The following is a 114,901-nucleotide window of genomic DNA, read 5'->3' as shown; positions in this document are numbered from 1 at the left end:
GGTCCGAGGTGCGGGCGGGAGGTGGCAGAAGGTATGAGCGGTGGGGCGATGACGGCCGAGCGGACGGCGGACTCCCGGGTGGCGGGCGGGGACCCGGTGCCGGTGCGCCTGGCCGCGGTCTACGTGCCCGCGCCGCTGCCCCGCGAGGGCCGTATCGCCTTCTGGGACCCCGAGGGCGCGCCCCTGCCCGCCGCGGCCGCCGACCCCGAGGAACTCACGGTCGTACGACGGCACGGCGCCGCAGTGCGCCGCCGCCAGGTACCCGCGCTGGCCCTGCCGCTCGCCGAGGCCCTGCCCCTGCTGGTCCGCGCCCGCCGGGACCCCGCCGCGCACCCCGCCACCGCCTGCTGGGGCGCCGCCGCGCTGCACGCCCTGCGGCTCGTCGCCCGGGGGCGGCTGCTGCCCGGCCTCACCCCGGGCGGCCAGGACGCCTGGCGGGCCGGTCCGCTGGAGCCCGACGACATCGCCCATCTGCGCGCGATCGCCGCCGCCCTGCCCCCGGAGGGACACGCTGTGCCGCTGCCGGACCCCGGGCCGCTGCGGCTGCCCGAGCCGGAGGCGCTGCTCCGCTCCTTCCTGGACGCGATCGCCGACACCCTGCCCCGCACCCCCGCCGCCGCCCACGCCTGCGGCCGCCCCTTCGCCGCGCGCGAGCCCCAGTCCCTGCCGGGTGCGCACGCCTGGGCGGCCGAGGTCGCCGCGGGCATGGACGCGGGCGTACGGATCTCGCTGCGCCTGGACCTGTCCGCCTACGACACCTTCGACGCGGGCGCGAGCGGGGGCGCCCGCGCCGCCGGGGCCGCGATCGTGCAGGTCCACAGCCTCGCCGATCCCACCCTGGTGGCCGACGCGGCCACCCTGTGGGCGGGCGGGGCCGACACCGCCTTCGGCCCCCGCGCCCGGGTGGACGCGGCCCTCGCCGTGCGCCGCGCCGGGCGGGTCTGGCCGCCCCTGGACCGGCTCGCCGAACAGGACGTGCCCGACGTCCTCGCCCTGTCCGAGGAGGAACTGGGCGACCTGCTCGGCGTCGCGGCCAGCCGGCTCGCCGCCGCCGGGGTCGCCGTGCACTGGCCCCGGGACCTCGCCCGCGATCTCACCGCCACCGCCGAGGTACGGCCGGCGCCCGGCTCCGCGACCGACGGCACCGGCTTCTTCGAGGGCGCGGACCTGCTGCGCTTCCGCTGGCAGCTGGCGCTCGGCGGGGACCCGCTGGACGAGGCCGAGATGGACGCCCTCGCCGAGGCCCACCGCCCCGTCGTACGACTGCGGGACCGCTGGGTGCTCGTCGACCCCGCCCTCGTCCGCAAGGCCCGGAAGCGGGAACTGGGCCTGCTCGACCCCCTCGACGCGCTCTCCGTGGCGCTCACCGGCACCGCCGAGGTCGACGGCGAGACCGTCCGGGCCGTCCCGGTCGGCGCCCTCGCCACCCTCCGCGACCGCCTCACCGCGGGCCTGCGCCCCGCCGAGCCGCCCCCGGAACTCGCCGCCACCCTGCGCGACTACCAGCTGCGCGGCCTCGCCTGGCTCGACCTGATGACCTCCCTCGGCCTCGGCGGCTGCCTGGCCGACGACATGGGCCTCGGCAAGACCGTCACCCTCATCGCCCTGCACCTGAAGCGGGCCTGCCGCGAACCCACCCTCGTCGTCTGCCCCGCCTCCCTGCTGGGCAACTGGCAGCGGGAGATCAACCGGTTCGCCCCCGGCGTCCCCGTCCGCCGCTTCCACGGCACGGAGCGCACCCTGGCCGGCCTCGACGGCGGCTTCGTCCTCACCACGTACGGCACCATGCGCTCCGCCGCGCCCCGGCTCGCCGAGCACTCCTGGGGGATGGTGGTCGCGGACGAGGCCCAGCATGTGAAGAACCCCTACTCGGCCACCGCCAAGGCGCTGCGTACCATCGAGGCTCCCGCGCGGGTCGCGCTCACCGGCACCCCGGTGGAGAACAACCTCTCCGAACTGTGGGCCCTGCTCGACTGGACCACCCCCGGACTCCTCGGCCCGCTGAAGTCCTTCCGCGCCCGGCACGCCCGCGCGGTGGAGAACGGCGAGGACCAGGAGGCCGTGGACCGCCTCGGCCGCCTCGTCCGGCCCTTCCTCCTGCGGCGCAAGAAGTCCGACCCCGGCATCGTCCCGGAACTGCCGCCGAAGACCGAGACCGACCATCCGGTGCCGCTCACCCGCGAACAGGCCGCGCTGTACGAGGCGGTGGTGCGCGAGTCGATGCTGGCCATCGAGACCGCCGAGGGCATCGCCCGCAGGGGCCTCGTGCTGAAGCTGCTCGGCGCGCTGAAGCAGATCTGCGACCACCCCGCGCTCTATCTCAAGGAGGCCGGGGCCACCGACCGGCTGGTCCACCGCTCGGGCAAACTCGCCCTGCTGGACGAGCTGCTGGACACGGTCCTCGCCGAGGACGGCTCGGCGCTCGTCTTCACCCAGTACGTCGGCATGGCCCGGCTGATCACCGCCCATCTGTCCGCCCGCGCGGTCCCCGTGGAGCTGCTGCACGGCGGCACCCCGGTAGCGGAGCGGGAGCGCATGGTCGACCGGTTCCAGGACGGCGCCACACCGGTGCTCGTCCTCTCCCTGAAGGCCGCGGGCACCGGCCTCAACCTCACCCGTGCCGGGCATGTCGTGCACTTCGACCGCTGGTGGAACCCGGCCGTCGAGGAACAGGCCACCGACCGCGCCTACCGCATCGGCCAGACCCAGCCCGTCCAGGTCCACCGCCTGGTCACCGAGGGCACGGTCGAGGACCGGATCGCCGAGATGCTCGCCGCGAAGCGGGCCCTGGCCGACGCCATCCTCGGCTCCGGCGAGGCCGCCCTCACCGAACTGACCGACCGCGAACTCTCCGACCTCGTGTCCCTGCGGAGCACCCCATGACCCCCGCCGACCCCACCCGCCCGGCCGACGCGGCCCGCGAGGCCCTGCGGGCGGCACGCCGCCGGACGGGCTCCCTGCCGGGGCCGGGCGAGGGGAGGAGCGGGCGAGGCCGGAGGATTCGACCGAGACCGGGGCCGGGGTCGAGGGGGAGCGGGCGGCAGAGGAGGAGCCCTACCCGGAGGCGGCGGCGGAGTCGGCTGTGCGGCGTGGGCCGGGCGGAGAGGGGCCGGGCGAAGGCGGGCCGGCCGGAGATGGGCCGGGCGGAGACGGGTCGATCGGAGAGGGGTCAGGCGCGGCAGGTCCGGCGGGAGAAGCGCCGGTCGTCGCCCCCGGCCCCGGCTCTGGGCCGGACCCCACCGCCGGCCCCGACCCCGCCCCCGCTCCCGCCCCGGCGACATCGCCCGGGAAGCCCTGCGGGCCGCGCGGCGTGAGGCGTCGCGCGTGGAGACGGAGGCGGCGGAGGCCGAGCGCGGTGGGCGGCGTAGGTACGGGCGTTCGTCGGGGGCTGGTGCACAGGCCCGTACCAAGGGCGTGACCTCCGCCGATTCCGATTCCGATTCCCGTCCCGGTCCTGGTCCCGGTTCCGACTCTTCCCGTGCCGTGCGGCTCAAGGCGGCCGGTGAGATGCGGCACTTCCTCAAGAACGCCTTCCGGATGCCGCCGGAGACCGACGCCGAGGTGGAGGACGTTCCCGCGCCCCTGCCCGAAGACGCGTCGAGGCCCGAGCCCGAACCCGGGCAGCCCACCGTTGCGCACGCGCCGCCGACCATGGCCACTCCGCACCGGGACGGTGAACACCGGCGTACGTTCCCGGCGTTCGGGCCCCGTGGGGAGCGGGCCGAGGACGGGCCGTTCGCCGGGACCTGGTGGGGGAACGCATGGGTGGAGGCGCTGGAGCGGGGCGCGCTGGACGCCAAGCGGGTGGCGCGCGGCCAGGGGTACGCGGACCAGGGACACGTGGACGCGATCACCGTGACCCCGGGATCGGTGCTCGCCTATGTGCGGGGGAGCCGCCCCCGCCCGTACCGCGTCGAGGTGCGGGTGCGCCCGCTGGCGGACGCCGAGTGGGAGCGGTTCCTGGACGCGGCCGTCGACCGGCCCGGCCATATCGCCGCACTGCTCGACAAGGAGCTGCCCCAGTCCCTCGCCGACTGCGGGGTCCCGCTGCTGCCCGGCCCCGGCGACCTCGCCCCCCGGTGCAGCTGCCCCGACTCGGGCCACCCCTGCAAGCACGCGGCCGCCCTCTGCTACCAGACGGCGCGGCTGCTCGACGCCGACCCCTTCGTGCTGCTGCTCCTGCGCGGCCGGGGCGAGCGGGAGCTGCTCGACGCGCTCTCCCGGCGCAGCGCCGCCCGCGCGGCCCGCGACGGACGGGAGCGGCAGCCCTGCGCCCTGCCCGGCGTCCGCGCCACCGAGGCCCTCGCCCCGCGCGACCGCCCCCTGCTGCCGCCGCCCGCGCCGGTCCCCGCGCATCCCGGGCAGCCCCCGGCGTATCCCGCCGCGCCCGGCGGCCCGGACCCGTTCGCGCTGGACCAGCTGGCGACCGACGCCGCCGCCCGCGCGTACGCGCTGCTCGGCAGCGGACGCGACCCGGTCGGCGAGCTGTCCCTGTGGCAGGACGCGGTGCGGCTCGCCGCGGCCCGCCCCGGCTCCGGCCTGACCGTGACGACCCGCGCGCTCTACGCGACGCTCGCCGGGGCCACCGACCGCACCCCGGGCGACCTCGCGCGGGCCGTCGCCGCCTGGCGGCAGGGCGGGGTGGAGGGGCTGGCCGTCCTGGAGGAGCCGTGGGACCCGCCGGCCGGCCGCTTCGACCGGGCCCGGCCGCTGCTGCTCGCCGCCGACCTGCCCGCCTTCCGGCCCTGGCGCAACCGGCTCACCCATCCGCTCGGCCATGTCCAGCTCCGGCTGGGCCTCGACGGACTGTGGTACGTCTACGAGTCCGAGCCCGGCGCGCAGGACTGGTGGCCCCGGGGCACCCCCGACCTCGATCCGGTCGGCGCGCTCACCGGACTCGGCACCCCGGACGGCGGCTGACCGCACGCCCGTGGGCGTGCGGAGACACAGAAAGGCCGGTGCCGGCAGCGTGGGAGCTGCCGGCACCGGCCTTCGGTGCGGGGACCGCGTCGATCAGTGCGATCAGTACGCCGAGTTGACGTTGTCGATCGAACCGTAGCGGTGCGCGGCGTAGTTGGCCGCGGCGGTGATGTTCGCCACCGGGTCGGTGATGTTCTTCGCGGTACCGGAGACGTGGTACGCGTTGAAGGTGGGGGAGATCACCTGGAGCAGACCCTTGGACGGAACGCCGTTCTTGGCGTTGACGTCCCAGTTGTTCTGCGCGTTGGGGTTGCCGCCGGACTCGCGCATGATGTTGCGCTTGAGGCCGTCGTAGCTACCGGGGATGCCCTTGGACTTCATGATGGCCAGCGACTGCTTGATCCAGCCGTCCAGGTTGTTGCCGGAGCCCGCCTTGGCGGCGGTGGTGTGGGATGCCTTGACCACAGAGGCGTGCACCTGCGGCATCTCGGCGGCCTGCGCGCCGGTCGGCACCAGGGTCAGGGCCGCGGCAGCGGCTCCGGTGGTGGCGAGACCGGTGACGGCGAGGCGGGCGATGCGGGTGCGGGTGGTGGCCATGGTCATGCGTGAACTCTTCCTCTGGGGGACAAGGTCGTGCCTGCCGCGAATCTCGCGGTGGCGGTGGGGCGATGTGCCCCGCGCTGCGGGTGGGACCGGGCGTTTGATCCCGGCGGAGATCCGCTCGGTCCGGCCCGTTGCTTCCCGGCAACGACAGCAATGGTTAGCCGGGGCCGAAGCGCTTGGCAAGGATGTGACGTACTACGCCACTTCGGAGCAATGACCGCTATGTCCCGATATGGAAATGTCTGTGCAGCTCAGGGCTCCCCGTTCCTACGGCCCGGCCTAGGACGTGATGTGGCTCCTATGGGTGCCGTCACAAGCCGAGCCCCCGAAACGGCCCGAAACGTACCGATTCGGGGGAGGGGGAGCCGGTCGCGCGGAGGTTCCCGGGGCCCTCTTCCCGGACGTACGGTGGCGGCCCGATGACGGTCCGTGGAGCACACCGGTGCTCCGCCACGACCTCCCCTTCCATCTCCGGGGTTGACGGGGCCCCCGGCGCAAACTGATGATCTTGCCGGACATCCTGACGATCCCCCGGTCGCTCGCGCGACCCAAGGAGAGGGCACCCCTTCTATGGACACCGCGCCGGACACCGCGCCCGCAACGCCCTGGACCATCGCCGTGCTGGGCCCCGGAGGCGTCGGCGGCCTCCTCGCGGCCCTGCTCTCCCGTGCCGGACACCGTGTGATCTGCCTGGCGGGCGAGGACACCGCGCGCACGCTGGCCCGGGACGGCATCCGGGTGTCCAGCGGGCAGCACGGTGATTTCACCGCCCGGGTGGAGGCGGACACCGAACTGCGTGAGCCCGTCGATCTGTGCCTGGTCACCGTCAAGCACACCGTGCTCGACGCGGCGCTCGACCGGGTGCCGCCGCAGTTCGCCGGGGGCTTCGTGCTGCCGCTGCTCAACGGCGTCGAGCACGTCGCCGCGCTGCGTGCGCGCTACGGCGCCGGACAGGTCGTACCGGCCGTGATCCGGGTCGAGTCCACCCGCACCGCCGCGGGCGTCGTCCGGCACGGCAGCCCCTTCACCGAGATCGACGTGGCCGGCGCGGACGAGGCCCGGCTCGCGCCTTTGGCCGCCGTGCTGAACGCCGCCGGGGTGAAGACCCGCACGGTCGCGGACGAGAACGCCGCCCTCTGGGCCAAGCTGGCCTTCCTCGCGCCCTTCGCCCTGCTCACGACGCATTACGGCCTGTCGATCGGCGGCGTCCGGGACGAGCACCCCAAGGAACTGGCGGCCCTGGTCGAGGAGACCACCGCGGTGAGCCGGGCCTGCGGGGGACCGGGCGACGCCGCCCAGGTGCTCGCGCGCTACGACGCCTTCCCGGCGCAGAGCAAGTCGTCCATGCTGCGGGACGCGGAGGCCGGCCGGGCGCTGGAGCTGGACGCGATCGGCGGCGCCGTCCTGCGGGCGGCCGAGCGGCACGGCATCGATGTGCCGCTCGCCACCCGCCTGGTCGCGGAACTGGCCGACGGAACCCCGGCGGCCCCCTCCGCCTGACCAGTGGGACGCGGGACGGGTCATCACCGTGCCGGCGAGGGCGTTCGCGTCTTCTCGCACGGGGCCGTCCGCGCCGAGCGGAAGATCGCCCGGCGCGGACGGCGCCCGTACATCCCGCGTCCCGGTCAGCTCGGCCCCGGCCGCTCCTCGGACCAGAGGTCCTCCCGGCCCAGCTCGGATATCTCGTACTTGCCGAGCGAGCTGAGCAGCATCCGCATCTCCAGCGCCAGGCACTCCACCAGGTTCACCAGCCCGTGCTCCGGGTCCTCGTCCACCGCCGCGAGCGCGGCCCGGCCGAGCCCCACGGCGCGCGCGCCGAGCGCCAGGCACTTGGTGGCGCGCGCCCCCTCCCAGATCCGCCCGGTGACGAGCAGGCAGTGCTCCTGGGGGTCGACCCGGTCGAGGCACTCCGCGAGCGGCAGCCCGACATGGCCGAGGAAGGCCCGCGGCGCCCAGCCGGTGCCGCCCTCGGCGCCGTCCACGCCGACCGCGTCCGCCCCGGCCGCCCAGGCGACCGCCGCCGCCGCGCCCACATCGCGGGCCGGCGGCAGCTTCACCCACACCCGGCAGCGCGGATAGTTGTTCCGCATCAGCCGGATCTGGTGCCGCAGGATCTCGTCGGTGAAGGTGCCCGGACTGCTGCACCGCAGCACCGCGTCGCTGTCGGCGCCGAAGACGTCCATGAGGTCGTACTGCGCGGAGAGCGCCGTGGCCTTCTCCCGCGGTACGAGCGTCATGCCGCCGAGGCCCGGCTTGGCGCCCTGGCCCACCTTCAACTCGAACGCCAGGCGCCCCGATTCGAGCAGCGACTGCACCGCGGGATCGCTGTAGACGAGGTTCCAGACCTCGGCGTCGGCGTCCTCGGTGCTCTGCTGGACGACCACACCGCCCTGTCCGTCGGGGACGGCCGCGGCGTACTCCGTGATCCTTTGCAGCAGCGAGCTGGGAGCGGTCTGGGCCATCCGGCCGTAACCGGCGACAGGGACGATGTTCTCGCCAATGACCATGGGAATGCCCAGCCGGCCCGCCTGGCGTGCTACAGCCTGGCCGAGGTCACCGCTGGCGACCCGGGTCGAACCGAACGCGGAGACGTAGACCGGCAGCGGAGCGCTGAACCCCCCGATGGTGGTGGCGAGTTCGGCGTCCCCCACCACCGGCTCGCGGCCCAGGTCGATCAGCCGCTCCAGGCGCCGGGGCACGAAGACCGGGGGCACCAGCCGGGTCCGGTCGATCGCGTCCAGGGGCGCGTCCGGCTCGGGGGGCTGCTGCCCGAACATGGTGGTCCCGTAGCCGGCGGCCTCGGGGAACGCCATGGCGGTGCCGTGCCGGGCGCGTTCCGCCACCCGCTGCCGGGGGAATCCCGGGGCGTGCAGATCGGTCATGGCCGCGGGTCCCCCGGGAGCTTCGGGTAGCCCGACGCCTGCCAGGCCGCGTCGAGACCGCACAGGAACCGGGTGAAGCGCTCCACGCCGAGCCCGAAACCGGCGCTGGACGGGAGTCCCTCGCGGGCGAGGGTCAAGTACCAGTCATACTTCGCGGGGTTCTCCCCGGTTTCCCGGATGCGCATGACGAGGTTGCGGTAGTCGGATTCGCGTTCGCTTCCGCTCATCATCTCGCCGAAACCGCCCGGGAAGATGAGATCGAAGTTGCGCAGCACCCCCGGCTCCGTCGTGCTCTCCTTGTCGTAGAAGCCGCGGGAGCCCTTGGGGTAGTCGGTGATGAAGAAGGGGTGGGCGGCGGCCCGGGAGATGATCTCCTCGCCCTCCCAGTCGACCTCCGCGCCGGCCTCCTGCGGGTGTCCGCGCCCTTGGAGGTCCGCGACGACGTCGGCGTGGCTGCGGCGGCCGTAGGGGCCCGCGAGTATCTGCTTGAACGCCTCCAAGTCGCGCCCCAGTACGGCGAGTTCGGGCTGGGCATGCACGAGGACGTACTCCACCACGTGCTTCGTCAGCCGTTCGGCGATGTCCAGGGCGTCCTCGCGGGAGCCCTCGCCGATCTCCACGTCGAGCTGGTGGAACTCCACCAGGTGGCGGTGGGTGACCGCGGTCTCCAGCGGTTCGAGCCGCACGTTCGGGGCCACGTGGAAGATCTTGTCGAAGCTGAGCAGGGACGCCTGCTTGTACAGGATTCCGCTGGTCATCAGCTTGTAGCGGTGCCCGTAGTAGTCGATGTCGACCTGCTTGGCACCGCGGGCGCCGGGGTCGGTGACCGGTCCGATCGTGGGCGGCAGCAGCTCCTGGAAGCCCTCGCCGACCAGGAACTCCCGGGCTCCGGTGAGGAACTTGCTCTGCACGGCCAGCGTGGCGCGGGTCCGGTCCGACGTCAGGTGCGCGCGTGGGGTGGGCAGTTGGGCCCTACCCGTCTCCTGGGACAACCTCGTAACCTTTCATGTCCGTCGGTCGCGTCGGCCGGCCGATCCGGGGCGAATCATTCCGCTCACCTCAGGCTGGTCCAACGTTTAGAAATCATTTGCCTTTGCTCTGACCTATTTCGTAAGCGAACGCAAGCAAGCCGCAACCTTTGCGTGTGAGATGAAGCACAGCCCGACAAGGCCGCTCCTCGTCCGCGAAGTCAAAGTCGGCGGTTTACTCTCTACTGCGAGCAGCGTCGTGATCTTGACGTAACGTCAGGAGACGTGTCAAGGTCGGACACAAGTCGCATGGCATCGGCAGAGTTCTTCTGATCCGCCATATATCTCCTTTGTTCGGCCGTCGGCTGTAAAGACCAAGTCTTTTCGGGTGGGTAGCTATGGACGATCTGAAGTTGCACTGGTGTTCGCCTCTGGACAGTGGCCAGCAGAAGGCCACCGACAAGTACCAGGCGGGTGAGCTCGACTTTGACGGGATAGTTGATTTCGCCCGTGAGGCGGATGAACTCGGGGTGGATTCCCTGCTCATGGGAATCAGTTACCATATGCCCGATCCCCTTCCGATGATCGGTGCTCTCGTCCGGGAAACCGAACGGGTCAAGTTCATCCTCGCCTACCGTCCCGGACTCCTTTCCCCGACGTTGTTCACCCAGATCGTGAACACCGTCTCCTGGATGTCCGACGGGCGTATCGCACTGAATCTCGTGGCCGGTATATCTCCGGCCGAGCAGGCTTTTTACGGAGACTTTCTCGCGCACGACCAGCGGTATGCGAGATCCGAGGAGTTCCTCGACGTCTGCCACCGCTTCTGGCGCGGCGAGACCCCTCTGACCCACAAGGGCGAGCACTACACCATCGAGGACGCGCAGCTCGGCCTCGGCTACAAGGGCGGCGGCCGCCCGCACATCTACATCAGCGGCGCCTCCGCCGTCGCCCAGAAGACCGCGATCAAGTACGCGGACTGCTGGCTGCGTTACGGCGACACCCCCGAGGGCATCGCGGCCGTCACCGAGCCGCTGCTGTCCCAGGGCTGCAAGGTCGGCATCCGGATGCACGTCCTCGCGCGGGAGACCCGCGCCGAGGCGCTCGCCGCCGTCGAGGACATGATGCGCGACCCCGACGAGCAACACCGCGCCTGGGTCAGCCACTTCGTCGGCAAGTCCGACTCCGAGGCCGTCAAGACCTCGTTCCGGCTCGCCGACACGGCCTCCGACGACTGGCTCTCGCCCATGCTGTGGTCCGGCGCCGTCGCCTACCGGGGCGGCCCGGCGCTGTGCGTCGTCGGCAGCTATGCGGAGGTCGCCGAGTACCTCTACGCCTACAAGGCCGCGGGCGTCAGCGAGTTCATCTTCTCCGGCTGGCCGACGCGCGACGAGATGCGGATCTTCTACACGCATGTCGCCCCGCTGATCCGCGAGCACGAGCGGAACGCGGCGGCGGGTTCGTGACCTCTCGACCCCGTTACGGCCGCGGCCTGTTCGGCGCGGGCGTCCTGCTCGGTCTGATGGCCGAGCAGGTCGTGATGTTCGCGGTGCCGCTCCTGCTCTTCCAGGACACCAAACAGGTCTCCACGCTCGGTTTCGCGTTCGCGCTGGAGTGGCTGCCCGGTCTGATCGCCTATCCCTTCGCCGGCCTCATCGCCGACCGGGACGGCGGCGCCCGGCTGTTCTCCGTCGTGACCGGCTCCCGCGCGGTGGTGCTCGCCGTGGTCGTGGCGGTCCTGCTGACCCGGCCCGGCTGGACCACCCCCGCCCTGATGACCAGCGGCGCGGTCCTGTCGATCCTGGTCGCGCCGACCCGCATGTCCGTCGAGAAGATGGTGCCCCAGCTGGCGGCGGGCGAGGCCATGGCGCGCACCCAGGCGCTGGTGCAGAACATGGAGCTGCTCGCGATGGCCCTCGGGCCCGCGCTCGCGACCCTCGCCGCCGCGCTGATCGGCAAGGTGTGGCTGCTGGCCGTGGCCGCCTCCGTGTTCGCCCTCGCCGCGGCCTGCTGGCTGCCGCTGCCGCGCGGCGAGCGGCCGGGCGAACCGACGACCACGCGGGAGACCCTGCGCGAACTGGGCCTGGGCTGGAAGCTGATGGCCGGCAACCGTCCCGTCCTGCTGCTCGGCATCCTCAACTTCGGGATCAACCTCGTGGTGGCCTCGGTGCTCAGCGCCAACGCGGCGCTGGTGACCGGTGTCTTCGCCGCGCCCGACTGGTCGTTCGCGCTGCTCAACACCTGCGTCGGCGTCGTCGGACTGGTCAACCTGCTGCTGATCCCGCGCGTCCTCAAGCGGTTCGAGGTCCCGCTGCTCGGCGCGGTCGGCTTCGCGGTGCTGTGCGCCGCGCTGCTGCTGATCGGCATCGCCGGCTCGTTCCCGGTCTACGCCGTGCTGTTCATCGCGGTGCTCACGGGGACGGCGTACTACAACGTCTTCAACCGCACCTCGCGGGTGAAGGTGATCCCCAGGGAACACCTCGGCAAGGTGATGGGGCCCTTCTACCTGCTGAACCTCCTGTCGTACCCCATCGCGGGACTGCTGGTCGGCAGCGTCGGGGCCACCTACGGGCCGCAGCGCCTCGTGGGTGTGCTCGCCGTCGTGCTCAGCGTCTTCGGTGCCGTCCTGTTGCCCCTGACCATGCGCAGCTTCCGCCGGACGCTCACGGATCGTGAACGACTTCCCGTAGGAGTGCAGTCTTGAGTACGTCCTTCCGGTGCATCGTGAGCACCGTCGAGTCCGATTCCCATATCTGGAACCTGGTCTATCTCCAGAAACTCCTGGAGGAGCACGGCGGTCTGGTACGCAACCTCGGCAGCTGCACCCCGGTGCCGGTGGTGCTGCGCGGCATCGAGGAGCACCGGCCCGACCTGCTCGTGGTCTCCAGCATCAACGGGCACGGCCACCACGGCGCCCGGGTCCTGATGACCGAGCTCCAGCGCCGGGGCGTCGAACTGCCCTGCGTCGTGGGCGGAAAGCTGACCACCTCGGAGTCGGACAACGACCGGGTGCGCCGCGATCTGATCGACCAGGGCTGGACCGACGTGTTCACCGGAGAGGAAGCCGTCCCCCGCTTCCGGGACTTCCTCCACCACGGCAAGCAGCACGGCTTCGCCGCGTGGCAGCCGCCGTCCGCCCCCGTACCGCCGTGGGACAACCCGGAACTCATGATCGCAGGAGCAGTCTGAAATGCACATCGTCATCGTCAACCGCTGGCCGCGTTTCTCCGACGGCGTGCGCTGGGACAACGAGCTGACGCGCTACGAGGAGTTCATCGACCACGACGCCCACCGGGTGAGCTATGTGGTGGACCCGCTCGGTGCCGAGGGCGTGCTCGCCGACCCCGCGAAGATCGCCGCGCAGGTCCGGGTCGACGACGTCAACGACTTCGAGGCGCTGCGGGACGCGGTCGCCGAGATCACCCGCCGGGTCGGTCCGGTGGACCAGCTCGTCGCGCTGTCCGAGTTCACCCTGGAGATCGCCGCCCGGGTCCGCCGGGACCTCGGCATCCCCGGTCCGACCCCGGACGAGGTGGCGGTCTACCGCGACAAGGTGCGGATGAAGGAGATCCTCGCCCTCAAGGGCGTCCGGGTCCCGCGCTTCGGCAGTTGCGAAACACCGGAAGCCGCCGTGGAGTTCGCGCGCGGCGCCGGCTACCCGGTGATCCTCAAGCCGGTCGACGGCGCCGCCAGCATCGGCGTGCACCGCGTCGAGGACGAGGGGCGGCTCACCGAACTGCTGCCCACCCTCGACCTGTCCCGGTACGAGATCGAGGAGTTCGTCACCGGCCGCATCTTTCACATCGACGGCTACGCGGACGACGACGCGGAGGTGCCCTTCCAGGTCGTCTCCCGCTATGTGAACGACTGCCTGGCCTTCGGCCTCGGCGCACCGCTCGGCTCGGTCGTGATGCAGAACAGCGAACTGCGCGACCGTATCGAGGCGTTCACCCGGGAGTGCGTCGCGGCCCTCGGCATCTGCACCACCCCCTTCCACCTGGAGGTCTTCGTCACGCCCGGCGACGAACTCGTGTTCCTGGAGATCGGCGGCCGGGTGGGCGGCAGCGAGGTGCCGCACCTGCTGAACAAGGTCTTCGGGGTCAACCTCTTCGAGGTCTGGCTGCGCGCCGTGGGCGGCGAGTCCACCGCGAAGATCACCACCAAGTCCGGTGACCCGTCCGGCGGCTGGCTGTGCGTGCCCAAGCCGGCCGACCTGCCCGCGCGGGTCACCAAGGCCGTCTCCCTGCGGACGAGCGTGCCCTCGATCTGGCGGGAACTGCTGCCGCCGGTCGGCGAGGTGCTCCAGCCGGGCGGCTCCTACGACGCCCTGCACAGCGGCCGCTTCATCCTCCTCGGCGACGACGAGGCCCAGGTGGAGGCCGACATCCACCGCATCATCGACACCTTCGAATTCGAGGCCGAACGCATATGAACCAGCACACGGGGGAGCCCGCGAACGAGCGGTACCCGGCGCTGCACGCCCAGCTGACCGGCTTCCTCAGCGATGTGGAACTCGACGGCGTCAAGGCGACCGGAGAACGGCTCGTGGAGGCCGCGGGCGGCGTCGACGCGCTGCCCGACTACAAGGTCATGGTGGCCTACGGCGGCGGCAAGGACAGCACGTACGTCGTCGCGTTCGTGCGCGCGGTGCAGCTGCACCTCGCGCTGAACTTCGGCCGCACCTTCACGCTGCGCGTCGCCAACATGCGGCACGCGGGCGTGCCCCGGGCGGTCATGGAGAACATCGACCGCGTCTACCGGGCGCTCGGCCTGCTCGACGACGACCGGGCGGAACTGCTGACCATCGACCACACGCTGGTCCGCCCCTTCGACGTCGACCTGCCGCTGCCCCAGCACCTGATCGACATCAACCGCGTCGACGTCCTGATGAACGGCCACCGCGCCGCGGGCGACGGCCGGCCGACCTTCTGCAACAGCTGCAATCTGGCCGTCGCCGACTTCTACGGCCGCGCCGCCTGGTTCGACGGCGGCGTCGACGTGGTGATGACCGGCGACTCCCGGCGCGAGCAACTCCTGTACTCCGCCTGGATCATGCGGCTCGCCAAGGCGTCCGGCGTGGATGTGCAGGAATGCCGCACCATGGGCTTCCGGGGCATCCTGCTGGCCCTGCGCGGCATCGGCGACACCTACTTCCGCGAGCTGTTCGGCGACGACAGCGCGAGCGAACTCGCCGAGCGCGAGGTGTCCACCGGCGACCGATCGATGCAGCCGCAGTTCATCTCGGTCTACGACCTGGTGAGTTACCGGGTGCACGACCACTGGGACCTGATCGTGGACTTCCTCGGGTTCCAGTTCGACGAACTCGCCTTCAGCTTCAGCGAGTCCGACTGCGCCAACCCCGGACTGATGGCCCATCTGCGGGCGCTGCGCGTCGAGTTCGTCCAGGGCCGGACGTACGACGAGGGCCTGGCCGAGTACCTGGAGCTGGCCGAGGAGCTGATGCACAAGAAGGAGATGCCGCAGAACCTCATCGACCTCGCGCTCGGCCGGTACGACACGGCGGAGAAGCGCCTCTACCGGCGCGAGCTCTCCGACGAGTTCGCCCGGGAGGCGTTCGGACTGTCCGAAGAGGCGCTCGTGGCCATGGTGTTCTCGCCCTTCACCGACCGCGGCGCGCGGCTGGCCGCCTTCCTCGAACGCTGCCACCCCGACCGGGCCGCCGACGCCGACCGTATCCACGCGGTGCTCGGCGGGCCGGACGGCGCGGCGGACGACGAGATCGAGAGCTGGCTCCAGGACGTCTCCGGCCTCGGCCTCACCCACCTGCGCACCCTCTACACCAGCAGCCTGGTCGACTTCGGGGCCCCGGGGACGATCATCTCCCGCGTCCGGGCCGGCGACCCGCACAAGTACCACGTGGCCACCATCGACCCGGCCAGCGGAGCCCCCGCCACCGAACTGATCTCAGGGCGGTGACCGGCCACCTCGACCGCTTCGTGGCCGGCCGCCGGGCCGAGCGCACCCTGGTCGTGCAGCCTCGCATGGGCTTCGGCAGGATCGGTGCGATGGCGGCCGGGCTGCGCGAGGTGGCCGCCCTCGACTTCCCCGTGGTGGGAACGATCACCATCGACAGCTACACCCGGGTCGGCGACCACACCACCCCGCTGGAGCGGCTGGCCGCGGGCGAGGAGCTGAACGGATACCCGCTCGTCTCCCACCCCGCGGCCGCCACCCGGCACATGCTGGCCGACCTGTACGGACCGGAGTTCCCCGTCCAGGTCCGGCACGGCACGGCGCTGCCGCTCGCCGTGTTCCGCCGGCTGGTCGAGGTCGGCCTGGACGCGACCGAGGGCGGCCCGATCTCCTACTGCCTGCCCTACAGCAGGCTCCCCCTCGGTGACGCGGTGCGCGCCTGGTCGGAGAGCTGCCGGGTACTGGCCGGGGAGACCGAGCACGGGCACATCGAGAGCTTCGGCGGGTGTCTGCTCGGCCAGCTCTGCCCGCCGTCGATCCTGGTGGCGACGGCGGTGCTGGAGGGCTGCTTCTTCCGGGCCCACGGGCTGCGCCACATGTCCTTCAGCTACGCCCAGGGCACCCTCGCGGCCCAGGACCGCGGGGCGCTGCGGGCGCTGCGCACCCTCGCGTCCGAGCTGCTGGGGGACGCCACCTGGCATGTGGTGCTCTACACGTACATGGGCCTGTTCCCGCGCACCCCGGCGGGCGCCGGCGCGCTCATCGAGGACAGTGCCCGGCTCGCCCGGGACGCGGGCTGCGAGCGGCTGATCGTCAAGACGGTCTCCGAGGCGTGGCAGATCCCGAGCGTCTCGGAGAACCTGTCCGCGCTGCGGCTCGCCGCGGCCGCCGCGCGCGGGCCGGCGGCTCCGGCGAGCGCCGAGGAGGACGCGTACTACGAGGAGACGCTCGCCGAGGCGCGGGCCCTCGTGGAGGCGGTGCTGAACCTGCACGCGGACATCGGCACCGCGCTGACCGGGGCGTTCCGGCTCGGTCTGCTCGACATCCCCTACTGCCTCCACCCCGACAACAGGGCGGCGGCGACCTGCGTCATCGACGACCGGGGCGCGCTGGCCTGGGGGTCCACCGGAAAGCTGCCCCTGAGCACCCCCACCTCCCGTACCGCCGGCCGGCTCTCCTCCGACGACCTGTACGGGATGCTCAACCACGTGGCGGAGCGCTACGACAGCGCGTCGTCCGAGCCCAGATTGGTTCCCCGCCCATGACTGTCCCGCACCACCACCAGGACCGGCCCGCCCTGGTCCTGGTGGACGCGTTCTCCACGGGCTCGATGCTGGCCCGCGAGGCGGCCGAGACCCATCGCGTCCTGCATGTGCGCTCCCGCGCCCTGGCGTCCGGCACCTTTGGCGCGAGCCTGCCGAGCGCCCTGCTCGCCGAGGACCTCACGTACCCCGGCCACGAGGCCGAGGTGCTGGCGCACCTGAAGGCGCGGCGGCCCGTGGGCGTCGTCGCGGCCAGCGAGTTCGGCGTCGAGGCGGCGGACGAGCTGGCCCACCGGCTCGGGCTGCGCGGCAACGACCCCGCGCTGTCCGCCGCCCGCCGGGACAAGTCCCTGATGATGGACGCCCTCTCCCGGGCGGGCGTGCCCACGGCCCGGCAGTGCCGCTCCGGTGACCCCGCCGCACTGCTCGACTGGTGGCGCCGCCATCCGGACATCGCGCGCCTCGTGGTCAAGCCGCTGGACAGCGCGGGCTCCGACGACGTCTACACCTGCGACAGCGAGCAGGAGGTCCTGGACGCCTGCCGATCCGTCCTCGGCAAGACCAACATCATGCTCCGGGTGAACGAAAAGGTGCTCGCCCAGGAGTACCTCGCCGGGGACGAGTACATCGTCAACACCGTGAGCCGCGACGGGAGTCACTGGTTCACGGACGCCTGGATCAGCCGCAAGCAGGTACGGGAGGGCGGGCGCCGGATCTACGAGGCGGAGGACCTGCTGACGCCGGACGACCCGGTGCTCGACGTCGTCCTGCCGTACATCGCCCGCTCGCTGGACGCCCTCGGCATCACCGACGGGCCCGCGCACAGCGAGCTGATCCTCACCGAGCGGGGCCCGCTGCTCCTGGAGACCGGGGCGCGGATCTCGGGGCTCGCCAACCCGGCCGCGCTCGACCTGTGCACCGGCGCCAACCAGGTGAGCCTGACCCTCGACTGCCACACGGGCGACGGCGTCGCGCTCGCCGCCCGCCCGGCCCGCTACCCGGTGCTCCAGCGGGCGCGCTGCGTCAACCTCATGGCGCGTCGTGCCGTACCGCTGCCGCTCGCGGCCCTCACGTCCGCGCTGGAGCGCATCCCCGCCTTCGAGAGCGTCCGGTTCCGGATCGCCGACGGCGCGGTCACCCGGCCGACCGTGGACCTCAACTCCTCGCCGGGCGCCGTGTTCCTGGTGCATCCCGACCCCACCGAGATCGACAACGCGCACAAGGTGATCCGCGAGCTCGAGCTCGAACTGCTCTGAATCCGAAAGCATGGTGAGATCCACATGTCCCTAGACAGCGGGCGGTTCCGCGAGATCTTCGGCTCCTTCCCCACGGCCGTCGCCATCGTCACGGCGCTGGACGAGCAGGGCAGGCCGCGCGGCTTCACCTGCAACGCCGTCTGCTCGGTCTCGGCCGCGACGCCGAGGCTGCTCGTCGGGGTCGGCAAGACGTCCCAGACGTTCCCGGCGCTGGCCTCCTCCGGCGCGTTCGTGGTCAACTTCCTCGCCGAGTCCGGTGAGCAGGCGTCCCGCACCTTCGCCGGCAAGGGCACGGACAAGTTCGCGGGCCTGGTCTGGGAGCCCTCCGCGCATGCCGGCGGCGCGCCGATCCTCACCGACATCGCGCTCGCCTACGCCGAGTGCCGCACCGCGCAGACCGTGGACGCCGGCGACCACTGGCTGCTGATCGCCGACGTCCACGGGGGAGCGGCGTACTCCCGGGAACCGCTGCTGTACTGCCGCGGTGCGTACAGCACCTGGCCGGCGGGCGCCGCGATCCACTGACCCCGGCGAAACCCGGCCCCGGGGAGGCCCCGCCGACGCGCTGGGCCTCCCCGCCCGGGACCGGCCGCACCGGCCCCGGGCACACCGCTGCCCCTCACCCCGGTCGGCCCGCCACGGAGGTCGTCTCGTCCATCCGACGCCGGCCGCCACTGACAGTGCCTCATGAAGTCCATTCCGGTTATGGATCGAACGATGAGGAGTCGTCAAATAGGCAAAAGGGCGCGGAATTCAGACAAATGCCAGGTGCAATCAGCGCCAAACAGTGTGTAGTTTGCCAACTGCTCGACGGACGCCCCTTACCCCCACGCCCAGACGCATTCGAGATCCCCGAGGTCCCCATCCATGATCGAGATACCGGAGCTGGCCTTCGGCGGCCTGGCCGCCGGGACGGTGTCGGCGCTGGCTCTGGGCAGCGGCCTGTGGCGCTCCCGACGTGAACGCGCCCGGCTGCGGCGGGAGATGACCGGTCTGCGCCACCAGGCCGAGCAGTCCGTCCGCGCCGGCGCCGAGGAGGCCGAGCGGATCCGGCAGGCGTTCACCGCCGAGCTGGCGCACCTGGCCACCCGGCGGATGCCGGCCGAGGCGTCCCGCACCGCGCACCCGCACGTCCCCGTGCCCGGCCCGGTCGGCCCCGAGGGCGCCGCGACCGAGCCCGTACTGGAGGCCCTGCGCGCCGCGGCCCTCCAGGAGCGCAAGCGGGTCGACGCCGCCGCCCGCGCCGGTATGCGAGGCACCACCCGGGAGATCCAGGCGAGCCTCTACCGCCTCCAGGACATCCTCCACGGACTCCAGCAGCGCTACGACGAACCGGAGCTGGCCCAGGACCTCTACAGCCTGGACCACGAGAACGAGCAGTCGCTGCGCCGCGCCCAGGTCGCCGCGGTGGTCTGCGGGGCCTGGGTCGGCCTGGCCCGCGAGGAGTCCCACCTCGTGGACGCCGTCACCGGCGGACAGGCCCGGCTGGCCGGCTACCGGCGGGTCAAGCTCCACAACCACCTCGATCCCGGCACCGCGCTGGTCTCGCACGCCGTGGAGCCCGTCGCGATCATCGCCGCCGAACTCCTCGACAACGCCCTGCGGCACTCCTCTCCGGACACCTCGGTCGTGGTCAACCTCGAACACGTCCACAACGGCGTCGCGGTGACCGTCGACGACGCGGGTGTCGGCATGGCGCCCGACGAACGGGCCGCCGCGCAACGGGTGGTGGCGGGCACCGACCCGATCATGTTCTCCGACCTGGGCGACCCGCCCCGGATGGGCCTCGCCGCGATCGGCCAGCTGACCCGGCAGTTCGACCTCTCGGTGGACCTGTCCACCCCGTCCCCCTACGGGGGCGTACGCGCGGTCCTGCTGGTCGACAAGCACCTGCTGAGCCGCGTCGACCCGGCGCTGCGCCCCGCCGCCGCGAGCACCTCGCCCTCCACCCGCACCGGCGAGGTACCGAGGCCGGAACCGCTGGCCGAACACGCCGAAAACGCCGGCCACACCGCACATGCCGGGCACGCCCAACACGCCCACGCGCCCGCCCCCCGCGCCGCCGCCGGATCGCGGACCGCCCCGGCCGCCTCGCCGGAACCGGGCACCCATCAGCCGGCGTCCACCCCCGCCCGGCCGGTGTCCGGCACCGATCACCCGGCACCCGGTCACGCTCGGCCGGCACCGGACCCGGGCCCCCCGTCGCCCGGTTCCGGCCGGTCGGCGCCCGGCCCCGCCCAGCCCGCGCCGCCCGCCGCCGACGACCTCCCCCGCCGTCGCCGTCGTCAGGTCTCGCCGGACCAGGCCGCGATGATCCGCCCGAGCGCGGCCGGGACCACCGCCCCCGCCCGCTCGCCCGAGGAGACCGCGGCGGCCCTCGGCGCCCTGCAATCGGCGACCGCCGCTGCCCGTGATGCAGCTCGATCCGAAGGGACCCCTCCCCGATGACCAACCGCGACACCGGTGACACCGCGTGGGTTCTCGACCCGATCCTCGAAGTCCCGCATGTGAAGGCCGCCGTCCTGCTCACCAGGGACGGCCTGATCTCCGGATTCTCCGAGGCGCTCACCCAGGAGTCGGCCGAGCGGGTCGCCGCGATCACCTCGACCGTGCAGGGCGCCTGCCGTACCGCCGCCGCGGCGTTCGCGGACATGCCGGCCGCCCAGCTGCGGCAGGTCGTGATCGAGTCCGACCACGGCTACATCTTGGTCGCGCCGACCGACCACGGCACCTGTGTCGCGGCGTACGGCGACCCCGAGGTCCGGCTCGACCTGCTCGGCCACCGCGTGCACTCCCAGGTGGCGCGGCTCGGCGAGAAGGCGATGGCCGCGGCCCCCCGCGCGGCCGAGGGCGGCGCTTTGCTGTGAGGGGCCACCGGTCCGGCCGCCCGCTGGTGCCCGCCTACCTCTCCACCTCGGGGGTGGCGCGGCCCAGCCGCAACAGCCTGGAGCGCCTGTCGGTGCTCACCTCCACCGCCGGGCCGGTCTTCGGCGACCTGCCCGCGGCCCAGCACGCGCTGCTCCAGTCGCTGGAGGGCGGCTCCCTGACCGTCGTGGAGGCCGCCGCGCTGCTGCGGCTGCCGGTCTCCGCCGTCCGGGTCCTCGCCGCCGCCCTGATCGATCAGGGACTGGTGACGGCGCGCCCGCCCGTCCCGCCCGCCGCCCAGCCCGACCACGATCTGCTGAAGAGAGTCGCCGATGGCCTCCGCGCCCTCAAGCTCTGAACCCCTCCCGGCCGGGAGCCGGGCCGCCGACTTGGGTGTCCGGGCGGGGGAGCTCCACCTTCCCGCCACGGCACGGGAGTTGGTGAAGATCGTCGTGGTCGGCCCGTTCGGCGTCGGCAAGACCACCCTGATCGACTCGGTGTCCGAGATCCGCCCCCTGCACACCGAGGAGCACCTCACCCAGGCGTCCACCGCCGTCGACGACCTCGACGGGGTGCGGGACAAGAAGACCACCACCGTCGCCATCGACTTCGGCCGGATCACCCTCGGCGGGGAGACTGTCCTCTACCTGTTCGGCACCCCCGGGCAGGAGCGTTTCCGCGCGCTGTGGGCCGACATCGCCTACGGCGCGCTCGGTGCCCTCGTCCTCGTGGACAGCCGCCGCCTCGACGCCTCCTTCGACGTGCTCGGCCTGGTCGAGGAGTCGGGGCTGACGTACGCGGTCGCCGTCAACACCTTTCCGGACTCCCGGCATTACCCCGAGGAGCAGCTGCGGGAGTCCCTGGACCTGGCCCCGGACACCCCGCTGGTGGAGTGCGACGCCCGGGACCGCAACTCCTCCGTCGACGCGCTGCTCGCCCTCGTGGAGCACCTGATCGACCTCGACGCCCGCGCACTGGCCGGGGAGGTCCGCTCGTGACGCCGTACCCCGCCCCCGCGGAGTCCTTCGACCGCTCCACCCCGGTCCGGCTGTGGGAGGACGGCTTCGCCGCCGACCCGCGCCGCTACTACGCGGCGCTGCGCGCGCAGGGCCCGGTCGGCTGGGCCGAACTCGCCCCGGGCGTACCGGCGTACGTGGTCACCGACCGCCGGGCCGCGCTCGACATGCTGCACGACGACGCGACCTGGTCCCGCGACCCGCGCCCCTGGCAGGCGACGGTCCCCGAGGACCTGCCGATCCTCGGCATGATGCGCTGGCGGCCCAACACCCTCTTCTCCGACGGCGCCGAGCACATCCGCTACCGGACCGCCCTGCTCCAGGCGTTCGACCTGGTCGAGCCGCACGATCTGCGCGAACGGGTGCTGCGCGCCGTGCACATCCTGGTCTCCCGGTTCGGTCCGCGCGGCGAGGCGGACCTGGTGAACGACTTCGCCCGCCCGCTGATGACGCTGGTCTTCAACAGCCTCTTCGGCTTCCCCGAGGGCGAGGCCGACCGCCTCAACGACGCGCTCGGCGCGCTCATGGAGGGCGGCGAGGCGTCCATCCAGGGCGAGGCCGAGTACGGCAGGTACGTCATGGACCTGATCGGCGCCAAGACGGCGCGGCGCGGCGACGACCTCACCAGCCGGCTGCTCGACCACCCGCTGGGCCTGACCACCGAGGAGGTCACCTGGCAGGTCTTCCTCACCCTCGGCGCGGGCCACGAGCCGTCCACCAACCTGGTGAGCAACGCGCTCTCCCGCATCCTCGGAAACCCGGCGTACTACTCGACCCTCACCAGCGGCTCCCGCACCGTGCGCGACGCGGTCCTCGAAGTGCTCCGCCACGAGACCCCGCTCACCAACTACGGGGTGCTCTACGCGCGCGAGTCGCTCAGCTTCCACGGCGCCTGGGTGCGGGCCGCGGTGCCCGTCGTCGTGTCGTACGGCGCGCTCGCGCTGTTCGCGGACGAGGAGCACGGCGGGGCGCGCCACCCGCGGGACGCCTCGCACCTGTCGTTCGGCGCGGGCCCGCACACCTGCCCGGTCAAGCACGAGGGGCTGCTGATCGCCACGGAGGCCATCGAACGGCTCACCCAGTGGCTGCCCGACATGGAGCCCACGGTGCCCCGCGACCGGCTCACCTGGCGCCCGGGCCCCTTCCACCGCTCGCTCGTCTCGCTGCCGGTCCGGTTCACCCCCTGCACCCCCGACCGGCCCGCAGGCCCACCGGCCCCTTCCGCGTCCTCCCAGACTGGAGCCCGAGCATGACCACCACGCCCGTCCGCGTGCCCATCGACCCGTTCGGGTCCGACATCGTCGCGGAGAGCGCGCGGCTGCGCGCCCTCGGACCGGTCGTCCCCGTGGAGCTGCCCGGCGGTATCCCGGCCTGGGCGCCCACCGGGTACGACGCCCTGCGCACCCTGATCCTCGACCCCCAGGTCAGCAAGGACCCGCGTCGACACTGGCGGTTGTGGCCCGAGGTCGGCGAACACCCCGAGTGGGGCTGGGTGCTGGGCTGGATCGGCGTGGTCAACATGCTCTCCACCTACGGCGCCGACCACACCCGGCTGCGCCGCCTGGTCGCGCCCAGCTTCACCGCCCGGCGCACCGAGGCGCTGCGCGGCCGGGTCGACTCCGTCGCGGCCGAACTCCTCGACAAGATGGCGGAGTCGGGGGCGGGCGGCGCCGTCGTCGACCTCAAGGAGGCGTTCGCGCAGCCGCTGCCGATGCAGATCATCTGCGAGCTGTTCGGCGTGCCCGGCCACCTCCGGCCGAGCGTCGCCGAACTGATCGCGGCGATCATGGACACCAGCGACCCGAGCCCCGAGCACGCGGACTTCGTGCAGCGGCAGATCGGCACGGTGATCCCCGCGCAGATCGCCTACCGGGCCGAGAACCCGGGCGACGACCTCACCACCGAGCTGATCCGGGTCCGCGACGAGGAGGGCGACCGGCTCAGCGCCGAGGAACTGCTGTTCACCCTCCTGCTGGTCATCGGCGCCGGTTTCGAGACCACGGTCAACCTGATCGCCAACGCGGTGGTCGAGCTGCTGACCCACCCCGAACAGCTCGCCGCGGTCCGCTCCGGCGAACTCGACTGGGACCAGGTCATCGACGAGGTGCTGCGGGTGCGGCCCTCCATCGCCGCCCTGCCGCTGCGGTTCGCGGTCTCGGACGTCACCGTGGGCGGTGTCACCATCCCCGCGGGCGACGCGATCCTCACCACCTACGGCGCGGCCGGCTCGGACCCGGCGCACTACGGGGAGACCGCCGAGGCGTTCGACGCCGCGCGCGCCGCCGACGACCACCTCTCCTTCGGCATCGGCGTGCACCGCTGCATCGGCGCCCCGCTGGCCCGGATGGAGGCCCGCACCGCGCTGACCGCCCTCTTCGACCGCTTCCCGGACCTGGCCCCCGCCTTCACGGCCGGCGAGCTGGCGCAGGTCCCGTCCTTCATCGCCTACGGCTGGCAGACGGTTCCGGTACGGCTGGAGGGCTGACGTACCGGAGCATCCGGTGGGGGAGTACGGCGCCCCACCGGATGCTCCGGCACCCCGACGTCGGCCGTGAGCCGGCGGCGCAGCCACCCGCCCGGTTTCCGGTCCACGACGAGCTGTTCGATCGCGCCTGTCGGCGGCTCTGTGATCGCGACATCGAGCACTGGGCCGACCAGTGAGGCACGTACGGCACGTTCAGCCCCGATCACGCGGCGGCGCGGCGGCGTACGTCCGGCGTGAGGTCCGTGGATGCGTCGTGCTCACCGTGCCACGCACAGGCCGTCACCCGGCGGACCGATGGGCGCGGTTCGCCGTGGCGTGCACGGAGCCGAGCAGGCTGAGTGCCTCGGCGCTGGGGCTGCCGGGTTCCGCCTGGTAGATGATCAACTGCTGGCCGGGGGCGTCCCGCACGTCGAACGCGTGGTGGGTGAGGGTCAGGCCGCCGACGTCCGGGTGGCGGACGTGCTTGTCCTCCCGGGTCTTGCCGCGCACGGTGTGGGTGTTCCACAGCCGGGCGAAGTCCGTGCTGCGCGCGCCGAGTTCGCCTACGAGAGCCCGGAGGCGCGGACTGCCCGGATCGAGGCCGGACGCCTGGCGCAGGTGCCCGTCTCGGCTGTTCGGTCCCATCGGGGGTGGAACGGCCGGCCTGCCGGGTCGAGGAAGACCATGCGGGCCAGGTTGTCCATCGCTTCAAAGGGGGAGTACAGCGCCTCGGTCAGGGCGTTGGCGGCCAGGATGTCCAGGACCGGGTTGACGACGAACGCCGGAGTGCTGGGGTAGCCGTCCAGCAGGACGCGCAGGGCCGGGGCGACCTGGTCGGTGGCGGCGACGGACCGCTGGGACGCCGCGGTTCCGGACAGCTGGTGAAGGTGCGCCCGGGCGTCCGTGTCCAGCAGCAGCGCGCGGCTGAGCGCATCCACCACCTGCGCGGACGGATGGCGTTCGCGGCCCTGTTCCAGCCGGGTGTAGTAGTCCGCTTTCACCCCTGCCAGTACGGCGACCTCTTCGCGGCGCAGCCCGGCGACCCTCCGCACGCCATGGATCGGCATCCCGGCCTCGTCCGGCCGCACGGCAGCACGGCGCGCCCGCAGGAACTCACCCAGCTGGTTGTCCGTCATGTGCCCAGGCTAGGCCGCGGGCCCGGTGTGCTGCCTGGGTGTACCGCACCCAGGCAGCACACGCCCTGGGCCGCCTGGAACACCTCGCCCAGACTCGGTGCCCCACCAAGAGACAAGGGGCAGTCATGCCGGACCAGACAGTCAAGGTCGTAGCGATCACCGGTGCCAGCAGCGGGATCGGCGAGGCGACCGCCCGCCGGCTCGCCGCCGACGGCCACCGCCTGTTCCTGGGAGCACGGCGCACCGATCGCCTGCACCAACTCGTCACGGAGATCACCGCCACGGGCGGCACGGCGGCGACCCGGCGCCTGGACGTCACCGAGGCCGCCGACGTCCAGGACTTCGTGGCAGCGGCCCAAGAGCGCTACGGCCGCGTGGACGTGATGGTCAACAACGCCGGGGTCATGCCGCTGTCGCCGCTGGAGGCGCTCAGGACGGAGGAGTGGAACCGCATGATCGACGTGAACATGCGGGGTGTCCTGCACGGCATCTCCGCCGCCTTGCCCGTGATGCGCGCGCAGGGCGACGGGCACATCGTGAACATCGCCTCCGTCGGCGCGCACGAGGTCTCTCCCACCGCCGCCGTCTACTGCGCCACCAAGTTCGCGGTCCGTGCGATCTCCGAGGGCCTTCGTCAGGAGTGCGCCGGTGACGTCCGGGTCACGCTGGTCTCGCCGGGCGTCACGGAGTCCGAACTTGCCGACGGCATCGCGGACCCGGCCGCCCGGGCGGCCATGCGGACCTACCGCGCCGTGGCCCTGCCGGCCTCCGCGATCGCGGACGCCGTCGCCTACGCGATCTCCCAGCCGTCGTACGTCGACGTCAACGAGATCGTCGTACGACCCGCAGCGAGCGCCCGGTGACGGACGGAACCGGACATCCGCACACCCTCGCCCTCATGATCCGCGGCCGGCGGCAACCGGCCCCGGATACAGGTGGTTCGTCGCCGTCACCGCTCCCGGGAGCATCACCGCCCCCTGCTCCATGGGCGGCCCCTCGGGCCGGGAGCGGCACCTCGTACGGGCAGCAATGCCCACACCTGCCGTCCTTCGTCGGTCATCTCGGTGCCGCAGCTGTCGGTGCCCAGCTCTCGCAGCGCATCCAGGACGTCGGTGGCCTCGTCGGCCGGGGCGGGCCGGTGGCTGAGGCACAGGACGAGGGCCAGACCGTTCTGCTCGGACACATGGACGCTGATCCGCCGGCCTCCGTCGGCGACGACCGTGCCGGCCAGGAGTCGCACCACCTCCTCCAGCCTCCTGGGGGCGGCCAGGCCCCAGCCGGTCAGCTGGGTCTCCACGTGCTCGTACGCCTTGCGCGGCGCCCATGGGGCAGCCTCCAGCGTCCACGCCGCACCACGCCTGTTGCGCATGACGGGACGCCCGCTGCGGCCACCGCGCTGCGGCACGGGCAGGTCTTCGAGCAGCTCGCTGCGCGACCGGTCTGTCAGTGGCGGGGAGAGCGGCTTCTTCGGCGGCGGCGGAGTCTTCGGCGGGTAGTCGGGCCGCGGCCTGAGCGGCGCATCGGCCTCAGGCTCCCCGGGCTGCCTCTCCATCACGCCCTCCTCCCTGTGCGTCTTCAGAGTAGAGGCGAGGCCCGCTGCGGGGAGAGCGAACGACGCATCGCGCCGCCGCTGTGTGCCGCGCCGGAAGGACCCACCCGGACGCCCCGGCGCGAGCCCGGTCCCGTCCTGGCCGTCGGGGCCTTTCATCCCGCGCGATCCGTGGGCATCCGCGCGGGCGCGGCATCCGGACGGTCGTCCTCGTAGCGGCGGACCGATAACCAGAGGACCCGATCACCAGAGGCTCCGGACGAAACCCCGAGGCGCTCCCACGTCATCGGGCGGCCAGTCGGTCGAACGCTGCCTCGGTTCGCTCGTCTGCCGGCCGGCAGATCATCAGCCGCTGGCCCGGGTCCTGCGTCGGTGTCAGCATCTCGTAGTGCACGGCGATCGGCCCGACGTCGGGGTGTCGTATCTCCTTGCTGCCCCGGCCGTTCCCCTTCACGTCCTGCTCGGCCCACCGGTGGGCGAAGCCGTCGACGTGCGTGGTGAAGCGTGCGATGAGACCGGCCAGGACCCGGTCATCCGGATGGGCGGCCCACGCGGCCCGCAGGTGGGCGACACCCTCCCGCAGGACCCGATCGCGGTCGACGTAGAGGTCACGGGTCTGCGGGTGCATCAGGCAGAGCCACATCGCGTTGCGCCGCTCCGGAGGCAGAGTGCCGAAGTCCAGGAGGAGACGCGCCATCCCGTCGTTCCAGGCGAGGATGTCGGCGCGGTGGTTCATCAGCATGGCCGGCATCGGTGACAGGTCGGCGACCAGCCGGGCCAGCGGCGGTGCCGCGGTGGTGGCCGGCCCGTCGATGTCGCGGGCCCGCTGCCGGGCCAGGTCGAAGAGGTGGACGCGTTCGTCGGCGCCCAGCCTCAGCGCGTGCGCCAACGCCTCCAGAACCTCCGCCGAGGGCCGCAGCCCGCGAGCCTGCTCCAGCCGTACGACGTAGTCGACGCTGATCCCGGCCAGCTCGGCGACTTCTTCACGGCGCAGCCCCGGGGTGCGCCGGGCCCGCCGACGCGACGGCAGGCCGAAGTCGCGTGGATCCAGTCGCTCGCGTCGGGCCCGCAGGAACGCGGCCAGTTCCTGTGTCGTGTCCACGGTGTCGGCGATGGTGCGCGTCGTCATGTCCGTCGCAACAACGAGGGTGGGACCGGCGTTCCCAGGATGTCCCTTCCCTTACCCCGGGCCCGCCTGCGGCACAGCCTTGTCCCTGGCACCGATCACGATCACGAGCACAGGAGGATGCGATGTCGCTCACCCTCGACACCTACCGGCTGCTGGGCCGTTCCGGGCTGCGGGTCTCACCGCTGGCACTGGGCGCGGCGACCTTCGGCACAGAATCGGGCTGGGGCGCCGATCAGGACCAGGCGCGCAAGCTGTTCGACCTGTACGTCGAGCGAGGCGGGAACTTCATCGACACCGCCAGCACCTACAGCGGCGGCACCTCGGAACGCCTGCTGGGCGAGTTCACCCGCAATCGGCGCGAGAGCCTGGTCCTGGCGACGAAGTACACGACGCTGCGCCACCCCGGTGACCCGAATTCCTCGGGCAGCCACCGCAAGAGCCTGTTCGCCTCGGTGGAGGCGAGTCTGCGAGGACTCGGCACGGACTACGTCGACCTGCTCTATCTGCACGTGTGGGACTTCACGACACCGGTCGAGGAGATCCTGCGCGGCATGGACGACCTGGTCCGGCAGGGCAAGGTCCTCTACGTGGCGATCTGCAACGCCCCCGCTTGGCAGGTCTCGCGCATGCAGACCGCCGCCGGCCTACGCGGCTGGTCACCGCTGGTCGCGCTCCAGATCGAGTACAACCTCATCGAGCGCACCGGGGAGCGCGACCTCATCCCCATGGCCCTCGAGATGGGGCTGGGCGTCGTCCCGTACTCGCCCCTCGCCGGGGGCGTCCTCACCGGCAAGTACGGCCGCGCCGACCTGGCCGGGGCGGACGCCGCTGTCGGCGACGGCACTCGCAGGGCCTTCAACATCGCACTCGGCACGGTCACCACCCGCAACCTGGCCATCGCTGACGTCGTCGGCGAGGTCGCCGAGGAGACGGGCCGTACCCCCGCCCAGGTCGCACTGGCCTGGACGTTGCGCAACCCTGGCGTGACGGCCCCGATCATCGGCGCCCGCACAGTGGCCCAACTGGAGGACAACCTGGGCGCCTTGGAGGTCGACTTCACCGCCGCCCAGCTGGCCCGCCTCGACGGGATCAGCGCGATCAGCCTCGGTCACCCGCACGACCTGCTCGCGAGCGACCACATCCGGGCAGTGACCCGGGGCGAGCTGAAGATCCCGGACCGCCGCTGAGCTCCATGCCGGTCCTCGACCTGCTCAGGACGGCATCCATTGATCCCGCGTTTTAGGGGCGTCCGTGAGGGATGAGAGGGTGAGACCCATGAGTGAGAGCGCCCCCGAGACCCTCCAGTACCGCTTCGACGGGCCAGAACAAGCCCCGGTCCTGATCCTGGCTCCCTCACTGGGCACCACCTGGCACATGTGGGACCGGCAGGTTCCGGAGCTGGCCAAGCAGTGGCGGATCTTCCGGTTCGATCTGCCCGGGCACGGCGGAGCGCCCGCCCATCCGGCCGGGTCCGTGGGGGAGTTGAGCACCCGGCTGCTCGCGACCCTGGACTCGCTCGGAGTGCAGCGCTTCGGGTACGCGGGCTGCGCGCTGGGCGGTGCGATAGGGATCGAGCTGGCCCTGCGCCACCCCGAGCGGCTGGCCTCGCTCGCGCTGGTCGCGGCCTCGCCCCGGTTCGGCACGGCCGACGAGTTCCGCCAGCGCGGCGTGATCGTACGCACCAACGGCCTGGACCCCATCGCCCGGACCTCACCGGACCGCTGGTTCACCGGCGGGTTCTCGGCGGCGCAGCCCGCGATCACCGAGTGGGCCGTGCAGATGGTGCGCACCACCGACCCCGGCTGCTACATCGCCTCCTGCGAGGCCCTCGCCTCCTTCGACGTGCGGGCCGAGCTGGGGCGCGTCGCCGCGCCCACGCTGGTCCTGGTCGGCTCCGAGGACCAGGTCACCGGCCCGGCCGAGGCCCGCACCCTGGTCGCGGGCATCCCGGACGCCCGGCTCGCGGTCGTGCCCGGCGCCTCCCACCTGGTCCCGGTCGAGCAGCCCGCCGCCGTCACCGATCTGCTGGTCCACCACTTCGCCACGGCCTGGCAGCAGCCGTACGACACCGGCCAGATCGCCCTGCCGGGGGCGGAGGTCACGGCGCCGCTGCCGATGGTGCCGCCGCAGGCCGTGGTCCCGGTCGCGGAGATCGCCCCGCCGGCCGCCGCCGCGCCGCCCGCGGAGCGCGCCGACCGGTACGAGACCGGGCTCAAGATCCGCCGCGAGGTGCTCGGCGATGCCCGGGTCGACCAGGAACTCGCCGGGGCGGACCGGTTCTCCGGGGACTTCCAGGAGTTCGTCACGCGCTACGCCTGGGGCGAGGTCTGGGACCGCCCGGGCCTGGACCGCCGCACCCGCAGCTGCGTCACGCTCACCGCGCTGATCGCCGGCGGCCACCTGGACGAACTCGCCTCCCACACCCGCGCCGCCCTGCGCAACGGCCTCACCCCCGACGAGATCCGCGAGATCCTCCTGCACACCTCCCTCTACGTCGGCCTGCCCGCCGCCTCCAGCGCCTTCAAGGTGGCCCAGCAGGTCATCCAGGAGGAGACGACCCCGGAGGAGTGAGCCCCGAGGCGTCCGTGCGCCCCCTCCGGCAGGATGGTGAGGCATGAAGCTCACCAAGAAGTCCCATGCCTGTGTCCGGGTGGAGAAGGACGGGCAGGTGCTCGTCATCGATCCCGGGGGGTTCAGCGAGGAGGACGCCGCGCTCGGGGCGGACGCGATCCTCGTCACGCACGAGCACGCGGACCACTTCGACGAGTCCCGGCTGCGGGCGGCGATGGAGGACAACCCGGCAGCCCACATCTGGACGCTGCGGTCCGTCGCGGAGAAGATCGCGGCGGCGTTCCCGGGCCGGGTGCACACGGTCGGGCACGGCGACACCTTCACCGCCGCCGGCTTCGACGTCCAGGCGCACGGCGAGCTGCACGCCGTGATCCACCCGGACATCCCGCGCATCACCAACGTCGGCTACCTCCTCGACGGCGGGAAGATCTTCCACCCCGGCGACGCCCTCACCGTCCCGGACCGGCCCGTGGAGACGCTGATGCTCCCGGTCATGGCCCCCTGGAACAAGATCGCCGAAGTGATCGACTACGTCCGCGAAGTGCGCCCGCAGCGCGCCTACGACATCCACGACGCCCTGCTCACCGACCTGGCCCGGCCGATCTACGACCACCAGATCGGCGCCCTCGGCGGCACCGACCACCAGCGGCTCGCCCCGGGGGCCTCGGCCCGGGTGTGAGACGGGGCGGGCCGGGTGTGAGGCGGGCCGGGCCGGGTTGTCGTACCCGCCAGGTAGGTTGTGGGACATGCGCATCGCGACCTGGAACGTGAACTCGATCACCGCCCGCCTCCCGCGCCTGCTGGCCTGGCTGGAGAGCAGTGGCACCGACGTGCTCTGCCTCCAGGAGGCCAAGGTCGCCGAGGAGCAGTTCCCGATCGAGCCGCTGCGCGAGCTGGGCTACGAGGCCGCGGTGCACGCCACCGGCCGGTGGAACGGCGTGGCGGTGCTCTCCCGCGTCGGCCTGGCGGACGTCGTCAAGGGACTGCCCGGCGACCCCGGGTACGAGGGCGTGACGGAGCCCCGCGCCATCTCCGCCACCTGCGGCCCCGTCCGCGTCTGGTCGGTGTACGTGCCCAACGGCCGTGAGATCGACCACCCGCACTACGCGTACAAGCTCCAGTGGTTCGAGGCCCTGCGCGCCGCCGTCCTCGGCGACGCCCAGGGCAGCCGCCCCTTCGCCGTCCTCGGTGACTACAACGTGGCGCCGACCGACGACGACGTCTACGACCGGGCCGCCTTCGAGGGCGCCACCCACGTCACCCCCGCCGAGCGCGCCGCCCTGACCGCCCTGCGCGAGGCCGGCCTCGACGACGTCGTCCCGCGCCCGCTCAAGTACGACCGGCCGTTCACCTACTGGGACTACCGCCAGCTCTGCTTCCCCAAGAACCGCGGCATGCGCATCGACCTGGTGTACGGCAACGCGGCCTTCGCGGGGGCCGTCAAGGACGCCTACGTCGACCGCGAGGAGCGCAAGGGCAAGGGCGCCTCCGATCACGCGCCCGTGGTGGTCGACCTCGACGTGTGATGCCACGCTGGGTCCATGAACCTTCCGTTCCTGGGCCCGCGGCACAAGAAGCACCCCGCGCTGCCCGCCGACCCCGAGTCGGTGGCCGCGCTGCTGTCCGAGTGCGATCTGCTGCGCGCCCAGGCGGCCCGGGGCGGCGTCCGCCTGGACGACACCCCGGCCTCCCTGGAGGCCCTGGACCAGATGATCCCGCGCTGGCGCGACGACACCGAGACGCTGCCCTGGCTCGGCCATGACGCCGGGCTGTACCTGGGCACCGTCGTGGTGCGCACCGTCCCCGGCGCCGCCTGGCGGATCGGCGCCGGCGGCGAGCCCGTCCTGCGCCTGGCCTCCGGGCGCGAGGTGGAGGTGGTGGACGCCGGCCGCCAGTGGGCCGCGACCGGCGTCCCCGAGCTGTCCCAGCTGTACGCGGAGATCGCCGAGGTCTGACCCCCGGCGGCCCCGGGACCACGCCCGCCCCGCCACACCCTTCCCCGTGCGGCCTTAAATACGGCTAATGCCGGAAAGGCCGTGTCGCCCTCCGACTCCCCGGCCCGGCTGGATAGTTTGCGGCAACCACCACCCAGCGGAGAGTGGAGTAGGGCTGCGTATGGCCGTCGATCCGTTGATCGAACCGAGGAACGGCAACTGGAAGAAGGCGTACCAGGCAACGCGCACCGGCCGGTTCACCCGGCGCCCCGTCGATCCCCGTCCGTCCCCCGCCTTCGCGGACCACCCGTTACCGGGGTCCACGACCGCGCTCGGCAACCGGCCCCGGCACCTGCCCGCGGGCCCTCGGGCCTGCCCGGACAGGCTCTAGCACCATGCCGGGAACCCCGGCCCCCGACGTCTCGACTACGATGGTGCGTTCCGCCCCGTGGTGAGGTGATCAAGCCCCGCCGCACCGGGACGGAGGCACTGCCGCCGGTTGGGGACCCCATGGCCCCCGCACCGTGAGAGGGGCGGCAGTTCACACGGGCCAGGCTCGTCCGGCGGCAGCCGGAGATCACTGCTCGCACCGGCGAGGAGAAGGTCAGCTGCGCCGGACGAGTTGCGCTCGACGGGCCGTCACCGCCCGCACCGCGCCTCACGCGGACCCCGCGGGCTCCGGCTCGGGCTCCGGCAGCGGACCGCGCGCCGCCCGGGTCACATCCGCCACCAGCTCCACCACGTCGGGCCCGTACGCCTGCGAGTTGAGGACCTTCAGCAGGAGGACGAACGTGCCGTCGCCGTACGTGCGCGCCAACCGCTCGTGATGGCGGGCCAGATAGCGGGTCGCGGCCTGGTTGGTGATCGCGCTCTGGCCGCAGAACAGGAACACCGGACGGGGCCGCCCCTCGCTGGTGACCCGCGCGAGCAGCGCGTACTCCACGACCCCCCGCTCCATCCGGTACTCCTGCGCGCCGATGCGGAACTTGCTCCGCTCGGCCACCGGTTCGGGGTCGGTGGTGATCCGCAGCCCCGGCAGCATCGCCGACAGATGCGCGGCCGTCCGGCGGTTCGAGGCCGGCCCTCCGACACAGAACTCCGTGCGCTCGCCGAAGCCCTGGCGGACCGTGTCCTGGGTGGCCACCTCGGCGTGCGCCCCGCACTCCTTGATGAGCGCGGACAGTTCCAGCAGCGCGAACACGTCGTAGCGGTGCACCGCGGGCTCGGTCGCGGCCGGGTCCCGGTTGACGACGAGCAGCGCCTCGGCGTGCTCCGGCAGCCCGAAGAACGCCTGCTCGCGCCGGAGTCCGCGGCGCCACAGACAGGTGCGGGCCAGCCAGCCCGCGGCGGCGGAGATGGCGGTCGCCACCAGGCCCAGGACGATGTCGCGCACGTCGTCGTTCATGGCCGGGGATGGTAGTGGGCCAGCGCGTCCTGGGCGTACCGGTGTTCGAACTGTGACGGTCGTGTGGCGAGCGCGCGAGACGTACTGTCGCTAGTGTGACAATCTGGCTACGCTGCGCTGACTGTCCCGACGGGAGGTACGGATGGGTCGCCCAGGCACGCGGAGACTGGCGGTTCTGACGGTGGTCTCGGCCGCCGTGGTGACGATGGGGGCCGCGGCACCGCCGCCCGCCCCGAAGGCGGGCGGACCGGCCGGCAAACAGGCGGTGGCCGTGGGCTACGGCGGTGCCGTCGCCAGCGTCGACAAGGACGCCACCGCCGCCGGTATCGAGGTCCTCAAGCACGGCGGCAACGCGGTGGACGCCGCCGTCGCCACCGCCGCCGCGCTCGGCGTCACCGAGCCCTACTCGTCCGGCGTCGGCGGGGGCGGCTACTTCGTCTACTACGACGCGCGGACCCGCACGGTGCACACCATCGACGGCCGCGAGACGGCACCGCAAAGCGCCGACTCCCGGCTCTTCGTGGAGAACGGCAGACCGCTCTCCTTCAATGACGCCGTCAGCAGCGGACTCAGCGTCGGCACCCCGGGCGCCCCGGCCACCTGGCAGACCGCCCTCGATGAGTGGGGCAGCCGGAAGCTCGGCAGCGTCCTGAAGCCGGCCGAGCGGCTCGCCCGCGACGGCTTCACCGTGGACGACACCTTCCGCTCGCAGACCGCGGGCAACGAGACCCGGTTCCGCTACTTCCCGGACACCGCGAAGCTGTTCCTGCCCGGCGGCAAGCTGCCCGTCGTCGGCTCCACCTTCAAGAACCCCGAACTCGCGAAGACCTACGAGGAGTTGGCGAAGAGGGGGATGGGAGCGATCTACCACGGCGACATCGGCGACGACATCGTCAGGACCGTCGAGCACCCGCCCGTGGACCCGGCCTCCGGCTGGGACGCCCGCCCCGGCAAGCTCGCCGAGAAGGACCTCGCCGTCTACCGCGCCAAGCTCCAGGCGCCCACGCGGACCGCGTACCGCGGTCTGAACGTCTACTCCATCGCCCCGTCCTCCTCGGGCGGCACCACGGTCGGTGAGGCGCTCAACATCCTGGAGAGCTCCGACCTGGCGAAGATGAGCGAGGCGCAGTACCTGCACCACTTCATCGAGGCCAGCCGGATCGCGTTCGCCGACCGGGGCCGCTGGGTCGGCGACCCCGCCTACGAGAAGGTGCCCACCCGCCAGCTGCTCTCGCAGAAATTCGCGGACTCGCGGGCCTGCCTGATCAAGGACGACGCGGTCCTCACCAGCCCGCTCGCCCCGGGCGACCCGTACCACCCGAAGGACTGCGCCAAGGGCGGCAAGGCGGCGCCGACGACGTACGAGGGCCAGAACACCACCCATCTCACGGTCGCCGACAAGTGGGGGAACGTCGTCTCGTACACCCTCACCATCGAGCAGACCGGCGGCAGCGCGATGACCGTGCCCGGCCGGGGCTTCCTGCTCAACAACGAGCTGACGGACTTCTCCTTCACCCCGGCGAGCCCCTCCGTGCCCGACCCGAACCTGCCCGGTCCGGGCAAGCGGCCGCGCTCCTCGATCTCGCCGGCGATCGTCCTCGACGGCCGCAACCGGCCCGTGGTGGCGCTGGGTTCGCCCGGCGGCGCGACCATCATCACCACGGTGCTGCAGACCCTGACCGAGTTCCTCGACCGGCGCCTTCCGCTGGTCGACGCGATCGCCGCCCCCCGCGCCAGCCAGCGCAACGCGGCCCAGACGGAACTCGAACCCGCCCTGTACAACAGCCCGTTGAGGCAGCAGCTGGAGGCCATCGGCCACCATTTCACCCTCAACCCGGAGATCGGCGCCGCTACCGGGGTGCAGCGGCTGCCGGACGGCAGGTGGCTGGCCGCGGCCGAGAAGGTACGGCGCGGTGGGGGCTCGGCGATGGTGGTCGACCCGGCCCCGTAGCCGCCGGGCGCACGACACGCGCGAGGGTGCCGGGGGCGAACCGCATCCGGCACCCTCGCGTTCGCCCCCGGCACCCTCGCGCACGGGTCTCGCTCCGGGTCTCGACGGGTCTCATCCGGCGGGCGGGGCCTGCGCGGCCTCCGGCGCCTTCGGTGTCCGGAAGTCCAGCTGCCCGTCCCTGACGTCCACGGTGACCCGGCCGCCCTCGGAGACCGTGCCGTTCAGCAGCAGCCGCGACAGCCGGTTGTCCACCTCGCGCTGGATGGTGCGGCGCAACGGCCGGGCGCCGTACTCCGGTTGGTAGCCGCGCTCGGCGATCCAGTCGACCGCCGCGTCCGTGAACTCCACCGAGACGCCCTGCCCGTCCAGCAGCCGCCGGGTGCTCTCCAGCAACAGATCGGTGATCTGCCGCAGTTGCCCGCTCGTGAGCTGCCGGAAGACCACGATCTCGTCGATGCGGTTGAGGAACTCGGGCCGGAAGTGCTCGCGCAGCGGCCGCATGATCTGCTCCCGCCGCGCCTCCTCGTCGGCCTCCGTGCCGCCCGGACCGAAGCCGATCCCGGCGCCGCGCCGGGTGATCGCCTCGGAGCCGAGGTTGCTGGTCATCACGATGACCGTGCTGGTGAAGTCGACCGTGCGGCCCTGGGAGTCGGTGAGCCGGCCGTCGTCCAGCACCTGGAGCAGGATGTTGAAGACGTCCGGGTGCGCCTTCTCCACCTCGTCGAGGAGCAGCAGCGAGTACGGGTGCCGCCGCACCACCTCGGTGAGCTGGCCCGCCTCCTCGTGGCCCACGTACCCGGGCGGGGCGCCGACCAGCCGGGAGACGGTGTGCCGCTCCTGGTACTCGCTCATGTCGAGGCGGACCATGCGGTCCTCGCTGCCGAACAGCGCCTCGGCGAGCGCGCGGGCCAGCTCGGTCTTGCCGACACCGGTCGGGCCGAGGAAGAGGAAGCTGCCGATCGGGCGGGCGGGGCTGGCGAGCCCGGCGCGCGAGCGCAGCACCGCCTCGGCGACCACCGCGACGGCCTCCTCCTGGCCGACGACCCGCTGATGCAGATGCGCCTCCAGGCCGAGCAGCCGTTCCTTCTCCTCCTGGGTGAGCCGGCTGACCGGGATGCCGGTCTGCCGCGAGACCACCTCGGCGATGGACTCCGCGGTCACCTCCAGCTGCCCCTCGTCGGCCTGCTCGCCCCCGGACGCCTCGGCGATACGTTCCTTCAGCTCGGCGATCCGGTCGCGCAGCTGCTTGGCCTGCTCGTAGTCCTCGTCGGCGACCGCCTGGTCCTTGTCCCGGACCAGCTGGTCCACCTCGCGCTCCATCGCCCGTACATCGGTGCCCTTGGTGCGGGCGCCGAGCCGGACCCGGGCGCCCGCCTGGTCGATCAGGTCGATCGCCTTGTCCGGCAGCCGCCGGTCGGTGAGATACCGGTCGGACAGCTCCACGGCGGCGACGAGCGCCTCGTCGGAGTAGCGGACCTGGTGATGGGCCTCGTAGCGGTCGCGCAGCCCGCGCAGGATCTCGATGGTGTCCTGCACGGTCGGCTCGGGCACCAGGACCGGCTGGAAGCGGCGGGCCAGCGCCGCGTCCTTCTCGATCCGGCGGAACTCCTCCAGGGTGGTCGCGCCCACGATGTGCAGTTCGCCCCGGGCCAGCGCGGGCTTGAGGATGTTGCCCGCGTCCAGCGCGCCGCCCTCGCCGCCGGAGCCCGCGCCGACGACGGTGTGCAGTTCGTCGATGAAGACGACCAGCCGGTCGGAGTTGGCGCGGATCTCCTCCACGATGTTGTTCAGGCGCTCCTCGAAGTCGCCCCGGTAGCGGGTGCCGGCCACGACCCCGGTCAGATCGAGGGCGACCACCCGCCGCCCGGCCAGCTGGTCCGGCACGTCCCCGTCGGCGATCCGCTGGGCGAGGCCCTCCACGATGGCGGTCTTGCCCACCCCCGCGTCGCCGATCAGCACGGGGTTGTTCTTGCCCCGCCGGGAGAGCACCTCGATGGTCTGCTCGATCTCGGTGTCCCGGCCGATCACCGGGTCGACCCGGCCCTCCCGGGCCAGCTCGGTCAGATCACGGCCGTACTTGTCCAGCGTGGGGGTGCCGGTGGAGCGCTGCCGCTCCACGCGCACCGGGCCGGTGGCGCCCTCCGGCGGCTCCGGCGGCAGCCCGCTCGCCGGGAAGCGGGCCGCGTGCAGGATGTGCCCCGCCGCCGAGTCGGGGTTCGAGGCCAGCGCGCTGAGCACATGCTCCGGGCCGATGTATCCCGCGCCGGTGGAGCGGGCCATGTCGTGCGCGTCCAGCAGCGCCCGCTTCACCGCCGGGGTCAGGGACAGCGAGGTCGGCGGCGGCACCTCGCCCGGCGGGTGCGCGACCGGGCCCGCCCGGTCGTCGATCTCGGTGGCGAGCGAGTCCGGATCGGCCCCGGCCCGGGTCAGCAGGCTCCGCGTGGGCTCGGTGGAGACGGCCGCGCGCAGCAGATGCTGGGTGTCCAGGTCCCGGCTGCCGTGCTCGGCCGCGTACTGCGCCGCCCCTTTGACCAGCTCCCGCGCCGGCTGGCTGAGCAGCCGGCCGATGTCGATGTGCCGCGGGCCGGGAGCGCCGCCGCTGCCGCCGGCGGCGCCGCTGAAGAAGCGGGCGAGGAATTCGCCGAAGGGGTCAGGAGGGTAGCCGTTGGTCATGGCGATGCTTTCCTTCGCTGACGGTGGCTCCGCCGGGTAACCCGGAGTGGGGCTGCTCATGCCCACGATGGCATGAAGTGTGGGGGTGGGCATGTTCGCCCGGGCGGGGCACGGGCGCCCCTCAGGCGGGGCCGCGGGCCGTCAGGACGCGGGGTCCCGCCTCCGTGATCGCCACCGTGTGTTCGGCGTGGGCGGCGCGGGAGCCGTCCGTCGTGCGCAGGGTCCAGCCGTCGGGGTCGGCGCGGTAGTCGTCCCGGCCGCCCCCGATCAGCATCGGTTCGATCGCCAGGACCAGGCCGGGGCGCAGCGGGAAGCCGCGGCCGGGGCGGCCCTCGTTGGGGACGCCGGGGTCCTCGTGCATACGGCGGCCGATGCCATGGCCGCCGAAGTCCTGCGGGACGCCGTAGCCCGCCGTACGGCAGACCCGGCCGACGGCGTGGGCGATGTCGCCGACGCGGTTGCCGGGGACGGCCGCCGCGATGCCCGCCGCCAGCGCCCGCTCGGCGGTGTCGATCAGCGTGACGTCCTCGGGGCGCGCGCGGCCCACCGTGAAGCTGATCGCCGAGTCCCCGGCCCAGCCGTCCAGCAGGGCCCCGCAGTCGATGGAGACCAGGTCGCCCTCGCGCAGCCGGTACCCGGTGGGGATGCCGTGCACGATCGCGTCGTTCACCGAGGCGCAGATCACCGCGGGGAAGGGGGTCGGGGCGAAGGAGGGGCGATACCCGAGGAAGGGCGAGGTCGCCCCCGCCGCCCGCAGCACCTCCCGCGCCACCTCGTCCAGCTCCAGCAGCGAGACCCCCACGTCCGCGGCCTTGCGTACGGCACTCAGGGCCTGCCCGACGACCTGGCCCGCTGCATGCATCGCGTCGATCGACGCGTCCGTCTTCAGTTCCACCATGCCAATTACTATACCGGTATTTGTATTGGGGTCGGGACTGGGGTCGGGGTCGGGGCCGGGGGCGTTCCGGGCGGGCGGTATTTGAATGGGGGAGTGCGGCGGGCACAATGGGCGCATGGTGCGCACCCCCCTCACCCCCGAAGAGCACGAGCGCGGCGAGCGGCTCGGGCGGCTGCTGCGCGAGGCGCGCGGTGACCGCAGCATGGTCGAGGTCGCCGCCGCGGCGGGCGTCTCCGCCGAGACCCTGCGCAAGATCGAGACCGGCCGCGCCCCGACCCCGGCCTTCTTCACGGTGGCCGCGCTGGCCGGCGTGCTGGGCCTGTCGATGGACGAGCTGGCGGTGCACTGCACCCCGGTGGCCGTCTGAGCAGGAGCGACTCCTCGGGGTTCGCCCCGGCTCGGCGCGGCTCACCCACCGGAGTGTGAATCGCCCTCGCCCCAGCGGGTTGGCGGTGATGGTCTTGGCAAGGCGGCCCCGGAGGCTTACGTTCGTGCCTCTACGGTCTGCTCTACGGGCGTAGAGGCTCTGACGTCATGTCGAAGGAGCGGCTCATGGCCGACGTCGTCCGCGCCGCGCTGGTCCAGGCCACCTGGACCGGCGACACCGAGTCCATGGTGGCGAAACACGAGGAGCACGCCCGGGAGGCGGCCCGGCGGGGCGCGCGGATCATCGGGTTCCAGGAGGTGTTCAACGCCCCCTACTTCTGCCAGGTCCAGGACCGGGAGCACTTCCGGTGGGCCGAGCCGGTGCCCGACGGGCCGACCGTACGGCGGATGCGAGAGCTCGCGCGGGAGACCGGGATGGTGATCGTCGCGCCGGTCTTCGAGGTCGAGCGGTCCGGGTTCTACTACAACACCGCCGCCGTGATCGACGCCGACGGCAGCTACCTCGGCAAGTACCGCAAACACCACATCCCCCAGGTCGAGGGCTTCTGGGAGAAGTACTACTTCCGCCCCGGCAACCAGGGCTGGCCCGTCTTCGACACGGCCGTCGGCAAGGTCGGCGTCTATATCTGCTACGACCGCCACTTCCCGGAGGGATGGCGGCAACTCGGTCTCGGCGGCGCCCAGTTGGTCTACAACCCCTCCGCCACCCACCGGGGCCTGTCCGCCCACCTGTGGCAGCTGGAGCAGCCCGCCGCGGCCGTCGCCAACGAGTACTTCGTCGCCGCCATCAACCGGGTGGGACAGGAGGAGTACGGGACCAACGACTTCTACGGCACCTCGTACTTCGTGGACCCCCGCGGGCGGTTCGTCGGCGACCCGGCGGACGACAAGGCCGAGGAACTCCTCGTCCGCGACCTGGACTTCGCACTCATCGACGACGTACGGCAGCAGTGGGCCTTCTACCGCGACCGCCGTCCCGACGCCTACGAAGGGCTGGTGCAGCCGTGAACGACCTCTACTCCCGCCACCGCAGGGTGATGCCCGACTGGCTCGCCCTCTACTACGACGACCCGATCGAGATCACCCACGGCGAGGGCCGGCACGTCTGGGACTCCGACGGCAACCGCTACCTGGACTTCTTCGGCGGCATCCTCACCACCATGACCGCGCACGCGCTGCCCGAGGTCACCAAGGCGGTCAGCGAGCAGGCCGGGCGCATCCTGCACTCCTCGACCCTCTACCTCAACCGCCCGATGGTCGAACTCGCCGAGCGCATCGCCCAGGTGAGCGGCATCCCGGACGCCCGCGTCTTCTTCACCACCTCCGGCACCGAGGCCAACGACACCGCCCTGCTGCTCGCCAGCACCTACCGGCGCAGCAACACCGTCCTGGCCATGCGCAACAGCTACCACGGCCGTTCCTTCTCCACCGTCGGCATCACCGGCAACCGCAGCTGGTCCCCCACCTCGCTGTCCCCGCTCCAGACCCTGTACGTGCACGGCGGCGTCCGCACCCGGGGCCCCTTCGCGCACCTGGACGACCGCGCCTTCACCGACGCCTGCGTCGCCGACCTCAAGGACGTCCTCGGCCACACCCGGCCCCCGGCCGCGCTGATCGCCGAACCCGTCCAGGGCGTCGGCGGGTTCACCTCGCCGCCCGACGGCCTGTACGCCGCATTCCGCGACGTGCTCAGCGAACGCGGCATCCTGTGGATCTCCGACGAGGTGCAGACCGGCTGGGGCCGCACCGGCGACCACTTCTGGGGCTGGGGGGCGCACGCCGCGAGCGGCCCGCCGGACATCGTCACCTTCGCCAAGGGCATCGGCAACGGCGCCTCCATCGGCGGTGTCATCGCCCGCGCCGAACTGATGAACTGCCTGGACGCCAACAGCATCTCCACCTTCGGCGGCACCCAGCTCACCATGGCCGCGGGTCTCGCCAACCTCGCCTACCTCCTCGACCACGACCTCCAGGGCAACGCCCGCCGGGTCGGCGGCCTGCTCATCGAGCGGCTGCGGGCCGTCGCCGCCCAGCTGCCCGGGGTGCGCGAGGTCCGCGGGCGCGGTCTGATGATCGGCATCGAGCTGGCGAAGCCGGGCACCGACGAGGCCGATCCGCAGGCGGCCTCCGCCGTCCTGGAGGCGGCCCGGGCCGGCGGCCTGCTCATCGGCAAGGGCGGCGGCCACGACACCAGCGCCCTGCGCGTCGCCCCGCCGCTGTCGCTGACCGTCGCGGAGGCCGAGGAAGGCGCCGCCGTCCTGGAGGACGCGCTCAGGAGCGCCTACGCGTAACGGACGCGTACGACACCCAGGGGACACCTGGCACTGCCGAGCAAGGGGATACGGCCATGACCACCACCTCCGCCTCCCGTCCCGCCGCCCCGCCGGGACCCGCCCTGTCCGTGCGCCAGGTGCTCACGCTGGAGCGGGTGCTCGCGGGGGAGCCCGAGGTGGTGGCCGGCGCCGACGGCCTCGACCGGGCGGTGCGCTGGGTGCACGTCGCCGAGGCCGCCGACGTGGGCGTGATGCTCACCGGCGGCGAGATGGTGCTCACCACCGGCGTGCTGCTCGCCGGGGACGAGACCCGGCAGGCCGAGTACATCCGCTCCCTGCACCGCGCCGAGGCCGCCGCCGTGGTCCTCGGCCTCGGGCGGGCCTTCCCCGCCCCGCCCGAGGTGATGCGCCGCGCCGCCGAACGCTGCGGCCTGCCCCTGGTCGTGCTGCACCGACCCTTCCCCTTCGCCGAACTGACCGAGGAGGTGCAGTCCCGGCTCATCCGGCGCAAGTTCGCGGCCGTCAGCCTGTCCGAGGCGGTACGCACCGACCTCACCGCGCTGATCACGGCCGGCGCCCCGCTCCAGCGGCTGCTCGACGAGGTGGCCCGGCACAGCGCCTGCCCCGTCGTCCTCACCAACCTCGCCCACCGCGTCCTCGCCACGGCGGGGGAGCGCTCCGCCGTGGACGATGTGCTGCGCGACTGGGAGCGGGTCGCCCGGCAGGCCGGGGGCGGCGCCCTGGACGCCTGGATCAGCGCCGAACTCGGCGGCCGCGGCGAACGCTGGGGCAGGCTGCTGCTGTGCGGCTACCGGGGCGAGACGGCCACCGGACGGCTGCTCGCCGACCGCGCCGCCGAGGCCCTGGTGCTGCACCGCATGCTCGGCGGCTCCGCGCTGAGCTGGGAGGAGCAGTCCGCGCGGAGCCTGCTGACCGACCTCGTCCTTGGTGTCGTACCGGCCCGCCAGTTGCTGCCGCGCGCCCGCGCCGCCGGGCTCCCGGTCAACCTGCGCACCTTCGTGCCGCTCGTCGTCCCGGGCGCCGAACCCGCCGTGCTGGACCGGCTGCTGCGGGTGCTGGGCCTGTCCGGGCTCGCCGCCGAGCTGGCCGACGGGGTCACCGCCGTCCTGCTCAGCCTGCCGCGCGACCGGCCCGCCGACGCCCTCACCGCGCTCTTCGCGACCCGGCTGCGGGAGGGCACCGGGCGACCGGACGCCGTGGTCGCCGCCGCCGACGCGCGCACCGGCTGGGACGAGGTGCCGGCCGGACTGCGCGAGGCCCGCCATGTCGCCGAGGCCGTCGCCGGCTCCGCCGCCGCCCTCGGACTGCCCGCCGTCGTCCGCCTGAAGGACGTCCATCTGCGCGGTCTCGTACGGCTGTTGCGGGAGAACCCGCATGTGCAGTCGTTCGCGGAACGGGAGCTGGACGGGCTGCTGTGCACGGCCGAGCCCGAGCTGCTCGAAGTGCTGCGCACCTACCTCGCCACCGGCCGCAACAAATCCCGTACCGCCCAGCTCCACCATGTCTCCCGGCCCGCGCTCTACCGCCGCCTGGAGGCCATACAGGGCCGGCTCGGCGTCGACCTGGACGACTTCGAACAGGCGGCCTCCGTGCACATCGCCCTGCTCGCGCATGACGCGCAACAGCGCTGAAACCTGTGACCACCTGGGAAAACGGCGGTGAAACATGGGCCAGCGCAGACATGACACGGTGGCACGCGAAACGCCCGGGGACGTGACACGCTGCCCGTCGAAGCCGGCCCGCTCGCTTCCTAGGCTCACCGCACACCCAGCTACCGGAGGTCCCGATGAGCCGAGTGATCCGTGCCGCCCTCTTCCAGACGGCCTGGACCGGCGACAAGGAATCCATGATCCAGGTCCACGAGCAGGCGGTCCGCGACGCGGCCGCGCAGGGCGCTCAAGTCCTGTGCTTCCAGGAGCTGTTCTACGGCCCCTACTTCTGCCAGGTCCAGGACAAGGCGTTCTACGACTACGCCGAGCGCGTCCCCGAGGGCCCGACCGTCCGGCGCTTCCAGTCCCTCGCCCGCGCCCTCGGCATCGTACTGATCCTGCCGATGTACGAGGAGGAGCAGCCGGGCGTCCTCTACAACACCGCCGCCGTGATCGACGCGGACGGCAGCTACCTCGGCAAGTACCGCAAGACCCACATCCCCCAAGTGCAGGGATTCTGGGAGAAGTTCTACTTCCGTCCCGGCAACAGCGGCTGGCCCGTCTTCGACACCGCCGTCGGCCGGATCGGCGTCTACATCTGCTACGACCGCCACTTCCCCGAGGGCTGGCGGGCGCTCGGCCTCGAAGGCGCCGAGATCGTCTTCAACCCCTCGGCGACCTCCCGCGGCCTGTCCAAGTACCTGTGGCAGCTGGAGCAGCCGGCCGCGGCCGCCGCCAACGAGTACTTCGTCGGCGCGATCAACCGGGTCGGTGTGGAGGACCTGGGCGACAACGACTTCTACGGCACGACCTACTTCGTGGACCCCGAGGCCCAGTACGTCGGCGAGGTCGCGAGCGACAAGGAGACCGAACTGGTGGTCCGCGACCTGGACATGGCCAAACTCCGCGAGGTCCGCGACCGCTGGCAGTTCTACCGCGACCGCGCCCCGGGCGCGTACGGCCCGCTGACGGCGCCGTAAGACGGCCTTCAGAGGCGCGGGACCGCATCCGATGTGCGGCTACCGCCGCGCGGGCGCGACCAGCCACGACGTACCCGCAGCCGACAACGAAAGGGGACCAATGCCCGGCCGAAAAATCATCCGTGGTGGTCTCGTCGTCACCGCGTCCGACGAGATCCACGCCGACGTCCTCATCGAGGACGGCCGTATCGCCGCCGTCGCGGCGTCCGGCACCCCCGCCGCCGCCGCGCTCGGCGCCGAGCAGACCATCGACGCCACCGGGAAATACGTCATCCCCGGCGGTGTCGACGGGCACACCCACATGGAGATGCCCTTCGGCGGCACCTACGCCTCCGACACCTTCGAGACCGGCACCCGCGCCGCCGCCTGGGGCGGTACGACCACCATCGTGGACTTCGCCATCCAGAGCGTCGGCCACACCCTGCGCGAGGGCCTGGACGCCTGGCACCAGAAGGCCGAGGGCAACTGCGCGATCGACTACGCCTTCCACATGATCGTCTCCGATGTGCACGAGGAGACGCTCAAGGAGATGGACCTCTTGGTCGAGGAGGGCGTGACCTCCTTCAAGCAGTTCATGGCCTACCCCGGGGTGTTCTACTCCGACGACGGCCAGATCCTGCGCGCCATGCAGCGCGCCGCCGCCAACGGCGGCCTGATCATGATGCACGCCGAGAACGGCATCGCCATCGACGTCCTGGTCGAACAGGCCCTCGCCCGCGGCGAGACCGACCCCCGCTACCACGGGGAGGTCCGCAGGGCGCTGCTGGAGGCCGAGGCCACCCACCGGGCCATCCGGCTCGCCCAGGTCGCGGGCGCACCGCTGTACGTCGTCCACGTCTCGGCCGCCGAGGCGCTGGCCGAGCTGACACGGGCCCGCGACGACGGCCTGAACGTGTTCGGCGAGACCTGCCCGCAGTACCTGTTCCTGTCCACCGACAACCTCGCCGAGCCGGACTTCGAGGGCGCCAAGTACGTGTGCTCGACGCCCCTGCGGCCCAGGGAGCACCAGGCGGCACTCTGGCGGGGCCTGCGCACCAACGACCTCCAGGTGGTCTCCACCGACCACTGCCCGTTCTGCTTCAGCGGGCAGAAGGAACTGGGCCGCGGCGACTTCTCCAAGATCCCCAACGGGATGCCGGGCGTGGAGAACCGCATGGACCTCCTCCACCAGGCCGTCGTGGACGGGCACATCTCCCGCCGCCGCTGGATCGAGATCGCCTGCGCCACCCCGGCCCGGATGTTCGGCCTGTACCCGAAGAAGGGCACCATCGCCCCGGGCGCCGACGCCGACGTGGTGATCTACGACCCCCACGCGGAACAGGTGATCTCCGCCGAGACGCACCACATGAACGTCGACTACTCGGCCTACGAGGGCAGGCGGATCACCGGCCGGGTGGAGACGGTCCTCTCGCGCGGCGAGACCGTCATCGACCGGCGGGAGTACACCGGGCACGCCGGACACGGCGTCTACACCCCGCGCTCCACCTGCCAGTACCTCACCTAGGAGCAGCGCCCATGGACTTTGGACTCGTCCTCCAGACCGACCCGCCGGCCTCCCGTGTCATCGACCTCATGCGGCGGGCCGAGCGCAACGGCTTCAGCCACGGCTGGACCTTCGACTCCGCCGTGCTGTGGCAGGAGCCGTTCGTCATCTACAGCCAGATCCTCGCGCAGACCGAGCGGCTCACGGTCGGGCCGATGGTCACCAACCCGTCCACCCGCACCCCGGAGGTCACCGCCTCCACCTTCGCCACCCTCAACGACATGTTCGGCAACCGCACGGTGTGCGGCATCGGCCGCGGCGACTCCGCGATGCGCGTCGCGGGCCGCAGGCCCAACACCCTCGCCCGCATAAGCGAGGCCATCAAGGTGATCCGCGCCCTCGGCCGGGGCGACGCCGCCGACCTCGGCGGGGGCGCGGTCGTCAAGTTCCCCTGGGTCGGGCCCGGCGCCCGGCTTCCGGTCTGGATGGCGGCCTACGGCCCCAAGGCGCTGAAGATGACCGGCGAGGAGGCCGACGGCTTCATCCTCCAGCTGGCCGACCTCTACCTCACCGAGTACATGGTGAAGGCCGTCAAGGACGCGGCGAAGGCGGCGGGGCGCGATCCCGGCGAGGTCCGCATCTGCGTGGCGGCACCGGCGTACGTCACCGCCGACGACTCGCCCGAGGCCCTCGCCCACGCCCGCGACCAGTGCCGCTGGTTCGGCGGCATGGTCGGCAACCACGTGGCCGACCTGGTCTCCAAGTACGGCGAACACTCCGCCCAGGTCCCGGAGGAACTCACCGAGTACATCAAGTCCCGGCAGGGCTACGACTACGCCCACCACGGGCGCAGCGGCAACCCCGACACCGAGTTCGTGCCCGACGAGATCGTGGACCGCTTCTGCCTCGTCGGCCCGCCCGAGTGGCACATCGAGAAGCTGACCGCGCTGCGCGCCCTGGGCGTCGACCAGTTCGCGCTGTACGACATGCACGACGCGCAGGAGGCCACCATCGACGCCTACGGCACGCAGGTGATCCCGGCCGTCAACTCCTAGCCTTACCAGCCCCGTTCACCGTCTCTCCCGGTCCCCTCGGGGGTCCGCCCCAACCCCCCACCCCCTGGTCGCCCCTCCCCGCCTCCCCGCGGGGAGGGGCTGGTGCCCGCACTGGCCTTAGCCGACCCGTCCCGTTCCCGATTGGGGCCCGCCCATGACCGACACCGCTCCTGCGCACATACCACCCCCGGCCCAAGTCACCCTCGCCGACGGCCGGGTGGAGATCGCCCCCGGCGCTCCGCGGCCCAGCGGCCGCTACGCCAACGAGGACCTGCTGCCGGTCCCGGCCGCCCGGCGCACCTGGACGACGTACAACTTCTCCGCGCTGTGGGTCGGCATGGCCCACAACACCGCCTCCTGGACGCTGGCCTCCGGGCTGATCGCCGTCGGCATGGACTGGAAGCAGGCGGTGTTCACCATCGCCGCCGCCAACCTGGTCGTCCTGGTGCCGATGCTGCTGACCGGGCACGCCGGACCGAAGTACGGCATCCCCTTCCCGGTCTTCGCCCGCGCCTCCTTCGGGGTGCGCGGCGCCAACCTCCCCGCCGTCGTACGGGCGCTGGTGGCCTGCGGCTGGTTCGGCATCCAGACCTGGATCGGCGGCGAGGCCATCTACTTCCTCGCCGGGAAACTGATCGGCGACGGCTGGTCGGGCGCGGCGCACGTCGGCGGCTACGCCTGGACCATGTGGCTGTCGTTCGCCCTCTTCTGGGCGCTGCAAGTCGCCATCATCCACCGGGGGATGGAGACCATCCGCCGCTTCGAGAACTGGGCCGCGCCCTTCGTGCTGGTCGGCGCGTTCGTGATGCTGTGGTGGATGGCGTCGAAGGCGGGCGGGATGGGTCCGCTGTTCGACCAGCCCTCCTCGCTCGGCTAGGGCGGCCGGTTCTGGAAGCTGTTCTGGCCGTCCCTGATGGGCATGATCGGCTTCTGGTCCACCCTGTCCCTGAACATCCCGGACTTCACCCGCTACGGCCGCAGCCAGAAGGCCCAGACCTGGGGGCAGGCGCTCGGACTGCCCACCACCATGACGCTGTTCGCGTTCCTGTCCGTGCTGGTCACCTCCGGTTCGCAGGCCGTCTACGGCAAGCCCGTCTGGGACCCGGTACAGCTGGCCGCGAAGACCGACAACGTGGTCGGTCTGCTCTACGCCCTGGTCACGGTCCTGGTGGCGACCCTCTCGGTGAACATCGCCGCCAACCTGGTCTCCCCGGCCTTCGACTTCTCCAACGTGGCGCCCAGCAGGGTGAGTTTCCGCACCGGCGCGCTGATCACCGCGGTGCTCGCCGTGCTGATCTTCCCGTGGAAGCTGTACTCCGACCCGCAGGGCTACATCTTCACCTGGCTCGGCCTGGTCGGCGGGCTGCTCGGCACCGTCGCGGGCATCCTCGTCGCCGACTACTGGATCGTGCGCCGCACCCGGCTGGACCTCGCCGACCTCTACCGCACCGGCGGCCGGTACTGGTACGCGGGCGGCTGGAACTGGCGGGCGGTCCTCGCCTTCCTCGTCGGCGGCGTCCTCGCGATCGGCGGCGCGAGCCTCAAGCCGCTCTACGACGGCCGCCCGATCCCGGCCCTCGCCCCGCTCGCCGACTACGGGTGGGCGGTCGGCCTCGGCACCTCGCTGGTGCTCTACCTCGCGCTGACCCTGCCGGCCGGGCGGCGAAAGCGGGCGGCGGAGACGGTCTGAGCGAGGGGCCGTCCGCGGTCATTCCGCGGACGGCCCCGGTGGGCACGCGTCGACCGGGGCCAGGGACTCGGCCCGGTCGAGCCGCACGGTGACCTCGCCGGTGTCCGTCCGCACCAGCAGCCGTCCGGCGTCCGCGCGCACCGGCTCGCCGCACACGTCCCCGGACGGGGTGCGCACCAGAATCCGGGGGCCGTCCTTCCCGGGCCCGTACCAGGTGAGCGCGACCCCGGTGACGAGCATCGCGCCGCACCCGATCGTCAGCACCACCCCGCGGGTGAGGGCCCGTACCGTGCGGCGGGTCTCCATATGGTCGCCGAAGTGCAGCGCGGTGGCGGCGGCGGGGACCCCGGCCGGCAGCCGGACGCCGATGGGCGCTCCGTGCGCCGCCCGGAGCAGCAGCAGCGCGCCGAGGGTGCCGAACACCAGGCACAACAGCAGCGCGCCGCCCACCAGGGCGTCGTACGGCGGGGCCAGCTTCCCCACGTCCGTACGGCCCTTGACCAGGCCGAAGCCCAGCAGTCCGGCGAACAGGGCGGCGAGCCCGTTGCGCCAGGCGAGCGCCGCCGCCCGGGCGCGGGCCAGCTCACCGGCGAGCAGCTCCGTGGTCAGCCGGCCCGCCCGGCGGTCGGCGGGGGTCGCGGGCGGGCCCGGCCGTACGGACCAGCGCGGGGTCATCCGCGCTCCACGAGGACGTTCCAGTAGGCGCCGCACCCCTTCTCCTCGGGTGGCCGGCCCGGGTGTTCGGCCGTGCACTCGCAGAGCACCGGCACCTGCGCGGGGCGGGGCGCCCGGCGCGGGGTACGGAAGACCCGGTCGGTGTGCGTGTACGTGAACGCGCACCCGCAGCGCGGGCACCGGCCGTGCAGCACGGCCACCCCCTCGTCCGCGGCCTCGATCCGCAGGCCGTTCGTGTAGCGCACCGCGTAGTCGTCCCGGGTCGTCTCCACGTACGGTTCGAGGGCGCCGGGCGCCGGTGCGGAGTGCGTCACCGCATCCCCCTCCTTGGCTGATCCTCACGCGGACAACGAGACGTCCAGCATGGCGAGTTCGCCGCCCCGGTGCCACGGCCGGAGCCGGGCACGCCCCGAACTCGCCCGGCGGCTGGCCCCGTCGGCGCCCCGGTGCGCGCGGATCGGGCGGAATCCGTCCGGGAACCGGGCGTTGTCCGGCAGGATGCCGGGAAGGTGCGCGACCACCGGCCGCCGGGACCGGGGGAGCGGGCACCATGGCGGCGGAGGGGATGACGCATGAGTGGAGCCGGGGCCGTACCCGTCAGCGACCGCATCGCCGCCGCGCTCGGGCGCACGGCCGGGATCTCCGTCCCGATGGACCCGCGCGCCTACGAGGGGACACGAGGACCGGAACTCGACGCGCTGACCGATGAACTGGACCTGATCCACGCCGAGTTGGAGTCGGCCCAGGGGTGTGAGGCACAGGCCGCGATGGTCGCGGCTCGGCTCGGCAGCTGCCTCGCCCTGCGCTTCGTCCTGGCGGGCGCCCCGGCCGACCGGGAGCGAGCGGTGCCCCTGCTCGACGGCGCCCGGGCCGCGGCCCCGCTCGACGAGGCGGACCGGGAGGCCGCGCGCCGGGACCTCGTCCACCTGCTGGGCTCGCGGCTGATGACGCTGACCCGGGAGGTCCCGGCCGGCTCCGGCAGCGGGTGGAGCGTCGACCGGCTGACGTCCATGCTGGAGGCCGGGGCCCCGCTCGGGCACGGCGGCACCGGTCTGGTGGAGGACACCGATCTGCTCGTACGGCTGCTGCTCGAACGGGAGCAGGAGCGCATGCCTCCCGAACTGCGCACCAATCTGCGGGGGCTGGGCGCGCTGACCGAGGCGCTGCTGAAGGGCGACATGGGCAGGGCCGCCGACGGGGCCCGGCAGTTCGTCGCGGCCATGCCCGAGACACAGCTGCCGGCACCGCTGCGCGCCCTGCTGCCGTCGGCGTTGTCCATGCTGGAGGACGGCCTCGCGGAACTCCCGCCCGGGGCCGAGGGGATCGTCCCCGCCCCGGCCGCCGAACCCGCCGGCCCCGAGGAGCTGGAAGAGTACCGGCACACCCGCACCCGGTTCCTCGCCCTGGCCGAGGTGATGTCCCCGGAGACCCTCGCACCGGAGGAACTGCCCAAACTCATCGCCGAGTTGACCGTCACCCGGGACCCCGCGACGGGGGAGGAGCACCGCGCACCCGTCCAGTCCCGGCTGATCGCCGCCCTCCTGCACACCACCCTCGCCGCACGCTCCGGGGACATGGAGGGATTCCGGGAGGCGCTCCGGCTGATGCACGAGGCGTACACCGACGGGGAACTCGAGGGCCGCGCCCACCGCGAATGGCTGCGCACCATCGTCCCCGGCGTGCTCGCCGCGGCCTTCCTCACCGGTGGCAGCCTCCAGGACGAGGACATGTCCCGGACCCTGCTCGAAGCACAGCGCTGGAACAAGGACGCCGAAAACGCCGAGTACGCCGAGGACACCGAGGACGGCAGCCTGGCCGCGAGCCTGCGCATGTGCGGGGAGGTCACCCGCCTCCAGGGGCGGCTGACGGCCGCCCTGGACAGCGGTGACGGCGACGCGGTCGAGGACGTCATCGAGGCGCTGTGCGAACTGGAGCTGGACGAGGCGTTCGACGGCGCCGAGGAGTGGACCTTGGCCCTCGCCGGTTTCGTGCTCGGCTTCGCCTATCTGGGCCGGGTGGTGCTCGCCGCCTCGGCGGAGGACCGCACGGAGCAGCTGCGGGCCGCTGCACATCACCTCCAGCGGGCCGTGGAGACCTCGGTGGAGATGCCCGTGCTGCGCGGCCTCCTCGAGAGCGGCTGGGCCGGGCTGATCGCGCTGACCGCGATCGCCGAGTCCGATCCCAGCCGTATCGCCGAGGGCGTGCGGCGCACCAGGAAGGCCCTGGAGAACCCCGGATTCACCCCCGGGGTACGGCCCTGGGCGCGCGGCGGTATCGCCATCGCCCTGGACACCCTGCACCAGCTGACCGGGGACCCCGAGCCGCTGGACGAGGCGATCGACGAGCTGGCCCAGGGCCTGACGGAGCTGCCCGACGGCGCGCCCAACGGCGCCCGCCTCACCTGGGACCTGGCCGCGCTGCGCGCCAAGCGCGCCACCCTCGGGGCGGGCGAGGCCGACGCCGGTGAACTGGGTACGGCCGTCGGCCTCGCCCGTACCTCGCTGCGGCTCGCCGCCGACGAGGTGCTGCTCCAGCAGGGCGCCCACCGCGGCCTGCGCATCGCGCGCGGGGCGGCCGACCGGGGCCGCCGCGCGGCCTTCTGGGCGCTGCGCGCCGGGCTCGCCGAGGAGGCGATGGCGTGTCTGGAGGAGGGCCGCTCCCTGGTGCTGGGCGCGGCGGCCGTCTCGGCGGGCGTCGCCGACCGGCTGGCGGCCCTCGGCGAGAGCGGGCTCGCCGAACGCTGGCGGCGCGCCACCGCCGACGGCTCCTGGGACCGGGCCGACGACCGCTCCCTGCTGGAACTGACGGCCGCGGGCACCGGCCTGCCCGTCGCCCTGGCGGGCCGCTCCCCGCTGGAGGTGCTGGCCGCGGCGGGCGCGGGCGCCCCCGATCTCCCCGGCGACCTACGCCGCCGCTCCCTGGACGCGCTGCGCGGCCGGGCCGAGGACGCCGACGCGCGGCCGGTGCCCGCCGCCGCGGCCGACCTGCGCGCCGGGCTGGCGGAGACGGGCGCGGACGCGCTGGTGTACCTGGTCCCCGGCGTCGACGGCCCGGACGGGGCCGTCCTGGTCGTCACCCGCGACGGCCCCGTCACGGCGCTGCCCCTGCCCGGCCTCACCCCCGCCGGCCGCGCGCCCGTGACGGAGTACCTGGAGGCCGGTGCGCACCGGCAGCGCCTGGAGGCCGCCGCCCTCGAGGGGCCCGCCGCCGTCAGCCCGAAGGACACCGGTCGCGCCGAGCGGCGCTGGCTGGGCGCCCTGGACGGGATGTGCGCGTGGGCGGGCGAGGTGCTGGGTCCCGTACTGGATCACCTGGGGGTCTGGGGCCGCGCCCTCGGCGAGGCGGGGCTCGCCGGCGTCCCCGGGCGGGCCGCCGAGGCCGTACGGCTCGTCCTCGTGCCCTGCGGTGAACTCGGGGTCGTGCCCTGGCAGGCGGCCGTTCTGGAGCCGCCCGCCGCCCACGGCGTGCCGCGTGCCGTACGGGCCTGCGAGGTCGCCGTGCTCACGCACGCCGCGTCCGGCCGGGAGTTCCTGCGGGCCGCGGCCCGCCGCCGGATGAACCCCGCCGACCGCCCCGCCCTGGTGTTCCACGGGACGGACGACCTGGAGTGGGCCGAGGACGAGATCGAGACGCTGGCCGAGGTCCACTACCCGGGCGCCGTGATCCACCGCCCCGACGAGGACCCCGCCACGCCCGAGACGGTCCTCGCCCTGCTCGGCGGCCGGGCCGACGCCCCCGCCTCCCTGGTGCACATCGCCTGCCACGGCCTCGCGGGCCCCGACCCGACCCGGTCGGCCCTCTACCTGGCCGCCCCGGCCGGTGCCGCCGCCGGTGGCGCCCTCACGCTGAGCGCCCTGCTGGAGACGCCCGCCGAGGGCGACGCCTTCCGCTCGGCCGGGCCGCTGGTCGTGTGCGGGGGCTGCGAGACGGACCTCACCACCCGCGACCACGACGAGGCGCTGACCGTCACCTCGGTCATGGTGCACCGGCTGGCCGCCGACGCCGTCGGCTCCCGCTGGAAGGTCGACGACCAGTGCTCCGAGGTGCTCATGCTCGTCCTGCACGACGCGCTCGCCCGGGGCCTCGCCCCGCCGGACGCGCTGCGCGCCGCCCAGCGCTGGATGCTCACCGCGCCCGGCGAACGGCCGCCCGTGCGCACGGTGAAGCATGTCGCCGCCCGCCGCCTCGCCGAGAACTTCCGCGACCGGCCCGACACCTGGGCGGCCTTCGTCCACCACGGCAACCCCGCACCGGCGGCGCGGCCCGCCCGGCCCGAGGAAGGAGAGCGTGTATGACGTCGGAGGAACTGCTCAGGCTCCTGGAGAGCCACTGGACCACCGTCATCACCGGCCTCGACGGCGACGACCTGGACCTGCTCGCGCGCACCCTGCGGGAGATGCGGGAGGCGGCCGCCGCCCAGAACCCGCCGGGCGTGGCACGGGCCGTACGCGGGCTGCGCCGGACGCTGTCCGCGCTGCCGCCCGACCACCCGGTGTCCGAGGCGCTCGGCGGCCACCGCTACGCCGCGGGCCCCCGTGAACTGCCCCGCCTCACCACGATCGACGCCGTCATCGACGTGCTCGGCACTCCGCCGCCCGACCCCGCCGACCTGCTGCGGGCGGCCCGTCTGCGGCTCCTCGCCGCGCCGGCGCTCACCGCGGACGACCACCCCGAGCTGCGCGGCGGCCCGGACACCCCCGCCGGTCTGATCAGACTGCGCGATCCGGACCGCGGCATCCGCTGCCCGGGCTTCCAGTTCCGGGCCGGCACGGTCGAACCGCTGCCGGTCGTCCGCCGGATCAACGAACTCCTGCGGGCGGACCGGGACCCCTGGGGGGCCGCCGACTGGTGGCTGGGCGGCAACCGCTGGCTGGGCGGTGTCCCCGCCGACCTGCTCGGCGTGCTGCCGGACGAACAGCTGGAACGCGCCGCCGCCGAACTGGTGAGGGCGCTCTGATGGTCGGCCAACTCCCGCCCCGCGACGCCGTGATGAGGCCGGTGATCACCCAGGTGGCGGCGGGCACCGTCGTCTGGCGGTGCCACGAGGAGCAGTACGCGCCCGGCGAGTTCAACCCGAGCGTCGCGCACGAGTTCTTCAAGGGCAGCCGCTTCGACCCCACCGAGAAGGACCCCTACCCCTACCTCTACGCGGCCCTCGACCCGGTCACCGCGCTGTCCGAAGTGCTGCTGCGCTCGGTCGAGTTCAGCGACGTCGGCGGGGTGCGGCAGATCCCGTGGGCGCAGGCGTCCCGGTACGTCCTGTCGGCGGTGCGCACCACGGCCGATCTCACCCTGGTGGACCTCACGACGGCCGAGGGGCTGGCCGCCGTGTGGCAGGACGGCTGGCTGATCGACACCGACGACTACGCGGGCACCCGCTACTGGGTCCGGGTGATCCGGGAGCGCAGCAGCCAGGTGCAGGGCCTGTGGTGGACGTCGAAGCGGTGCAGGCCGCGCCCGGCGCTCCAGCTGTTCCAGGACCGCTGCCCGGCCGCGCCGCTCGACCCCCGCCCGCGGGACACCCTCCGGCTGGCGTCGAGGGAGGACGCGCGCGAGGTCAACAAACTGCTGGCACCGCTGCACGCGGTCATCTCCGCGCAGGAGGAGTGAGGAACGCCCCGCACGGGCGAAGGCCCCGGCCCGCTGGTGCGGGTCGGGGCCTTCCCTCATGCGGCCAGGCGGGCTGTCGTACGAGAGCCGTTCAGCGGTCCCGGGCCACCTCGCGGCGGGCCGGGGCCGGCAGCAGCGGCCAGTCGCGGGACAGCCGCATCGCCGACTCCGTCACGGCCGGGTCCTTCGACGCCGTCATGACCTCCCCCAGATACCGGGCGGCCGCGGCCTCGTACAACTGGCGGGCGGCGGAGGTCCGTTCGTTCGCGGCCTCCCTGCGGGCCCGCCGGCGGTCCTCGGCCGTCTCCTGGGCGGCCCGCGCCCGCTCGGTGACGGCGACGCTCTCCTCGTGCCGCCGCAGCAGCCCGGTACGCCGCTCCAGCGCCGTACGGAAGGCGTCGAGGAAGGGGTGCTCCCGGAACAGGCCGAGCAGGAAGCCGACCCCGCCCGAGAGCAGCAGCAGCGCGCAGAACAGCCAGGTCACCGTCTGACTCGACAGATGCAGCCGGTCCACCAGGGTCGTGGTGTCGGCGCCGGCACCGCCGATGCCGCGGAAGCCGGAGGCCCCCGCCGCCGGGGCCGGACTGTCGTGCTGGGTCACGAACTTGGCGCGCAGCAGGCCGAGCCCCCAGGTCAGACCGCCCCACACCCCGAGCAGTGACACCGCGGGCAGCCAGCCGAGGCGCGGCGAGCCGGTCGCCGAGCGCCACCGCAGCATGAGCCCCGACAGGTGCGGCAGGACCAGCATGATGACGGCGGACGAGATCGCGAGGCCGCCGGACATGAAGTCCCCACCCGCGCTGCCGACCCCGTGGAAGGGCTGGTACGCGACCCAGTAGATCGGCACCTCGACCGCCATGATCACGGCGAGCAGCGCCCAGGTCATCCAGCGGGGCAGACCGGGGCGGGTCTGGAGGCCCTCCCAGCCGTAGCTCGACGCGGTGTCGCGGGCCTCGGCGCGCGCGGCACGGTACACGTCCCGGATCGCCCCGGCGTCGGTGCCGTCCGGGGCGCCGGTGGTGGACACCGACTGCCAGTCGTCGCCCGGTTCCGGCGCCGCCTCCCCGCCGTTTGCCGCCCGCGACGGCTCGTCCTCCCGGATGCCGTCGCGTGCCGGGCCCGCGGAGCCGCCTGCCGGTGGCCGGTCGGCCTCGGGGAAGCGGGCCTGGAGCCAGCGCTCCTCCACCCGCTCGCGCAGACTGTCCCGGAAGCGGAGCCAGCGGGCCGAACGGGCGGCCAGCAGATCGAGCTGGCGGCGGGCCGTCTCGATCTCCCTCTCCACCTCGCGCAGCCGCTCGTCCAGGATTCTGGTCTCAATCTCCCCGGCGGTCACCTCGGAGCCCGACCGGGCGTCGAGCAGCCGGGCCGCCTCCTCCTGGAGGTTCAGCTCCTCCTCGATCCGGTGCACGACGACGTCCCGTACGGACGCCAGTTCCGCGAAGTACGGCACCCGGTCGCCGCCATTCAGCACCCACGGGTCCAGCGTCCCGCGCCGCGCGTCCTGGCGGCCCCGCTTGCGGGCGCCCTGGAGGAGGTCGCGTTCGCCCCGGTCGCCGATGACCAGCGGCGGCCGCCCGGCGCGGGGGCCACCGGGAGCGGGCCCCGGACGGGCGCCGGTGCCCGGCTGCGTGCTGCCGCCGCCCGTGAACGGCAGATAGCGGGCTATCCGCCGCCGGCGCGGCTGGGGGTCAGCCCCGGTACTTGTCGTCGACATGCGCCTTGGCCCTCCCTTCGAGTGCCTCGGTCCAGAAGGACTCGAAGTCGGCGGCCTCGCTGGGCTTCGCCTTGTACTGCATGCCGAGCCCGACGGGGAAGACGTCCATCCCCTTGATGCCGGGCATGCCGCGCTTGTCCACCAGCGAGTCGATCACCTTGCCGCGCGCGGACCTGGTGGTGATGTCCTGCCGCGACAGATGGAACTCCGGGTCGGCCTGGTCGAAGTCGCTCACGACGAGGAGCTTCGCGGCCGGGCCGCCGGAGGGGACGGCCTCCCCGATGCGGGTCAGCGCCCCCCACACGTCCGAACCGTTCTGCGTACGGGCGCACTTGAGCTCGGCGAGGGCCGCGACGGCGGCGTTCCGCTGGGCGTTGGCACGCTGCGTCTTCTGGTCGGTGGTGGCGTCGTGCGGCGGGTCGAGGTCCACCTCGTCCTGCCGGCAGGACGAACTGCGCGAGGAACGGGTGACGGGGGCGTAGTCGAGGGTCCCGCACTTCTGGTCGGTGAGGAACGCGCCGAGGGTGTCCTTCAGCTTGGCCTCCGAGTCGAATCCCTCCTTCGCCGCGGCGGCCGACCCCGAACCGTCGATGACCAGGCCGCAGGGCGTGGTGAGAGCTTCCTCCTGCCGGGTGCACGACACGAGGGAGCCGAGCGCGCACACCAGGGGGACGAGGACCGCGAGCCGGCGGGCGGCGCGGACGGTGGACCGGCGACCGGCCCGTGCCGAGTGCTGCACGATGATGTTCCCTGGCCTTCCTGGAAGTCGATGAGCGGTGATCACCTGCGGCTGCCCTTCGGGGCGTCGCTGTGCCGCGCCCGGTCCGAACGGCCGCGCGCGGACTGGGTGTCGAGGATGTGCAGGGCCTGGGCGACCGCCGACGGATCGGTCTCGCGCCCCGGCGCGCCCGGGGCATACCAGCGGTCGCTCAGCAGCCCGTCGTCGAGACGGGACCAGGTGCCGTCCAGGGTGATCTTCCCCGGCAGCCAGCCCGTGGGCCGCCGCCCGGCCACCTGGTCGCCCCGCCGGGCGCGGGCCCAGGCGCCGTCCCAGTAGCAGGCGATCAACTGATTTGCCTCGTCGGCGAGTTGCTGTGCCTGCTGACGGCAGACCGAGGCGGCCGAGCGCCACTCCGCGACCCACCCGCCGAACCGGGCGAGCGCGGCCGGAGTCGGTTCCCCGCGCCCGGTGTACTGGGTGACCACCCGCACCGACTCGCTCTGGATGCGGATGTGCAGCGCGCGGTGCGCCGCCAGGGTGCGGGAGCGCAGCCGCGCGGTGCTGTGCCGCACCTGTGCGTGCAGGCCCAGGACGTAGGGCGGCAGTTCCTCGTCCGAGGGCGCGCCCCCGGCGCGGGCGCCGGCCAGCATCTCGCGCAGCCCGTCCGCGTCCCGGCGGCCGTGGATCCGGGCACGCAGCGAGGAGAGGAATCCGGCTCTCCGTCGCTGGACCCGGACATTTATTCGACCTTTGTTGATCATTTCGAAGATCCCCCATTCCTCCCGCGGTCCGGGTCGGTGAGTCGCTGCGATGGGGGAGAGAGTAGCGGAGCAAAACCTTTGCGGGGACGGTGATTTCAAGGAACTCGATCTCTCTCTTCCGGAGTTCCGGAAAACAACCGGATCCCGCCCGGCGGACAGCCGGATGAACGCCTTCCGGCAATTGCGGGCGTCCACCGGAGCACTGGATACTCGCTGCCGGTACGAGGAGGAGATGCCGTGGAAATACGCCTCGACGGGACCCACTACCCGTTGGAAACGCTCGGCCCGGGGAGGCGGCTCGGCATCTGGTTCCAGGGCTGCTCACTGGCCTGCGCCGGATGTATGTCCCGGCACACCTGGGACCCCGAGGGCGGCACGTCCGCCACCGTCTCCGAGGTGCTCGCGCGCTGGCGGGAGGCTCTCGCCGACGGGGCCGAGGGCCTCACGGTCAGCGGCGGCGAGCCCCTCCAGCAGGCGGCGGCGCTCGCCGAACTCCTCGCGGGTGCGGCACGGTTGAGGGACGAGGCCCGGCGGCACGAGGGGAGCGCCGGGCCCCGTTCCCCCGACCTGCTGGTGTACACGGGGTACGAGCCGGCGGAGCTGACGCCCGAGCGGCGCCGGGTCCTCGCCGGGGCGGACGCCGTGATCACCGGCCGGTTCCGGGTCGCGGAGCCCACCCGGCTGCTCTGGCGCGGCTCGGCCAACCAGCGGATCGAGCCCCTGACCCCGCGCGGCGCCGCCCGCTACGCCCCCTACCTGGACCGGGAGTCGACCGGCCGGCGCTTGCAACTGGCCGGCGGCGAGGGCCGGGAGCTGCGGCTGTACGGGGTGCCGCTGCGCGGCGAACTCGCCGAGATGGAACGCCTGCTCGGGCGGGGCGGGGTCGCCTTCACCGAGCGGAGCTGGCGGCCATGAGCAGCCGGGCGTGCCCCTCGTCGGGCGTGACCAGCAGCACCGACCAGGAGGGGTCCCGGCGCAGCTCCTGCCCGATCGCGCCGAGCAGCGCGCGGGCCGCCGTCGGCACGGACAGGCCGCCCCGCCCGGTGCCCATCAGCGGGAAGCAGATCGAGGACATCGGCAGCGCCAGGAAGTCGGCCTCGTGGCGGGCCAGTTCGAAGGAGGCGCGCACCGCCTGGGCCAGCACGGCGGGTGTCACGTGGTAGCGCTCGCCGTTGCCGACCGGGGCCGCGATCGCCGCGTGGTGGACGCGCCGTACCCCCTGCGCGGCCAGCGCGCCGGACGACGTGGCCACGACGGTGCCCGGTCGCACGGGCACGCCCGGTCCCTCGTGCGTGCGCAGCCACACGCCCAGTTCGCGGGCGAGGACGTCGTCCACGATCTCGCCCGAGGCGTCCCGCAGCGCGGCGGCCCGCCGCAGGGCCCCGGACACCGTGGAGCGGAAGGTCTTGGACATCTCCAGGAACGTGTTCTCCGAGGAGACGAGGATGTCCACGTCCCGCACCAGCTCGATCGGGCACGTCCGGACGGTGATCCGGCCCGCCGGGGCGGCGCCCGGCCGGACGCCCGGCGCCCGGTCCTGGACACCGGTGCCGGGTATCGCCCGCCCCGGCGCGGGCGGCGCCAGGGCCGCCGGTTCCCGCGCGCCGGGCGGCCAGGGCTCGCCGTCCCGCCGCCCGTCCCGCTCCCGTATGCGTGCCTCCCGGGCCACCGCCAGGACCGCCGCCGCGAGTTCCTCGATGACGTCGTGCTCCTGGCTCTTGCGGAAACGCTCGGTGGTCACCCCGTAGACCCCCGCCGCGGCCTTGCGCCGGTCGGTGCCGGGGACCCCGCGGCGGGCCGGGAAGATCCCGAAGGAATGGGCGGCCGCGCGGGCCAGCGGATCGCTGGAGTCGTCGTCCCGCACCGGATGCCCCCCGGCCAGCCGGCGCACCGCCGCGCCCAGCAGCTCCTCGATGCCGCTCTGCTCGTCCTGCTCCCCGTCGCACAGGCCGGCCGCGACGGCCGCCTCGCGCAGCGCGTCCCTGGGGCAGCGGCGCAGCCCGGGCAGCCCGCGGCGCCGCACTTCCCGAAGTTCTTCCACCAGGCTTTCGTGCGCGGGCAGCGGGTGCATGGGGCACATCGTAGACCCGGCGGATTGCCCGTTGAAGTTGCGGGAAACTCCCCTTCGCGGGACGGGATTTCGGATATCTTCGGCGTCCCGCGATCCGCGCATCGCGCCGATTCGTTCCGCGCCGCGCCCTGGTGGCGCGCCCAGCGTGTTTCCCGGAAGATCGGAAGTCGATGAGCACGCCGCCCACCCGAGTCGTCCCCGTCGAGGACGGCGGATTCACCAATGCCCGGGCCGTGGAGACGCGACCGGTCCTTTCCGACGTTCCGCGGGAACTCGCGGACCGCTTCCTGCTCGTCGCCGAACTGTCCCGGGCGCGGCGGCCCGCCGAGGCCGTGGTGCTCAGGGTGCGCGACCTGACGGCACGTCATGGCGCTCCCGAGATACCCCTGGTGCTCAAGTGGTACCACCGGCTGCACGCCCCCGGCCCCGACGTCGAGCAGGAGCTGCGCGAACTCGCCGAGGAGGAGGCCCCCCACCTGGAACGGCTCCTGGAGACCGGCGAGGCCCACGGACACCCCTGGCACCTGTACTGGTCGCACGGCGAGGAGGACCTCGCGAGGTACCACGCCGACCATTGCGGGGAACTGCGCCCCGAGACCGTCAAGGACCTGGTGGGCCAGCTGTACGACGCCCTCACCGCCCTGCACGGACGGGGCGTCGTGCACCGGGACATCACCCCCGACAACATCATGGTGCAGACCCGCCGCGCGGACACGGCCGACCTCGTCCTCATCGACTTCGGCGCCGCCGTCCACCGGCCCGAGGAGGCCGAGGAGCCCCGCACCGACTGGCGGGGCAAGCCCCTCTACCTCGCGCCCGAGGCCGGACTTTTGCGGCAGACCGTCTCCGAGGCCGGCGACTGGTGGTCGCTCGGCATGGTGATCGCCCAACTCGCCCTCGGCAGGCACCCGGTCGACTTCCGCCGCGACGAGGAGGTGCTGGCGGAGATCGCCACGCACGACCCCGACCTGAGCGGCATCGGCGACCGCAGGACCCGCCGGCTCTGCGAGGGCCTGCTCACCCGGGCCCCCGAGAAGCGCTGGCACGCCGGGCAGGTGGGGGACTGGCTGGACGGCAAGGACCCCGACGTCGCCCCGCGCACCGACGAGCGGGTCTTCGACGACGAGGACCCGCGCCCCGCGATCCGGCCCTTCCCGTTCATGGGGCGCGAGTTCACCGGGACCGACGCGCTCGCCCTCCACCTCGACCAGAACCACGTCTCCGCGGCCCGGATGCTGGCCGCCGCCGACGACCGGGGCGAACTCGTCGCGTGGCTGGGCCAGTTCGAGACCACCGGCGCCCGCAGCCCCGAGGAACTACGCCGGCTCGCGGCCCTGCGCGCCGAACTGGACCGCCCGCCGTCCGCCGGCACCGTGGTACGGCTCCTGAACTGGCTCGGCCCCGGCCTCGATGTCTCCTGGCACGGCGCGGACCTCGACGTACGCGGCATGCGCCTGCTGTGCCAGGGCGCCAGGGACGGCCACGCCGACGCGGTCTCCCTGCTGCGGCACCTCGCGGAGCGGCCCGCCGTACTGACCGGACTCGCCCAGCGGCCCGGCGGCCACGGACTGGACGAGACCGGCCGCGCCTGGCACACCCTGCGGGCCGGCTGGGAGCCCACCGTCCGGGAGCTGCGCGGCCATGAGATCGGCACCCTCCCCGGCGTGGCCGCGGCCCTGCGGCGGACCGACGCGGTCGACGCCTGGCTCCTTCAGCTGGCACGCGAACCGGAGCGCACCCGGAGCCGGCTCACCGACGACATCCTGCGCCGGCGCGCCCTGCTCCCGGAGCGCGTCCCCTGGTTCGACGCGCTGCTCGACGCCCGCGAGGACGACCTGCGCCTGCTCGCCGCCCATCTCCTGTACGAGCAGGCCCGGTTCGCGGCCGAGGAACTCAGGCGGCGGCGGCTCGTCCAGGAGGCCGACCGGATGCTCGCGGCGGACCAGGCCGGACTCCTCGCCGTACTGCGGCGCCTGGACCGGCTGCCCACCCTGGGCTGGGCCCTGCTCGGCGCCACGGTCGTCACGGCCCCCTGGACCTTCGTCATCGGCCTCGCCGACGTCCTGGGCCGCGCCGCGCAGGACGCGGTCGTGACGGCCTGGCTGGAGGCGCTGCCGGCGGCCGCGTTCGTCTTCGCGGCGGAGCTGTGGACCGCCGCGTACATCGGGCCGCCCTTCTACCACCCGGAGAGATCGCTGGCGGGCCTGCTGATCCGGCACGCGGAGCGCCCCGCCCGGCTGGCCCGCACCCGGGCCGGCCGCTACCTCACGGCGGCGCTGCTGGTGCTCGCCGTCTTCCTCGGCTTCTACGCCATCGTCCGCGCGCCCTGGGTGTGGCCGCTCGCCTCGGCGGTCGCCGTCGCGGTGTGGAGCGTCCGCCGCTGCCTCGCCCACCGGCGGCTGCGCCGGCCGCGCGATCCGGAGTCCGCGTGGAGCCTGCGCCGGCTGCTGGCCTGGTGGCGGGGCCGGCACGAGCGCCGGCGGCTGCGGGCCGCCGGGCTGCCGCCCGATCCCGAGCCGGAGTGGGGCCTGCGGCGACTGCTGGCCTGGTGGTGGCGCGGCCGCCACGAGCGCCGGCTGCGACGCCGACGGGCGGGCCACCGGCTGTCCCGGTGGCACCCGCGCCGCTTCCTGGACCGCCGCCGGACGCGGCGGGCAGCCCGGACGAGGCGGGCGGATCGAACGCGGTGGGCAAACCGGGTACCTCGGGCAGACCGGGCACGTCGGCCGGACGGCCTGCGGCTCGAACCGACGGCTGATACGGCGACCGGGCCGCCGGCCGGGGTCGGCTCCGAGGGGGCGACCGGGCGGGTGGCCGGGTTCTGCCCCGGGGTGGTGGCCGAGCCGGTGGCCGAGCCCCGGCCCGAGCAGACGGCGGAGCCACGGCCCGCGACGCAGCCCGAGGAGACGGCGGAGCCACGGCCCGCGACGCAGCCCGAGGTGACGGCAACCACCCCGCCCACGACGGCGACCGTGACCACCCCCGAGACGACCTCCGCGACCACGTCCACGACGACAGCCGAGTCGCCCTCCGCGACGATCGCCGAGTTTGCGGGCGGGGCTGCGGGCGAGACCGCGGGTGAGTCATCGTCCGAGCGCCGCCCCGAGGCGACACCGGGGCCACAGTCCGCGACGCGACACGAGTCGTCGGCAACGACCCCGCCCACGACGGCGACCGTGACCACCGCCGAGACGACCTCTGCGGCCACGTCCACGACGACTGCCGAGTCGCCCTCCGCGACGATCGCCGAGTTTGCGGGCGAGGCTGCGGGCGAAACCGCGGGTGAGTCATCGTCCGAGCCCCGCCCCGAGGCGACACCGGAGCCGCAGTCTGCGGTGCGACACGAGTCGACGGCAACGACCCCGCCCACGACGGCGACTGCGACCACCCCCAAGACGATCCCCGCGACCACCCCCAAGACGACCTCCGCGACCACGTCCGGGACGACGGCGGAGCCAGGGTCCGACAGCACAGGAGGACAGGCATGAGTTCGGGTCTCGCCTTCCCGACGGTGGACATGGTGATGCCCACCGTGACCTTCCCGCCGCCCCCGCCGCCCGTCGACGCCCAGGCCCTGCCGCACACCGGCCTGCTCCATACGCACGGCGCGACCAGCCACCTCTCCGCCCACGCCGGCGACTTCATCCAGCACACGGTGCATCAGGCCGGCGACGCCGCGCTCCAGGCCCTCGGCTCGCTCAGCGGCGCCCTGCTCGTCGGCCGGGCCGCCCTGCTCACCACCCGTGTCCTCGCCGCCGCCGCGGTGCGCGCGGGGAGGAGCAGCGCTGCCTGGAGCGGCAGCAGGCACTGGCCGCGACGGCCGCCGAACAGTGGCGGGACGCCGCCTTCGCGGCGGTACGCGTCAATGCCCGCAGGCGCGCCCTGCTCGCGCGGGTGGCCCGGGCCGGTGCCGCGGGCGGCCCGGGCGGAGGCCCGCCGGACCCCGATCTGCCGCCACCGCTGGAGCCGGTCGGCGAGCAACTGCGCACCCTGCGGCAGCGACTGGCCCGCTTCGAGGAGGACGTGCGCCGGGCGGAGGAACGGCATGCCGCGTGGGAGCAGCAACGCCTCGGCGCCGAACTGCGGTTGGACGACGGCGACGACGCCTGGCAGCGCGCGCTGCGCGAGAGCCGGCGGCGGGCGCTGGACCTGTTCACCGCGGAGCGCACCGCCGAGGCCGAGGAACGCCGGCTGCCCCGGCAGACCTCCGACCGCGCCCCCCGTCCCGCCCCGGACGCGGACGAGGTCCGCCGGGCCGGCGCGGAGATCCTCGGCGGGCTCGACCCCTACGCCGTCTCCGAGGCCGCCGAACTCGCCGCCGGTGCCGTCCGGCACGCCGTGTGCCGCGCGGCCGAGGACCCCCGCCGGGCGCGCATCCACCTCAACGAGGCGCGCAAGTACGTCCGCGACGCCAACAAGGACGCGCGCCTGACCCGGGAGGCCCAGGAACGGGCCGCGCTGCACTACGACTTCCTCGTCTACGAGACCCCGGCGGACGCCGAGGACCTCGCCCCGGCACCGGAGGCGGTGGAACTGCTGCGGCGGACCCTGGACGACGCCGTCCCGCTGAACCGCGAGGAACTGGCCGTGGTCGAACGCGCCGTGGAGGAGCGGCGCTGCGCGCTGGAGACCATCTACGTCCGGGACCAGTGCGCCAGGGCCGTCGAGGAACTGGCCCGGAGGTTCGGCGGGCCCACCGAGGCCGGCCGGCCCGCGGGGCAGGAGATCCGTCTCGACTGGACACCGGACGGCTGGGGGCCCGGCCACTGGCTCAGGGCGACGGTGTCCGACGGCGCGCTCAGGGTCGCGACCATGTACCGCGGCGGGCCGGAGCGGACCCCCGAGCAGCGCGCCCTCGACGACGCCCGCTGCGCGCAGACCCCCGAGCGGATCGGCGAACTCCAGCGGATCATCAAGGACTTGGGCGTCGACATCGAGTTCGACGTACGGACCGAGGGCGCGCTGCCGGGCGTACCGGGGGAGGGCGCCGTGTCGCTCGACGAGCCGCCGGCGAGGGACGACGTCCGGCCGGAACCCGCCCACCACACGGGTCCGCGGTACAAGACCGCCGACGGCGACGACCGCCGCCGGGACCAGCGCTGAACCGCCGCAAGCGCCACTGAGAGGCATGCCCGCACACGGTCCGTGCCCGCGGACCGGGGGGAGGAACGATGGAACTGTCCAAGGAAGACCGGCTCCCGCCCTTCGTGGAGGAGCTGATCGGAACGCTCGGCGTGCACGCGCAGTACGTGCTGCACGGCAACATCCGTGATCTGCACCTGGTGAGCCGGCGCGGCCGGGACCGCTTCCATCCGATGCTCGACGTGCTCTGGAACCCGCTGCGGGAGATCGGCTACCAGGCACTGGTGCTCTGCGACCAGGTGGGCGGGTTCCATGTGGCGGCCGGGGACGGGGAGACCCGGACCGCCCTGGAGGAACTGCTCCAGGGCCCGCGCGAGTTCCCCGGCCAGAACGCCGCCCAGCGCCAGGCGGTGCTCGACCAGATGCGGAACATCACCTCCGGCTGGGCGGAGCGGCGCGAGGAGATGATGCGGGACGGGCGCCGGCTGCGGCCGCTGCGGCTGGCGCTGGTCGTCGACCACTCCTCCCGTCTGCTCACCGACCCGTCCCGGCCGACCCCCGACGAGCGGGACTTCTTCCTCGCCTGCCTCAAACTCGCCACCGAGGCAAAGCCGTTGGAGCCCTGGACCGGCAACCCCGTCGTCCCGGACGAGCCGGGCCGGTTCAACCCGGTGATCTGGCTCGCCGAGGGGGAGCGGGACGTACCGGGCTGGCTGATCTCCGGCAGCGAGCGGATCCGGGCGGTCGCCGTGCCGGAGCCGGACGCGGACGAGCGTACGACGATGGCGCGGCTGCTGCGCGAGCGCTACGACCGGTACGCCGGGAAGGGCGCGGGCGGCGGCCGTACCGTATCCGGCGACACGGACGCGCAGGAGGCGGCCCGGTTTGTCGGCGCCTTCGCCCGGGCGGCCACCGGACTGAGCCTGCGGGCCATGGAGGAGAGCGTGAAGCTCGCCCGCTCCCGGGGCATGCCGTTCACCGCGATGCCCGACGCCGTACGGATCTACCGGCTCGGCGTGGAGAAGAACCCCTGGAGCCGGGGCGAGATCCGCCGGCGCATCCTCGCCGGCGAGGACCCGGACAACGAACGGTCCATCCCCCGCCGGGTGCTGGGGCAGGAGGCGGCCGTGGCGATGACCCTGGACATCCTCAAGCGGGCCGCGCTGGGCCTCTCCGGGGCGCAGGCCACCAACCCGGGGCACCGGCCGCGCGGTGTGCTGTTCTTCGCCGGCCCGACCGGCACCGGCAAGACCGAGCTGGCCAAGGCCGTGGCCTCGGTGCTCTTCGACAGCGACCAGGCGTATCTCCGCTTCGACATGAGCGAGTTCTCGGCCGCCCACTCCGCCGACCGGCTCGTGGGCGCGCCGCCCGGATACGTCGGCTACGAGGCGGGCGGCGAACTGACCTCCGCCGTACGGGAGAACCCCTTCCGCGTCATCCTCTTCGACGAGATCGAGAAGGCCGACAAGGGCATCCTCGACAAGTTCCTCCAGGTCCTGGAGGACGGCCGGCTCACCGACGGGCAAGGGGTCACCACGTACTTCAGCGAGTGCGTGCTCATCTTCACCTCCAACCTCGGCGTCCAGCACACCGATCCGCAGACGAAGGAACGCAAGTGGATCGTCGCCCCGGGCACGCCGTACAAGAAGCTGGAGACCACGGTCAAGGACAACGTGAAGAAGCACTTCGAGGAGGTCATCGGCCGCCCCGAGCTGATGAACCGGATCGGCGGCAACGTCGTCGTCTTCGACTTCATCTCCGACGCGATCGCGGAGCGCATCTTCGATCTCCAAGTGGGTAACATCCAGCGCCAGTTGGCGCAGGGGCACCAGCTCTCCCTGGAGATCGAGGACAGTGCCCGGCGTGAACTCCTGGACCACTGCACGCGGGACAAGTGGAACGGCGGCCGGGGCATCGGCATGGTGCTGGAGACGCATCTCATCAACCCGCTCGCCCGGGAGCTGTTCGCGGCGCCCGACCTCGGGCCGGGCAGCACGGTCGTGGTGACCGGCGTACGGGAGACCGAGAGCGGACGGGTGGACACGACGGTCGTCATCAAGAAGGGGGCCGCGGATGGCGGAGGAGCCTGACGGGTACGACGACGATGACGGGTGGGAGTCCGTCGACGAGAACTTCGGGTCCGCGCCGACCGCATCCCCGCCACTGACCGCATTCCCGACGGCCGCGCCCGCGCCACCGGCCGTCGGCGCGCGCTGCGCGCGGTGTGCCGCCGTCGTCCCCGCCGGCGCGGGCGTGTGCCCCGGCTGCCTGTCCCCGGTCGGTGCCCGGGAGCGGCAGGCGCGCCGGCTCGCGGGCGGTGTGCTGCGGCTGGTCTTCCGCGGCGGCGGCCGGCACCTCGACGTGCCGCGCGGCGCGGAGCTCCGGCTGGGGCGCAGCGAGAGCTGGGCCCCCGAGGCGGCCGCTCTCATGGCCGACGAGGAGACGGTCTCCGCGCGGCACGCGACCCTCGTCCACACCCCGGAGGGGGCCGCCTGGCTGACCGAGGTCCCGCGCGGCGCCAGCAACGGCACCCGCGTCAACGACCGTGTCCTGACACCGGGTTCCCCGGTCCGGCTGCGCGACGGCGACCGGGTCGACCTCGGCCCCGAGGTCGACTTCGTCGTCCGGGGCATCGAGGACGAGCCGGGCGACGCGGCACCCTGACGACCAAGCGGGCAGACCGGTCAGCCGGACCCGGACGCGCTCGCGGACCGCCCGCCCCCGAGCGCCCCGACCGCGGCCCGCGCCACCTTGATGGCACCCTTGTTGATCTCGTCCGTCCCCGGCGCCTTCTTGGTGTCGAAGTCGCTGCCGCTGTACGTCACCACGACCAGCGCGTTCGAGACGCGCACGATCACCACGCCCTCGCGGGTCTGCTGCTTGTCCTCGGTGGACAGGCCGACCACCGAGTACGCGCTGTCCCCGAGCCCCGGCACGCTCCCGCCGCCGGTCCTCCGGCTCACCTGCTGCTGGTACTCCTGCGTGGCCTCGTCCGCCGAGCCGCTGATCTCGTAGGAGACGTCGAGCCAGTGGTACGCGTAGCCGTGCAGGGCGTTCCAGGAGCAGGTGCGGCGCAGCTTCGGGTCGGTCGAGGGGATCTCCTTGCCGGCGGCCTTCGCCCCGGGCACCAGATCGCCGACGGTCGAGGCGGACACGGCGGAGCAGGGGGAGGAGGCGGTGGAGTACGACGTCGACGCGGACGAGGCGGAGGGCGCGGCGGACGACGCGGACGGGCCGGGCGCGCCCGCCCCGGACCGGTGCCCGGTGGACGACGCCTGGGGTGTGGCGGGGGAGGCGGACAGGGCCCACCCGGCGCAGGCGAGGACCACGACGGGGGTCAGCCGGGCGGTGAGGGCGAGCGGCAGAGGCAGAGAACGCACGGCGCACATCTCGTGGGAGGGGGAACGGGGACGACAGTGTCACACGACTGCCTGTGCGGCAGAAGCACGAACTCGCTGGGTGGCCAGGCGATCACGGGCTCACCCCCGGGACGTACCACCGCGCCCCTTTTGCCCCTCCAGCCAACGGCGGGCGCCGACCTCGCTCGGGTACTCGCGCACGGTGAACGCCGCCGCGCACCAGCCGACGGCCCAGGCGGCGAAGGCGGGCAGGACGGGCGCCGCGATCACCACGAGCAGTCGGCCCACCAGCGTCAGCCAGGTGGTGCGGCGCACCTCGTCGCGCTTGCCGGCGCGGAACTCGTCGGGGACCGGAGGGTCCTGGAGCTTCGCGCGATGGTCCCGGCGCTGGACCAGCCAGCCCCACGCCAGCGCCACCACGGACGCCACGGCCTGCGCCCAGTCCCACACCGTGCGCACCGCCGACGGCAGTTGCTCGCGGAACCCGCTGTACAGCTCCAGCGCCGCGTAGCAGAAGAAGGCCAGCACGAGGAACCACAGCAGGGCACCGCTCGCCCGGCGCAGCCAGTAGCGGGCCCCGCGCGTGTACCAGGTGGTGCCGAGCCCCGGCAGGGCCGGGATGCGGGCGGGGGCCGGGGCGGCCGGGGCGTCAGAAGATGCTCTTGATGCCATGCCAGGCGTCCTCTCCGAGTCGCTTGAAGTCGCCCCCGGTCTTGGACAGCACATGCCCCGACCCTGTCAGTACACCGCCGACCACGCCGTGGTCGTGGATGTCCTCGCTCCAGTGCTCGTGGAGGGAGTGGTCGATGATGCCGGTCGCGCCGATCACCACCGCGCCGCCGACTCCCGCCACCACCAGCACGGGCACATCCACGGGCGCGGCCGCGACCAGGCCCGCCGTGATGGCCGTACCGGCGGCGAGCCCCGCGACGTTGGCGCCCCCGTCCACCGCGATCGACTTCTGCCACGACCAGCCCTTGTCATGGTCGTCGGACGCCTCCAGCAGCCCGCACGCCCCGGCCGCGGCCACGTCCAGCACCGGGATCTCCTTCAGGAAGTCCGGCACCGCCTCCAGGCCCTTGCCCGCCCGCAGCAGATCCGCCGCGTCGGCCAGCTTCACGTTCAGCGCCCGGTCGTACGGCAGCTTGGTGCTGCCGTTCTCCGCGCGCGCGATCGCGTCCTCCAGGTCGTCCACCTTGGTGAGCGCGTCCTTGTACGCGCCCTTGGCGGGCAGGTCCTTGGGCAGCGCCTTGCCCGCCTTCTGGTACGCCTTGCGCTCGGCGCGCAGCTCCTTCTTGGCGTCCTGCGCCGCCTGCTTGGCGTCGTCCAGCTTGGAGCGGGCCTTCTCCCCGCCGGCGCGGGCGTCCTCGGCGTCGTACGCGTACAGGCCGCGCAGATAGTCCGCGATGGTGACCTTGTCGCCCTGGGACACCGAGCTGTCCTTCGACGTGACCTGGTCGTACAGGTCCGACAGCTGCTGCGCCGCCTGAAGGCGCGCGTGCTGGGCGGTGTGCAGGACCCGGTCGCGCACCTTCGCGTAGTCGTTCATCGCGGAGATGGTCTTCTGGTCGTCCGCGCTCGGCGGGTCCGCCGTCATGATCGGCTGCGGCGCGCCCTTGGCGTCGCAGACCACGCCCTTGCCGGCCGCCGTGTGCTCCGCGTTCTGCAGGGACGTCTCACAGGTGGTCAGGGCGTCGGCGAGGGTGCCCAGGATGGTGCCCGCCTGGTGCACCAGCTCGGCGAAGCCGCCGGCCGTGATCTCGTCCTCGCTCCACTTGCCGCGGAACGTCTCGGCCGCCTCGCCCTTCCAGCTCGCGTCGCCCGCCAGCTTCTCCACCGCGGTGCTCAGCGGCTTGACCACGCCGTCGAGCTTGTCCTTGGCGTTCTTGTAGGTGGTGGCCATCGTGTGCAGCCCGCCGATGTCTCCGCCGACCCAGCTGTCGCCCATCAGTCCAGACCCTCCGTCAGGTCCTCGAAGACGCCGTGGACGTCCACGTCGTGCCGGTGGAAGGAGTCACGCGCGTACGCCGCCTTGTCGCCGTGGTCGTCCATGCGGTCGGCGAGCCCGGTGTGCAGGCCGATGATGAGGTCCGCGACCTCCTTGACGGCCGCGTCCAGCGCCGGGTCACCGCCGCTGACGATGGCCGGGGACACGTCCGGGGCGAGCTTGCGGTAGTCGCCCGCCTGGTCGTGGAAAGCCTTGGCAAGGCCGGTGAGGTCGTCGTAGATGACCTTGAAGTCGGCCGTCACCGGCGCACCTCCTGTGCGAGGGCGGCCAGGTCCCGCGGCCGCCAGTTGGTTTCTCCGGGCGCGACGCGCGGATCGAGCAGGACCGTGATGCCCCGCCCGCCCATCTCCTCGGCCAGCGGACCGAGCGAACCGGCCACCCACGGCTGCGCCTCGCCGAGTGCGGCCGCCAGCTTCGCCGGGGAGGTGAAGGCGAAGGCGACCGTGCCCCGCGCGGGATGCCCGAAGAGCTCGACCATGATGAAGGGGACACGGGCCGGGCGGCCCTCGCTGCCGGTCCCGGCGACCGAACGAGGATGCGCGGGCACGCACACCGGCGTGTGGTACGGCGGCACACCCGGCCGGGGACCGGGGCGGCCGTCGGCTGCGGGCGGCGCGGGGGCGGACTCGGCGAGGTCCAGCAGGGCCGAACGGCGCGGTCGCGGACCGTCCTGCGCGGGCTCACCCCCCGGCGGTCCGGGCTCCGGCTCCACGAAATCGAGCAGCCGTGAACGTATCGGCGCCGTCACCGCCGTCACCTCTTCCCCGTGGTCGTGCGTGGCCGATTCAGGCCCGACCACGGTAGCCAGCGGACGGCGGGGCAAATCCGGCTATGTCCGGGCCATGGCCGCGACGTGCACGGAACTCATACAGGGGCTTGGTCCGCCCATGGGCCTGCCTTGACCTCACCCTGAACCGCGCTCCCCGCCCGCGGACGCTCACGGCACCCGCGCGGTCCACTCCCCGGTCGTGAACTTCGTCCGCGCCAGTTCCCGCGCCCGCGCCAGCTCCTCGTCGGTGACCTCGCCCGGCGCGAGCCCGTAGCGCGCGCGGAAGGAGTCGATCATGCGGTCGATGACGGCCTCACGGGCCAGCCCGGTCTGCCGGCGCAGCGGATCCACCCGCTTCTTCGCGCTCCGCGTCCCCTTGTCCGACAGCTTCTCCCGGCCGATGCGCAGTACTTCGGTCATCTTGTCGGCGTCGATGTCGTACGACATGGTCACGTGGTGCAGTACGGCGCCCGGACCGCCGCCCGGTCCGACGACCCGCTTCTGCGCGGCGCCCGCGATCTTGCCCTGGTCGGTGGCGATGTCGTTCAGCGGCTGGTACCAGGCCCGGATGCCCATGTCGCCGAGCGCGGCGAGCACCCAGTCGTCCAGATAGGCGTAGCTGTCCTGGAAGGACAGGCCGTGCACCAGGGACTCGGGCACCGACAGGGAGTACGTGATGGTGTTGCCGGGCTCCACGAACATCGCGCCGCCGCCCGAGATCCGGCGCACCACCTCGATGCCGTGGCGGGCGGCGCCGTCCGGATCCACCTCGTTGCGCAGCGACTGGAAGCTGCCGATGATCACCGCGGGGGCGCCCCACTCCCACACCCGCAGCGTCGGCGGGCGCCGGCCCGCGGCCACCTCGGCGGTCAGCACCTCGTCCAGGGCCATGTGCAGGGCCGGGGCCTGAGGCCCCTCGTGGATCAACTGCCAGGCGTAGTCCGTCCAGTCGGTGGCGTGCGCCAGCGCCCGGCGCACCGCGATCGCGATGCCCTCCGCCGTCAGCCCGTACATCACCGTGCCCGCGGGCAGCGCCGCCTCGATCCGCGCGGCGAGCCCGGCCGCGTCGGTGCCCGCGGGGGCGCCCTCCAGCGCGCCGTTCACCGCGTCCAGCGCCTCGTCCGGCTCCAGGAAGAAGTCACCCGCCACCCGGACGTCGCGCAGCACGCCGCCGTCCGTCTCCACATCCACGACGACCAGCTTGCCGCCGGGCACCTTGTACTCTCCGTGCACCGCCTGGGCCCTCCGTTTCCCTCAGCGTGATCAACGCGCCGCCTCCCCGAGGTGTTCCCCGCGGGCCGCACCGCCCAGGCTCCGTCAAAACGGTGTCAAGGTCCCCGGGCACGCCGCCAAGGAAGCGCTAACGGCCGCACCGCCCGCCGGGCCCGGCCGCTTCCTTGGGAGGGAACCCCCCGGTGCGGGGGGCCGGATCAGTGAGCGGAGCGCTACGGCGGCGATGAGTGACGTACGGCCCGGACGACTGAAGGTCTACCTCGGCGCGGCCCCCGGGGTCGGCAAGACCTACCGGATGCTCGACGAGGGGCGGCGGCGTGCCGCGCGCGGCACGGACGTGGTGGTCGGCTTCGCCGAGTGCCACGGCCGCCCGCGCACCGAGGCGATGCTCGACGGCCTGGAGCGCGTCCCCCGCGCCGTCTGCTCCCACCGGGGCGGCCGGTTCGAGGAGATGGACCTGGGCGCGGTCCTGGCGCGGCGCCCCCAGGTGGCGATCGTCGACGAGTGCGCGCACGGCAACGTCCCCGGCGAGGGCCGCAACGCCAAGCGCTGGCAGGACATCGAGATCCTGCTGGCCGCCGGGATCGACGTCGTCACCGCGCTCAACATCCAGCACCTGGAGTCCCTCAACGACGTGGTCGAGAAGATCACCGGCGTCCCGCAGCACGAGACCGTGCCCGACGAAGTGGTGCGCCGGGCCTGCCAGATCGAGCTGGTCGACATGCCGCCCGAGGGGCTGCGCCGCCGGATGGCGCACGGCAACATCTACGCCCCCGAGGCCGTCGACGCGGCCCTCGCGAACTACTTCCGCCCCGGCAACCTGGCGGCACTGCGCCAGCTGGCCCTGCTGTGGGTGGCCGACCGGGTGGACGAGGCGCTCCAGGAGTACCGCTCCCGGCACGGCATCGGCCGGGTCTGGGAGACGCGGGAACGGGTCGTCGTCGCGCTGACCGGCGGTCCCGAGGGCGACACGCTGGTACGACGGGCCGCCCGCATCGCCGACCGGTCCGCGGGCGGCGATCTGCTCGCCGTGCACGTGGCCCGCAGCGACGGCCTCGCCGCCGGCGTCTCGCACGCCTCGCTGGCCCGGCAGCGGCGGCTGGTCGAGGACCTCGGCGGCAGCTACCACTCGGTCGTCGGCGACGACGTGGCCGCCACCCTGGTCGAGTTCGCCCGCGCCGAGAACGCCACCCAGCTGGTGCTGGGCACCAGCAGACGGGGCCGGCTCGCGCGCTTCCTCACCGGACCCGGCACCGGGGAAACCGTCACCGCTCTCTCCGGCGACATCGACGTACACCGCGTCACCCACGAACGCGCCGGGCGCGGCACCCTGCTGCCGTCCCGGCGGCGCACCCTGTCCCCGGCCCGGCTGATCGCGGGACCGGTGGCCGGGCTGGTGCTGCCGGTGCTGCTCACCGCCGTCCTCGCCCAGCTGCGCAGCACCCTCAACCTCACCAGCGAGGCACTGCTGTTCCTGCTCACCGTGGTGGGCGTGGCCTGCATAGGCGGGGTCGCCTCGGCGGTGATCGCGTCGGTGACGGCGTCCCTGCTGCTCAACTACTGGTTCATCCCGCCCGTCGGCTCGTTCACGCTCGCCGAACCGAACGCCCTCGTGGCGCTCGCCGTGTTCGTGGTCGTCGCCGCCGTGGTGGCCGCCGTCGTGGACCGCTCCCTGCGCCTGTCCCGGCGCTCGGCGCGGGCGACGGCCGAGGCGGAGACCATGTCCTCGCTCGCGGGCAGCATCGTGCGCGGCGAGGCGACCATCCCGGCGCTCCTGGAGCGGACCCGGGAGACGTTCGGCATGGACGTCGCGGACCTCCTGGACGAGCCGCCGGACACGCCCGGGGTGACCGCCGTACCCGCGGGCCCCGGCGCCTGGCTCGCCCTGCGCGGCCGGGCCCTGTCCGCCTCCGAACGGCGGGTGCTGGCCGCGTTCGCCGCGCACGTCGGCTCGGCCGTGGAGCGCGCCCGGCTGGCCGAGGCGGCGGCCGAGGTGGAGCCGGTGCGGGCCGCGGACCGGCTGCGCACCGCGCTGCTGCGGGCCGTCGGCCACGATCTGCGCACCCCGCTGGCCGCGGGCTGGGCCGCCGTCACCTCCCTGCGCGGCCGCGACGTCGCCTTCTGCGCCGAGGACCGCGAGGAACTCCTCGCCACCGCCGACGCGTCCATGGCCAAGCTCAGCCGCCTGGTGGAGAACCTCCTCGACCTCAGCCGGCTGGAGGCCGGGGTGCTCACCCTGAATCTGCGGGAGACCTCCCTGGAGGAGGTGCTGCCGATCGTCCTGGCGGAGGAACCGGGGGCCGAGGCGGCGGACACGGAGGGCATCCCGCCGGTGCTCGCCGACCCGCCGCTGCTGGAACGCGTACTGGCCAACCTGGTCGGCAACGCGGCCCGGTACTCGCCCGCCGGGAAGAAGGTGCTGATCACGGCCAGCGCGCTGGCCGGACGGGTGGAACTGCGGGTGATCGACCGGGGCCCCGGTCTGCCCGCCGACGGCCGCGAACGGCTCTTCGAGCCCTTCCAGCGCCTCGGCGACACCGACAACACCACCGGCCTCGGTCTCGGCCTCGCCCTGGCCCGGGGCCTGACGGAGGCGATGAACGGCACGCTCAGCCCGGAGGACACGCCCGGCGGCGGCCTCACGATGGTGGTGTCACTGCCGGCCGCGGAGCACGCCGGGAACCCCGGCCGCGCCCCGCTCCCGGAACCCCCCGCCCTGCGAACGCACGACCCGCACCCCGGCCCCCCACCCGGCCGCCCCCGTCCCGGGACGCACCCGAGGACCACGCCGCCCCTGACCGGCAGGCCCCACCCGCCCCGCGCCCAGGGCCCGGCCGCCCCGTGACCGCGCCGCCGCGCGACGGCCCGGCCGGTCCGTGCCCGGCGACTCCCGCCCTGGCGCCGGGCCGGACGGCGCCCTGCCCCGCCCGCCGACGCCGCGCCGCCCTCGTGGCCGCGCCGGGCGGGTGCGTCAGCCGGACGACGGGCGGGCGCGCGGCGCTGCCGGAGGCGGCCGGCACCGTGGCGAGGCGCGACGTCCGCGCCCGCGCGGCGAGTCGGGAGACGGCCGCGCCGGCGGTGGGCAGCGGCACCGTCGTCCCGGTCGGCCGCCACGCCCGGGGTACGAGGGCGCCGTCACGTTCGCGCGGCACACCCGGAACCCGGACACCGACGGCCGGTCGGACGGCGAGGCCGAGCCGCGCGGGTGTACGGCGGCGGCCCCTGCCCCGGCCGCCGCTCACCCCCGGCCGCCGTCAACGATCCGTCAAAACAGGCAGGTCGGGCGCGAAGAAGGTGACAGGAGAGGTCGGCGGGGGCGGGGGAGAGGGCAGAGGCTGGGTGCCTCCGCGCGCCCGGTTCCGGCGCGCGGCCGAACGACGAGGAGTACGCGCCCATGTCCGTCCTGACCACCGCGCCGGATGCCGTCCCCGCCGGCGAGGAACCGCCGGATACCGGCGAGCGGCACCGGCTGACCGCTGTCACGGGCCTCGCCGCGCTGTCGCTGGACGCGATGGCGTCCGTGGCGTACGGCCCCGAGGCGATCGTCCTGGTCCTGGCCGGCGCCGGCGCGCACGGCCTCGGCTTCACCCTGCCGGTGACGCTCGCCATCGCGGCCCTGCTGGCGGTCCTGGTCGCCTCCTACCGGCAGGTCATCGCCGCCTTCCCGGACGGCGGCGGCTCCTACGCCGTCGCCCGGGCCCACCTCGGCGCCCGCACCAGCCTGGTGGCCGCCGCCTCCCTGGTCCTGGACTACGTCCTCAACGTCGCCGTCGCCGTCACCGCGGGTGTCGCCGCCCTCACCTCCGCCTTCCCCGGCCTGTACGGCCACCGGCTCTCGCTCTGCCTCGTCGTGCTCGCCCTGATCACGGGCGTCAATCTGCGCGGCATCGTGGAGTCGGCGCGGGCGTTCATCGTGCCGACCGCGGTGTTCGTCGGCTCGATCTTCGTCCTGATCGCCGTCGGACTGTTCCGCTCCCACCCGGTGAGCACGGCGGCCGCGGCCGGCCACCCCTCGGTCGTCGCGGACAACGCCACCACCGTGGGCACCCTGCTCCTGCTGAAGGCGTTCGCTTCCGGGTGCGCCGCGCTGACCGGCGTGGAGGCCATCGCCAACGCCGTGCCCTCCTTCCGGGTGCCCCGCGCGCGCCGCGCCCAGCGGGCGGAGATCGCCCTCGGCGCCGTACTCGGCCTGATGCTGATCGGCCTGTCCGTGCTGATCGGCCGCTTCCATCTCCAGCCGGTCGAGGGCGTCACGGTCCTCGCCCAGCTGGCCGACGCCGCCCTCGGCCACCACGCGGCGTTCTACGTCATCCAGTTCGCCACGATGATCCTGCTGGCCCTGTCCGCCAACACCTCCTTCGGCGGGCTGCCCGTGCTGCTGAAACTGCTCGCCCGCGACGACCACGCGCCGCACGTCTTCGCCCTGAAGGCCGACCGCCAGGTGCACCGGCACGGCGTCCTGGCGCTCGCCGTGGTCTCGGCCGCGCTGCTGGTGTTCTCCGGCGGCGACACCAACACCCTGGTCCCGATGTTCGCCATCGGCGTCTTCGTCGGCTTCACCATCGCCCAGGTCGGCATGGTCCGGCACTGGCGCGCGGAGCGGGGCCGCGGCCGGCGCGGCAAGGCGCTGCTGAACGGCTGCGGCGCGCTGCTCACCGGCGTGGCCGCGGTCGTCGTCACCGCGAGCAAGTTCACCGAGGGCGCCTGGCTGATCGTGCTCGCGCTGCCCGCGCTGGTCGCCGCCTTCGAGGCCGTGCACCGCGCCTACGGCCGGATCGACGAGCGCCTCGGGCTCGGCCAGGTCCCGCGCGTCCCGCACCGCGAGCGCTCCCTGGTGATCGTGCCCGTCTCCTCGCTGTCCCGGCTCACCTCGGAGGCGCTGACGGCGGCGGCCTCCCTCGGCGACGAGGTCCGGGCGGTGAGCGTCTGTCCCCCCGACCCCGAGGACCGGGTGCGGGCCCACGCCTTCGCGCGCTCCTGGCGGGACTGGGACCCCGGCGTCGAACTGGTGCGCCTGGCCCCCGAGCGGCACGGCCTGGGCCGTCCGATTGCCGCGTACGTCCGCGCCGTGGCCGCCGCCGAGCCCGGCACCCGGGTGACCGTGCTGATCCCGGAGGCCGAGCCGGAGCGGCTGTGGCAGCGGCTGCTGCAGAACCAGCGCGGCGCGGTCGTGGCGCACGCGGTACGGCGGGAGACCGACGCGGTGATCTGCCGGCTGCGCTTCCGGCTGTGAACCGGCCACCGCGCCACGGGCCTACTGACCAGTACGGATCACTTCCCGTAAGAGACCCGTCAAAGGCGAAGGGGCTGCCGTAAGAGGGCCGTCAACGACGACCGGAACCGGCCACGGAGGCGTTTTCCTCTAACCGTCCGCTTTCTTTCGCACCTCATTCCAGGAGTTCACGATGGCCGATCTGGCCTTCGTCGTCACCACGATCGTGTCGTTCGCGCTGGTGGCTCTCGTCGCCAAGGGGGTGACGAAGCTGTGACCGCCGAGAACATCGTCGGCCTGATCGTGGCCGTCGCCCTGCTGGGCTATCTCGTCCTCGCCCTGATCTTCCCGGAGAGGTTCTGACGGTGAGCCCCGTACTCGCAGGCTTCCTGCAACTGCTCGCCCTGATAGGCGTGCTGGCACTCGCGTACATCCCGTTCGGCGGCTACATGGCCCGGGTCTACACCTCCCCCAAGCACCTGCGGGCGGAGAAGTGGATCTACCGGGGCATCGGGGCGAACCCGGACGCCGAGATGACCTGGCCCGCGTATCTGCGCGGGGTCCTTGCCTTCTCGGCCGTGAGTGTGCTGTTCCTCTACCTGCTCCAGCGGTTCCAGGGGCTGCTGCCCGGCTCGCTGGGCTTCTCCTCGGTCGGCCCGGCCCAGTCGTTCAACACGGCCGTGTCGTTCGTGACCAACACCAACTGGCAGTCGTACTACGGCGAGCAGACGATGGGGCACGTGGTGCAGACCGCCGGTCTGGCCGTGCAGAACTTCGTCTCCGCGGCGGTCGGCATGGCGGTGGCGGTCGCCCTGGTACGCGGCTTCGCCCGCTCCCGCACCGGGGAACTCGGCAACTTCTGGGCCGACCTGGTGCGCGGCACGGTGCGCATCCTGCTGCCGGTGGCCGCCGTGGCCGCCGTACTCCTGGTGGCCGCGGGCGCGATCCAGAACTTCTCCGGCATCCACGAGGTCGGCCAGTTCATGGGCGGCTCCCAGCAGTGGAACGGCGGCGCGGTCGCCTCCCAGGAGGCCATCAAGGAGCTGGGCACCAACGGCGGCGGCTACTTCAACGCCAACTCCGCCCACCCCTTCGAGAACCCCACCGCCCTCACCAACCTGCTGGAGATCTTCCTGATCCTGGTCATCCCGTTCTGCCTGACCCGCACCTTCGGGGTGATGGTCGGCTCGGTGAAGCAGGGTTACGCGATCCTCGCCACGATGGCCACCATCTGGGTGGGCTTCACGCTGCTGATGATGGCGGCGGAGTTCGCCCACCACGGCCCGGCGCTCCAGGCGGCGGGCGGCGCGATGGAGGGCAAGGAGACCCGCTTCGGCGTCGCCGGTTCCTCGCTCTTCTCGGTGGCGACGACGCTCACCTCCACCGGCGCGGTGGACTCCTTCCACTCCTCCTTCACCGGCCTCGGCGGCGGCATCACCATGCTCGGCATGATGCTGGGCGAGATCGCGCCCGGCGGTGTCGGCTCCGGCCTGTACGGCATGCTGATCATGGCCGTGATCGCGGTGTTCATCGCCGGTCTGATGGTCGGCCGCACCCCCGAGTACCTGGGCAAGAAGATCGGCGGCCGCGAGATGAAGCTCGCCGCCTGCTACATCCTCGTCACCCCGACGCTGGTCCTGGTCTTCACCGCGGCCTCGATGGCGCTGCCGACCCCGCCGCACTCCATGCTCAACCCGGGCGCGCACGGGTTCTCCGAGGTGCTGTACGCCTTCACCTCCGCGTCGAACAACAACGGCTCGGCCTTCGCCGGTCTGAACGCCAACACCGACTGGTTCAACACCATGACCGGGCTCGCGATGCTGTTCGGCCGCTTCCTGCCGATGGTGTTCGTGCTCGCGCTCGCCGGCTCCCTCGCCGGGCAGCGGCCGGTGCCGGCCACCACCGGCACCCTGCGCACCGACAAGCCGCTGTTCACCGGCCTGCTGGTCGGGGCGATCCTGATCGTCACCGGTCTCACCTACTTCCCGGCCCTCGCGCTGGGCCCGCTCGCCGAAGGGCTGGCGTGATGACGACCCGAACGGAATCCCACGAGGACGCGATGTCCACTCCCACCCTTGCGCCCCACCAGGACGCGCCCACCGGGCACAAGACCGACGAGGGCCGCGTCGGAGCGGGCCTGTTCGACCCGGGGCAGCTGCTGAAGTCCCTGCCCGAGGCGGTGCGCAAGCTCGACCCCCGGGTGATGGTGAAGTCGCCCGTGATGTTCGTGGTGTGGGTCGGCTCGGTCCTCACCACCGCGTTCTCCTTCAAGGACCCCGGCGACTGGTTCGGCTGGACCATCAGCGCCTGGCTGTGGCTGACCGTGATCTTCGCCAACCTGGCGGAGGCCGTCGCCGAGGGCCGCGGCAAGGCCCAGGCCGACACCCTGCGCAAGGCGAAGACCGACACCGTCGCCCGTCGGCTGGTGAACGGCGCCGAGGAGCAGGTCCCCGGCACCGCGCTGACCATCGGCGACCTGGTGGTGTGCGAGGCCGGCGACATCATCCCCGGTGACGGCGATGTCGTCGAGGGCGTCGCCTCGGTGGACGAGTCGGCGATCACCGGCGAGTCCGCCCCGGTCATCCGCGAGTCCGGCGGCGACCGCAGCGCCGTCACCGGCGGCACCAAGGTGCTCTCCGACCGCGTCGTCATCCAGATCACGACGAAGCCCGGCGAGACCTTCATCGACCGCATGATCGGCCTGGTCGAGGGCGCCGCCCGGCAGAAGACCCCCAACGAGATCGCGCTCAACATCCTGCTGGCCTCGCTGACCATCGTCTTCCTGCTGGCCTGCGCCACCCTGCCGCCGTTCGCCGACTACGCGGGCACCCATCTGACCATGGTGGTGCTGGTGGCCCTGCTGGTCTGCCTGATCCCGACCACCATCGGCGCGCTGCTGTCCGCGATCGGCATCGCAGGCATGGACCGCCTCGTGCAGCGCAATGTGCTCGCCATGTCGGGCCGCGCGGTCGAGGCCGCCGGTGACGTCTCCACCCTGCTGCTGGACAAGACCGGCACCATCACCCTCGGCAACCGCCAGGCCGCCGAGTTCGTGCCGGTGCGCGGGACGACCGAGGCCGAGGTCGCGGACGCGGCCCAGCTGTCCTCGCTGGCGGACGAGACCCCCGAGGGCCGTTCCGTCGTCGTCCTCGCCAAGGAGCGCTACGGGCTGCGCGAACGCCACCAGGGCGAGCTGGCGGGCGCCGAGTGGATCGCCTTCACCGCGCAGAGCCGGATGTCCGGCGTGGACATGGACGGCCGCCGGATCCGCAAGGGCGCCACCGCCTCCGTCATCACCTGGGTACGCGAGCAGGGCGGTGAAGTCGACGCGGACGCGCAGGAGTTGACCGACAAGATAGCCGCGGCCGGCGGCACCCCGCTGCTCGTCGCCGTACAGGACGGGCGCGGCGCCCGCGTCCTCGGTGTCATCCACCTCAAGGACGTCGTCAAGGAGGGCATGCGCGAGCGGTTCGAGGAACTGCGCCGGATGGGCATCAAGACCGTGATGATCACCGGTGACAACCCGCTGACCGCGAAGGCGATCGCCGAGGAGGCGGGCGTCGACGACTTCCTCGCCGAGGCCACCCCCGAGGACAAGATGGCCCTCATCAAGCGGGAGCAGGCCGGCGGCAAGCTGGTCGCGATGACCGGTGACGGCACCAACGACGCGCCCGCGCTCGCCCAGGCCGACGTCGGCGTCGCGATGAACACCGGCACGTCGGCCGCCAAGGAGGCCGGCAACATGGTCGACCTCGACTCCAACCCGACCAAGCTGATCGAGATCGTCGAGATCGGCAAGCAACTCCTCATCACCCGGGGCGCGTTGACGACGTTCTCCATCGCCAACGACGTGGCGAAGTACTTCGCGATCATCCCGGCGCTGTTCGCGGCCGTCTATCCGGGCCTGGACAAGCTGAACATCATGCGGCTGGCCTCGCCGGACTCCGCGATCCTGTCCGCCGTCATCTTCAACGCGCTGATCATCATCGCGCTGGTGCCGCTGTCCCTCAAGGGCGTGCAGTACCGGCCGATGAGCGCGGACAAGATGCTGCGCCGCAACCTCGGCCTCTACGGCATCGGCGGCCTGATCGCCCCCTTCATCGGGATCAAGCTCATCGACCTGCTCATCTCCCTCATCCCCGGAATCGGCTGATCGCCATGAACAACTCCGTCACGAACACCGCCCGGTTGCTCTGGGCGGGCCTGCGGGCCCTGCTGGTGCTGACCCTGGTGACCGGCGTCCTCTACCCGCTGGCCGTCACCGGTGTCGCCCAGGCGCTGTTCCCCGGCCGGGCGAACGGCTCCGAGATCACCTCGCACGGCAAGGTCGTCGGCTCCTCCCTGATCGGCCAGCAGGGCTACGGCCTGAAGTACTTCCAGCCCCGGCCCACCGCCGGACTCGGCACCAACTCCGTCAACACCCGGTACAAGCTGATCCTTTCCGGGGCGACCAACCTGGCCGCCGACAACCCCAAGCTCGTCAAGTCCGTCGAGGACGCCCGGGCGAAGGTCGTGGAGGACAACTCCGTGCCCGGCTACACCGTGCGGCCCGCCCAGGTCCCGGCGGACGCGGTCACCTCCTCCGGCTCCGGCCTCGACCCGGCCATCTCCCCGGCGTACGCCGAACTCCAGGTGCACCGGGTCGCCGAGCGCAACGGCCTGTCCGTCGCGCGGGTCGAGCAACTGGTGAAGGAGCACACCCAGGGCCGCGCCCTCGGCTTCGTGGGCGAGCCGCAGGTCAACGTCCTCGAACTCAACGTCGCGCTGCGGGACCTCACCGCACGGCGGTGACGGCCGCACCCGACCCGCACACGGGAGCTGGCGCCCCGGGATGCCTCCCGGCGGCGCCGGCTCCCGCGGCTTCCCCCGCGAAGCCCCCTTCACGGACAGGAGAGTGACACCCATGACCCGGGTGCTCGTGGTCGAGGACGACCCGCAGCTCGTACGGGCCCTCGTCATCAACCTGCGGGCGCGCCGCTACGGCGTCGACGCCGCCCCCGACGGGGCCACCGCCCTGCGTCTCGCCGCCGCGCGCAGACCCGACGTGGTCCTGCTGGACCTCGGGCTGCCCGACATGGACGGCGTCGACGTCATCCGGTCGCTGCGCGGCTGGACCCGGGCCCCGGTCATCGTGCTGTCCGCCCGGCAGGCGTCCGGCGAGAAGGTCGCGGCGCTCGACGCGGGCGCGGACGACTACGTCACCAAGCCGTTCAGCATGGACGAGCTGCTGGCCCGGCTGCGCGCCGCGGTCCGCCGCACCGAGGACGCCCCGGCCGCGCCGGAGCGGGTCCTGGTGCGGACGCCGCACTTCAGCATCGACCTGGCGGCCAAGAAGGTGTCACGGGACGGCAGGGACGTACGGCTCACCCCGACCGAGTGGCAGCTGCTGGAGATCCTGGTGACCAACCCCGGCCGGCTGATCACCCAGCGGCATCTGCTGCGAGAGGTATGGGGCGTCACCCAGGCCGACAAGACCAACTACCTCCGCGTCTACATGGCCCAGCTCCGCCGCAAACTGGAGAACGACCCCGCGCATCCCCGGTACCTGATCACGGAGCCGGGGATGGGGTACCGGTTCGAGGGGTGAGCGGGGCGGGGGCCGCGCGCTCCGGCCGGACGGCCACGTCGGGCCCCGGCCGCCTCGGTTGCCGGGCGCGGGCATCGGAGGGCGCGGGATCGGGATCGGGAGCCGGGAGCCGGTGGCGGTCCTGGTGACCTCCGTGACGGGGCCTCGGTTCGGGCCGTCGGGCTGCGCGGGCCGAACTCAGGTCCCCGGACGGTCGGGACCGGGGCGGCGCGGTCCGGGACATCCGGTTCCTCCCTTGGCCGGTTCGGGCCCGCGTGCGGGCTCGGGTTCTGGGCGCCGGTTCAGTGCCGCAAGTGCCGGGCTCCGGGCGTCGTTTCAGGCGTCGTTTCAGGCCACAGGACGGCGCGGCGGTGTCGCGCTCGGCGGCCGACCGCCCCCTCCGTGCGCTGCCACCCCTGGGGGTGGCTCCCCCCAGGGTGGCTCAGCCCCCAGGCTGTCGGCCCCCGGTCCGCTCAGGCCCCCCGGGGCTTCGCTTCACACCCCCGGCGGCGCGACCCCCAGCTCCCGTTCCACGTCGCCGCTGTCCAAGCGCAGCCGCAACGTGTTGCGACGGTGGGCGCTCGTCAGCGCGGCGTGCAGAGGGGAGGGCGGGACCGCGAGTACGGGGCAGGTGGCGTGGGCGAGGCAGTAGCGGCTCACCGAGGGCCACAGGCCGCGGCGCAGCCGCCCGCGGCCACCGGCCCCGATCACGAGGAGGTCGCCGTCGCGCCCGGCGAGGCGCACCAGCGCGGGCCCCGGGGCGCCCCGGGCGACGAGCGTCCCGCCGGGCAGCCCGGTCGAGGCGTCGCCGAACACGGCGCGCAGCGCGTCGAGGAGCCGTTCCCGGGCGAGCCGTTCCCACTCCGGGACCAGCGCCGCCGCGGCGGGAAAGCGGCGCGCGGCGAGATCCCCCTCCGGCGGCTCCCAGGCCGTCACCGGCCACAGCTGCGCCCCGCGCAGCCGGGCCTCGATTGCGGCCCGCCCGAGCGCGGCGAGACTGCCCGGCGAGCCGCTGACCCCCACCAGCACACGCGCCGCCGCCGACTCCTGGTACTTCGACATCGCTGCCACCTTCTGCGGACGGCGGCCGTCGGACGACGAGGGCGTCCCGGCCGGCGGTTCTCGGGGATCCCCTCCATCACACCCGCGTTCCAGGCCCCGGAACAGGGCGTACGCCCTTTCTTGGCGCTCCGCTGACGCCCTGTCCCGGGCCCTCCCGGAGCGGCCGTCAGCAACCCGTCAAAGCCGCCCGGCTCACCGTCAGCGTCACGTCAGGAAGGGTCCGGCAACCGGGTGGCGCGGGCATACCGTCGACAGCGAACCCCGGGCCGCCTCCCCGCGTCCGGGGTCTCCCAGACTCCACGCTCCCCGCCTCACGGGAGGCATCCCATGACCGAACTCCGCCACGGCGACGACCCCGAGCCCCCCGAACCGTTCCCGGCCGGATCCCTGTACGTCCCGGTCCGGCCGGGACCCTCCGGGCACGCGGTACGGCTCTTCCGCACCCCGCTCGGCGAGCGCACCGCCGTCGCCTTCACCTCCGTACGCCGGCTCACCGCAACCCTCGGCTCCGGCCACGCCTTCATCCGCCTCGCGGGGGCCGAACTGCGCACCCTGACCGCACCGCTCGGCGTCACCGTCCTCACGGTGGACCCGCAGTTCACCGCCCCCGCGCCCGCCCCGGTACCGCGGCCCGCCCCGGCCGCCGCCCGCGCGCCGCGGACCGCCCGGATCGCCTGAGCCGGGCGCCCGAGCCCGGCTCGCCTGAGCTGGGAGCTCCCGAGCCCGGACCGCTTGACGACGGAACGCCCGAAAGAGGAACGCCGAGATGACCACGGTCCACGAACTGCCCACGACCACCGACGCGTTGTCGGTCTGGCCCGCCTCCACCACCGAGCCCCGCGCGGGCGACCTCGCGGTGGGCGGCGTCCCGCTCGCCGAGGTCGCCGACCGCTTCGGCACCCCCGTCTACGTCCTGGACGAGGCCGAGGTCCGCGACCGCTGCCGTACCTACCGCCACGCCTTCCCCGACGCCGAAGTCCTCTACGCCGCCAAGGCGTTCCTGTGCCGGGCCATGGCCCGCTGGATGGAGGAGGAGGGCCTCGGCCTGGACGTCTGCTCCGCCGGGGAACTCGAACTCGCCGTCACCACCGGCTTCCCGCCCGAGCGGATCGTGCTGCACGGCAACGCCAAGACCCCGCGCGACCTGGAGGCCGCGCTGCGCCTGGGCGTCGGGCGCGTCGTCATCGACAGCCCCTCGGAGATCGCCCGGCTGGCCGCCGCCGTCGGGCCGGACGGCCGGCAGAAGGTGATGGTGCGCGTCGTCCCCGGCATCAGCGCGGGCGGCCACGACAAGATCCGCACCGGCACCGAGGACCAGAAGTTCGGCCTCTCCATCCGCGACGGCTACGCGCTGCACGCCCTGACCCGCATCCTCGACCAGCCCAATCTGGAACTCACCGGCCTGCACTGCCACTTGGGCTCCCAGATCACCACCGTCAAGCCCTATCTGACCGCCGTGCGCCGGATGGTCGGACTGATGACCCGGCTGTACGAGCAGCACGGCGTGGTGCTGCCCGAACTGGACCTCGGCGGCGGCCACGGCATCGCCTACCGGCCCGGCGAGGAGGCCCTGGACCTCACCTCACTGGCCCGAAAGGTGCGCGCCGAACTCGCCGGCGCCTGCGCCTCGGCCGGGCTGCCGGTGCCCCGCCTGATCATCGAACCGGGCCGGGCGATCGCGGGCCCCGCCGGGATCGCCCTGTACCGGGTGCTGTCGGTCAAGCACACCGGCGAGCACGTCTTCGTCGCCGTGGACGGCGGCATGAGCGACAACCCGCGCCCCGCCCTGTACGGCGTGCGGTACGCCCCCCGGCTGATCGGCCGGCACAGCGCCGCCGACCCGGTCCGCACGACCGTCGTGGGCCGGCACTGCGAGGCGGGCGACGTGCTCGCCGCCGACGCCGAACTCCCCGCCGACCTCCGCCCCGGCGACCTCCTCGGCGTACCGGTCGCCGGCGCCTACCACCTCTCCATGGCCTCCGGCTACAACCTGGTCGGCCGCCCGCCCGTGGTCGCCGTACGCGACGGCCGGGCCCGGCTGCTGGTCCGCCGGGAGTCGTTGGAGGACATCCGCCGCCGCGACGTCGGCCTGTGAGCGGCGACCGCCCCGCCGGAGCGCTCCGGCGGGGCGGTCGCGCCCCACCGTGCCGTCGCCCCACCGCGCCGGACATGTCTGCTCCATATATGGTCATCCTGTGGCCAATATGAACGAAGATATTAACCTCACCAAGCGCCTGCTGGAGCAGTTCCTGGTGGTCGCCGAGGAGGAGCACTTCGGCCGCGCCGCCGAGCGCCTGCACATGAGCCAGCCGCCGCTGAGCCAGTCGATCCAGCGACTGGAGCGGGGCCTCGGCGTGCGGCTGTTCGAGCGCGGGTCCGGCGGGGTCTCCCTCACCCCGGCGGGCGAGGTGTTCGCCGTGGACGCCCGGCGGCTGCTGGACGCCCAGTCCGCCGTGATCGAGCGGGTACGACGGGTCGCGAGCGGCCTGGAGGGCGATGTCCGGGTGGGCTATGTGACCGTCCTCAGCCACCACTACCTGCCCGGGCTGCTGCGCGCCGCCGCCGAGGAACTGCCGGGTCTGCGCGTCCATCTGCACCAGGACACGCCCGCCGGGATCGCCGAGATGGTCCGCTCCGGCGCACTGGACCTCGGATTCCTGCGCGACCCCTCGAACCTGTCCGCCGAGATCGTCAGCGAGGCGTTCGCGGTCGAGCGCATCGCCGCCGCGCTGCCCCACGACCACCGGCTGGCGGACGCCGCCGCCATCGACCTGGCCGACCTGCGCGACGAGGACTTCGTGCTGCCCGCCCCCGGCGCGCTCCCCGCCCTCGCCCAGCAGGTCCAACTCGCCTGCCACGAGGCCGGGTTCATCCCGCGCGCCCGCGCGGAGGCCGACGACCTCACGGGCCTGTACAGCTATGTCGCCTCCGGCCTGTGCGTCGGCCTGCTCCCGGACCGGCTGCGCGACTTCCCCGTCCCGGGCCTCACCTGCGTCCCGCTGCGCGACGAATCGCCCCTGCTGGAAACCGTGGTGGTCGCGGTCCGCCGCCCCTCCGCCGACGCCACCGTGCTGCGCCTGCTGGACCTGATCACCCGCCACGCCACCGGCTGATCCCGGCCCCCGCCCCGCCCTCGACCCCTGCTCCACCGGCCCGCCCGGCGACTTCTGCTGCTCCACCGCCACCCCGCCGGGCCCGCCGCCCAGGGCATGTGAGGGGCGGGCGTGGCCGCATCGGCCCTGCGCCACCTGGGAGTTCGGCGGGACGCGGACGCGGCGGGGGACCGTCGGTAGCCTGGCGGCTGATCCGGACGACCGGCCGATCCGGACCGCCGGCCGGCCCCGGCCGGACGACCGGAACCGGCCCCCACTCCCGCGAGGTGCGACGTGCAGTTCACCACCCGGCCCACCCTGCAAGGCACCTTCGGCATGGCCTCCGCCACCCACTGGCTGGCCGCCCAGTCCGCGATGGCCGTGCTGGAGGACGGCGGCAACGCCTTCGACGCGGCCGTGGCGGGCGCCTTCGTGCTGCACGTCGTGGAGCCGCACCTGAACGGCCCGGCCGGGGAGGTGCCGATCCTGCTCGCCCCGGCCGGCGGCGCGGTCCGGGTGCTGTGCGGACAGGGCGTGGCCCCGGCGGCCGCCACCGCCGCGCACTACCGGGACCTCGGCCTGGACCTCGTCCCCGGCACCGGCCCGCTCGCCGCCGCCGTGCCCGGCGCCTTCGACGCCTGGCTGCTGCTCCTGCGCGACCACGGCACCAAGTCCCTCGAGGACGTGCTGAAATACGCCATCGGCTATGCGGAGCACGGCCATCCGCCGGTGGAGAACATCGGCGCGACCGTCGCCGGCGTACGAGCCCTGTTCGAGACGGAGTGGACGTCCTCGGCCCGGCTGTACCTGCCCGGTGGCCGCGCGCCCCGCCCCGGGGTGCCGCTGCGCAACCCCGCCCTCGCCGCCACCTGGCGCCGGCTGCTCGCCGAGACCGCGCGGGCCGGGAACCGGGAGGCCCGCATCGAGGCGGCCCGCGAGGTGTGGCGCACCGGCTTCGTCGCCGAGGCCCTGGTACGGCAGTCCCGGCGCCCCACGCTCGACACCAGCGGCGAACGGCACACCGGCACGCTCGACGCGGACGACCTCGCCAACTGGTCCGCGTCGTACGAGGACCCGGTGTCGTACGACTGGAACGGCTGGACCGTGTGCAAGGCGGGCCCCTGGAGTCAGGGCCCCGCCTTCCTCCAGCAACTCGCCCTGCTGCCACCGGAACTGCCCGAGTACGGCAGCGCCGACTACGTCCATCTCCTCGTCGAGGGCTGCAAGTTGGCCATGGCCGACCGGGAGGCGTGGTACGGCGACGCCGCCGAGGTGCCGCTCACGGAGCTGCTGTCGGACGAGTACAACGCCGGGCGGCGCGCGCTGATCGGGAGCGAGGCGTCGTACGAACTGCGCCCCGGCGCCCCCGGCGGCCGCACCCCCCGGCTGCCCGGCCCGGCCCGCGAACCCGCGCCGCTCGCGGGCGAGGGGTTCGACCCGATGGGCGTGGGGGAGCCGACGGCCGCGCGGCTGTCCGGCGACCCCCGGGTGGCCGCCGACGGGAGCACCCGGGGCGACACCTGCCACCTGGACGTGGTCGACCGCTGGGGCAACATGATCGCGGCCACGCCCAGCGGCGGCTGGCTCCAGTCCAACCCCGTCGTGCCCGAACTGGGCTTCCCGCTCGGCACCCGGCTCCAGATGGCCTGGCTGGAGGAGGGCCTGCCGAACACCCTCACCCCCGGCCGCCGCCCCCGTACCACCCTGACCCCCTCCCTCGCGCTGCGCGACGGCGTCCCGGTCATGGCGTTCGGCACGCCCGGCGGCGACCAGCAGGACCAGTGGCAGCCGCACTTCCTCCTCGCCGTCGCCCTGCGCGCCCCCGTCCGCGGCGGACTCGACCTCCAGGGCGCCGTGGACGCCCCGAACTGGCACAACGACGCCTTCCCCAGCTCCTTCTACCCGCGCGGCCACCGTCCCGGAGCGCTGACCGTCGAGTCCCGGATGCCGGACGAGGTGGTGGCCGGCCTGCGCCGCCGCGGCCACGACCTCACCCTCGGCCCCGCCTGGTCCGAGGGCCGCCTGTGCGCGGTCGCCCGAGACCCGGAGACCGGCGTCCTGTCGGCGGCGGCGAACCCGCGCGGCATGCAGGGGTACGCGGTGGGACGCTGAACCTCCGGCTCCGTCGGGTCCACCGGCCGCCTGCCTCGCCACCCGGCCCCGCGCTGTCGGTGCCCCGGCATATCCTGGCTGCGAGTGGCCATCGGCTGACGAAGGGGTCCGAAGGTGCCGTCGATGCTCGATGCGGTCGTGGTGGGTGCGGGGCCGAACGGACTGACCGCCGCGGTGGAACTGGCCCGGCGGGGCTTCTCCGTGGCCCTGTTCGAGGCGTGCTCCACCGTGGGCGGCGGCGCCCGCACCGAGGAGCTGACCCTGCCCGGCTTCCGGCACGACCCGTGCTCGGCCGCCCACCCCCTCGGCATCAACTCGCCCGCCTTCCGCGCCCTGCCCCTGGAGCGCTACGGCCTCGAATGGCTGCACGCCGAGCTGCCCATGGCGCACCCCTTCCCCGACGGCACCGCGGCCGTGCTCTCCCGCTCGGTCGCCGAGACCGCCGCCTCCTTCGGACCGCGCGACGCGGGGCCGTACCGCAGACTGGTCGAGCCGCTGCTCGCCCACTGGGACACGCTCGCAGGGGACTTCATGTCCCTGCCGCTGACCGCGCTGCCCCGGGACCCCCTCACGCTGGCCCGCTTCGGCCTGGCCGGGCTGCCGCCGTCCACCTGGCTGATGCGCCGGTTCAAGGACGAGCGGTTCAAGGCCCTGTTCGCCGGGCTCGTCGCCCATGTGATGGCCCCGCTGGACGGGCTCGCCACCGGTGCCGTCGGCCTGGTCTTCGCGCTCGCCGCGCACGCCCGCGGCTGGCCGGTGGCCCGCGGCGGCTCCCAGGCCATCTCCGACGCGCTGGCCGCCTACCTCCGCGACCTCGGCGGCGCGGTGCACACCGACTACCAGGTCAAACGGCTGGACGACCTGCCGCCCGCGCGGGCCTACGTCTTCGACACCTCGCCCGCCGCCCTCGCCCGCATCGCCGGCTTCGGCGCCCACTACGACCGCTACCGCTACGGCCCCAGCGTCTTCAAGATCGACTACGCGCTGGACGGCCCGGTGCCCTGGACCGCCCCCGAGGCCCGCCTCGCCGGCACCGTCCAGATCGGCGCGAGCCGGGCCGAGATCGACACCGCCCTGCGGGCCGCCTCCCGGGAGGGCCGCGCCCCCGACCGCCCGTTCATGATCACCGTGCAGCCCAGCGTGGCCGACCCCGGTCGCGCCCCGGCCGGCAAGCACGTCTTCTGGGCGTACGGCCATGTGCCCAACGGCTGGTCCGGCGATCTCACCGACGCCATGGAGCGGCAGCTGGAGCGCTTCGCCCCCGGCTTCCGCGACCGCGTCCTCGCCCGCGCCGTCGCCGGCCCCGCCGAGATGGCCGCCCGCAACGCCAACTACGTGGGCGGCGACATCGCCTGCGGTGCCGCCGCCGGGCTCCAGCTGCTGTTGCGCCCCCGCCCCACCCTGTTCCCGTACCACACCCCCCACCCGGCCGTCTTCCTCTGCTCCTCGGCCACCCCGCCGGGACCGGGCGTCCACGGCATGTCGGGACACAACGCGGCGAAGGCCGTCTGGCGGAGACTGAGACGGACGTGATCGCCGACCGGGACGGGCGTGACCGCTGACCGAGAGCGAGGCCAACACGACCGCGCACGGAGACCGAGGCGGACGTGACCTCGGGCGGAGAGTGAGGCAGACATGACCGGCATCCTGCTCGTCCAGGGCGACATCACCCACCAGAGTGCCGACGCGATCGTCAACGCGGCCAACTCCTCGCTGCTCGGCGGCGGCGGGGTCGACGGCGCCATCCACCGCCGCGGCGGCCCCGAGATCCTCGCCGAGTGCCGCGCCCTGCGCGCCGCGCGCTACGGCCGGGGGCTGCCGACCGGACAGGCCGTCGCGACCACCGCGGGGCGGCTCGACGCCCAGTGGGTGATCCATACCGTCGGACCGGTTTTCAGCGCGAGCGAGGACCGTTCACTGCTGCTCGCCTCCTGCTACCGCGAATCCCTGGACATCGCCGACGCACTCGGCGCCCGCACCGTGGCGTTTCCGGCCATCTCCACCGGCGTCTACCGCTGGCCCATGGCGGACGCCGCACGGATCGCCCTGGAGACCGTCCGCGCCGCCGAGACGGCCGTCGAGGAGATCCGCTTCGTGCTCTTCGACGCCCCGGCATATGAGGTTTTCGCCCGTCAGATCGGTTGACCGGACGGCTTCTTCACACCTTCTTTCCGCGCTCTTGTCATTCCTTGCGAACAACTCACGGACCCCTATCCGGAATTGTCGGAGCAGCAGCGCGTAATCACCGCAACCCGGGCGGTGAGCTGGCCTGTTGGCGCACCTCGGCGTGGCAAAGGTTCCCCTAAGCGGGTGATAGCATCCCCGCGTCTGTGACCTTGGTCCCCTCGGCTCAGGCACCGCAGAAAACGGTTTCGGTCCGGTCCTCCGCGCGACCTGCCCGACCCGTTCGCGACCGGTCGTCCCACACCGGTGGTGCGGTGCACTTCCGCCAACGGTCGCGGGCTAACCGCCAGGAAAGGTTTCCATGATTCGAGACGCACTTGTCTGGTGCCTGGTTGTCGTGGCGGCGCTCGGCGTCGCAGCGACCGTGGTCCTCAGTCGTCGCGCCAAGGCCATCGCGGCGAACAAGGACAGGTCCGAAGCCGCACTGACCCAGCGACTGAGCGAGGCCGACGGCCGCCTCGCCACTTTACGAGCAGAGCTCCACCAGCACCGGACGGACCACGCCAAGACCATCCAGGAAGCCGAGGAGGCGGCGGAGGACAGCACCAAGGCCGTGCTCAAGGGTTCCGCGCGCTTCCTGCAGAGCCTCGCCGCCGAGCAGCTGGCGCTGCTGGAAGAGATCCAGCGCAAGTACGGCGGCCACTCCGTCCTCGGCGACCTCCTGGAGGTCGGCCACGCCAACGCGCAGATGGCACGCAAGGCACAGGGCATCGCCGTGATGTGCGGCGCCCCGCTGGGCCGCCGCAGCCGCGCCGCCAGCGTCTACGACGTGGTGCGCAGCGCCCAGGGCCAGATCCGCAACTTCCGGCGCGTGGAGATCATGCAGCAGACCGGCTTCGCGCTGAAGGCGTCGGCGGTCTCGCCCGTCGCCCTCGCCGTCGCCGAACTGCTCGACAACGCTGCCAGCTTCTCCCAGCAGGGCTCGCCCATCGAGGTGACGTTCCAGCGCGTGCAGAAGAACCTCTGCATCGTCATCGACGACGCGGGCGTCGGCATGAACGACGAGGAGCGGCAGAAGGCCACCGCCCTGCTCTCCGGCCAGTACCGCCCCCGGCTGTCCCAGCTGGGCAACCAGCCGAAGTTCGGCTTCCCGGTGATCGGCCTGCTGTCCCAGCAGTACGGATTCCGGGTGGACGTGACCGGTGTCTCCCGCTACGGCGGTGTGCGCGCGGTCGTGCTGCTGCCCGAGGAGCTGTGGACCGAGGAGGAGACCGCACCGGTGAATGAGGTCCAGCCCGTGGCCGAGCAGCCCGGCGCCCCCGCCGCCCGGCCCGAGCCGGTGGCGCGCACCGCGGGCGGCCTGCCCCGGCGCGGCGCCCGCCAGGTGCCCATAGCCAGCGTTCCCGACCAGGACACCGTCGGCCTGCCGCACGTCGCGGCGGAGGAGGACGCCGGCCGTGCGGCCGGCCGCAGCCTGGGTGCCTTCCAGCGCGGCACGCTCTCCGGCCGCAACCTCTCCGCGGCACCGTCCGAAGGGTCCGATGACACATGATCACAGACCTGTCGTGGATGCTCGAGGACATCGTGGCCAACGTGCCCAAGGCACGCCACGCCGTCCTGCTGTCCGCGGACGGCCTGCCCCGCGGGGCGACCGACGGCATGGCCCAGAAGGACGTGCGGACCATCTCCGCCGCCATGGCGGGCATGCAGTCGCTGAGCCGGGCCACGTCCCACTTCGCCGGGGACGGCCCGGACCGGCAGTGGAACCAGACCATCATCGAGTTCTCGCACGGCTGGATCTTCCTGATCGGGGCCGGGCAGGGCGCCTATCTCGCGGCGGCCGCGGCACCCGATGTCGACATGCAGCAGATCTCCTTCCGCATGCACCGGCTCGTCGCCCGCCTCGGCAACAACCTCACCTCGCCGCCCCGGGTGCACGCCGACGAGAACGCGGCACACGCCCAACGCGCCCGCGCCGGACGGGAGATCGGCACCGGCATCCGGATCGCCGACCTGGACGAGGTGATCGGCGAGGTGCGCGGCGCCCAGCACGCCGTACTGCTCGGCGGCGACGGACTGCCCCGCGGCGCCACCACCGGCATGAGCCAGGACCTCGCGGACACCATCTCCGCCGCGATGACCGGCATCCACGCCTACAGCCGCGCCACCGCCCAGTTCGCCGGCGTCCATCCGGACGCGTCCTGGCGGCAGACGGTCATCGAGTTCTCGCACGGCTGGATCTTCCTGATCTCGGCCGGGCGGGGCGCCTTCCTCGCCGCGGCGGCCCAGCACGACGCCGATATCGAGGAGTTCACCACCCGGCTGCACCGGGTGGTGCCCCGACTCGGCGCCTATCTGTCCCCGCACGGGGAGGCGAGCCGCGCGTGAGCGACGAGCCCGACGAGGACCTGGAACTCACCTCCGCATTAGTCCCGTTCTTCGTGATCACGAACGGGCGCTCCCTGCCCCCGGAACACGCCTACGGGCACACGACACTCGTGTCCGCGAGCGAGCACGCAGCCACCACGGCCCGCACGCTCACCCCGGAGGCCCGGCAGGTTCTGGACCTGGTCATGGACGGATTCCTGTCCGTGGCCGAGGTGGCCGCCCACACCCATCTGCCGCTGGGGGTCGTCCGGATCCTGCTGGCCGAGATGGAGGACGGCGGCCTGATCATCGCGCGGAAGCCGGTGCCCCGCGCGGAACGTGTCGACCGTGACGTACTGAACGCCGTGCTCGACGGCCTCAGAGCCCGATTCGGAGCGTGATTCGTGTACCTGGATTCAGGTGTCCGTACGGCGGTGAAGGTGCTCGTGGTGGGGCACTTCGGGGTCGGCAAGACCACGTGCATCGCCAGCATCTCCGAGATCGAGCCGCTGCGGACCGAAGAAGAGATCACCGAGGCCAGCGAGGGCTTCGACGATCTGTCGGGCACCCCCGACAAGACCACCACGACGGTCGCCATGGACTTCGGCCGTCTGACCATCAACGACGAGCTGGTGCTGTACCTTTTCGGCACCCCCGGCCAGGAACGCTTCAAGGAGATGTGGGAGGAGCTGTCCCGAGGGGCCCTCGGCGCGCTCGTCCTCGTCGACCCCGAGCGGCTGTCCGAGTCGTTCCCCATCCTCGACCTGGTCGAGCGGTTCGGGCTGACGTACGCCATCGGCGTCAACCACTTCGACGGCACGCCCGGCTACCCCCTCTCCGAGGTGCGCGAGGCCCTCAACCTGTCCGCGGACACCCCCGTCGTCCCCTGCGACGTCCGCAACGAGCAGTCGTCGGCCAACGCGCTGATCACCCTCGTGCACCACCTTCTCTCCCTCATCGACTAGGAGCCCCCCGCTCATGCAGCAGCGACCCGGCATAGAGCCGCCCCCCGGCTGCCCCGCACACGGGAACATCCCGCTCTACGGCCCCCGGTTCGGCTCCGACCCGGACGGCCACTACGCCCATCTGCGCGGCCTCGGCCCGAGCGCGCCGGTGGACATCGCGCCCGGCGTCGAGGTCGAGCTGGTCACCAGCTACGACGCCGCGCTCTACATCCTCCAGAACCCCGCCTCCTTCGTCCGCGACTCGCGGCGCTGGAACGCGCTGAACGAGGGCCGCGTGCCCGAGGACAGCCCCGCGCTGCCGATGCTGGCGTACCGGCCCAACGCGCTGATGAGCGACGGCGCGGCGCACGCCCGGCTGCGGCAGGCCGTCACCGACTCCCTGGCCAGCGTCAACGAGCTCCAGCTGGTGCGTCAGACCCAGGCGTCGGCCGACTACCTGATCAGCCGCTTCAGCTCGGAGCGCATGGGCCAGGCCGAGCTGATGGCGGAGTACGCCCAGCCGCTGCCGCTGCTGGTCTTCAGCGACCTGTTCGGCTGCCCGCCCGAGATCGGTGACCGGGTCATCGCGGGCATCACCGGCCTCTTCTCCGGCACCAAGGGCGCCGACCAGCTGCTGGCCGAGGCGCTGAACGAGCTGATCGCCCTCAAGCGCCGCAACCCGGGCGAGGACCTGACGACGCGGCTGATGCAGCACTCGGCGCAGCTGACCGACGAGGAGATGATGCACCAGCTCATCACCCTCCTCTCCGGCGGCACCACGCCGCTGTCCGCCATGATCGGCACCGCGAGCGCGCTGATCCTCGGCGAGGAGTGGCAGTCGGGCCTGCCGGTCGAGGACGCCGTCACCCAGGTCCTGTGGAACTACCCGCCCATCGCCAACTACGCGGCCCACTACCCCACCCATGACGTGGAGCTGGGCGGCCGGGTGGTCAAGGCGAACGACCCGGTGCTGATCTCCTTCGCGGCGGCCAACACCGACCCCCGGCTCGCCGAGCACCGCGAACAGCTCAGCGCCAAGGCCCACCTGGCCTTCGGCGCGGGCCCGCACGCCTGCCCCGCCAAGGACCCCGCGTTCGTGATCGCGGTGACCGCCGTGGAGACCTTGCTCAACCGGCTCCCGGACATCGAGGTCCGGATGCCGTTCAAGGACCTCAGCTGGATCCCGGCGCCCTGGAGCCGCTCCCTGGTGGCCCTGCCGGTGCGCTTCACCCCGCGCATCGTGGTGCCGACGGCGGCCCAGCGGACGGAAACCCCGGCGGCGGCCCCCGGCGGCCATGTCACGGCCACCCCCCGGCCGGCGCCGAGCGGCGCGTCCAAGCCCAAGTCGGGCCTGTTCAGCCGCTTCCTGGCCTGGACACGCGGCGAGTAGCCCACGCCGACGGGCTGCCGTGACCGGCCGCCCGCTCCCACCCCGCCCGGAACCACACCCCCGGGGCGCGGCCTCGCCCGCCCCCGGCACGGCCGGCCCCCGCCGACCGACACGGCGCTCCGCGAGACGAGCCGCGCCCGGCCGGCGCCACCGTGCGGACCTCCCGGCGGGCCGGACCGCCGAGACCGCCTGCCGTCTCGTCCCCGTCCGCGCGGGTCCAGGCACCCGGGGGTCCCCGGCCGCCTGGCAGCCGGTCACCTCCTCCGCCCGGCCCACGACGGCACCACCGCCGCCGCGGGCCGGGGCCGGCCGGCTCCCGGTACCGGAGGCGGACCGGGACCGCGCGACACCGGCCGGGGCCCCGCGCACCGGGTTGGGTAGCATCGCGCGAAGCGCCTGCCCGCAGGCCGACGCCGAAGAGGCGAGCCGCAGCGTCCGAGCCGCAAGGAGCCCGATGAACCCCGCCGCCACCGCCCCCGCCGCGGTGGGCACCGCCCTGCTGGACGACTTCTCGCTGGAGATGACCGGCAAGGACGTGCCCGCACTGGAGGAGGCGGGGGGCAGCATCCCGCGGGGCACCCGGATCAACGTCACCTTCCTCGCCGGCGAGGACCACGCCACCCGGCTCGCCGCCGCCCGCGCGGTCCGCCGGCTCGGCTTCGTCCCCGTGCCCCACATCTCGGCCCGCCGGCTGCCCTCCCGCGCCGCCCTGGAGGAGTTCCTCGCGGGTCTCGCCGCGGACGGCACCGCGGACGACGTGTTCGTCGTCGGCGGCGACCCGGCCCGCCCCGAGGGGCCGTACGAGGACGCCCTCGCCGTCATCCGCAGCGGGCTGCTGGAACGCCACGGCGTGCGCCACATCGGCATCAGCGGCTACCCCGAGGGCCACCCCGCGATATCCGGCCCCGCGCTGTGGTCGGCGCTCACCGACAAGGCGGCGGCCATCGGCGCCGGCCCCTTCACCGGCGATGTGATCACCCAGTTCGGCTTCGACGCCGAGCCGGTCCTCGACTGGCTGGCGGCCGTCCGCGCCCGGGGTGTCGACCTGCCCGTCCGTATCGGCGTCCCCGGCCCGGCCGGCGTCCGCCGCCTCGTCGGCTACGCCACCCGCTTCGGCGTCGGCACCAGCGCCTCCGTCGCCCGCAAGTACGGCTTCTCGCTGACCAACCTGCTGGGCACCGCGGGCCCCGACCGCTTCCTGCACGCGCTCGGCGAACGGTACGACCCCGCGCGCCACGGCGTGGTCAAGGTGCACTTCTACACCTTCGGCGGGCTGCGCACCACGGCGCAGTGGGTCGGCGCGTTCCGCGAGCGAGCGCGCTGACGGCGGCCGGCGGGGCCCGGCCTACGTGTCGGAATTCCGCCAGCGCGCCGCTGCCGCGCTGGTCATCCTGGAGACATGCAGACAGCGACGCACCTCGACCGGGAGCATTGCGTCCGTGCCGTGCAGTCCAAGGACGCGCGGTTCGACGGATGGTTCTACACGGCCGTGCTGACCACCGGCATCTACTGCCGCCCCAGCTGCCCCGTCGTCCCGCCCAAGCCCCGGAACATGACGTTCTACCCGAGCGCGGCCGCCTGCCAGCAGGCCGGGTTCCGCGCCTGCAAGCGCTGCCGCCCGGACACCACCCCCGGCTCCCCGGAATGGAACCAGCGCGCCGACCTGGTGGCCCGCGCCATGCGCCTGATCACCGACGGCGTCGTGGACCGCGAGGGGGTGCCCGGCCTCGCCGCCCGGCTCGGCTACAGCACCCGCCAGGTGGAGCGGCAACTGCTCGCCGAACTGGGCGCCGGACCCCTCGCGCTCGCCCGCGCCCAGCGCGCCCAGACCGCCCGGCTGCTCATCGAGACCACCGCGCTGCCCATGGCGCAGATCGCCTTCGCGGCCGGCTTCTCCTCCATCCGCGCCTTCAACGACACCGTCCGCGAGGTCTTCGCCCTCGCCCCGAGCGAGCTGCGCCGGCGCGTACCGGCCGGCCGCGCGGCGGGCGACGCCACCCCGGGCACGCTGTCCCTGCGGCTGCCGTTCCGCGCCCCGCTCAACCCGAGCAACCTCTTCGGCCACCTCGCCGCCACCGCCGTACCGGGCGTCGAGGAATGGCGGGACGGCGCCTACCGGCGCACCCTCCGGCTGCCGTACGGCCACGGGATCGTCGCCCTCACCCCGCGCCCCGACCACATCGCCTGCCGCCTCACCCTCGGCGACCTGCGGGACCTGGCCGTGGCGATCAGCCGCTGCCGGCGGATGCTCGACCTGGACGCCGACCCGGTCGCCGTCGACGACCGGCTGCGCACCGACGCGCTGCTCGCCCCGCTGGTCGACAAGGCGCCGGGCCGCCGGGTGCCGGGCACCGTGGACGAGGCCGAGTTCGCGGTGCGGGCCGTACTCGGACAGCAGGTGTCCACGGCCGCCGCCCGCACCCACGCGGCCCGCCTCGTCACCGCGCACGGCAAGCCCCTGGACGATCCCGAGGGCGGCCTCACCCATCTCTTCCCGTCGCCCGAGGCGCTGGCCTCCGTCGATCCCGAGACCCTGGCGATGCCCCGCACCCGGCGCACCACCTTCACCACCCTGGTGAGTCAACTCGCCGACGGTACCCTCCACTTGGGGGTGGAATCCGACTGGGCCGAGGCCCGCGCCCGGCTGCTCGCGCTGCCCGGCTTCGGACCCTGGACGGTCGAGGTCATCGCCCTGCGCGCCCTGGGCGATCCGGACGCCTTCCTGCCCACCGACCTCGGCATCCGCCGCGCCGCCGGTGAGCTCGGGCTGCCGTCCACCCCCGCCGCGCTCACCGCGCGCGCCGAGGCATGGCGCCCGTGGCGGGCGTACGCGGTGCAGTATCTGTGGGCGACCGACAGCCACCCGATCAACGTCCTTCCCGTGTAAGAGGGTTCTTCCATGATCTGCCACACCGAGACCGAGGGCCCGTACGGCCGGCTCACCATGGTCGCCGCCGACGGCGCCCTGTGCGGTCTCTACATGACCAGCCAGCGGCACCGCCCGTCCGAGGAGAGCTTCGGCACCCGCGACGACTCCCTGCCCTGCTTCACCGCCGCACGGGAGCAGCTGGAGGCTTACTACACGGGGGAGTTGCGCGAGTTCACCCTCGAACTCAACCTGCGCGGAACCCCGTTCCAGCGCAGCGTCTGGGACCAGCTCACCCGCATCCCCTACGGCGAGACCCGCACCTACGGCCAACTCGCCGACGCCCTCGGCAATCCCGGCGCCTCCCGCGCGGTCGGCCTCGCCAACGGCCGCAACCCCATCAGCATCATCGTGCCCTGCCACCGGGTGGTCGGCAGCGACGGCAGCCTCACCGGCTACGGCGGCGGCCTCGAGCGCAAGCGCCGCCTGCTGGACTTCGAACGCGGCACGGCCCTGTTCTGAGTCAGCCGTCCGCCGGGTCCCCGGCCGCCGCGTCCTCGGCCAGCGCGGCCAGCAGCCGGGGCAGCGCGGTCCCGATGGGCTCGCGGATCAGCTCGTCCGCCCGGTCGTCGTACGGCGTGGGTTCCGCGTTGACGATGATCAGGCGGGCGCCGTGGTCGGCGGCGACACCCGCGAGGCCGGCGGCGGGCTGCACCTGGAGGCTGCTGCCGACGGCGATGAACACCTGGCACGCCTTGGTGACGGCCACGGCCTGGCCGAGGACCATCGGGTCGAGGCGTTCGCCGAACATCACGGTGGCGGACTTCAGGATGCCGCCGCACTCCCGGCACCGGGGATCGTCCTCACCGGCGTCCAGGCGCTCCAGGGCGTCCGCCATCGGGCCGCGCGTGTGGCACAGGGTGCAGACGAACTCCCGGGCGGTGCCGTGCAGTTCGAGGACCTTGCGGGCGGCCGTCCCGGCGAGCTGGTGCAGCCCGTCCACGTTCTGCGTGATCACCCGGACCGGTACGCCGGACCGCTCCAGCGCGGCGATCGCCCGGTGGGCGGCGTTGGGTTCGGCCCCGAGCGCGCGGCTCGCGCGGCGCAGCTGCCAGGACCGGCGCCGGATCTCCGGATCGCCCATGTAGTACTCGTAGGTCACGAGCTTCTCGGCCGCGGGGTCCTGCCGCCACAGCCCGTTCGGGCCCCGGTAGTCGGGGATGCCGGAATCGGTGGAGATACCTGCGCCACTGAGAATGGCCACGAGAGGCTTGCCCATGGGGCCGAGGGTAGGGCGCGGGGCCGGGAGGGGCGAACGGGTATCGGCGCGGTCGGCGTTTCGCCGCGCGGTCAGCGCACCCGGTGGACGTCCGGCCGCGGTCAGCCCACCCGGTGGCCGTTCTCCAGCTCGGCCGGGCCGCAGCCGCCGTCGAGGGCGTCGAGCGCGGCGAGGACGCGGCGGCCGAGGGCGCCGGGGAGGTGCGCGGCCAGCTCCGCGCGGGGGACCAGCCGCCAGGACAGCAGTTCCTCCTCCTGGAGCCGGATCGCGCCCAGCTCGTCCTCCGCGAGCACTCCGCCGTCGTACACGTACGCCACCAGCGGCGGCCGTCCCGTCCCCGGCACCCAGTCCACGGCGAGCAGCCGTCCGGGCGCCCGGTCGAGCCCGATCTCCTCCAGCGTCTCCCGCCGGGCCCCCTGCCGGGGTGTCTCCCCGCCGTCCGACTCCACCGTGCCGCCCGGAAGCCCCCATCCCTCGCGGTAGTCGGGCTCGACGAGCAGCACGCGCCCCGCCCCGTCCCGGAAGAGCACGGCGGCCCCGGCGAGCACCCGGGGCAGCGAGGCGATGTACGCGGCGTAGTCAGCGGTGGAGGCCATGGCGGAAGGGTATCCAGCCCGGCCGGGCTACGAACCGCCGCGCGTCAGGCGCACGGTGCGTTCGGCCAGCGCGCTGATCCGCACCCCGTCGAACCCGAACACCGCGCTGCGGACCGTGTCTTCCAGCGGGTCCTTCCACCGGCCGGGCAGCGCGGCGGCGCCGGTGCGGACCCCGGCCACCGAACCCGCCGTCGCCCCGTTGGAGTCGGTGTCCAGACCGCCGCGCACGGTCAGCGCGAGGGTACGGGTGAAGTCGTCGTCGCCGTACAGCAGCCCCGCGGTGAGGACGGCCGCGTTCGGCACGACGTGGATCCAGCCCCCCGGACTCTCCCCGGTCACGGTGTCCACGGTCTCCGCCCAGCCCAGCCCGGCCTCGTGCAGCGACAGGACCCGGCGCACGGTACGGGCGAGGCGGCTGCTCGCCGGGATCACGCCGAGCGCGCTCTCCAGCGCGGCCCGTACGGTCGGCGCGGTGAAGGCGGCCGCGATCAGCGCGGCGGCGAACATGGCGCCGTAGACCCCGTTGCCCGTGTGCGACAGCACGGCGTCCCGGCGCGCCAGACCGGCCGCGCGCACCGGCTCGCCGGGGCAGGCCCAGCCGAAGACGTCCGCGCGGATGAGGGCGCCGATCCACTCCTGGTACGGGTTGTCGTACGTCGCCGTCAGCGGCGGCCGCAGCCCGTTCGCCAGATTGCGGTACGCCGCCCGCTCCGCGGTGAAGGTCTGGAGGTACGGCAGCCGCAGCAGCCACAGCTCGCCGACGTCCTCGGTGCTGAAGCCGAAGCCGCGGCTCTCCAGCAGGTGCAGTCCGAGGACCGTGTAGTCCACGTCGTCGTCGCGGCAGCTGCCGTGGACACGCCCCCGGACGCAGGAGCGCCACTCGGGGCGCAGCAGGGCGGTGTCGGCCGGGTCGGCGGGCTCGGGCAGGTAGTCGGTGAGCGGCAGCGCCCCGGAGCCGCCGAGGTAGCGGTCGATGCGCGCGCGGGTCCACACCTCGCCCTGCTCGACCGGCTTGCCGAGCATGTTGCCCGCGATCCGGCCGAGCCAGCCGCCGTGGATCCGGTCGGCGAGACCGCCCCTCTCACCGGGATCGGCGAGAGCGGCGGACGCGGTGTGCTCGCTGCTGCTCATGCCAGGGGCCTACCCGTTTTTCCCGGCACCGCTCGCGCGCCCGCCCTCCCGGCCCTGCTCAGCCCGTGGTCGGGGCATGACGGCGAGGGGGCGCCGAGGTTAGGGTCGCAGCGGCGCGACTGGCCCCGACGAGCGCGGGGCCCGGAGAGCAAGGGGATGGCAAGGTGGCGGAAGCTGTGGGTGAGAGCCGTCGGGTACTCATCGCCGCGGACAAGTTCAAGGGCTCGCTGACGGCCGTGCAGGTCGCCGAGCGGGTGACGGCCGGGCTGCGCCGGGTGGTGCCGGACCTGGAGGTCGAGGCGCTGCCCGTCGCGGACGGCGGCGACGGGACGGTGGCGGCGGCGGTCGCGGCCGGGTTCGAGCGCCGGCAGGTGCGGGTGGCCGGGCCGCTGGGGGAGCCGGTGACGGCGGCGTTCGCGCTGCGCGACGGCACCGCGGTGGTGGAGATGGCCGAGGCCAGCGGGCTGCACCGGCTGCCGGCCGGCGTCTTCGCGCCGCTGACGGCCGCCACGTACGGCTCCGGTGAGCTGCTGCGGGCCGCGCTGGACGCGGGCGCCCGGACGATCGTGTTCGGCGTCGGCGGCAGCGCCACGACGGACGGCGGCGCCGGGATGCTGACGGCGCTCGGGGCGCGGTTCCTGGGGCGGACGGGGAGCCGGTGCCGCCGGGGGGCGGCGGCCTGGCCGGTCTGGCCCGCGCCGACCTCTCCGGTCTCGACCCCCGGCTGTCCTCGGTCTCCCTGGTGCTCGCCAGCGACGTCGACAACCCGCTGACCGGCCCGAAGGGCGCGCCCGCGGTGTACGGCCCGCAGAAGGGGGCCTCGCCGGAGGACGTACGGGCGCTGGACGCGGCGCTCGGACACTACGTGACGGTGCTGGAGGCCGCGGCCGGGGCGCGGGCGGTGGAGTACGCGGCGGCGCCGGGCGCGGGGGCTGCGGGCGGCATCGGCTACGGCGCGCTGCTGCTCGGCGCGCGGTTCCGGCCCGGGATCGAGATCATGCTCGACGTCCTCGGCTTCGCCCCCGCGCTGGCCCGGGCATCCCTGGTGATCACCGGCGAGGGCTCCCTGGACGAGCAGACGCTGCACGGCAAGGCCCCGGCCGGGGTCGCGGCGGCGGCGCGCGCGGCGGGCAAGGAGGCCGTGGCGGTGTGCGGGCGGCTGGCACTGGAGGAGGCCGCGCTGCGGTCGGCCGGGATCAGCCGCGCCTACCCCCTGACGTCCGTCGAGCCCGACGTCTCCCGCTGCGTCACGGACGCCGGCCCGCTCCTGGAACGCCTCGCGTCCCACATCGCCGAGGACCTCCTGACGTAACCCTGGCGCCGGGAACCGGCACGCCCCCGCCCCGGCCGAAAAGACAAGGGCCCCGAACCCAGCCAACCCTGGATTCGGGGCCCTCGGTCAAGACGCCGTCACGGCAACTGCGCCGCCCGCGCCTCCCGCCGGTTGTCGCGGAAGTTGTTCACCCGCCGCGCCGTGGCGAACAGCGGGATCACCGCGCCCATGACCAGCTGGAGCGCACACCCCGTCTGAAGGAGCAGCTGGCCGCTCGGAGCGTCGAAGGCCCAGGCTGCCAGGAGGCCCATGGACAGGACGATCCAGGACAGCATCGCCCCGGCGAGCCGCCCCCGCGGCTTCGGGTACTCGACCCGGCTCACCATCAGCCACGCCGTACCGACGATCGCCAGCAGCGTCGCCACGAACGGCAGCTCCAGGAGCACGATCGAGACCACGGTGAGCGCGCCGAACGGCGAGGGCATCCCCTGGAACACGCCGTCCTTCATCGTCACGCACGAGAAGCGGGCGAGCCGCAGGACGACGGCCAGGAGCACCACGATTGCCCCGAGCGCCGCCACTCTCTGGTGCGCGTCGTCCGCGACCATGCCGTAGACGAGGACGAAGTACGCGGGCGCCAGCCCGAAGCTGATCAGGTCGGAGAGGTTGTCCAGCTCCGCCCCCATCGGCGAGGACCGCAGCTTGCGTGCCACCAGCCCGTCGAAGAGGTCGAACACCGCCGCGCAGAGCATCAGGATGACGGCCGTGGCGGCGCTGTGCCGCGCCATGCCCGCGGACTCGTCGTTCCCGGTCAGGTGCGGGATCAGGATGCCGGTGGTGGTGAAGTACACCGCCATGAACCCGCACGTGGCGTTACCGAGCGTGAGGGTGTCCGCTATCGACAAGCGGAGCGAGAGCGGCATCTCCTCCTCTTCGTCCACATCGTCGGCCTCGGGCACCCAGTTCGCCTGGGTCTCCGGATCAATCACGGTCAATGCGAGTCACCCCAGCCACGGTCTTCTGTCCGACCTCGACCGCCACCTCCACGCCCTCGGGCAGGTAGAGATCGACACGCGAGCCGAAGCGGATCAGACCGATACGGTCGCCCTGCTCGACCTTCGTGCCCGAAGGGATGTAGGGCACGATGCGACGGGCCACCGCGCCGGCGATCTGGATCATCTCGATGTCGCCGAGTTCGGTGTCGAAATGCCAGACTACGCGCTCGTTGTTCTCGCTCTCCTTGTTGAAAGCCGGAACAAAGCCGCCGGGGATGTGCTCGACCGACGTCACCGTGCCCGCCAGCGGCGCGCGGTTGACATGAACATTGAGCGGGCTCATGAAGATGGCGACGCGGGTGCGGCCGTCCTTCCAGGGCATGATGCTCTGCACCACACCGTCGGCCGGGCAGATGACCCGGCCGGGGGCGATCTCTCGCTCGGGGTCGCGGAAGAACCACAGCATGCCCGCCGCGAGCGCGGTGGCGGGCACGGCGACGGCCTTGGCCGCGCCCGAGCGGCGGGCGCGGGCCAGGCTGAGGGCTGCGGTGGCGACGGTCGGGAGAAGCCACGGCGATGCTCCGCGCGCGAGGCGTACGCCGGCTCGGCTGTCGCGAGGTGCAGAGGTTTGGCTGTGGGGCATGGATGACCTTCGTAGCGGATGATGCCGCGCAAGACGGGGGACGGCGGCTTTCCGGGGATCGTACCGGGCGCGGGCCACAACTGGGCAAGCCAGGAAGCCGAGTCGGCGGCCGAAGACCGGCTGAACAACCTCTACGGGGTGTGATCTTCCCCTCGAAGAAAACACCCCGTATGCGGACAATCAGCCCTGGAATCGATACTCTTCGAGCAACCTGCGGCCGATGATCATTTTCTGGATCTCGGCGGTACCTTCACCGATGAGCAGCATCGGCGCCTCACGATACAGGCGCTCGATCTCGTACTCCTTGGAGAAACCGTACCCGCCGTGGATGCGGAAGGCGTCCTCCACGACCTCCTTGCAGTACTCGGAGGCGAGGTACTTCGCCATGCCGGCCTCCAGGTCGTTTCGCTGCCCGGAGTCCTTTTTGCGCGCCGCGTTGACCATCATCGCGTGCGCGGCCTCGACCTTGGTCGCCATCTCGGCCAGCTTGAACTGGATGGCCTGGTGCTGGGCGATCGCCTTGCCGAAGGTGTGCCGCTGCTGGGCGTACCGCACACCCAGCTCGAAGGCGCGCTGGGCGACACCGCAGCCGCGGGCCGCGACATTGACGCGGCCGACCTCGACGCCGTCCATCATTTGGTAAAAACCTCGGCCGGTGACGCCGCCGAGCACCCGATCGGCCGGGACGCGCAGCCCGTCCATGATCAGCTCGGTGGTGTCGACGCCCTTGTAGCCCATCTTGTCGATCTTGCCGGGGATGGTGAGGCCCGGGCGGACCTCGCCGAAGCCCGGCTCCTTCTCGACCAGGAAGGTGGTCATGGACTTGTGCGGGGCGGTCCCCTCCGGGTGGCCCTCGTCGCTGCGCACCAGGACGGCCACCAGGGACGACGTGCCGCCGTTGGTCAGCCACATCTTCTGGCCGGTCAGGACGTACTCGTCGCCCTCCTTGACCGCCTTGGAGCTGATCGCCGACACATCGGAGCCCAGCGCCGGCTCCGACATCGAGAAGGCGCCCCGGATGTCACCGGCGGCCATCCGCGGCAGGAAGTGGTCCCGCTGCTCCTGCGTGCCGTGCTGCTTGAGCATGTACGCGACGATGAAGTGGGTGTTGATGATGCCGGACACCGACATCCAGCCGCGGGCGATCTCCTCCACGCACAGCGCGTAGGTGAGCAGCGACTCGCCCAGACCCCCGTACTCCTCGGGGATCATCAGACCGAACAGGCCCAGCTCCTTGAGCCCGTCCACGATCTGCTGCGGGTACTCGTCGCGGTGCTCCAGCTCGGTCGCGACCGGGATGATCTCCTTGTCGACGAAGTCCCGGACGGTGGAGACGATCTCCTGCTGGACGTCGGTCAGACCGGCGGTCTGGGCGAGACGGGCCATGGCCTACTTCTCCTGCTGCTTGGGTTCCGAACGGGGGGTGTCGTCCCGCAGGGGCGTCGTTCGAGGGTGGTGGTGGGAGACGGGCGGGCGGCCCGGCTGCTCGCCGCCGCGCTCCTTGATGTACGTCTCGGTGGGCACCATCACCTTGCGGCGGAAGACGCACACCAGGGTGCCGTCCTGCTTGTAGCCCGTGGTCTCGACGTAGACGATGCCGCGGTCGTTCTTCGACTTCGACGGCCACTTGTCCAGCACGGTCGTCTGGCCGTAGATCGTGTCGCCGTGGAAGGTCGGCGCCACGTGCTTGAGCGACTCGATCTCCAGGTTGGCGATCGCCTTGCCGGAGATGTCCGGCACGGACATGCCGAGCAGCAGCGAGTAGATGTAGTTCCCGACGACGACGTTCTTGCCGAAGTCCGTCGTGCTCTCCGCGTAGTTGGCGTCCATGTGGAGCGGGTGGTGGTTCATGGTGAGGAGGCAGAACAGGTGGTCGTCGTACTCGGTGACCGTCTTGCCCGGCCAGTGCTTGTACGTCGCCCCGACCTCGAACTCCTCGTAGGTGCGTCCGAACTGCATCGCGCTCAGCCCTCCGGGATCTCGAACGTGGTGGTGCGGCGCATCCCGGCCGCCCGCCCCTTGCCGGAGATGACCAGGGCCATCTTGCGGCTGGCCTCGTCGATCATCTCGTCGCCGAGCATCGCGGAGCCCTTCCTGCCGCCGGCCTCGGACGTGTAGTAGTCGTACGCGTCCAGGATCAGCTCGGCGTGGTCGTAGTCCTCCTGGGAGGGCGAGAAGATCTCGTTGGACGCCTCGACCTGGCCCGGGTGCAGCACCCACTTGCCGTCGAAGCCGAGCGCGGCGGCGCGCTGGGCGACCTCGCGGTAGCCGTCGACGTTGCGGATCTGGAGGTAGGGGCCGTCGATCGCCTGGAGGTCGTTGGCGCGGGCGGCCATCAGGATCTTCATCAGGATGTAGTGGTAGGCGTCCGCCGGGTAGCCGGGCGGCTGCTCGCCCACGACCAGGGACTTCATGTTGATGGAGGCCATGAAGTCGGCCGGGCCGAAGATGATGGTCTCGATGCGCGGGGACGCCTGCGCGATCGCGTTGACGTTGTTCAGGCCCTGCGCGTTCTCGATCTGCGCCTCGATGCCGATCCGGCCGACCTCGAAGCCCATCGTCTTCTCGATCTGGGTGAGCAGCAGGTCGAGCGCCACGATCTGCTCGGCGTTCTGCACCTTCGGCAGCATGATGCAGTCGAGGTTCGGCCCGGCGCCCTCGACGACCGTCACGACATCGCGGTACGTCCACTCGGTCGTCCAGTCGTTGACGCGGACCACCCGCGTCTTGCCCGTCCAGTCGCCCTCGTTGAGGAACTTGACGATGGTGTGCCGCGCCTCGGGCTTGGCGAGCGGCGCGCACGCGTCCTCCAGGTCCAGGAAGACCTGGTCCGCCGGCAGACCCTGCGCCTTCTCCAGGAAGCGCGGGTTCGAGCCGGGTACGGCGAGGCACGAACGCCGGGGACGGAGGCGATCGAAAAGGGGCGCGGCGGAGCCGCTCGCCGCAGGGGTGGTGGCGGGAGACGGGCGGGCGGTCATGCGGGGACCTCCAAGGGGTCGAGCTTGTTCGCGGTCCGGATCTCGTCGACGATGCGGCCGATGATCCCGGTGATGTCGAAGTCCTTCGGGGTGAAGACGGCGGCCACGCCGGCGGCCCTGAGCTGCTCGGCGTCACCGTTCGGGATGATGCCACCTGCGATCACCGGTATATCTGTGGCACCCGCCACACGCAGGCGCTGGAGCACGTCCGGGACCAGCTGGGCGTGCGAGCCGGACAGGATCGACAGGCCGACCGCGTGCACGTCCTCGGCGAGGGCCGCGTCCACGATCTGCTCGGGGGTGAGCCGGATGCCCTGGTAGACCACCTCGAAGCCGGCGTCGCGGGCGCGCACGGCGATCTGCTCGGCACCGTTGGAGTGCCCGTCCAGGCCCGGCTTGCCGACCAGGAAGCGCAGCTTGCCGACGCCCAGGTCGCGGGCGGTGGCGTCCACCTTGGCGCGCACCTCGGCGAGCGCCGAGCCGGCCTCGACGGGGACGGCCACCGGCGCGGAGGAGACCCCGGTGGGCGCCCGGTACTCGCCGAACACCTCGCGCAGCGCGCCCGCCCACTCGCCGGTCGTGGCCCCGGCCCGGGCGCACTCCAGGGTGGCCTCCATCAGGTTGCCGGTGCCCCGGGCGGCCTCCTTCAGCCGCTCCAGCGCCTTGCAGGGGCGCGGGTGGTTGAACGGCGGCTGGTAGCGGGTGTCCCGCCAGGCTTGCAGCGAGGCGATGACCCGGGCCTCCACCGCCGGGTCCACCGTCTGGATCGCGGTGTCCAGGTCGGCGGTGAGCGGGTTGGGCTCGGTGCCCTCGAAGGCGTTGACCCCGATGATCTTCTCGTCGCCGGACTCGATCCGGGCCCGGCGCTCGGCGTGCGAGGAGACCAGCTGGGACTTGAGATAGCCGGACTCGACGGCGGCCATCGCGCCGCCCATCTCCTCGATCCGCTCCATCTCCGCGAGGGAGTCGGTGACCAGCTGCGCCACCTTGGCCTCGATCACCTTCGAGCCGTCGAAGATGTCCTCGTACTCCAGCAGGTCGCTCTCGTAGGCGAGCACCTGCTGGATGCGCAGGCTCCACTGCTGGTCCCAGGGGCGGGGCAGGCCCAGCGCCTCGTTCCAGGCCGGGAGCTGGACGGCCCGCGCGCGGGCGTCCTTGGACAGCGTCACGGCCAGCATCTCCAGCACGATCCGCTGGACGTTGTTCTCCGGCTGCGCCTCGGTCAGGCCGAGGGAGTTGACCTGGACGCCGTAGCGGAAGCGGCGCTGCTTGGGGTTCTCGATGCCGTACCGCTCGCGGGTGACCTGGTCCCAGATGCGGCCGAACGCCCGCATCTTGCACATCTCCTCGACGAAGCGGACGCCCGCGTTGACGAAGAAGGAGATGCGCGCGACCACGTCGCCCATGCGCTCCTGCGGCACCTGGCCGCTGTCGCGCACGGCGTCCAGCACGGCGATCGCGGTGGACATCGCGTACGCGATCTCCTGCACCGGCGTGGCCCCGGCCTCCTGCAGGTGGTAGCTGCAGATGTTGATCGGGTTCCACTTCGGGATGTGGGAGACCGTGTACGCGATCATGTCCGTCGTCAGGCGGAGCGAGGGTCCCGGCGGGAAGACGTGCGTGCCGCGGGACAGGTACTCCTTGACGATGTCGTTCTGGGTCGTGCCCTGGAGCTTGGTGATGTCCGCGCCCTGCTCCTCGGCGACGACCTGGTAGAGCGCCAGCAGCCACATGGCGGTGGCGTTGATCGTCATCGAGGTGTTCATCTGCTCCAGGGGGATGTCCTGGAACAGCCGGCGCATGTCACCGACGTGCGAGACGGGCACGCCCACCCGGCCGACCTCGCCGCGGGCGAGGATGTGGTCGGGGTCGTAGCCGGTCTGCGTCGGCAGGTCGAACGCCACCGACAGACCCGTCTGGCCCTTGTCGAGGTTGCGCCGGTACAGCTCGTTGGACGCCTCGGCCGTCGAGTGGCCGGCGTACGTCCGCATGAGCCACGGACGGTCCTTCTTCTTCTGCGCCCGGGACACAGTGTGCTCGTTGTCGGTGTCGACGTTCCTCGGCGCGCGGTCGCTGCGCTCCCTTGGCTTCGTCTCTTTCGACACCGACGCACCCTGTGTCCCGGGCGCGGCCTGACGCTCTGTCATCTAAGGCTCTCAGATGTTCCGGAAACGGTTGATGGCGTCGAGGTGCTCGGCCCGCATCTCCTCGTCGCGCACGCCGAGGCCCTCCTCGGGGGCGAGGCACAGGACGCCGACCTTGCCCTGGTGCAGGTTGCGGTGGACGTCGTAGGCGGCCTGGCCGGTGTCCTCCAGGGAGTACACCTTCGACAGCGTCGGGTGGATCTTGCCCTTGGCGATGAGGCGGTTGGCCTCCCAAGCCTCGCGGTAGTTGGCGAAGTGCGAGCCGATGATCCGCTTCAGCGACATCCACAGGTAGCGGTTGTCGTACTCGTGCATGTAGCCCGAGGTCGAGGCGCAGGTGGTGATGGTGCCGCCCTTGCGGGTGACGTAGACGCTGGCGCCGAAGGTCTCGCGGCCGGGGTGCTCGAAGACGATGTCGATGTCCTCGCCGCCGGTCAGCTCGCGGATGCGCTTGCCGAAGCGCTTCCACTCCTTGGGGTCCTGGGTGGTCTCGTCCTTCCAGAACTTGTAGCCCTCGGCGTTGCGGTCGATGATCGCCTCGGCGCCCATCGAACGGCAGATGTCCGCCTTCTGGTCGCTGGAGACGACGCAGATCGGGTTGGCGCCGCCGGCCAGCGCGAACTGCGTGGCGTAGGAGCCGAGTCCGCCGCTCGCGCCCCAGATGAGGACGTTGTCGCCCTGCTTCATGCCGGCGCCGTTGCGGGACACCAGCTGCCGGTAGGCGGTGGAGTTGACCAGGCCGGGGGCGGCGGCCTCCTCCCAGCTGAGGTGGCCCGGCTTCGGCATCAGCTGGTTGGACTTGACCAGGGCGATCTCGGCGAGGCCGCCGAAGTTGGTCTCGAAGCCCCAGATGCGCTGCTCGGGGTCGAGCATCGTGTCGTTGTGACCGTCGGAGGACTCCAGCTCGACGGAGAGGCAGTGGGCCACGACCTCGTCACCGGGCTTCCAGGCGTTGACGCCCGGGCCGGTGCGCAGGACGACGCCCGCGAGGTCGGAGCCGATGATGTGGTACGGCAGGTCGTGGCGCTTGGCCAGCTCGTTGGTGCGGCCGTAGCGCTCCAGGAACCCGAAGGTGGACAGCGGCTCGAAGATCGAGGTCCACACCGAGTTGTAGTTGACCGAGGAGGCCATCACGGCCACCAGGGCCTCGCCCGGTCCGAGCTCGGGCACGGGGACGTCGTCCAGGTGGATCGACTTGCGCGGGTCCTTGTCGCGGGTCGTCAGGCCCGCGAACATCTCCGTCTCGTCCTTGTGCACGGTGATCGCCCGGTAGGACTCGGGGATCGGCAGTGCGGCGAAGTCGGCGGACGTCGCGTCCTTCGACTGGATCGCGTCGAGGATGTCCTTCACGGTCACGGTATTGCCTCCGGCGGTGAGCGCCCTGAGGGAGGGGCGCTTGAGGGTTCGTCGGTGCTGGGGGTGCGTGCTGCTGAGGGTTGGTGGAACGTGCCGTCGGTTCGGCTCGGTGGTGCTTCGGCAGCGCTTTGTGGCGCGGGAGGTTGCCTGTGACGCAGGCGTCCGGGCGCGCGGGCCATACGGCTTGCGGGGACAGCCGGCGAACGAATGGTCGCTGCTCGCCGGCCGCCCGGACCTCTTCAACGTATGACACCGCGTGTCAGGTGACAAGGCACTGAGTGCCAGAAGTTCCTCTCAGATGAAATCTTTACGTAACAAATGAGCGATGATCGATCGAACGGCCCCCGAAATCTGCTGGAAAAGGGCCCCTGACATGGCAAAACGGCCACCCCGAAGGGTGGCCGTCATCACCAGCTCGGAGCGGGTCAGCGCTCCTTCAGCGCCTCCTCGATGGTGCGCATGACCTCTTCGAGGGGGGCGTCGGTGCGGGCGACGGTGACGAGCACCTCGCCGTGCGGGGAGACCGTCGCCGGGGCGGTGGCGGCCGTCCGGGCGGCCGTGCTCCGTCCGGCGCCGATGCCGGTGCCGAAGGTCTTGCGCACGATCGCGAACGCGTGGTCGAGCTGTGCCTCCACATCACCCTGGCCGTCCGCCCGCAGCCAGCGCCGCAGCACATGGTTGTGCGCGGTGACGACGGCGGAGGCGGCGACCTCGGCCAGCAGCGGATCGTCGTTGGCGTCGTCCGCGTGCGCGCGCTCGTCGAAGTGGCCGAGTAGATAGCGGGTGAACAGGCGCTCGTAGCGGGCGACGGAGGCGATCTCGGCCTCGCGCAGGGTGGGCACCTCGCGCGTGAGCCGGTAGCGGGCCACGGAGATGTCCGGGTGCGCCGCGTACATCCGCATGACCTCTTTAATGCCCCGGCACACCGTGTCGAGGGGGTGCTCGTGCGCCGGCGCGGCGTTGAGCACCGCCTCGGCGCGGACCAGGGTGTCGTCGTGGTCCGGGAAGATCGCCTCCTCCTTGGAGCGGAAGTGGCGGAAGAAGGTGCGGCGGGCGACCCCGGCCGCCGCGGCGATCTCGTCGACGGTGGTGGCCTCGTACCCCTTGGTCGCGAACAGCTCCATGGCTGCGGCCGCCAGTTCTCGGCGCATCTTGAGCCGCTGGGCGGCAGCGCGGCTGCCTGCGGCACTTTCCGGCGCGTCGGGCGTAGCTGGTGTACGTGAGGACTTGGCGGGCTGGGACATGACCCGAACGTACTGCATGGACGCGCTGCCATGTGCGGGAGTCCGGTTTGCCCCGCCAGGGCCCGAAGGCCCTGGCGGGGGCGCCATGGCGGGCTCGAGCAGCCCGCCCCAGTCCGTCTCCGCGTCCGTCTCCGCGGGGGACCAGTCGCCGACGCCGTCAGCGGCGGGCATACTCGCGGAAGCCGCGGCCGGTCTTGCGGCCGAGGCAGCCCGCGGCCACCAGGTGCTCCAGGAGCGGGGCCGGGGCGAGACCGGGGTCGCGGAACTCGCGGTGCAGCACCTTCTCGATGGCCAGCGAGACGTCCAGACCGACCACGTCCAGCAGTTCGAACGGGCCCATCGGGTAGCCGCCGCCGAGCCGCATCGCCGCGTCGATGTCGTCCAGCGTCGCGTAGTGCTCCTCGACCATCTTCACCGCGTTGTTCAGGTACGGGAACAGCAGCGCGTTGACGATGAAGCCGGCCCGGTCGCCGCAGTCCACCGCGTGCTTGCGGACCGTGCGGCAGACCTCGCGGACGGTGGCGTGCACCTCGTCGGCGGTCAGCACCGTGCGCACGACCTCGACCAGCTTCATGGCCGGGGCCGGGTTGAAGAAGTGCATGCCGATCACGTCCTGCGGACGCGAGGTGGCGCGCGCGCAGGCCACGACGGGCAGCGAGGAGGTGGTGGTGGCGAGCACCGCGCCGGGCTTGCAGACCTTGTCCAGCGCCTGGAAGAGCTGCCGCTTGACCTCCAGGTCCTCGGCCACCGCCTCGACGGCCAGGTCCACGTCCGCGAACGCGTCGTAGGAACCGGCCGGGGTGACCCGCTCCAGGGTCTGCGCGGCCGCCTCGGCGGTCAGCCGGCCCTTGTCCACCGAGCGCGCCAGCGACTTGCCGATCCGGGCCTTCGCCGCCTCGGCCTTCTCCTCGCTGCGCGCGGCGAGGACGACGTCGTAGCCCGCCTTCGCGAACACCTCGGCGATGCCGGAGGCCATGGTGCCGGAGCCGGCGACGCCCACCGAGCGGACCGCGCGGCCCGGGACCCCGGCGCCGTCCGCCGCCGGGGTCAGCGGGTCCGGCACCACGGTGGCGCTGTCCGGCGCCTCGTAGGTGTAGAAGCCGCGCCCGGACTTGCGGCCGGTCAGGCCCGCCTCGCTGAGCTGCTTGAGGATCGGCGCCGGGGCGTGCAGCCGGTCGCGGGACTCGGCGTACATGGCGTCCAGGACGGTGCGCGCGGTGTCGATGCCGATCAGGTCGAGCAGCGCCAGCGGGCCCATCGGCAGGCCGCAGCCCAGCCGCATCGCCGCGTCGATGTCCTCGCGGGAGGCGTAGCGGGCCTCGTACATCGCGGCGGCCTGGTTGAGGTAGCCGAACAGCAGGCCGTCGGCGACGAAGCCGGGGCGGTCGCCGACCGCGACGGGCTCCTTGCCCAGTTCCAGCGCGAGATCCGTGACGGCGGCGACCACCTGCGGCGCGGTCAGCACCGAGGAGACGACCTCCACCAGCTTCATCGCCGGGGCCGGGTTGAAGAAGTGCAGGCCGAGCACGCGCTCGGGACGGGCCGAGTCGGCGGCGAGCCGGGTCACCGA

General features: G+C 73.1%; 95 protein-coding genes and 4 pseudogenes (1 of these 99 only partly in view). 63 read left to right on the top strand and 36 right to left on the bottom strand.

Annotated elements, in window-relative coordinates:
• Positions 1-48 precede the first annotated feature (48 nt).
• A complete protein-coding gene (locus GHR20_RS07485; protein ID WP_153815883.1) occupies positions 49-2,883 on the top strand; it encodes a DEAD/DEAH box helicase in 2,835 nt (944 codons plus the stop codon).
• Positions 2,880-4,920 (top strand): annotated as a pseudogene (locus GHR20_RS07480) (SWIM zinc finger family protein). Before GHR20_RS07485 ends, GHR20_RS07480 begins: the two are co-directional and overlap by 4 nt.
• A 102-nt stretch (positions 4,921-5,022) precedes the next feature.
• On the opposite strand, the gene GHR20_RS07475 reads toward GHR20_RS07480, so the two are convergent.
• Positions 5,023-5,517 carry a transglycosylase SLT domain-containing protein gene (locus GHR20_RS07475; RefSeq protein ID WP_111581384.1) on the bottom strand — a complete coding sequence of 165 codons (495 nt, stop codon included), beginning with the start codon at positions 5,515-5,517 and terminating at the stop codon, positions 5,023-5,025.
• Positions 5,518-6,093: 576 nt separating this feature from the next.
• On the opposite strand from GHR20_RS07475, the gene GHR20_RS07470 reads away from it, so the two are divergent.
• Positions 6,094-7,023: a 2-dehydropantoate 2-reductase gene (locus GHR20_RS07470; RefSeq protein ID WP_153812711.1), complete on the top strand. Its 930-nt coding sequence runs from the start codon at positions 6,094-6,096 to the stop codon at positions 7,021-7,023.
• A 125-nt stretch (positions 7,024-7,148) separates the two neighbouring features.
• On the opposite strand, the gene GHR20_RS07465 is transcribed toward GHR20_RS07470, so the two are convergent.
• On the bottom strand, positions 7,149-8,405 hold the full coding sequence (locus GHR20_RS07465) for a glutamate synthase-related protein (protein WP_111581193.1): 1,257 nt from the start codon (positions 8,403-8,405) through the stop codon (positions 7,149-7,151).
• Positions 8,402-9,397, bottom strand: coding sequence for an asparagine synthetase A (locus GHR20_RS07460; protein ID WP_111581194.1), 996 nt, complete (start codon positions 9,395-9,397; stop codon positions 8,402-8,404). Before GHR20_RS07460 ends, GHR20_RS07465 begins: the two co-directional genes overlap by 4 nt.
• A 374-nt stretch (positions 9,398-9,771) precedes the next feature.
• Here GHR20_RS07460 and GHR20_RS07455 point away from each other — a divergent pair, with 374 nt between their 5' ends.
• From GHR20_RS07455 to GHR20_RS07390, 14 genes are all read left to right on the top strand, one after another.
• Positions 9,772-10,839 (top strand): LLM class flavin-dependent oxidoreductase, encoded by a 1,068-nt coding sequence (locus tag GHR20_RS07455; protein ID WP_153812710.1) that lies wholly within the window; start codon positions 9,772-9,774, stop codon positions 10,837-10,839.
• Entirely contained in the window at positions 10,836-12,077 is a 1,242-nt protein-coding gene (locus GHR20_RS07450; RefSeq protein ID WP_111581196.1) for an MFS transporter, read from the top strand. Before GHR20_RS07455 ends, GHR20_RS07450 begins: the two co-directional genes overlap by 4 nt.
• On the top strand, positions 12,074-12,562 hold the full coding sequence (locus GHR20_RS07445) for a cobalamin-dependent protein (protein WP_111581197.1): 489 nt from the start codon (positions 12,074-12,076) through the stop codon (positions 12,560-12,562). Before GHR20_RS07450 ends, GHR20_RS07445 begins: the two co-directional genes overlap by 4 nt.
• Before the next feature lies 1 nt (position 12,563).
• The gene (locus GHR20_RS07440; protein ID WP_153812709.1) at positions 12,564-13,805 is read left to right on the top strand and encodes an ATP-grasp domain-containing protein; all 1,242 of its coding nucleotides are present in this window, start codon (positions 12,564-12,566) and stop codon (positions 13,803-13,805) included.
• Positions 13,802-15,310 carry a hypothetical protein gene (locus GHR20_RS37400; protein WP_153812708.1) on the top strand — a complete coding sequence of 503 codons (1,509 nt, stop codon included), beginning with the start codon at positions 13,802-13,804 and terminating at the stop codon, positions 15,308-15,310. The genes GHR20_RS07440 and GHR20_RS37400 overlap by 4 nt, the downstream gene beginning before the upstream one ends.
• Positions 15,307-16,572 (top strand): methylaspartate mutase, encoded by a 1,266-nt coding sequence (locus tag GHR20_RS37395; protein WP_153812707.1) that lies wholly within the window; start codon positions 15,307-15,309, stop codon positions 16,570-16,572. Before GHR20_RS37400 ends, GHR20_RS37395 begins: the two co-directional genes overlap by 4 nt.
• The gene (locus GHR20_RS07425; RefSeq protein ID WP_153812706.1) at positions 16,569-17,825 is read left to right on the top strand and encodes an ATP-grasp domain-containing protein; all 1,257 of its coding nucleotides are present in this window, start codon (positions 16,569-16,571) and stop codon (positions 17,823-17,825) included. Before GHR20_RS37395 ends, GHR20_RS07425 begins: the two co-directional genes overlap by 4 nt.
• A gap of 24 nt (positions 17,826-17,849) precedes the next feature.
• On the top strand, positions 17,850-18,350 hold the full coding sequence (locus tag GHR20_RS07420; protein WP_148023160.1) for a flavin reductase family protein: 501 nt from the start codon (positions 17,850-17,852) through the stop codon (positions 18,348-18,350).
• A gap of 342 nt (positions 18,351-18,692) precedes the next feature.
• Positions 18,693-20,273 (top strand): ATP-binding protein, encoded by a 1,581-nt coding sequence (locus GHR20_RS07415; protein WP_153812705.1) that lies wholly within the window; start codon positions 18,693-18,695, stop codon positions 20,271-20,273.
• Complete coding sequence (locus tag GHR20_RS07410; RefSeq protein ID WP_037659770.1) at positions 20,270-20,692, top strand: roadblock/LC7 domain-containing protein; 423 nt, start codon at positions 20,270-20,272, stop codon at positions 20,690-20,692. The genes GHR20_RS07415 and GHR20_RS07410 overlap by 4 nt, the downstream gene beginning before the upstream one ends.
• Positions 20,689-21,048, top strand: coding sequence for a DUF742 domain-containing protein (locus tag GHR20_RS07405; protein ID WP_111581204.1), 360 nt, complete (start codon positions 20,689-20,691; stop codon positions 21,046-21,048). The genes GHR20_RS07410 and GHR20_RS07405 overlap by 4 nt, the downstream gene beginning before the upstream one ends.
• Entirely contained in the window at positions 21,023-21,688 is a 666-nt protein-coding gene (locus GHR20_RS07400) for an ATP/GTP-binding protein (protein ID WP_148023163.1), read from the top strand. The genes GHR20_RS07405 and GHR20_RS07400 overlap by 26 nt, the downstream gene beginning before the upstream one ends.
• Positions 21,685-22,959, top strand: coding sequence for a cytochrome P450 (locus GHR20_RS07395; protein ID WP_111581206.1), 1,275 nt, complete (start codon positions 21,685-21,687; stop codon positions 22,957-22,959). The genes GHR20_RS07400 and GHR20_RS07395 overlap by 4 nt, the downstream gene beginning before the upstream one ends.
• Positions 22,956-24,191, top strand: coding sequence for a cytochrome P450 (locus GHR20_RS07390; RefSeq protein WP_111581207.1), 1,236 nt, complete (start codon positions 22,956-22,958; stop codon positions 24,189-24,191). The genes GHR20_RS07395 and GHR20_RS07390 overlap by 4 nt, the downstream gene beginning before the upstream one ends.
• A 279-nt stretch (positions 24,192-24,470) precedes the next feature.
• Here the strand turns inward: GHR20_RS07390 and GHR20_RS07385 are convergent.
• Positions 24,471-25,306, bottom strand: a pseudogene (locus tag GHR20_RS07385) (helix-turn-helix transcriptional regulator).
• Between the two features lie 125 nt (positions 25,307-25,431).
• Here GHR20_RS07385 and GHR20_RS07380 point away from each other — a divergent pair.
• Positions 25,432-26,169, top strand: a complete 738-nt coding sequence (locus GHR20_RS07380) for an SDR family oxidoreductase (protein WP_153812704.1) — start codon at positions 25,432-25,434, stop codon at positions 26,167-26,169.
• A gap of 104 nt (positions 26,170-26,273) precedes the next feature.
• Here GHR20_RS07380 and GHR20_RS07375 read toward each other — a convergent pair whose 3' ends face one another.
• Positions 26,274-26,858, bottom strand: coding sequence for a hypothetical protein (locus tag GHR20_RS07375; RefSeq protein WP_153812703.1), 585 nt, complete (start codon positions 26,856-26,858; stop codon positions 26,274-26,276).
• Between the two features lie 280 nt (positions 26,859-27,138).
• Complete coding sequence (locus tag GHR20_RS07370; RefSeq protein ID WP_153812702.1) at positions 27,139-27,984, bottom strand: helix-turn-helix transcriptional regulator; 846 nt, start codon at positions 27,982-27,984, stop codon at positions 27,139-27,141.
• 122 nt (positions 27,985-28,106) lie between these two features.
• Here GHR20_RS07370 and GHR20_RS07365 point away from each other — a divergent pair, with 122 nt between their 5' ends.
• The 5 genes from GHR20_RS07365 (at position 28,107) to GHR20_RS07345 (ending at position 32,510) form a co-directional block, all read left to right on the top strand.
• Positions 28,107-29,171 carry an aldo/keto reductase gene (locus GHR20_RS07365; protein WP_153812701.1) on the top strand — a complete coding sequence of 355 codons (1,065 nt, stop codon included), beginning with the start codon at positions 28,107-28,109 and terminating at the stop codon, positions 29,169-29,171.
• Positions 29,172-29,259: 88 nt separating this feature from the next.
• Positions 29,260-30,555: an alpha/beta fold hydrolase gene (locus GHR20_RS07360; protein ID WP_153812700.1), complete on the top strand. Its 1,296-nt coding sequence runs from the start codon at positions 29,260-29,262 to the stop codon at positions 30,553-30,555.
• A 43-nt stretch (positions 30,556-30,598) separates the two neighbouring features.
• Positions 30,599-31,234 (top strand): MBL fold metallo-hydrolase, encoded by a 636-nt coding sequence (locus tag GHR20_RS07355; RefSeq protein WP_153812699.1) that lies wholly within the window; start codon positions 30,599-30,601, stop codon positions 31,232-31,234.
• Between the two features lie 67 nt (positions 31,235-31,301).
• A complete protein-coding gene (locus tag GHR20_RS07350; protein ID WP_111581214.1) occupies positions 31,302-32,081 on the top strand; it encodes an exodeoxyribonuclease III in 780 nt (259 codons plus the stop codon).
• 15 nt (positions 32,082-32,096) lie between these two features.
• Positions 32,097-32,510, top strand: coding sequence for a DUF6278 family protein (locus tag GHR20_RS07345; protein ID WP_153812698.1), 414 nt, complete (start codon positions 32,097-32,099; stop codon positions 32,508-32,510).
• 637 nt (positions 32,511-33,147) lie between these two features.
• Here the strand turns inward: GHR20_RS07345 and GHR20_RS07340 are convergent.
• Positions 33,148-33,894 carry a hypothetical protein gene (locus GHR20_RS07340; protein WP_187278963.1) on the bottom strand — a complete coding sequence of 249 codons (747 nt, stop codon included), beginning with the start codon at positions 33,892-33,894 and terminating at the stop codon, positions 33,148-33,150.
• A 142-nt stretch (positions 33,895-34,036) separates the two neighbouring features.
• Here GHR20_RS07340 and ggt point away from each other — a divergent pair, with 142 nt between their 5' ends.
• Positions 34,037-35,845, top strand: a complete 1,809-nt coding sequence (gene ggt, locus GHR20_RS07335) for a gamma-glutamyltransferase (RefSeq protein ID WP_153812697.1) — start codon at positions 34,037-34,039, stop codon at positions 35,843-35,845.
• 111 nt (positions 35,846-35,956) lie between these two features.
• Here ggt and GHR20_RS07330 read toward each other — a convergent pair whose 3' ends face one another.
• Positions 35,957-38,518: an ATP-dependent Clp protease ATP-binding subunit gene (locus GHR20_RS07330; RefSeq protein ID WP_148023170.1), complete on the bottom strand. Its 2,562-nt coding sequence runs from the start codon at positions 38,516-38,518 to the stop codon at positions 35,957-35,959.
• 121 nt (positions 38,519-38,639) lie between these two features.
• Complete coding sequence (map, locus tag GHR20_RS07325) at positions 38,640-39,416, bottom strand: type I methionyl aminopeptidase (RefSeq protein ID WP_153812696.1); 777 nt, start codon at positions 39,414-39,416, stop codon at positions 38,640-38,642.
• A gap of 115 nt (positions 39,417-39,531) precedes the next feature.
• Between map and GHR20_RS07320 the strand changes: the two genes are divergently transcribed.
• The 8 genes and pseudogenes from GHR20_RS07320 to GHR20_RS07285 all read left to right on the top strand — a co-directional run bounded on the left by GHR20_RS07320 (position 39,532) and on the right by GHR20_RS07285 (position 48,954).
• Positions 39,532-39,783 (top strand): helix-turn-helix transcriptional regulator, encoded by a 252-nt coding sequence (locus GHR20_RS07320; RefSeq protein WP_153812695.1) that lies wholly within the window; start codon positions 39,532-39,534, stop codon positions 39,781-39,783.
• Positions 39,784-39,968: 185 nt separating this feature from the next.
• The gene (locus GHR20_RS07315; RefSeq protein WP_153812694.1) at positions 39,969-40,811 is read left to right on the top strand and encodes a nitrilase-related carbon-nitrogen hydrolase; all 843 of its coding nucleotides are present in this window, start codon (positions 39,969-39,971) and stop codon (positions 40,809-40,811) included.
• A gap of 29 nt (positions 40,812-40,840) precedes the next feature.
• Positions 40,841-42,094, top strand: coding sequence for an aspartate aminotransferase family protein (locus tag GHR20_RS07310; protein ID WP_181515980.1), 1,254 nt, complete (start codon positions 40,841-40,843; stop codon positions 42,092-42,094).
• A gap of 56 nt (positions 42,095-42,150) precedes the next feature.
• Positions 42,151-43,728: a PucR family transcriptional regulator gene (locus tag GHR20_RS07305; RefSeq protein ID WP_153812693.1), complete on the top strand. Its 1,578-nt coding sequence runs from the start codon at positions 42,151-42,153 to the stop codon at positions 43,726-43,728.
• Between the two features lie 155 nt (positions 43,729-43,883).
• Complete coding sequence (locus GHR20_RS07300; RefSeq protein ID WP_148023176.1) at positions 43,884-44,726, top strand: nitrilase-related carbon-nitrogen hydrolase; 843 nt, start codon at positions 43,884-43,886, stop codon at positions 44,724-44,726.
• 100 nt (positions 44,727-44,826) lie between these two features.
• On the top strand, positions 44,827-46,230 hold the full coding sequence (gene hydA / locus GHR20_RS07295; RefSeq protein ID WP_148023177.1) for a dihydropyrimidinase: 1,404 nt from the start codon (positions 44,827-44,829) through the stop codon (positions 46,228-46,230).
• An 11-nt stretch (positions 46,231-46,241) separates the two neighbouring features.
• Positions 46,242-47,264 carry a TIGR03842 family LLM class F420-dependent oxidoreductase gene (locus GHR20_RS07290; protein ID WP_153812692.1) on the top strand — a complete coding sequence of 341 codons (1,023 nt, stop codon included), beginning with the start codon at positions 46,242-46,244 and terminating at the stop codon, positions 47,262-47,264.
• Between the two features lie 154 nt (positions 47,265-47,418).
• Positions 47,419-48,954: pseudogene (locus GHR20_RS07285) on the top strand (NCS1 family nucleobase:cation symporter-1).
• Positions 48,955-48,972: 18 nt separating this feature from the next.
• On the opposite strand, the gene GHR20_RS07280 reads toward GHR20_RS07285, so the two are convergent.
• From GHR20_RS07280 to GHR20_RS07270, 3 genes are read right to left on the bottom strand one after another with little or no spacing between them, the layout of a single operon-like run.
• Positions 48,973-49,629 carry a hypothetical protein gene (locus tag GHR20_RS07280; protein ID WP_153812691.1) on the bottom strand — a complete coding sequence of 219 codons (657 nt, stop codon included), beginning with the start codon at positions 49,627-49,629 and terminating at the stop codon, positions 48,973-48,975.
• Positions 49,626-49,943: a hypothetical protein gene (locus tag GHR20_RS07275; RefSeq protein ID WP_111581230.1), complete on the bottom strand. Its 318-nt coding sequence runs from the start codon at positions 49,941-49,943 to the stop codon at positions 49,626-49,628. The genes GHR20_RS07280 and GHR20_RS07275 overlap by 4 nt, the downstream gene beginning before the upstream one ends.
• A gap of 24 nt (positions 49,944-49,967) precedes the next feature.
• Complete coding sequence (locus GHR20_RS07270) at positions 49,968-50,150, bottom strand: hypothetical protein (protein WP_153812690.1); 183 nt, start codon at positions 50,148-50,150, stop codon at positions 49,968-49,970.
• A 51-nt stretch (positions 50,151-50,201) separates the two neighbouring features.
• Between GHR20_RS07270 and GHR20_RS07265 the strand changes: the two genes are divergently transcribed.
• The 3 genes from GHR20_RS07265 to GHR20_RS07255 are packed head-to-tail and all read left to right on the top strand — an operon-like array spanning position 50,202 to position 55,239.
• Complete coding sequence (locus GHR20_RS07265) at positions 50,202-53,924, top strand: CHAT domain-containing protein (RefSeq protein WP_153812689.1); 3,723 nt, start codon at positions 50,202-50,204, stop codon at positions 53,922-53,924.
• A complete protein-coding gene (locus tag GHR20_RS07260) occupies positions 53,921-54,586 on the top strand; it encodes a hypothetical protein (RefSeq protein WP_153812688.1) in 666 nt (221 codons plus the stop codon). Before GHR20_RS07265 ends, GHR20_RS07260 begins: the two co-directional genes overlap by 4 nt.
• The gene (locus tag GHR20_RS07255; RefSeq protein WP_153812687.1) at positions 54,586-55,239 is read left to right on the top strand and encodes an RES family NAD+ phosphorylase; all 654 of its coding nucleotides are present in this window, start codon (positions 54,586-54,588) and stop codon (positions 55,237-55,239) included. The genes GHR20_RS07260 and GHR20_RS07255 overlap by 1 nt, the downstream gene beginning before the upstream one ends.
• A 91-nt stretch (positions 55,240-55,330) precedes the next feature.
• On the opposite strand, the gene GHR20_RS07250 is transcribed toward GHR20_RS07255, so the two are convergent.
• The 3 genes from GHR20_RS07250 to GHR20_RS07240 are packed head-to-tail and all read right to left on the bottom strand — an operon-like array spanning position 55,331 to position 58,435.
• Positions 55,331-56,953 (bottom strand): hypothetical protein, encoded by a 1,623-nt coding sequence (locus GHR20_RS07250; RefSeq protein ID WP_153812686.1) that lies wholly within the window; start codon positions 56,951-56,953, stop codon positions 55,331-55,333.
• Positions 56,928-57,692 (bottom strand): hypothetical protein, encoded by a 765-nt coding sequence (locus GHR20_RS07245; RefSeq protein WP_153812685.1) that lies wholly within the window; start codon positions 57,690-57,692, stop codon positions 56,928-56,930. Before GHR20_RS07245 ends, GHR20_RS07250 begins: the two co-directional genes overlap by 26 nt.
• Positions 57,693-57,733: 41 nt before the next feature.
• Positions 57,734-58,435 (bottom strand): hypothetical protein, encoded by a 702-nt coding sequence (locus GHR20_RS07240; protein ID WP_153812684.1) that lies wholly within the window; start codon positions 58,433-58,435, stop codon positions 57,734-57,736.
• 237 nt (positions 58,436-58,672) lie between these two features.
• Here GHR20_RS07240 and GHR20_RS07235 point away from each other — a divergent pair, with 237 nt between their 5' ends.
• Positions 58,673-59,350 (top strand): 4Fe-4S single cluster domain-containing protein, encoded by a 678-nt coding sequence (locus tag GHR20_RS07235; protein ID WP_153812683.1) that lies wholly within the window; start codon positions 58,673-58,675, stop codon positions 59,348-59,350.
• Here GHR20_RS07235 and GHR20_RS07230 read toward each other — a convergent pair.
• Complete coding sequence (locus tag GHR20_RS07230; RefSeq protein ID WP_243877965.1) at positions 59,325-60,506, bottom strand: macro domain-containing protein; 1,182 nt, start codon at positions 60,504-60,506, stop codon at positions 59,325-59,327. The two genes, GHR20_RS07235 and GHR20_RS07230, sit on opposite strands and share 26 nt — an antisense overlap.
• 170 nt (positions 60,507-60,676) lie before the next feature.
• On the opposite strand from GHR20_RS07230, the gene GHR20_RS07225 reads away from it, so the two are divergent.
• Positions 60,677-63,994, top strand: coding sequence for a protein kinase (locus GHR20_RS07225; RefSeq protein WP_153812681.1), 3,318 nt, complete (start codon positions 60,677-60,679; stop codon positions 63,992-63,994).
• 172 nt (positions 63,995-64,166) lie between these two features.
• On the opposite strand, the gene GHR20_RS36720 is transcribed toward GHR20_RS07225, so the two are convergent.
• Positions 64,167-64,553: a hypothetical protein gene (locus GHR20_RS36720; protein ID WP_194858835.1), complete on the bottom strand. Its 387-nt coding sequence runs from the start codon at positions 64,551-64,553 to the stop codon at positions 64,167-64,169.
• Between GHR20_RS36720 and GHR20_RS07220 the strand changes: the two genes are divergently transcribed.
• The 3 genes from GHR20_RS07220 (at position 64,530) to GHR20_RS37390 (ending at position 68,252) form a co-directional block, all read left to right on the top strand.
• A complete protein-coding gene (locus GHR20_RS07220; protein WP_194858834.1) occupies positions 64,530-65,609 on the top strand; it encodes a hypothetical protein in 1,080 nt (359 codons plus the stop codon). The two genes, GHR20_RS36720 and GHR20_RS07220, sit on opposite strands and share 24 nt — an antisense overlap.
• Before the next feature lie 68 nt (positions 65,610-65,677).
• A complete protein-coding gene (locus tag GHR20_RS07215) occupies positions 65,678-67,678 on the top strand; it encodes an AAA family ATPase (protein ID WP_153812679.1) in 2,001 nt (666 codons plus the stop codon).
• Positions 67,662-68,252, top strand: a complete 591-nt coding sequence (locus GHR20_RS37390; protein ID WP_243877964.1) for an FHA domain-containing protein — start codon at positions 67,662-67,664, stop codon at positions 68,250-68,252. The genes GHR20_RS07215 and GHR20_RS37390 overlap by 17 nt, the downstream gene beginning before the upstream one ends.
• Positions 68,253-68,272: 20 nt before the next feature.
• Here GHR20_RS37390 and GHR20_RS07205 read toward each other — a convergent pair whose 3' ends face one another.
• The 6 genes from GHR20_RS07205 to GHR20_RS07180 all read right to left on the bottom strand — a co-directional run bounded on the left by GHR20_RS07205 (position 68,273) and on the right by GHR20_RS07180 (position 72,957).
• Positions 68,273-68,968 carry a hypothetical protein gene (locus GHR20_RS07205; RefSeq protein WP_153812678.1) on the bottom strand — a complete coding sequence of 232 codons (696 nt, stop codon included), beginning with the start codon at positions 68,966-68,968 and terminating at the stop codon, positions 68,273-68,275.
• A 99-nt stretch (positions 68,969-69,067) separates the two neighbouring features.
• Positions 69,068-69,619 carry a hypothetical protein gene (locus GHR20_RS07200; RefSeq protein WP_243877963.1) on the bottom strand — a complete coding sequence of 184 codons (552 nt, stop codon included), beginning with the start codon at positions 69,617-69,619 and terminating at the stop codon, positions 69,068-69,070.
• Positions 69,597-70,895 (bottom strand): hypothetical protein, encoded by a 1,299-nt coding sequence (locus tag GHR20_RS07195; RefSeq protein ID WP_153812677.1) that lies wholly within the window; start codon positions 70,893-70,895, stop codon positions 69,597-69,599. The genes GHR20_RS07200 and GHR20_RS07195 overlap by 23 nt, the downstream gene beginning before the upstream one ends.
• Complete coding sequence (locus GHR20_RS07190) at positions 70,895-71,197, bottom strand: DUF6317 family protein (protein ID WP_148023184.1); 303 nt, start codon at positions 71,195-71,197, stop codon at positions 70,895-70,897. Before GHR20_RS07190 ends, GHR20_RS07195 begins: the two co-directional genes overlap by 1 nt.
• A complete protein-coding gene (locus GHR20_RS37385) occupies positions 71,194-71,703 on the bottom strand; it encodes a hypothetical protein (RefSeq protein WP_241670528.1) in 510 nt (169 codons plus the stop codon). Before GHR20_RS37385 ends, GHR20_RS07190 begins: the two co-directional genes overlap by 4 nt.
• Before the next feature lie 189 nt (positions 71,704-71,892).
• A complete protein-coding gene (locus GHR20_RS07180) occupies positions 71,893-72,957 on the bottom strand; it encodes a biotin/lipoate A/B protein ligase family protein (RefSeq protein WP_111581234.1) in 1,065 nt (354 codons plus the stop codon).
• A gap of 223 nt (positions 72,958-73,180) precedes the next feature.
• Between GHR20_RS07180 and GHR20_RS07175 the strand changes: the two genes are divergently transcribed.
• The 7 genes from GHR20_RS07175 (at position 73,181) to GHR20_RS07145 (ending at position 83,756) form a co-directional block, all read left to right on the top strand.
• Entirely contained in the window at positions 73,181-75,802 is a 2,622-nt protein-coding gene (locus GHR20_RS07175; RefSeq protein WP_153812676.1) for an ATP-binding protein, read from the top strand.
• A gap of 549 nt (positions 75,803-76,351) precedes the next feature.
• Positions 76,352-78,190 (top strand): APC family permease, encoded by a 1,839-nt coding sequence (locus GHR20_RS07170; RefSeq protein WP_153812675.1) that lies wholly within the window; start codon positions 76,352-76,354, stop codon positions 78,188-78,190.
• 252 nt (positions 78,191-78,442) lie between these two features.
• Entirely contained in the window at positions 78,443-78,532 is a 90-nt protein-coding gene (gene kdpF, locus GHR20_RS07165; protein ID WP_037659531.1) for a K(+)-transporting ATPase subunit F, read from the top strand.
• A 2-nt stretch (positions 78,533-78,534) separates the two neighbouring features.
• Positions 78,535-80,196 (top strand): potassium-transporting ATPase subunit KdpA, encoded by a 1,662-nt coding sequence (gene kdpA / locus GHR20_RS07160; RefSeq protein ID WP_111581237.1) that lies wholly within the window; start codon positions 78,535-78,537, stop codon positions 80,194-80,196.
• Positions 80,196-82,322, top strand: a complete 2,127-nt coding sequence (kdpB, locus tag GHR20_RS07155; protein ID WP_181515952.1) for a potassium-transporting ATPase subunit KdpB — start codon at positions 80,196-80,198, stop codon at positions 82,320-82,322. The genes kdpA and kdpB overlap by 1 nt, the downstream gene beginning before the upstream one ends.
• A 5-nt stretch (positions 82,323-82,327) precedes the next feature.
• Positions 82,328-82,960 (top strand): potassium-transporting ATPase subunit C, encoded by a 633-nt coding sequence (locus tag GHR20_RS07150; RefSeq protein WP_153812674.1) that lies wholly within the window; start codon positions 82,328-82,330, stop codon positions 82,958-82,960.
• 112 nt (positions 82,961-83,072) lie between these two features.
• The gene (locus GHR20_RS07145) at positions 83,073-83,756 is read left to right on the top strand and encodes a response regulator transcription factor (protein WP_153812673.1); all 684 of its coding nucleotides are present in this window, start codon (positions 83,073-83,075) and stop codon (positions 83,754-83,756) included.
• A gap of 474 nt (positions 83,757-84,230) precedes the next feature.
• On the opposite strand, the gene GHR20_RS07140 is transcribed toward GHR20_RS07145, so the two are convergent.
• Entirely contained in the window at positions 84,231-84,797 is a 567-nt protein-coding gene (locus GHR20_RS07140; protein ID WP_153812672.1) for a universal stress protein, read from the bottom strand.
• 327 nt (positions 84,798-85,124) lie between these two features.
• Between GHR20_RS07140 and GHR20_RS07135 the strand changes: the two genes are divergently transcribed.
• From GHR20_RS07135 to GHR20_RS07070, 14 genes are all read left to right on the top strand, one after another.
• The gene (locus GHR20_RS07135) at positions 85,125-85,475 is read left to right on the top strand and encodes an SAV_915 family protein (protein ID WP_148023188.1); all 351 of its coding nucleotides are present in this window, start codon (positions 85,125-85,127) and stop codon (positions 85,473-85,475) included.
• An 88-nt stretch (positions 85,476-85,563) separates the two neighbouring features.
• The gene (lysA, locus tag GHR20_RS07130; protein ID WP_153812671.1) at positions 85,564-86,892 is read left to right on the top strand and encodes a diaminopimelate decarboxylase; all 1,329 of its coding nucleotides are present in this window, start codon (positions 85,564-85,566) and stop codon (positions 86,890-86,892) included.
• 109 nt (positions 86,893-87,001) lie between these two features.
• Positions 87,002-87,910, top strand: a complete 909-nt coding sequence (locus GHR20_RS07125; protein WP_111581244.1) for a LysR substrate-binding domain-containing protein — start codon at positions 87,002-87,004, stop codon at positions 87,908-87,910.
• A 315-nt stretch (positions 87,911-88,225) separates the two neighbouring features.
• Entirely contained in the window at positions 88,226-90,001 is a 1,776-nt protein-coding gene (locus tag GHR20_RS07120) for a gamma-glutamyltransferase (RefSeq protein ID WP_153815880.1), read from the top strand.
• Positions 90,002-90,124: 123 nt separating this feature from the next.
• The gene (locus GHR20_RS07115) at positions 90,125-91,534 is read left to right on the top strand and encodes an NAD(P)/FAD-dependent oxidoreductase (protein ID WP_153812670.1); all 1,410 of its coding nucleotides are present in this window, start codon (positions 90,125-90,127) and stop codon (positions 91,532-91,534) included.
• A gap of 102 nt (positions 91,535-91,636) precedes the next feature.
• On the top strand, positions 91,637-92,146 hold the full coding sequence (locus tag GHR20_RS07110) for an O-acetyl-ADP-ribose deacetylase (RefSeq protein ID WP_153812669.1): 510 nt from the start codon (positions 91,637-91,639) through the stop codon (positions 92,144-92,146).
• A 340-nt stretch (positions 92,147-92,486) separates the two neighbouring features.
• Positions 92,487-93,677, top strand: a complete 1,191-nt coding sequence (locus tag GHR20_RS07105; RefSeq protein ID WP_153812668.1) for an ATP-binding protein — start codon at positions 92,487-92,489, stop codon at positions 93,675-93,677.
• Positions 93,674-94,513: a roadblock/LC7 domain-containing protein gene (locus GHR20_RS07100; protein WP_243877962.1), complete on the top strand. Its 840-nt coding sequence runs from the start codon at positions 93,674-93,676 to the stop codon at positions 94,511-94,513. Before GHR20_RS07105 ends, GHR20_RS07100 begins: the two co-directional genes overlap by 4 nt.
• Positions 94,510-94,893 carry a DUF742 domain-containing protein gene (locus tag GHR20_RS07095; RefSeq protein ID WP_111581248.1) on the top strand — a complete coding sequence of 128 codons (384 nt, stop codon included), beginning with the start codon at positions 94,510-94,512 and terminating at the stop codon, positions 94,891-94,893. The genes GHR20_RS07100 and GHR20_RS07095 overlap by 4 nt, the downstream gene beginning before the upstream one ends.
• A 3-nt stretch (positions 94,894-94,896) precedes the next feature.
• Entirely contained in the window at positions 94,897-95,457 is a 561-nt protein-coding gene (locus GHR20_RS07090; RefSeq protein WP_111581249.1) for an ATP/GTP-binding protein, read from the top strand.
• A 13-nt stretch (positions 95,458-95,470) separates the two neighbouring features.
• Complete coding sequence (locus GHR20_RS07085) at positions 95,471-96,826, top strand: cytochrome P450 (protein WP_153812667.1); 1,356 nt, start codon at positions 95,471-95,473, stop codon at positions 96,824-96,826.
• 454 nt (positions 96,827-97,280) lie between these two features.
• Positions 97,281-98,150, top strand: coding sequence for a methylenetetrahydrofolate reductase (locus tag GHR20_RS07080; protein WP_194858833.1), 870 nt, complete (start codon positions 97,281-97,283; stop codon positions 98,148-98,150).
• 75 nt (positions 98,151-98,225) lie between these two features.
• Positions 98,226-99,713: an AlkA N-terminal domain-containing protein gene (locus GHR20_RS07075; protein WP_153812666.1), complete on the top strand. Its 1,488-nt coding sequence runs from the start codon at positions 98,226-98,228 to the stop codon at positions 99,711-99,713.
• Between the two features lie 12 nt (positions 99,714-99,725).
• The gene (locus GHR20_RS07070) at positions 99,726-100,214 is read left to right on the top strand and encodes a methylated-DNA--[protein]-cysteine S-methyltransferase (RefSeq protein ID WP_111581252.1); all 489 of its coding nucleotides are present in this window, start codon (positions 99,726-99,728) and stop codon (positions 100,212-100,214) included.
• A gap of 1 nt (position 100,215) precedes the next feature.
• Here the strand turns inward: GHR20_RS07070 and GHR20_RS07065 are convergent, their stop codons facing one another.
• The 3 genes from GHR20_RS07065 to GHR20_RS07055 all read right to left on the bottom strand — a co-directional run bounded on the left by GHR20_RS07065 (position 100,216) and on the right by GHR20_RS07055 (position 102,698).
• Positions 100,216-100,971, bottom strand: a complete 756-nt coding sequence (locus tag GHR20_RS07065) for a Sir2 family NAD-dependent protein deacetylase (protein WP_153812665.1) — start codon at positions 100,969-100,971, stop codon at positions 100,216-100,218.
• A gap of 101 nt (positions 100,972-101,072) precedes the next feature.
• Positions 101,073-101,567 carry an NUDIX hydrolase gene (locus GHR20_RS07060; protein ID WP_153812664.1) on the bottom strand — a complete coding sequence of 165 codons (495 nt, stop codon included), beginning with the start codon at positions 101,565-101,567 and terminating at the stop codon, positions 101,073-101,075.
• A 27-nt stretch (positions 101,568-101,594) separates the two neighbouring features.
• Entirely contained in the window at positions 101,595-102,698 is a 1,104-nt protein-coding gene (locus tag GHR20_RS07055) for an ADP-ribosylglycohydrolase family protein (protein WP_153812663.1), read from the bottom strand.
• 176 nt (positions 102,699-102,874) lie between these two features.
• Between GHR20_RS07055 and GHR20_RS07050 the strand changes: the two are divergent.
• A pseudogene (locus GHR20_RS07050) lies at positions 102,875-104,010 on the top strand (glycerate kinase).
• 98 nt (positions 104,011-104,108) lie between these two features.
• Here the strand turns inward: GHR20_RS07050 and pssA are convergent.
• Both pssA and GHR20_RS07040 read right to left on the bottom strand, forming a co-directional pair.
• On the bottom strand, positions 104,109-104,930 hold the full coding sequence (gene pssA / locus GHR20_RS07045) for a CDP-diacylglycerol--serine O-phosphatidyltransferase (protein ID WP_111581257.1): 822 nt from the start codon (positions 104,928-104,930) through the stop codon (positions 104,109-104,111).
• 22 nt (positions 104,931-104,952) lie between these two features.
• Entirely contained in the window at positions 104,953-105,609 is a 657-nt protein-coding gene (locus GHR20_RS07040; RefSeq protein WP_111581258.1) for a phosphatidylserine decarboxylase, read from the bottom strand.
• A gap of 18 nt (positions 105,610-105,627) precedes the next feature.
• On the opposite strand from GHR20_RS07040, the gene GHR20_RS38110 reads away from it, so the two are divergent.
• A complete protein-coding gene (locus tag GHR20_RS38110; protein ID WP_258399172.1) occupies positions 105,628-105,753 on the top strand; it encodes a hypothetical protein in 126 nt (41 codons plus the stop codon).
• Between the two features lie 36 nt (positions 105,754-105,789).
• Here the strand turns inward: GHR20_RS38110 and GHR20_RS07035 are convergent, their stop codons facing one another.
• From GHR20_RS07035 to GHR20_RS07005, 7 genes are all read right to left on the bottom strand, one after another.
• Positions 105,790-106,995 carry an acyl-CoA dehydrogenase family protein gene (locus GHR20_RS07035; RefSeq protein WP_111581259.1) on the bottom strand — a complete coding sequence of 402 codons (1,206 nt, stop codon included), beginning with the start codon at positions 106,993-106,995 and terminating at the stop codon, positions 105,790-105,792.
• A 3-nt stretch (positions 106,996-106,998) separates the two neighbouring features.
• Positions 106,999-107,568 (bottom strand): MaoC family dehydratase, encoded by a 570-nt coding sequence (locus tag GHR20_RS07030; protein WP_148023200.1) that lies wholly within the window; start codon positions 107,566-107,568, stop codon positions 106,999-107,001.
• Between the two features lie 5 nt (positions 107,569-107,573).
• Entirely contained in the window at positions 107,574-108,587 is a 1,014-nt protein-coding gene (locus GHR20_RS07025) for a CoA ester lyase (protein WP_153812662.1), read from the bottom strand.
• A complete protein-coding gene (locus tag GHR20_RS07020; protein WP_275549809.1) occupies positions 108,584-110,617 on the bottom strand; it encodes a protein meaA in 2,034 nt (677 codons plus the stop codon). Before GHR20_RS07020 ends, GHR20_RS07025 begins: the two co-directional genes overlap by 4 nt.
• A 126-nt stretch (positions 110,618-110,743) precedes the next feature.
• Complete coding sequence (gene ccrA / locus GHR20_RS07015) at positions 110,744-112,081, bottom strand: crotonyl-CoA carboxylase/reductase (RefSeq protein WP_181515984.1); 1,338 nt, start codon at positions 112,079-112,081, stop codon at positions 110,744-110,746.
• Positions 112,082-112,512: 431 nt separating this feature from the next.
• A complete protein-coding gene (locus GHR20_RS07010; RefSeq protein WP_237537200.1) occupies positions 112,513-113,331 on the bottom strand; it encodes a TetR family transcriptional regulator in 819 nt (272 codons plus the stop codon).
• Between the two features lie 157 nt (positions 113,332-113,488).
• Positions 113,489-114,901 carry the 3' portion of a 3-hydroxyacyl-CoA dehydrogenase gene (locus tag GHR20_RS07005; RefSeq protein ID WP_153812661.1) on the bottom strand. It continues 390 nt past the right edge of the window, so the window shows 1,413 of its 1,803 coding nt (coding positions 391-1,803); the start codon falls outside the window, past its right edge; its stop codon occupies positions 113,489-113,491.

The organism is Streptomyces sp. SUK 48 (genome assembly GCF_009650765.1).
Taxonomy (GTDB): Bacteria; Actinomycetota; Actinomycetes; order Streptomycetales; family Streptomycetaceae; genus Streptomyces.
Note: the sequence above shows the minus strand (reverse complement) of the source record. Positions and strands in the feature narration are given on the sequence as shown.

Bases quoted from the DNA above. Each gene is read 5' to 3' on its own strand.
- GHR20_RS07200 (WP_243877963.1), bottom strand. From the start codon at position 69,619: ATGGCATCAAGAGCATCTTCTGACGCCCCGGCCGCCCCGGCCCCCGCC.
- GHR20_RS07150 (WP_153812674.1), top strand. From the start codon at position 82,328: ATGAACAACTCCGTCACGAACACCGCCCGGTTGCTCTGGGCGGGCCTG.
- GHR20_RS07315 (WP_153812694.1), top strand. From the start codon at position 39,969: ATGGCCGACGTCGTCCGCGCCGCGCTGGTCCAGGCCACCTGGACCGGC.
- GHR20_RS07320 (WP_153812695.1), top strand. From the start codon at position 39,532: ATGGTGCGCACCCCCCTCACCCCCGAAGAGCACGAGCGCGGCGAGCGG.
- GHR20_RS07170 (WP_153812675.1), top strand. From the start codon at position 76,352: ATGTCCGTCCTGACCACCGCGCCGGATGCCGTCCCCGCCGGCGAGGAA.
- kdpB (WP_181515952.1), top strand. From the start codon at position 80,196: ATGACGACCCGAACGGAATCCCACGAGGACGCGATGTCCACTCCCACC.
- GHR20_RS07440 (WP_153812709.1), top strand. From the start codon at position 12,564: ATGCACATCGTCATCGTCAACCGCTGGCCGCGTTTCTCCGACGGCGTG.
- GHR20_RS07375 (WP_153812703.1), bottom strand. From the start codon at position 26,858: ATGGAGAGGCAGCCCGGGGAGCCTGAGGCCGATGCGCCGCTCAGGCCG.
- GHR20_RS07055 (WP_153812663.1), bottom strand. From the start codon at position 102,698: ATGAGCAGCAGCGAGCACACCGCGTCCGCCGCTCTCGCCGATCCCGGT.
- GHR20_RS07075 (WP_153812666.1), top strand. From the start codon at position 98,226: ATGCAGACAGCGACGCACCTCGACCGGGAGCATTGCGTCCGTGCCGTG.
- GHR20_RS07400 (WP_148023163.1), top strand. From the start codon at position 21,023: ATGGCCTCCGCGCCCTCAAGCTCTGAACCCCTCCCGGCCGGGAGCCGG.
- GHR20_RS07340 (WP_187278963.1), bottom strand. From the start codon at position 33,894: ATGAACGACGACGTGCGCGACATCGTCCTGGGCCTGGTGGCGACCGCC.
- lysA (WP_153812671.1), top strand. From the start codon at position 85,564: ATGACCACGGTCCACGAACTGCCCACGACCACCGACGCGTTGTCGGTC.
- GHR20_RS07365 (WP_153812701.1), top strand. From the start codon at position 28,107: ATGTCGCTCACCCTCGACACCTACCGGCTGCTGGGCCGTTCCGGGCTG.
- GHR20_RS07110 (WP_153812669.1), top strand. From the start codon at position 91,637: ATGACCGGCATCCTGCTCGTCCAGGGCGACATCACCCACCAGAGTGCC.
- GHR20_RS38110 (WP_258399172.1), top strand. From the start codon at position 105,628: ATGATGCCGCGCAAGACGGGGGACGGCGGCTTTCCGGGGATCGTACCG.
- GHR20_RS07025 (WP_153812662.1), bottom strand. From the start codon at position 108,587: ATGACCGCCCGCCCGTCTCCCGCCACCACCCCTGCGGCGAGCGGCTCC.
- GHR20_RS07175 (WP_153812676.1), top strand. From the start codon at position 73,181: ATGAGTGACGTACGGCCCGGACGACTGAAGGTCTACCTCGGCGCGGCC.
- GHR20_RS07010 (WP_237537200.1), bottom strand. From the start codon at position 113,331: ATGTCCCAGCCCGCCAAGTCCTCACGTACACCAGCTACGCCCGACGCG.
- GHR20_RS07260 (WP_153812688.1), top strand. From the start codon at position 53,921: ATGACGTCGGAGGAACTGCTCAGGCTCCTGGAGAGCCACTGGACCACC.
- GHR20_RS07145 (WP_153812673.1), top strand. From the start codon at position 83,073: ATGACCCGGGTGCTCGTGGTCGAGGACGACCCGCAGCTCGTACGGGCC.
- GHR20_RS07360 (WP_153812700.1), top strand. From the start codon at position 29,260: ATGAGTGAGAGCGCCCCCGAGACCCTCCAGTACCGCTTCGACGGGCCA.
- GHR20_RS07415 (WP_153812705.1), top strand. From the start codon at position 18,693: ATGATCGAGATACCGGAGCTGGCCTTCGGCGGCCTGGCCGCCGGGACG.
- GHR20_RS07120 (WP_153815880.1), top strand. From the start codon at position 88,226: ATGGCCTCCGCCACCCACTGGCTGGCCGCCCAGTCCGCGATGGCCGTG.
- GHR20_RS37390 (WP_243877964.1), top strand. From the start codon at position 67,662: ATGGCGGAGGAGCCTGACGGGTACGACGACGATGACGGGTGGGAGTCC.
- GHR20_RS07345 (WP_153812698.1), top strand. From the start codon at position 32,097: ATGAACCTTCCGTTCCTGGGCCCGCGGCACAAGAAGCACCCCGCGCTG.
- GHR20_RS07305 (WP_153812693.1), top strand. From the start codon at position 42,151: ATGACCACCACCTCCGCCTCCCGTCCCGCCGCCCCGCCGGGACCCGCC.
- GHR20_RS07255 (WP_153812687.1), top strand. From the start codon at position 54,586: ATGGTCGGCCAACTCCCGCCCCGCGACGCCGTGATGAGGCCGGTGATC.
- GHR20_RS07350 (WP_111581214.1), top strand. From the start codon at position 31,302: ATGCGCATCGCGACCTGGAACGTGAACTCGATCACCGCCCGCCTCCCG.
- GHR20_RS07225 (WP_153812681.1), top strand. From the start codon at position 60,677: ATGAGCACGCCGCCCACCCGAGTCGTCCCCGTCGAGGACGGCGGATTC.
- GHR20_RS07030 (WP_148023200.1), bottom strand. From the start codon at position 107,568: ATGCAGTTCGGACGCACCTACGAGGAGTTCGAGGTCGGGGCGACGTAC.
- GHR20_RS07035 (WP_111581259.1), bottom strand. From the start codon at position 106,995: ATGGCCCGTCTCGCCCAGACCGCCGGTCTGACCGACGTCCAGCAGGAG.
- GHR20_RS07100 (WP_243877962.1), top strand. From the start codon at position 93,674: ATGATCACAGACCTGTCGTGGATGCTCGAGGACATCGTGGCCAACGTG.
- map (WP_153812696.1), bottom strand. From the start codon at position 39,416: ATGGTGGAACTGAAGACGGACGCGTCGATCGACGCGATGCATGCAGCG.
- GHR20_RS07420 (WP_148023160.1), top strand. From the start codon at position 17,850: ATGTCCCTAGACAGCGGGCGGTTCCGCGAGATCTTCGGCTCCTTCCCC.
- GHR20_RS07125 (WP_111581244.1), top strand. From the start codon at position 87,002: ATGAACGAAGATATTAACCTCACCAAGCGCCTGCTGGAGCAGTTCCTG.
- GHR20_RS07470 (WP_153812711.1), top strand. From the start codon at position 6,094: ATGGACACCGCGCCGGACACCGCGCCCGCAACGCCCTGGACCATCGCC.
- GHR20_RS37400 (WP_153812708.1), top strand. From the start codon at position 13,802: ATGAACCAGCACACGGGGGAGCCCGCGAACGAGCGGTACCCGGCGCTG.
- GHR20_RS07410 (WP_037659770.1), top strand. From the start codon at position 20,270: ATGACCAACCGCGACACCGGTGACACCGCGTGGGTTCTCGACCCGATC.
- GHR20_RS07455 (WP_153812710.1), top strand. From the start codon at position 9,772: ATGGACGATCTGAAGTTGCACTGGTGTTCGCCTCTGGACAGTGGCCAG.
- GHR20_RS07425 (WP_153812706.1), top strand. From the start codon at position 16,569: ATGACTGTCCCGCACCACCACCAGGACCGGCCCGCCCTGGTCCTGGTG.
- GHR20_RS07465 (WP_111581193.1), bottom strand. From the start codon at position 8,405: ATGACCGATCTGCACGCCCCGGGATTCCCCCGGCAGCGGGTGGCGGAA.
- GHR20_RS07355 (WP_153812699.1), top strand. From the start codon at position 30,599: ATGAAGCTCACCAAGAAGTCCCATGCCTGTGTCCGGGTGGAGAAGGAC.
- GHR20_RS07250 (WP_153812686.1), bottom strand. From the start codon at position 56,953: ATGTCGACGACAAGTACCGGGGCTGACCCCCAGCCGCGCCGGCGGCGG.
- GHR20_RS07080 (WP_194858833.1), top strand. From the start codon at position 97,281: ATGAACCCCGCCGCCACCGCCCCCGCCGCGGTGGGCACCGCCCTGCTG.
- GHR20_RS07485 (WP_153815883.1), top strand. From the start codon at position 49: ATGACGGCCGAGCGGACGGCGGACTCCCGGGTGGCGGGCGGGGACCCG.
- GHR20_RS07105 (WP_153812668.1), top strand. From the start codon at position 92,487: ATGATTCGAGACGCACTTGTCTGGTGCCTGGTTGTCGTGGCGGCGCTC.
- GHR20_RS07060 (WP_153812664.1), bottom strand. From the start codon at position 101,567: ATGGCCTCCACCGCTGACTACGCCGCGTACATCGCCTCGCTGCCCCGG.
- GHR20_RS07215 (WP_153812679.1), top strand. From the start codon at position 65,678: ATGGAACTGTCCAAGGAAGACCGGCTCCCGCCCTTCGTGGAGGAGCTG.
- GHR20_RS07140 (WP_153812672.1), bottom strand. From the start codon at position 84,797: ATGTCGAAGTACCAGGAGTCGGCGGCGGCGCGTGTGCTGGTGGGGGTC.
- GHR20_RS07085 (WP_153812667.1), top strand. From the start codon at position 95,471: ATGCAGCAGCGACCCGGCATAGAGCCGCCCCCCGGCTGCCCCGCACAC.
- GHR20_RS07370 (WP_153812702.1), bottom strand. From the start codon at position 27,984: ATGACGACGCGCACCATCGCCGACACCGTGGACACGACACAGGAACTG.
- hydA (WP_148023177.1), top strand. From the start codon at position 44,827: ATGCCCGGCCGAAAAATCATCCGTGGTGGTCTCGTCGTCACCGCGTCC.
- GHR20_RS36720 (WP_194858835.1), bottom strand. From the start codon at position 64,553: ATGCCGTTCCTCCGCCCGGCGCACGTCCTCCTCGAAGCGGGCCAGTCG.
- GHR20_RS07230 (WP_243877965.1), bottom strand. From the start codon at position 60,506: ATGCACCCGCTGCCCGCGCACGAAAGCCTGGTGGAAGAACTTCGGGAA.
- GHR20_RS07135 (WP_148023188.1), top strand. From the start codon at position 85,125: ATGACCGAACTCCGCCACGGCGACGACCCCGAGCCCCCCGAACCGTTC.
- GHR20_RS07290 (WP_153812692.1), top strand. From the start codon at position 46,242: ATGGACTTTGGACTCGTCCTCCAGACCGACCCGCCGGCCTCCCGTGTC.
- GHR20_RS07040 (WP_111581258.1), bottom strand. From the start codon at position 105,609: ATGCCCCACAGCCAAACCTCTGCACCTCGCGACAGCCGAGCCGGCGTA.
- GHR20_RS07390 (WP_111581207.1), top strand. From the start codon at position 22,956: ATGACCACCACGCCCGTCCGCGTGCCCATCGACCCGTTCGGGTCCGAC.
- GHR20_RS07280 (WP_153812691.1), bottom strand. From the start codon at position 49,629: ATGACCCCGCGCTGGTCCGTACGGCCGGGCCCGCCCGCGACCCCCGCC.
- GHR20_RS07310 (WP_181515980.1), top strand. From the start codon at position 40,841: ATGCCCGACTGGCTCGCCCTCTACTACGACGACCCGATCGAGATCACC.
- ggt (WP_153812697.1), top strand. From the start codon at position 34,037: ATGGGTCGCCCAGGCACGCGGAGACTGGCGGTTCTGACGGTGGTCTCG.
- GHR20_RS07380 (WP_153812704.1), top strand. From the start codon at position 25,432: ATGCCGGACCAGACAGTCAAGGTCGTAGCGATCACCGGTGCCAGCAGC.
- GHR20_RS07475 (WP_111581384.1), bottom strand. From the start codon at position 5,517: ATGGCCACCACCCGCACCCGCATCGCCCGCCTCGCCGTCACCGGTCTC.
- GHR20_RS07065 (WP_153812665.1), bottom strand. From the start codon at position 100,971: ATGGGCAAGCCTCTCGTGGCCATTCTCAGTGGCGCAGGTATCTCCACC.
- GHR20_RS07300 (WP_148023176.1), top strand. From the start codon at position 43,884: ATGAGCCGAGTGATCCGTGCCGCCCTCTTCCAGACGGCCTGGACCGGC.
- GHR20_RS07240 (WP_153812684.1), bottom strand. From the start codon at position 58,435: ATGATCAACAAAGGTCGAATAAATGTCCGGGTCCAGCGACGGAGAGCC.
- GHR20_RS07265 (WP_153812689.1), top strand. From the start codon at position 50,202: ATGAGTGGAGCCGGGGCCGTACCCGTCAGCGACCGCATCGCCGCCGCG.
- GHR20_RS07115 (WP_153812670.1), top strand. From the start codon at position 90,125: ATGCTCGATGCGGTCGTGGTGGGTGCGGGGCCGAACGGACTGACCGCC.
- GHR20_RS07330 (WP_148023170.1), bottom strand. From the start codon at position 38,518: ATGACCAACGGCTACCCTCCTGACCCCTTCGGCGAATTCCTCGCCCGC.
- GHR20_RS07070 (WP_111581252.1), top strand. From the start codon at position 99,726: ATGATCTGCCACACCGAGACCGAGGGCCCGTACGGCCGGCTCACCATG.
- GHR20_RS07195 (WP_153812677.1), bottom strand. From the start codon at position 70,895: ATGGGCGACAGCTGGGTCGGCGGAGACATCGGCGGGCTGCACACGATG.